The 115343-nt window shown below is 41.3% G+C and carries 96 protein-coding genes, 1 tRNA gene and 1 pseudogene (2 of these 98 cut by a window edge); 61 read left to right on the top strand and 37 right to left on the bottom strand.

Annotated elements, in window-relative coordinates; translation table 11 throughout:
• Positions 1–332 carry the end of an ATP-dependent 6-phosphofructokinase gene (locus K6V26_RS21585; RefSeq protein WP_224263818.1) on the top strand. 682 nt of this gene lie to the left of the window's left edge, so only the last 332 of its 1014 coding nucleotides appear in the window; its start codon lies beyond the left edge, outside the window; it ends in the stop codon at positions 330–332.
• Here the strand turns inward: K6V26_RS21585 and rnc are convergent, their stop codons facing one another.
• Genes rnc through K6V26_RS21570 form a run of 3 tightly spaced genes read right to left on the bottom strand, consistent with a single transcriptional unit; the run spans position 333 to position 2772 of the window.
• Positions 333–1247, bottom strand: a complete 915-nt coding sequence (gene rnc, locus K6V26_RS21580) for a ribonuclease III (protein ID WP_195585100.1) — start codon at positions 1245–1247, stop codon at positions 333–335.
• 1 nt (position 1248) lies between these two features.
• On the bottom strand, positions 1249–2514 hold the full coding sequence (fabF, locus tag K6V26_RS21575; protein WP_009860667.1) for a beta-ketoacyl-ACP synthase II: 1266 nt from the start codon (positions 2512–2514) through the stop codon (positions 1249–1251).
• Between the two features lie 21 nt (positions 2515–2535).
• The gene (locus tag K6V26_RS21570; protein WP_009860668.1) at positions 2536–2772 is read right to left on the bottom strand and encodes an acyl carrier protein; all 237 of its coding nucleotides are present in this window, start codon (positions 2770–2772) and stop codon (positions 2536–2538) included.
• 154 nt (positions 2773–2926) lie between these two features.
• On the opposite strand from K6V26_RS21570, the gene purN reads away from it, so the two are divergent.
• Positions 2927–3490, top strand: a complete 564-nt coding sequence (gene purN / locus K6V26_RS21565; protein WP_009860669.1) for a phosphoribosylglycinamide formyltransferase — start codon at positions 2927–2929, stop codon at positions 3488–3490.
• A 78-nt stretch (positions 3491–3568) separates the two neighbouring features.
• On the opposite strand, the gene K6V26_RS21560 is transcribed toward purN, so the two are convergent.
• Positions 3569–6382 (bottom strand): TonB-dependent receptor, encoded by a 2814-nt coding sequence (locus K6V26_RS21560; RefSeq protein WP_224263817.1) that lies wholly within the window; start codon positions 6380–6382, stop codon positions 3569–3571.
• A gap of 18 nt (positions 6383–6400) precedes the next feature.
• Positions 6401–7579: a DUF4925 domain-containing protein gene (locus tag K6V26_RS21555; RefSeq protein ID WP_224263816.1), complete on the bottom strand. Its 1179-nt coding sequence runs from the start codon at positions 7577–7579 to the stop codon at positions 6401–6403.
• Between the two features lie 413 nt (positions 7580–7992).
• Between K6V26_RS21555 and K6V26_RS21550 the strand changes: the two genes are divergently transcribed.
• Positions 7993–9234 carry a glycosyltransferase gene (locus tag K6V26_RS21550; protein ID WP_009860673.1) on the top strand — a complete coding sequence of 414 codons (1242 nt, stop codon included), beginning with the start codon at positions 7993–7995 and terminating at the stop codon, positions 9232–9234.
• A gap of 8 nt (positions 9235–9242) precedes the next feature.
• Here K6V26_RS21550 and K6V26_RS21545 read toward each other — a convergent pair whose 3' ends face one another.
• On the bottom strand, positions 9243–10442 hold the full coding sequence (locus tag K6V26_RS21545) for an MFS transporter (protein WP_224263815.1): 1200 nt from the start codon (positions 10440–10442) through the stop codon (positions 9243–9245).
• A 22-nt stretch (positions 10443–10464) separates the two neighbouring features.
• Entirely contained in the window at positions 10465–11568 is a 1104-nt protein-coding gene (pdxB, locus tag K6V26_RS21540) for a 4-phosphoerythronate dehydrogenase PdxB (protein WP_224263814.1), read from the bottom strand.
• 227 nt (positions 11569–11795) lie between these two features.
• On the opposite strand from pdxB, the gene K6V26_RS21535 reads away from it, so the two are divergent.
• A complete protein-coding gene (locus K6V26_RS21535; RefSeq protein WP_224263813.1) occupies positions 11796–12941 on the top strand; it encodes a 6-bladed beta-propeller in 1146 nt (381 codons plus the stop codon).
• A 162-nt stretch (positions 12942–13103) separates the two neighbouring features.
• Here K6V26_RS21535 and K6V26_RS21530 read toward each other — a convergent pair whose 3' ends face one another.
• Positions 13104–13256 carry a hypothetical protein gene (locus K6V26_RS21530; RefSeq protein ID WP_224263812.1) on the bottom strand — a complete coding sequence of 51 codons (153 nt, stop codon included), beginning with the start codon at positions 13254–13256 and terminating at the stop codon, positions 13104–13106.
• 172 nt (positions 13257–13428) lie between these two features.
• Here K6V26_RS21530 and K6V26_RS21525 point away from each other — a divergent pair, with 172 nt between their 5' ends.
• Both K6V26_RS21525 and K6V26_RS21520 read left to right on the top strand, forming a co-directional pair.
• A complete protein-coding gene (locus tag K6V26_RS21525; RefSeq protein WP_224263811.1) occupies positions 13429–14346 on the top strand; it encodes an IS1595 family transposase in 918 nt (305 codons plus the stop codon).
• Complete coding sequence (locus K6V26_RS21520; RefSeq protein ID WP_224263810.1) at positions 14343–14681, top strand: hypothetical protein; 339 nt, start codon at positions 14343–14345, stop codon at positions 14679–14681. Before K6V26_RS21525 ends, K6V26_RS21520 begins: the two co-directional genes overlap by 4 nt.
• Here the strand turns inward: K6V26_RS21520 and K6V26_RS21515 are convergent.
• Positions 14669–14887, bottom strand: coding sequence for a hypothetical protein (locus tag K6V26_RS21515; protein WP_224263809.1), 219 nt, complete (start codon positions 14885–14887; stop codon positions 14669–14671). The two genes, K6V26_RS21520 and K6V26_RS21515, sit on opposite strands and share 13 nt — an antisense overlap.
• A gap of 284 nt (positions 14888–15171) precedes the next feature.
• Here K6V26_RS21515 and K6V26_RS21510 point away from each other — a divergent pair, with 284 nt between their 5' ends.
• The 5 genes from K6V26_RS21510 to K6V26_RS21490 all read left to right on the top strand — a co-directional run bounded on the left by K6V26_RS21510 (position 15172) and on the right by K6V26_RS21490 (position 20150).
• On the top strand, positions 15172–15837 hold the full coding sequence (locus K6V26_RS21510; RefSeq protein WP_122333451.1) for a hypothetical protein: 666 nt from the start codon (positions 15172–15174) through the stop codon (positions 15835–15837).
• Positions 15838–16215: 378 nt separating this feature from the next.
• Positions 16216–16686: an energy transducer TonB gene (locus K6V26_RS21505; RefSeq protein WP_224263808.1), complete on the top strand. Its 471-nt coding sequence runs from the start codon at positions 16216–16218 to the stop codon at positions 16684–16686.
• A gap of 106 nt (positions 16687–16792) precedes the next feature.
• Positions 16793–17398, top strand: coding sequence for a DUF4254 domain-containing protein (locus K6V26_RS21500; RefSeq protein WP_046145740.1), 606 nt, complete (start codon positions 16793–16795; stop codon positions 17396–17398).
• 806 nt (positions 17399–18204) lie between these two features.
• Positions 18205–19236, top strand: coding sequence for a glycosyltransferase family 9 protein (locus tag K6V26_RS21495; RefSeq protein ID WP_224263807.1), 1032 nt, complete (start codon positions 18205–18207; stop codon positions 19234–19236).
• Positions 19233–20150: a lipopolysaccharide kinase InaA family protein gene (locus K6V26_RS21490; protein WP_224263806.1), complete on the top strand. Its 918-nt coding sequence runs from the start codon at positions 19233–19235 to the stop codon at positions 20148–20150. The genes K6V26_RS21495 and K6V26_RS21490 overlap by 4 nt, the downstream gene beginning before the upstream one ends.
• Here the strand turns inward: K6V26_RS21490 and K6V26_RS21485 are convergent.
• Together K6V26_RS21485 and K6V26_RS21480 are read right to left on the bottom strand one after the other, a co-directional pair.
• Entirely contained in the window at positions 20138–20899 is a 762-nt protein-coding gene (locus K6V26_RS21485) for a glycosyltransferase (protein WP_224263805.1), read from the bottom strand. The genes K6V26_RS21490 and K6V26_RS21485 overlap by 13 nt on opposite strands.
• Positions 20900–20912: 13 nt before the next feature.
• Positions 20913–21785, bottom strand: a complete 873-nt coding sequence (locus K6V26_RS21480) for an FkbM family methyltransferase (RefSeq protein WP_009860681.1) — start codon at positions 21783–21785, stop codon at positions 20913–20915.
• A 222-nt stretch (positions 21786–22007) separates the two neighbouring features.
• Between K6V26_RS21480 and K6V26_RS21475 the strand changes: the two genes are divergently transcribed.
• Entirely contained in the window at positions 22008–22706 is a 699-nt protein-coding gene (locus K6V26_RS21475) for a glycosyltransferase family 32 protein (RefSeq protein WP_122326751.1), read from the top strand.
• 51 nt (positions 22707–22757) lie between these two features.
• Here the strand turns inward: K6V26_RS21475 and K6V26_RS21470 are convergent, their stop codons facing one another.
• Genes K6V26_RS21470 through K6V26_RS21455 form a run of 4 tightly spaced genes read right to left on the bottom strand, consistent with a single transcriptional unit; the run spans position 22758 to position 26276 of the window.
• Positions 22758–23525 (bottom strand): DUF5672 family protein, encoded by a 768-nt coding sequence (locus K6V26_RS21470; protein ID WP_224263804.1) that lies wholly within the window; start codon positions 23523–23525, stop codon positions 22758–22760.
• Positions 23526–23583: 58 nt separating this feature from the next.
• The gene (locus K6V26_RS21465) at positions 23584–24801 is read right to left on the bottom strand and encodes a glycosyltransferase family 87 protein (RefSeq protein ID WP_224263803.1); all 1218 of its coding nucleotides are present in this window, start codon (positions 24799–24801) and stop codon (positions 23584–23586) included.
• Entirely contained in the window at positions 24785–25570 is a 786-nt protein-coding gene (locus K6V26_RS21460; RefSeq protein ID WP_046145734.1) for a polysaccharide deacetylase family protein, read from the bottom strand. The genes K6V26_RS21465 and K6V26_RS21460 overlap by 17 nt, the downstream gene beginning before the upstream one ends.
• A complete protein-coding gene (locus K6V26_RS21455) occupies positions 25551–26276 on the bottom strand; it encodes a glycosyltransferase (protein WP_224263802.1) in 726 nt (241 codons plus the stop codon). The genes K6V26_RS21460 and K6V26_RS21455 overlap by 20 nt, the downstream gene beginning before the upstream one ends.
• 209 nt (positions 26277–26485) lie before the next feature.
• Between K6V26_RS21455 and K6V26_RS21450 the strand changes: the two genes are divergently transcribed.
• Both K6V26_RS21450 and K6V26_RS21445 read left to right on the top strand, forming a co-directional pair.
• Positions 26486–27778, top strand: coding sequence for a nucleotide sugar dehydrogenase (locus K6V26_RS21450; RefSeq protein WP_046145732.1), 1293 nt, complete (start codon positions 26486–26488; stop codon positions 27776–27778).
• A gap of 23 nt (positions 27779–27801) precedes the next feature.
• Positions 27802–28662 (top strand): hypothetical protein, encoded by an 861-nt coding sequence (locus K6V26_RS21445; protein WP_046145731.1) that lies wholly within the window; start codon positions 27802–27804, stop codon positions 28660–28662.
• A 27-nt stretch (positions 28663–28689) separates the two neighbouring features.
• Here K6V26_RS21445 and K6V26_RS21440 read toward each other — a convergent pair whose 3' ends face one another.
• On the bottom strand, positions 28690–29325 hold the full coding sequence (locus tag K6V26_RS21440) for a ribonuclease H1 domain-containing protein (RefSeq protein WP_009860689.1): 636 nt from the start codon (positions 29323–29325) through the stop codon (positions 28690–28692).
• A 113-nt stretch (positions 29326–29438) separates the two neighbouring features.
• Here K6V26_RS21440 and K6V26_RS21435 point away from each other — a divergent pair, with 113 nt between their 5' ends.
• The 10 genes from K6V26_RS21435 to K6V26_RS21390 all read left to right on the top strand — a co-directional run bounded on the left by K6V26_RS21435 (position 29439) and on the right by K6V26_RS21390 (position 44409).
• Positions 29439–29960 carry a shikimate kinase gene (locus K6V26_RS21435; RefSeq protein ID WP_009860690.1) on the top strand — a complete coding sequence of 174 codons (522 nt, stop codon included), beginning with the start codon at positions 29439–29441 and terminating at the stop codon, positions 29958–29960.
• 46 nt (positions 29961–30006) lie between these two features.
• Positions 30007–31218, top strand: coding sequence for an alanine dehydrogenase (locus K6V26_RS21430; RefSeq protein WP_010801357.1), 1212 nt, complete (start codon positions 30007–30009; stop codon positions 31216–31218).
• Between the two features lie 87 nt (positions 31219–31305).
• A complete protein-coding gene (locus tag K6V26_RS21425) occupies positions 31306–33159 on the top strand; it encodes a 2-oxoacid:acceptor oxidoreductase subunit alpha (RefSeq protein WP_195585081.1) in 1854 nt (617 codons plus the stop codon).
• Positions 33160–33162: 3 nt separating this feature from the next.
• Positions 33163–34173, top strand: coding sequence for a 2-oxoacid:ferredoxin oxidoreductase subunit beta (locus K6V26_RS21420; protein WP_009860693.1), 1011 nt, complete (start codon positions 33163–33165; stop codon positions 34171–34173).
• Between the two features lie 123 nt (positions 34174–34296).
• Complete coding sequence (locus K6V26_RS21415) at positions 34297–35499, top strand: FecR family protein (RefSeq protein WP_046145727.1); 1203 nt, start codon at positions 34297–34299, stop codon at positions 35497–35499.
• Positions 35500–35741: 242 nt separating this feature from the next.
• Entirely contained in the window at positions 35742–39050 is a 3309-nt protein-coding gene (locus tag K6V26_RS21410) for a TonB-dependent receptor (protein WP_224263800.1), read from the top strand.
• 11 nt (positions 39051–39061) lie between these two features.
• Entirely contained in the window at positions 39062–40918 is a 1857-nt protein-coding gene (locus K6V26_RS21405) for a RagB/SusD family nutrient uptake outer membrane protein (protein ID WP_009860701.1), read from the top strand.
• 15 nt (positions 40919–40933) lie between these two features.
• Positions 40934–42343 carry a BT_3987 domain-containing protein gene (locus tag K6V26_RS21400; protein ID WP_046145724.1) on the top strand — a complete coding sequence of 470 codons (1410 nt, stop codon included), beginning with the start codon at positions 40934–40936 and terminating at the stop codon, positions 42341–42343.
• Between the two features lie 11 nt (positions 42344–42354).
• A complete protein-coding gene (locus tag K6V26_RS21395; protein WP_009860703.1) occupies positions 42355–43695 on the top strand; it encodes a Gfo/Idh/MocA family protein in 1341 nt (446 codons plus the stop codon).
• A 21-nt stretch (positions 43696–43716) separates the two neighbouring features.
• Positions 43717–44409: a 3-keto-disaccharide hydrolase gene (locus tag K6V26_RS21390; protein WP_010801362.1), complete on the top strand. Its 693-nt coding sequence runs from the start codon at positions 43717–43719 to the stop codon at positions 44407–44409.
• A 67-nt stretch (positions 44410–44476) separates the two neighbouring features.
• On the opposite strand, the gene K6V26_RS21385 is transcribed toward K6V26_RS21390, so the two are convergent.
• A complete protein-coding gene (locus K6V26_RS21385) occupies positions 44477–45097 on the bottom strand; it encodes an RNA polymerase sigma factor (RefSeq protein ID WP_009860705.1) in 621 nt (206 codons plus the stop codon).
• 363 nt (positions 45098–45460) lie between these two features.
• Between K6V26_RS21385 and pckA the strand changes: the two genes are divergently transcribed.
• The 24 genes and pseudogenes from pckA to K6V26_RS21265 all read left to right on the top strand — a co-directional run bounded on the left by pckA (position 45461) and on the right by K6V26_RS21265 (position 73275).
• On the top strand, positions 45461–47068 hold the full coding sequence (gene pckA, locus K6V26_RS21380) for a phosphoenolpyruvate carboxykinase (ATP) (RefSeq protein ID WP_009860706.1): 1608 nt from the start codon (positions 45461–45463) through the stop codon (positions 47066–47068).
• A 182-nt stretch (positions 47069–47250) separates the two neighbouring features.
• On the top strand, positions 47251–48354 hold the full coding sequence (locus K6V26_RS21375) for a TlpA disulfide reductase family protein (protein WP_009860707.1): 1104 nt from the start codon (positions 47251–47253) through the stop codon (positions 48352–48354).
• A 38-nt stretch (positions 48355–48392) separates the two neighbouring features.
• Positions 48393–49931 carry a YifB family Mg chelatase-like AAA ATPase gene (locus K6V26_RS21370; RefSeq protein ID WP_224263799.1) on the top strand — a complete coding sequence of 513 codons (1539 nt, stop codon included), beginning with the start codon at positions 48393–48395 and terminating at the stop codon, positions 49929–49931.
• Positions 49932–49974: 43 nt separating this feature from the next.
• Positions 49975–52014: a methionine--tRNA ligase gene (gene metG / locus K6V26_RS21365; RefSeq protein ID WP_224263798.1), complete on the top strand. Its 2040-nt coding sequence runs from the start codon at positions 49975–49977 to the stop codon at positions 52012–52014.
• 217 nt (positions 52015–52231) lie between these two features.
• Positions 52232–53401, top strand: a complete 1170-nt coding sequence (locus K6V26_RS21360; protein ID WP_048313991.1) for a DegT/DnrJ/EryC1/StrS family aminotransferase — start codon at positions 52232–52234, stop codon at positions 53399–53401.
• A complete protein-coding gene (locus K6V26_RS21355) occupies positions 53398–54417 on the top strand; it encodes a Gfo/Idh/MocA family protein (protein ID WP_009860712.1) in 1020 nt (339 codons plus the stop codon). Before K6V26_RS21360 ends, K6V26_RS21355 begins: the two co-directional genes overlap by 4 nt.
• A 196-nt stretch (positions 54418–54613) precedes the next feature.
• Positions 54614–55543: a UDP-glucuronic acid decarboxylase family protein gene (locus K6V26_RS21350; protein WP_009860713.1), complete on the top strand. Its 930-nt coding sequence runs from the start codon at positions 54614–54616 to the stop codon at positions 55541–55543.
• 22 nt (positions 55544–55565) lie between these two features.
• A complete protein-coding gene (locus K6V26_RS21345) occupies positions 55566–56879 on the top strand; it encodes a UDP-glucose dehydrogenase family protein (RefSeq protein WP_009860714.1) in 1314 nt (437 codons plus the stop codon).
• Positions 56880–56910: 31 nt separating this feature from the next.
• Positions 56911–57455: pseudogene (locus K6V26_RS21340) on the top strand (ORF6N domain-containing protein).
• Between the two features lie 539 nt (positions 57456–57994).
• Complete coding sequence (locus K6V26_RS21335) at positions 57995–58837, top strand: BRO-N domain-containing protein (protein WP_224263797.1); 843 nt, start codon at positions 57995–57997, stop codon at positions 58835–58837.
• Positions 58838–60295 carry a lipopolysaccharide biosynthesis protein gene (locus K6V26_RS21330; RefSeq protein WP_224263796.1) on the top strand — a complete coding sequence of 486 codons (1458 nt, stop codon included), beginning with the start codon at positions 58838–58840 and terminating at the stop codon, positions 60293–60295.
• A 19-nt stretch (positions 60296–60314) separates the two neighbouring features.
• A complete protein-coding gene (locus K6V26_RS21325) occupies positions 60315–61259 on the top strand; it encodes an FkbM family methyltransferase (protein ID WP_224263795.1) in 945 nt (314 codons plus the stop codon).
• A 28-nt stretch (positions 61260–61287) separates the two neighbouring features.
• Positions 61288–62370: a glycosyltransferase family 4 protein gene (locus K6V26_RS21320; protein ID WP_224263794.1), complete on the top strand. Its 1083-nt coding sequence runs from the start codon at positions 61288–61290 to the stop codon at positions 62368–62370.
• 5 nt (positions 62371–62375) lie between these two features.
• Complete coding sequence (locus K6V26_RS21315) at positions 62376–63458, top strand: glycosyltransferase WbsX family protein (RefSeq protein ID WP_224263793.1); 1083 nt, start codon at positions 62376–62378, stop codon at positions 63456–63458.
• A 2-nt stretch (positions 63459–63460) separates the two neighbouring features.
• Positions 63461–64366 (top strand): hypothetical protein, encoded by a 906-nt coding sequence (locus K6V26_RS21310; RefSeq protein ID WP_224263792.1) that lies wholly within the window; start codon positions 63461–63463, stop codon positions 64364–64366.
• A gap of 155 nt (positions 64367–64521) precedes the next feature.
• A complete protein-coding gene (locus K6V26_RS21305; protein ID WP_224263791.1) occupies positions 64522–65277 on the top strand; it encodes a hypothetical protein in 756 nt (251 codons plus the stop codon).
• A 20-nt stretch (positions 65278–65297) separates the two neighbouring features.
• Positions 65298–66377, top strand: a complete 1080-nt coding sequence (locus K6V26_RS21300; protein WP_224263790.1) for a glycosyltransferase family 4 protein — start codon at positions 65298–65300, stop codon at positions 66375–66377.
• A gap of 26 nt (positions 66378–66403) precedes the next feature.
• Positions 66404–67342, top strand: a complete 939-nt coding sequence (locus K6V26_RS21295; protein WP_122326773.1) for a hypothetical protein — start codon at positions 66404–66406, stop codon at positions 67340–67342.
• 44 nt (positions 67343–67386) lie between these two features.
• Positions 67387–68145 carry a glycosyltransferase family 2 protein gene (locus K6V26_RS21290; RefSeq protein WP_224263789.1) on the top strand — a complete coding sequence of 253 codons (759 nt, stop codon included), beginning with the start codon at positions 67387–67389 and terminating at the stop codon, positions 68143–68145.
• A gap of 26 nt (positions 68146–68171) precedes the next feature.
• Positions 68172–70688, top strand: coding sequence for a YfhO family protein (locus K6V26_RS21285; protein WP_224263788.1), 2517 nt, complete (start codon positions 68172–68174; stop codon positions 70686–70688).
• Positions 70685–71533 (top strand): AlbA family DNA-binding domain-containing protein, encoded by an 849-nt coding sequence (locus tag K6V26_RS21280; protein WP_195436859.1) that lies wholly within the window; start codon positions 70685–70687, stop codon positions 71531–71533. Before K6V26_RS21285 ends, K6V26_RS21280 begins: the two co-directional genes overlap by 4 nt.
• A 117-nt stretch (positions 71534–71650) precedes the next feature.
• Positions 71651–72013, top strand: coding sequence for a hypothetical protein (locus K6V26_RS21275; RefSeq protein WP_224263787.1), 363 nt, complete (start codon positions 71651–71653; stop codon positions 72011–72013).
• A gap of 45 nt (positions 72014–72058) precedes the next feature.
• Entirely contained in the window at positions 72059–72268 is a 210-nt protein-coding gene (locus K6V26_RS21270) for a hypothetical protein (protein WP_148499102.1), read from the top strand.
• A gap of 5 nt (positions 72269–72273) precedes the next feature.
• Entirely contained in the window at positions 72274–73275 is a 1002-nt protein-coding gene (locus tag K6V26_RS21265) for a glycosyltransferase (RefSeq protein WP_046145705.1), read from the top strand.
• Here K6V26_RS21265 and K6V26_RS21260 read toward each other — a convergent pair.
• The 8 genes from K6V26_RS21260 to rpsO form a co-directional block, all read right to left on the bottom strand.
• A complete protein-coding gene (locus tag K6V26_RS21260; RefSeq protein ID WP_224263786.1) occupies positions 73257–73802 on the bottom strand; it encodes a D-glycero-alpha-D-manno-heptose-1,7-bisphosphate 7-phosphatase in 546 nt (181 codons plus the stop codon). The two genes, K6V26_RS21265 and K6V26_RS21260, sit on opposite strands and share 19 nt — an antisense overlap.
• A gap of 32 nt (positions 73803–73834) precedes the next feature.
• Positions 73835–74482, bottom strand: a complete 648-nt coding sequence (locus K6V26_RS21255) for a nucleotidyltransferase family protein (protein ID WP_224263785.1) — start codon at positions 74480–74482, stop codon at positions 73835–73837.
• A gap of 3 nt (positions 74483–74485) precedes the next feature.
• On the bottom strand, positions 74486–75073 hold the full coding sequence (locus tag K6V26_RS21250) for a D-sedoheptulose-7-phosphate isomerase (protein ID WP_009860734.1): 588 nt from the start codon (positions 75071–75073) through the stop codon (positions 74486–74488).
• Positions 75055–76089, bottom strand: a complete 1035-nt coding sequence (locus K6V26_RS21245; RefSeq protein ID WP_010801377.1) for a GHMP family kinase ATP-binding protein — start codon at positions 76087–76089, stop codon at positions 75055–75057. Before K6V26_RS21245 ends, K6V26_RS21250 begins: the two co-directional genes overlap by 19 nt.
• Before the next feature lie 147 nt (positions 76090–76236).
• Positions 76237–77655, bottom strand: a complete 1419-nt coding sequence (gene ahcY, locus K6V26_RS21240; RefSeq protein WP_010801378.1) for an adenosylhomocysteinase — start codon at positions 77653–77655, stop codon at positions 76237–76239.
• Between the two features lie 318 nt (positions 77656–77973).
• Complete coding sequence (locus tag K6V26_RS21235) at positions 77974–79629, bottom strand: AMP-binding protein (RefSeq protein ID WP_129697852.1); 1656 nt, start codon at positions 79627–79629, stop codon at positions 77974–77976.
• A gap of 15 nt (positions 79630–79644) precedes the next feature.
• Positions 79645–80229 carry a helix-turn-helix domain-containing protein gene (locus K6V26_RS21230; RefSeq protein WP_009860738.1) on the bottom strand — a complete coding sequence of 195 codons (585 nt, stop codon included), beginning with the start codon at positions 80227–80229 and terminating at the stop codon, positions 79645–79647.
• A gap of 150 nt (positions 80230–80379) precedes the next feature.
• The gene (rpsO, locus tag K6V26_RS21225) at positions 80380–80649 is read right to left on the bottom strand and encodes a 30S ribosomal protein S15 (protein ID WP_009860739.1); all 270 of its coding nucleotides are present in this window, start codon (positions 80647–80649) and stop codon (positions 80380–80382) included.
• 171 nt (positions 80650–80820) lie between these two features.
• Here rpsO and typA point away from each other — a divergent pair, with 171 nt between their 5' ends.
• On the top strand, positions 80821–82617 hold the full coding sequence (gene typA, locus K6V26_RS21220; protein WP_224263784.1) for a translational GTPase TypA: 1797 nt from the start codon (positions 80821–80823) through the stop codon (positions 82615–82617).
• A gap of 54 nt (positions 82618–82671) precedes the next feature.
• Here typA and K6V26_RS21215 read toward each other — a convergent pair whose 3' ends face one another.
• The 3 genes from K6V26_RS21215 to K6V26_RS21205 form a co-directional block, all read right to left on the bottom strand.
• Entirely contained in the window at positions 82672–83322 is a 651-nt protein-coding gene (locus K6V26_RS21215) for a hypothetical protein (RefSeq protein ID WP_009860741.1), read from the bottom strand.
• 171 nt (positions 83323–83493) lie between these two features.
• Positions 83494–85185 (bottom strand): tetratricopeptide repeat protein, encoded by a 1692-nt coding sequence (locus K6V26_RS21210; protein ID WP_009860742.1) that lies wholly within the window; start codon positions 85183–85185, stop codon positions 83494–83496.
• A gap of 304 nt (positions 85186–85489) precedes the next feature.
• Positions 85490–87730 (bottom strand): T9SS type A sorting domain-containing protein, encoded by a 2241-nt coding sequence (locus K6V26_RS21205; RefSeq protein ID WP_224263783.1) that lies wholly within the window; start codon positions 87728–87730, stop codon positions 85490–85492.
• Between the two features lie 156 nt (positions 87731–87886).
• Here K6V26_RS21205 and K6V26_RS21200 point away from each other — a divergent pair, with 156 nt between their 5' ends.
• The 4 genes from K6V26_RS21200 (at position 87887) to K6V26_RS21185 (ending at position 96146) form a co-directional block, all read left to right on the top strand.
• Complete coding sequence (locus tag K6V26_RS21200; protein WP_009860744.1) at positions 87887–89527, top strand: fumarate hydratase; 1641 nt, start codon at positions 87887–87889, stop codon at positions 89525–89527.
• A 1005-nt stretch (positions 89528–90532) separates the two neighbouring features.
• A complete protein-coding gene (locus K6V26_RS21195; RefSeq protein ID WP_009860745.1) occupies positions 90533–93718 on the top strand; it encodes a SusC/RagA family TonB-linked outer membrane protein in 3186 nt (1061 codons plus the stop codon).
• Positions 93719–93741: 23 nt separating this feature from the next.
• Positions 93742–95646 carry a RagB/SusD family nutrient uptake outer membrane protein gene (locus tag K6V26_RS21190; RefSeq protein WP_224263782.1) on the top strand — a complete coding sequence of 635 codons (1905 nt, stop codon included), beginning with the start codon at positions 93742–93744 and terminating at the stop codon, positions 95644–95646.
• Positions 95647–95666: 20 nt separating this feature from the next.
• Positions 95667–96146 (top strand): DUF5018-related domain-containing protein, encoded by a 480-nt coding sequence (locus tag K6V26_RS21185; protein WP_224263781.1) that lies wholly within the window; start codon positions 95667–95669, stop codon positions 96144–96146.
• Positions 96147–96338: 192 nt separating this feature from the next.
• Here the strand turns inward: K6V26_RS21185 and pnp are convergent, their stop codons facing one another.
• Entirely contained in the window at positions 96339–98561 is a 2223-nt protein-coding gene (gene pnp / locus K6V26_RS21180; protein ID WP_009860748.1) for a polyribonucleotide nucleotidyltransferase, read from the bottom strand.
• 203 nt (positions 98562–98764) lie between these two features.
• Between pnp and K6V26_RS21175 the strand changes: the two genes are divergently transcribed.
• The 3 genes from K6V26_RS21175 to K6V26_RS21165 all read left to right on the top strand — a co-directional run bounded on the left by K6V26_RS21175 (position 98765) and on the right by K6V26_RS21165 (position 100994).
• On the top strand, positions 98765–99922 hold the full coding sequence (locus tag K6V26_RS21175) for a TlpA disulfide reductase family protein (protein ID WP_044214987.1): 1158 nt from the start codon (positions 98765–98767) through the stop codon (positions 99920–99922).
• 194 nt (positions 99923–100116) lie between these two features.
• Complete coding sequence (gene greA, locus K6V26_RS21170; RefSeq protein WP_009860750.1) at positions 100117–100587, top strand: transcription elongation factor GreA; 471 nt, start codon at positions 100117–100119, stop codon at positions 100585–100587.
• 11 nt (positions 100588–100598) lie between these two features.
• Positions 100599–100994, top strand: a complete 396-nt coding sequence (locus K6V26_RS21165) for an HIT family protein (protein WP_009860751.1) — start codon at positions 100599–100601, stop codon at positions 100992–100994.
• A gap of 209 nt (positions 100995–101203) precedes the next feature.
• Here the strand turns inward: K6V26_RS21165 and K6V26_RS21160 are convergent, their stop codons facing one another.
• Entirely contained in the window at positions 101204–102301 is a 1098-nt protein-coding gene (locus K6V26_RS21160) for a PspC domain-containing protein (RefSeq protein ID WP_122326786.1), read from the bottom strand.
• A gap of 12 nt (positions 102302–102313) precedes the next feature.
• Positions 102314–102640 (bottom strand): PadR family transcriptional regulator, encoded by a 327-nt coding sequence (locus K6V26_RS21155; RefSeq protein WP_009860753.1) that lies wholly within the window; start codon positions 102638–102640, stop codon positions 102314–102316.
• Positions 102641–102860: 220 nt separating this feature from the next.
• Here K6V26_RS21155 and K6V26_RS21150 point away from each other — a divergent pair, with 220 nt between their 5' ends.
• From K6V26_RS21150 to K6V26_RS21135, 4 genes are all read left to right on the top strand, one after another.
• Entirely contained in the window at positions 102861–104669 is a 1809-nt protein-coding gene (locus K6V26_RS21150) for an AMP-dependent synthetase/ligase (RefSeq protein WP_224263780.1), read from the top strand.
• Between the two features lie 52 nt (positions 104670–104721).
• Positions 104722–105847, top strand: a protein-coding gene (gene prfB, locus K6V26_RS21145; RefSeq protein ID WP_224263779.1) for a peptide chain release factor 2 whose coding sequence is annotated in 2 segments (ribosomal slippage) — positions 104722–104784 and positions 104786–105847 — 1125 coding nt in all. Because the reading frame shifts where the segments join, the coding sequence is not laid out codon by codon here.
• A gap of 80 nt (positions 105848–105927) precedes the next feature.
• Positions 105928–106001: transfer RNA gene (locus K6V26_RS21140), tRNA-Ile, on the top strand.
• Between the two features lie 156 nt (positions 106002–106157).
• Entirely contained in the window at positions 106158–107324 is a 1167-nt protein-coding gene (locus K6V26_RS21135; protein WP_224263778.1) for a site-specific integrase, read from the top strand.
• Between the two features lie 193 nt (positions 107325–107517).
• On the opposite strand, the gene K6V26_RS21130 is transcribed toward K6V26_RS21135, so the two are convergent.
• Positions 107518–107769, bottom strand: coding sequence for a hypothetical protein (locus K6V26_RS21130; protein ID WP_224263777.1), 252 nt, complete (start codon positions 107767–107769; stop codon positions 107518–107520).
• Positions 107766–108167, bottom strand: a complete 402-nt coding sequence (locus tag K6V26_RS21125; RefSeq protein WP_224263776.1) for a hypothetical protein — start codon at positions 108165–108167, stop codon at positions 107766–107768. Before K6V26_RS21125 ends, K6V26_RS21130 begins: the two co-directional genes overlap by 4 nt.
• Before the next feature lie 269 nt (positions 108168–108436).
• On the opposite strand from K6V26_RS21125, the gene K6V26_RS21120 reads away from it, so the two are divergent.
• The gene (locus K6V26_RS21120; RefSeq protein ID WP_129697859.1) at positions 108437–109180 is read left to right on the top strand and encodes a hypothetical protein; all 744 of its coding nucleotides are present in this window, start codon (positions 108437–108439) and stop codon (positions 109178–109180) included.
• Positions 109181–109242: 62 nt separating this feature from the next.
• On the opposite strand, the gene K6V26_RS21115 is transcribed toward K6V26_RS21120, so the two are convergent.
• The 4 genes from K6V26_RS21115 to K6V26_RS21100 all read right to left on the bottom strand — a co-directional run.
• Positions 109243–109827, bottom strand: coding sequence for a hypothetical protein (locus K6V26_RS21115; RefSeq protein WP_129697860.1), 585 nt, complete (start codon positions 109825–109827; stop codon positions 109243–109245).
• Positions 109824–111155, bottom strand: coding sequence for an AAA family ATPase (locus K6V26_RS21110; RefSeq protein ID WP_129697861.1), 1332 nt, complete (start codon positions 111153–111155; stop codon positions 109824–109826). Before K6V26_RS21110 ends, K6V26_RS21115 begins: the two co-directional genes overlap by 4 nt.
• A 73-nt stretch (positions 111156–111228) precedes the next feature.
• Positions 111229–113028 carry a hypothetical protein gene (locus K6V26_RS21105; protein WP_224263775.1) on the bottom strand — a complete coding sequence of 600 codons (1800 nt, stop codon included), beginning with the start codon at positions 113026–113028 and terminating at the stop codon, positions 111229–111231.
• On the bottom strand, positions 113025–115343 hold the 3' portion of the coding sequence (locus K6V26_RS21100) for a phage tail tape measure protein (RefSeq protein WP_224263774.1). The gene runs 1428 nt beyond the window's last position; only the last 2319 of its 3747 coding nucleotides appear in the window; its start codon lies off the right edge, out of view; its stop codon occupies positions 113025–113027. Before K6V26_RS21100 ends, K6V26_RS21105 begins: the two co-directional genes overlap by 4 nt.

Here is a 115343-nt window from a genome sequence, read left to right as displayed (position 1 = left end):
AAGGAGTGGAAACGCCCGACAAAAAACGTCCTTCCGATTATATCACCCGTACGATTGAGGCGGCAACCGGCATAGAATCCCGTGATACGGTGTTGGGATATATCCAGCGTGGCGGTAATCCTTCCCCTTTCGATCGTAACCTGGCAACCCGTCTGGGAGGGCATGCGACGGAGTTGATAGCCAACCATCAGTTCGGGCGTATGGTCTGCATGAAAGGAAATAATGTGGAATCAATAGCCTTATCGGAGGTGGCAGGTAAATTGAAACTGGTCATTCCGGAACACGACCTGATCATTCAGGGAGAAAGAATGGGGATTTCGTTCGGTAAGTAATTACCGAACTTCTTCATTGATTGTGGCATCAATACACTGCGGACTGTTACTTGTCATTTGTTTGATCGGAGCCTGTTCCTGCTCCGTTGTCGTATCTTCCTCCGGGAGATCTTCAAACTCATGTTCGGCAGTTGTTTCGCCGGTCTGTTTCTTTTTCAGTTCGGAAATAAACTGCTGGAATACTTTATCCGTACGCAATTTTTTGATTGCCATCTTTGCCGCGTTCTGCTGTGATTCCTTCTTGGAATAACCGATACCGACGCCTATCTGCGTGTCGGCCAGTGTGACGCCCGTTTGGAAGACCGGATTTCCGTCATTGTCAGTAAACGATTCTATCAGCTCAAATGTAATTTCCAGTTTGTTCTTCTGGCTCCATTCGATCAGACTGGATTTGAAGTTTACTTCTTTACGGGCGATATTATCCAGGTCGATGTATTTATTGATGATTACATCTTCTACAAAATGATAACACATACGGTATCCCTGATCCAGATAGATTGCTCCGATCAGTGCTTCCAGTGCATTGCCATACATATGATTATTGTGAGAACTCAGTTTGGCTGAGTAGACAACCATCTTGTCGAGTCCCAATTCAACGGCTACGCGATTGAGTGTTTCGCGTTGAACGATTTTGGAACGGGTATTGGTCAGGAAACCTTCCCGTTTATTTTGAAAATGTTTGTATACAATGTCTGCCACGACGGCATCCAATACGGCATCACCCAAGAACTCCAGTCGTTCGTTGTTCAGCCATTTTCCATCGCTGGCTTCCACAGAGGAAGATTTGTGCAGGAAGGCCTGTTCGTAAACGTGGATGTTATCGGGGTAAAATCCCAGTATTTTATATAAAGAAGAATAAGGCTCCTTATTCTTATGTTTGAGGAGCCTTATCTTTTTGTATAATTGTGTAAACACTTTACTTCACAAATTTTTTTACAATCATGCTGGCATTGTGGCCACCGAACCCGAAGGTATTGGACAGTGCTGCGTTAACCGTTCTTTTTTGTGCTTTATTGAACGTGAAGTTCAGATTGTAATCGATTTCAGGATCATTGTCTCCTTCTTCATGATTGATAGTCGGAGGAACAATATCTTCATTAACAGCCATAATACAAGCAATTGCTTCCAATGCTCCGGCTGCACCCAGTAAGTGTCCAGTCATAGACTTCGTTGAACTGATGTTCAGCTTATAGGCATGTTCGCCGAATACATCCAGAATAGCTTTCGCTTCCGAGATGTCTCCTACCGGGGTAGAAGTGCCGTGAACATTGATATAGTCTATCTCTTCCGGTTTCATCTCTGCGTCTTCAAGAGCATTCTTCATCACCAGTTTTGCACCCAGACCTTCCGGATGAGAAGCTGTCAGGTGGTAAGCGTCTGCCGACATACCTGCACCAACAATTTCACCATAGATCTTAGCGCCTCTGGCCAATGCATGTTCCATCTCTTCAAGAATCAGACAGGCTGCACCTTCACCCATTACAAATCCGTCGCGACTTGCGCTGAATGGGCGCGAAGCTGTTTCCGGTGATTCGTTTCGGGTTGAAAGGGCGTTCATCGCATTAAAACCGCCAAGACCGGGAGCCGCAATAGCAGCTTCTGCACCACCTGTAACAATTGCATTTGCTTTTCCTAAACGAATGTAATTGAAAGCATCGGCAATAGCATTGGTTGAAGATGCACATGCTGAAACAGTCGCAAAGTTCGGACCACGGAAACCGTACATCATTGAAATATGTCCTGCTGCAATATCTGCAATCATTTTAGGAATGAAGAACGGGTTGAATTTCGGACCGATGGTGTCTTTTGTTTTTTCATAACCGGCAACTTCTTCTTCAAAAGTCCTGATACCACCGATTCCGGCAGCGAAAATAACACCGATACGATCTTTATTCTCATTCTCCAAGTCCATAGCTGCATCTGCAACAGCCTGTTTGGCTGCGCTGATAGCTAATAAACTATAGCGGTCGCATTTGCGAGCTTCCTTACGGTCCATCACCTCTAACGGATCAAAACCTTTAACTTCGCAGGCAAAGTGCGTTTTAAATTTTGATGCATCAAAATGAGTAATAGGTCCCGCTCCACTCTTCCCATTGATAAGGCCCTCCCAGGTTTCTGCGAGGGTATTACCAAGAGGAGTAATGGCTCCAAGACCTGTTACTACAACTCTTTTTAATTCCATACCTTTAATTAAAAGGATTGATTACTTCGCGTTAGCTTCGATATAAGCGACTGCATCGCCTACTGTTGTAATCTTTTCTGCCTGATCATCAGGAATTGAGATACCGAATTCTTTTTCGAATTCCATAATCAATTCTACAGTGTCAAGAGAGTCTGCTCCTAAATCATTAGTAAAGCTCGCTTCGTTTGTAACTTCTGTTTCTTCAACACTTAATTTGTCAACGATGATAGCCTTTACTCTAGATGCAACTTCAGACATAACTTTTTCAATTTAGATTAATAAATACGAATATACTTTTTAAATTTGCAGTGCAAAGAAAAGAATTTTTTATGTTACAAAACAAATTTAATGCACTAAAAATGCGGAAAACTGCACATTTTTTCTTTTCGTGTGCACTAAAACATAGGAAAATATGAAAAACGTAGCAATTTTTGCCTCCGGTTCGGGTACAAACGCGGAAAATATCGCCCGGTACTTCTCTAAAAGTGAAACCGTTAAAGTCGCGGTTGTTTTGTCCAATAATAAGAATGTGGGCGTTCATGCACGCGTCAATAATCTGGGAATTCCGTCTTTTGTGTTTTCCCGCGACGAATTTGTGGAAGGAACCCCCATTTTGGCGAAACTGGCGGAATATCAGATCGATTTGATTGTTCTGGCTGGTTTTATGAATAAGATTTCAGATGCGTTACTGACAGCTTATCCGGGTAAAATCATCAATATTCATCCGGCTCTGTTACCTAAACATGGCGGAAAGGGAATGTATGGGATGCATGTGCATGAGGCTGTCGTTGCTGCCGGCGAGAAAGAGTCAGGCATAACGATACATTATATAAATGAGAATTACGATGAAGGTGATATCATTTTCCAGGCTAAATGTGAGGTGTTGCCTGCCGATACCCCTGAAGAAGTGGCTACTAAAGTGCATGCATTGGAATATGCTCATTATCCGCATGTGATTGATGACTTATTGAAATAGTAAGAAAAAGGTATAAAAAATTAAGCCCTACCGGTAATTTCTTGATCCGGCAGGGCTTTTCATCTATTAGTGGTTTAATCAGAATGTCATGTTCAATTGCATCACATAAGTACGTGGTGCCGATACCAGCATCGGGCGTGTGCAATATTCTTTATTAAAGAGATTGTTGATCATAAACTGGAATGATACGTCTTTCGTTATCTTTACGCCGGCACGCAGGTCGACTACACAATAGTCCGTATTCTTTTCTTTCCAGTATGTATTAAGCGTTTCTCCGCCGATATTTCCATACAGCAGCTGACGGATATACTCCATGGCATCCGGCTGTTCTTTTTCGCGTTCGTCTACCATCAGATAATCGACTGCCAGCATCTTACTCTTCCAAGTCACATTCATACCCAGGTTCAGGCGTTTCCACTGGAGATCAAGCACACCTTTCACCGTGTGTTTCTGACGATATTTCAGATATTTGGAGTCGTTGGATTTTTCCTTGGCACGGAGAGGGTCGTTATATTGTGCTTCGATTTCATTCTTTTCCTTGTAATCGATATCCTCGGGTTCGATGAAAACATATCCCAGGTTATAAGATAACTTGGTGTCGGGATTGAAGTTGTAGAAACCGTTTGTACTTATCTCTGCCCCATAGATGCGTGCTTTGGAAACATTGTAGAATTGTGCACCGATACCCGGCATCTGACCTTTGGCGATGATACCCAGGATTTCCTGTGTACTGTTGGCATAGGCATAAGAGTTGGGGTCGAAGAAGCCGAAACGGAATTCGATCATGTCCGTATATTGCGTATAGAAACCGGCCACATCGAAGAATCCCATCAGATTACCGAATTTATATCCTTGTTTGAAACCCAGTTCTGCATTTACCCCTTTTTCTGCCTTTACTTCATTGTTCGGGAATACACCGACTCCACCGATATCCTTGCGGGCATATTTCTCGGTCAGAGAAGGATAACGATAGCCTTGTCCGAAACTGGCCCGGATAAAGCTGTAATCAGCCAGTTGGTAATTCAAACCTGCACGGAAGATAGGTTTGACAGGTACTTTAGCTCCGAATATCTTTGTGTCGGCTTCACGAAGGAAATCGTCCACACGATAATATTCGGCACGCATACCGGCAGACACGCTCAGGCGGTCGAAAAAGCGTTGGTCATACTGGAAGAACAGGGCTGCATTGTCGCTGTCGTGATTGCCTGTCGTTACAGAGGTGCTTCGCATATGTTCGTAAGTGGCTCCGGCTGTGATCTGTGTACCGTTGTCCCATTTTTTGTTGAACTGGTAATCCAGATAATACGTATAATTCTTGTCGATGGTTACCGGGGCAGCTTTCGGGTTGATCGCATTGGACAACCAAGGGATCAGGTCGGAGGTACTGCTAGGAATACCACGTTTCATCACCCATGAAAGCAGGTCACAGTAATCGGCTGTAGTCGCTGTCGGGAAAATACTTCCCAGCAGATTGGTTGTTCCGTTTACCAGTCCGTTAAGGTCGCCTTGCAAAGCCGGCTGGATGATTGGATAGAGCATGCTGTAATCGCCGTTTTGTACGTTTTGCACAATACCGGTAATGGCATTGACATCAGTACCCATATTTCCCAAAATGTCCGTGATCGACTTCCCGCTGTTCGAGCCGTCTGCAATATTGTCACCGCGGTAATAGAAGCGGGCCTTTACCTTGTGGGAGGTATTATTATTCGGGTTTGTAAAATTAAAGAACGGGTCGATGTAGAAAGTATTTGCTTCGCGTCCCATATTGGCAATGGGAGACGGTTCATAAACATCTTTCGGCGAACGCCAGAGGAAGAAATCGGCATATTTGTCACTCATGAAGTTTACGTTGAAACCATAGTTCAGCAAATTGCCGTCTTTCATCGGCTGATGGTAAGTCAGGTTACCGCCGGCACGAAACCGTTTGTTGTAACCTTGTTTTTTATATCCTTCGTCGGTAAACATATTCAGTCCGGCCGATACGTCGAAGTTTCCGATGCGGCGGGCATGTGAGAAGTCTATCCCTTCATAAATCGGGTTGCGGATACCGGAGAATACGTTTTTACGCAGGAATGGCTCTACCTCATATTTACCTTCTTTCCAAAAAGATTTGTCGCTCCACCGGTATTCCTCGTTGTCGGGATCGCCGTAAATACCTAAATAAGCACGCAAGGTCGTTACCGGTGTCAGGCTTGGCCGTTTGGTCCGGATGTTGATTACACCGTTCAGGGCAGACGAACCGTACAGTACGGAAGAGGCCCCTTTCATAACTTCTACCTGTTCGATATTTTCCAGCGGAACGATATTCCAGTTAATGATTCCTGTACCCGAAGTTAGCGCACTCATTCCGTCGATCAGCACAAGGCTTCGTGAACCGACGCCGTAGGTCCAGCCGTTACCACCACGGATAGAAGGCTGTTTGTCGTTGATATCGACTCCCGGCATTGTATTCAGTGTGGCACTCAGGTCGGTTGGCGCTTGCTTGGTAATATCTTCGGCCTTCAGTAAATCCATGGAGACGGTGACATTGCTTAGTTTTTGTTCAAAACGTCCGGCACTGACTACCACATCTCCCAACAGGTTGGCTTTTACCTGCATGAATATATTTCTTGTCTTCGTTTCATTCCGGTTGATTACTACCGGGACCTGTTCGTTCTCATAACCGATGTAACTGAACAGCAGGTCGACACCCCCTTCCGGAAGGTTGATCTGATAAGAACCGTCTGCTTCGGAAATTGTACCGTTTGTTTCTCCCGTGATCCTTTTATAGGTAATATTGACTCCCGCCAATGGCTCATTGGTCTCCTTGTCATATACGAATCCTTTCATGATCTGTCCGAAAGCAGGACCGGTCAGGAAGGCAAGTAAAAATAGTATTGTATATTTTTTCATGTCTGTACTCTTTATTTATTATTGTATCTCCTTTTGTTTGCTTAGCATCATGCCTAGTTCCAGTGTTTTTGTTTGTTGCAGGCTACTGGCAAGCATTTCAAGCAAAGATGTTATCATCGGTCCCATTGGTCCGCCAATTATTTCTTCCGGCAGAAGATCTTTTATTAAGGGTAACAGCGGAAGGAAAGCTGCAATTTCATCTTTATCCAGATATAGGAATATATCTCCCTTATAAGCGATTTGTCCGCCCATGCTGCTGTAAGGGGCTTCCGAATTTTTGCGGATATTCATCCGGATACCGGTAGTACTCCATTTATTAAGCTGCTGGTAAATGGCTGCGATAACGGAAGCGTCGAGGCCGCCGTCTGCCTTAGTCTTATTCTGTTGAATCTGGTAAAGAATCATATCGATGTTGGGGACTATATAAAGTTCCGAGTCGTCTTTTACATAATAAGAAGCCAGATTGATCGGCGAAGTGAGCCATTCGCTGTCTTTTCTGTCCGGGGGAATGCTTATCAAATCTCCAATAGCTTTGCCTTCCGGCATGGTGGCGTAGCGGGCTGTGATATTGCCATCCGGATTGAAAGAGACTTCATTGATAAACCAGCAGATCAGGTTTCCTGCAATAGGCTCCAGTATGGGAACTACCTGTCCCAGAAGAGCATTGTCAGTTACCATATGAAAGGCATGGCGCATCAAAGTATATTCTCCCAAAACAGGGTCTGTTTCAATAGATTCCCCACCTTGCACCGGATACCATGTCCCATTTGAAGTCAGTTGGTTCGATGCGATTTTTACATTGGTCAGATCGAATGTCATCTTGCCTTTTTCAACATTCCCTCTGTAAGCGAAAGTAGTGCCGTTGTTTCCGGTTCCGTTTCCTGAAAAAGAGTAACTGTTGCTTCCGGAAGTAACTGCTACGTTCTCCAGCAATGTTGCGGCTTCCCCGGGGAGGACGTAATGCAGTGTAATGGTTGCCGCATTGTTACCGGTTAGTTTGAAAGAGACGTCCTTACCGATGAACTCATGTCCACTGTAAGTCAGGTTCAGTGTATTGCCACCTTCCGGTGTACTCAACTTATTGGAATAGATTCCGTTTAATTCGGAACCGCCCTCATCATCATTGTCATCGCAGGCAAACAAGAAGGGGACCATGCAGATAACATAAAGAAAGTTGCGCAATAAATACTTGTTCATTTACTTTTCTTTTTATTGTTTAATTTTGATGATACAAAGTACTGATATAACTTTGTACCAAACAATAGCTATCTTTCAGAATCAATATTCCATTATTAAGAATCGACATTTCGGAGGTGTAATAACTATCTGTATATTAGTGTATGGTAAAATGACATTATTAATAATAGAATATCGAATGTGAAAAATAGACATTGACGGATATGTTTATATCTCCTTTCTTTGCTCTCATTATGTTAATGAGTATATTGTTAGGATTTTTAGCCTTTTTGGTCCGGATGCTTTTTAAAAGGAAGGTAGCAGGTAAAAAGGTAAGTGAGGCTTGTGAGGTAAAAGAACAATGTCTCCCGGATAGCAAAGAAGGCAAAGAAGTCTGATTTGTGATGAAAAAACTACGTGTAAAATATTGAAGAATGAAAATACTGCTTGTAACAAGAGGATCGCAAGGCGATGTACTGCCTTATCTGGCTGTAGCCCGCGAGTTGGTTAAACGGGGTCATGAGGTAACGGTAAATATTCCCCATGTTTTTGAGGAAATGGCAAAGAAATATCCTGTAAAAGTCGTTTTGCAGGATTTTGATAATATTGGCGGGATGATGGCCGACGCAGCCGAGAATAAACAGAGTTTTAAAAGGATTGTTGAGTGGACGCGCGAGGCGATAGACAAACAGTTTGTGCAGGTAATTCCGCTTTTGGAACAGAACGATGTTCTTGTAGCTGCTAATACTGAATTTGCCGCTACGGGGATTGCCGCGTATTGCAAGAAGCCGTTCGTCCGCACTTCTTTTGCACCTTTTCTTCCAGGCGAGAAAATGCCGCCTCCTGCTTTTCCTTATCCGAAACCCAATCCGATCATTACACCTAAATTGCTTTGGCTGATGATGAACCGGGTATCCAACTATATGGTGAAGGATACGATAAACAAGAACCGTCGGAAATACGGATTGGCTCCAATCAGTAACTTTGGGGAGGATGCCGCAAAGAATAGTGATAACTTCTTATTGTACAGTCGATATCTGGGACATACCGATCCCGTCTGGGACAAACGTTTTCGCTGGAATATAGGCGGGTATTGTTTCAATGATACCTTTGAATATGATGAAGAGGCTTATCAGGAATTGATGGCTTTTATCAAAAAGGAACAGACACCGGTTCTCTTTTTTACGTTAGGTAGCTGTACATCGAACGACCGGGAGCGCTTTTGCGGTATGCTGGCCCGTATCTGCAAACGGAAGCAATACCGGCTGGTGGTCGGTTCAGGTTGGGCAAAGACCGGAGAGACGTTGCAGGGGAATGAACAATTGTTCCTGATGCAAAAGCCGATTCCACATCATCTGATTTTCCCTCATTGCGACGCCGTGATTCATCATGGTGGAAGCGGAACGACGCATAGTGTGGCACGTGCCGGGAAACCTCAGCTGATCACTCCTTTACTTCTGGATCAGCCTTATTGGGGGTATCGGGTCCAGGTGCTCGGAGTCGGCCCGGAAAGAGTGAAGATCGCAAAGGTATCGGAAAGTGAACTGGAGCAAAAAATGGGTGACTTGATCAGCAATCCCGAATATAAAAAGAATGCGGCGATGCTCAGTGAGCAAATTGAAAGTGAAAAAGGAATCGAAAACATCTGTAATTATATAGAATCTTTGGCACGATAACCCGTTTTTTACCGGAGTTTGTTCCTGTTGAAATGTGGTCCAGCCTTGAAGATAAAAAAGAAAGTGGATAAAACTGTCAGGCAGGCTCCAAACAGATAAGCGTGGTTGAATCCACCGAATTCCTGTGCGATACTTCCGCCGATCATTAATCCGATTCCGATACCGACATCCCAGCTAGTGAGGTAGGTGGAAGTTGCCGTTCCGCGCTGGCTGTTGGGTGCCAGATTGACAAACAGGGTGTTGAATGCCGGGAACATGGTTCCGAAAGCAACACCTTGTGATAAAGCGATGGCTATATATAAATAGGAAGTGAACGTCGGATTCCATTTCATCAATGCATCGAGGGAAGCGAGCACAAAGAAACTGGCACATGCCAGATACATCCCCAATGTAATAACCAGTGTGATACGCCCTTTATCTACTTGCCGGCCGGAAAACAGCCTGGAAGTCGCGAGTCCGATCGCCATAAAGGTGAAATAAAGTCCTGAATTGACAGATATACCGATCTCGTCGGCATACATTGCCACATAGGTGGTTGTCATCCCGTAAGGAATGGAAAGCATTAGTAGTGATATTCCTGCCCAAAGGCCTTTTACCAGGAAGAAGCGGTCGAGCGAAATCGGTTCTTTCTTTACCGGTTGCTTGTAAGGCGTTTTAACCAGATAAGCCATGATAAATCCCAAGAAGCAGGAAACCAGCGAGCAACTGAAAATCACTTCATAACTGAAACTGTTATGCATGAACAATCCGATCATCGGACCGAAACTCATTGCCAGATTATTCGCCATCCCGTAATATCCAATTCCTTCGCCACGACGTGAAGAAGGAAGAATGTCGATCACGATCGTATTACCCGATACCGTGACCATCCCGAATGCGAATCCGTGAAGAATACGCAGCACAATGAAAATACTCAACACGCTGGCAATCATATATCCGGCAAAAATGACCATAAATATAGCATAAGCCAGTAGATATAACGGGCGACGGGCAAAGGTATCCAGCAGATATCCGGAAAACGGACGGATACAAAGACAGGCTATCGTATAACAGGACAGGATAAACCCGATCATCGACTTATCCGTCATAAACCGTTCCTGTAAATAGAAGGGCAGGATTGGCAGTATCAGGTAAAATGCAAAAAACAGCAGAAAATTAGCCGTTAATATGTAGCAAAAACCGGGTGATAATAACTTGTCTTTCGCCATAGCAGTGAATAGTAGAATGGTATTATTTGAAACCTAACTTATCAAAAAGTTCCCGCTCTTCTGTTGTCGCGTTCTTTACCGTATAAGCGGCAAACTCCCGGGGATGATGATAATTTGCCCGGAACCATTCGAACTTTTCCGGCGTTTCCCTCAGTGCTCTGTCTACACCAAGCGGACTAAAACTTTTAAGTATTGCGTGTTCGATACGATGTTCCGTCACTCCGGCGAGATCGATAACAGGATCGGCAGGCTCTGGCGGCATAACTTCTCTTAATTTCTCTATTTTCACACCGAAGAAACGTTCGATATTTTCCAGGCAGGTACGAGTCCCGTTGGCTTTGCCATCAGCGGAGAATCCGGCAATATGGGGGGTGGCAACGGCTGTAAGACTTAACAGTTCCCGGTCGATCGCCGGTTCGTTTTCCCAGCAATCTATCACTGCTTCGCTGATTTTTCCTGATTTCAGAGCTTTTATCAATGCCGTCGTATCGTGTACAGCTCCTCTTGAAGCATTTACAAACCAGGGCTTTTTATGTGTTTTGTTGAAAAAAACTTCGTTGGCAAGGTGACGGGTTGCAAAAGGTCCTTCTTTTGTCAACGGTGTATGGAAGGTGATGATATCAGCTTCTTCTGCGATCGTATCCAGCGAAACGAATCCTGCCGCTCCCTCTTCTTCAGCTCGTGGCGGGTCATTACGCAAGATATGTAAACCGTAAGCCGTACACAGTTTTTCCAGTTCTTTCCCGACATGCCCTACACCGACTATCCCGATCGTTTTCCCTTGAAGCGTTTCTCCTCTGCGAAGGGCTATCGTGATAAGTGAAGCCAATACGTATTGTGCAACCGAGACTGCATTGCAGCCAGGTGCATTTTTCCAGGTGATACCTGCTTCATCACAATATTTTATGTCGATATGATCGAAGCCGATAGTCGCTGTAGTAATCAGTTTGACACGGCTTTCGTCCAATAATTCGCGGGTGCATTTGTCGATGCTTCGTACAATGAGAGCATCTGCGTCGTGGATGGTTGAAGGAGTAAACTCGTTTGAGTTGAGGTATTTTATTTCTGCGATTGGTTCGGCTACGCCTTTTAGGTATGGGACCGTGTTGTCAGCTACTATTTTCATTTTGCTTGCCTTTTACTGGTGCAAAGATAGAGATTATTTGCGAAAAGTTTGAAGTTAGAAAAATGATTGATGATGCTATTCGATCATATCTTTTTATTTTCAACAGATGGGGCTGAAAATTAAGTCTTTTTAGTGATTGCTATTACGATTTGTTCGTAATGCTTTGTATCTTTGAAAAATAATCTTAGATGTAAATAATCTGTGTTATCGAATTAAAAAAATATGCCATGAAACATAATCTATTTTTATTGGTTACAGTTATTTTTGTGAGTGTTTCTTTTCTGCTATTCTCTTGTGGAAATAGAAAAGCGTCAGTGGAGGAGACTGCATGTGATAGTGTAGAGGTTCAAGCGGAAATCTCTTATCCTTTTTTAATCGATAAGTCGAATGAAGACGAACGTGATATTGAGATTAACGATATAGCCAAAGTCTCCTATTTGAAGTTAGGAACGAATACAAAGAGCCTTATCCCGCGTAAATGGAGTTTTTCCGGTATTTTCTTAACTGACAAAGATTTGTTTCTTTCTTTTGGAGAAAATATTTATAGATTTGGTTTGGACGGTACTTTCCTAAATAATATAGGAAAACGTGGAGCTGCTCCCTTTGAGTTTGTTGTAGGTGGTATTTTTTCCGTAAATGAAGAGACGCAAGAGTTGTTTTTGTTAGATGTGGCGCAGCAAAGAATCTCGGTCTATACTTATGGGGGGAAGTATCTGAGAAGTGTAAAGTGTGAAAAAGGATTTGATCGCTTTTATGTTTTGAATGATTCTCTGGCCATTTGTTCGACGAATGATATCACGAATGATATTCGAGCTTTTACGATTTCTTTGAGAGATGGAAAAGTTGATCATGTCTTGTTGGAAAAGAGAATGCTGACAGATACGCGAAATTTGATGACGAATATTGGAGCTTTTTCAAGGCTCAATAAGTTAGGAGACCGTATCTATTTATGTATCTCGTCGAGTGATACTATATATGTTTATGATACAAAGAGTCATATTCTCGACCCTGTTTATATCCAAAATCCTTTGAAGACAGATGCGGATAAGGTGAAAACAGTCCCGTATCTGCAATTTGAGTCTTCCCGGTTTGCCAGTATATTGATTAATGATATTCCAAGGTCAGACTTTACCTATTGGGTGGATAAAGAATCCGGAGAATGTTCAAGGGTAAAGATTCGTAATCGGGATCTGGATGATTATGTTCTGGCTTGGGGTACGAACCGGGATAATTTGGTCTTTGATATCTTGGAAATGCCTAGATTGAAGGAACGCTTGAAGCAAGGTAAATTATCAGGAGAACTGAAGTCTTTGGTTGAACAATCAGATGAAGAGGATAATCCAATAATAATGATTGCTGAAATTGAAAAATAATAGTATGAATTAGAGGATGTGAAGGAGGATGATAATCCGGTGTTGATGGTTATGAATTTAAAATAAGGTAACTATATATCACTTTACAGTGAAGAGATAAAAACAAAAAAGACACGAAAAATATTATAAATCTCGTGTCTTTCTGAGTTTTACTCCGTATCTTTAGCCTAGTAAGGAACGATATTTATTGATTTGATACATAACAGAATAAAGAATGGCTAATTCTTCCGCATTGAGTTCATTTTCAAAAAATTGAAAATTTGAAATTTCACTCTCAAGTTCTGTCATTTCATCAAATATTAGTTCTTTTTTCATTTTTAACACCTCCTTTCGGTTTTTAGAGGTACGAATTTCAAAAACAGAGCCCGAGCAGTTTATGGGTTCTGTTTTTATTTTGCAAATATAGTAAATTTTATCATATTGTGCCCCAAAAACGAGATTTTATAAAAATAATTCGTTAAATTTATCATAACAAATAAATACAGCTATGATAAATGTCAAAGAATTTAATTCATTGTTCGAGCTTCTAGAGGCATTCCCGACAGAAGAATCCTGTATAAGGTATCTCGAAGGCTTACGATGGAAAGAAGGAGTAACATCTCCTTTTGATCCTGACTCTAAAGTCTATATTTGTAGCAAGGGAAGGTATATGTGTAAGAACTCTGGTAGACTGTTTAATGTCAAAACAGGAACTATCTTTGAAAACACTAAACTTTCATTGAGAAAGTGGTTCATGGCAATTTGGCTAATTCTTTCTCATAAGAAAGGTATATCTTCTTTGCAACTTGCTCGTGACATTAAAGTCACTCAAAAGACAGCTTGGTTCATTCTCCAACGCGTTCGTATTTGTCTAATTTGCAAAAATGAAGGTAAATTGAATAATGAAGTGGAAGCTGACGAAACTTTTGTCGGTGGAAAGAACAAAAATCGTCATCGTGATAAAAAAGTCAAAAGATGCCAGGGACGTTCTTTTAAAGACAAGACACCAGTTTTAGGAATGTTGGAAAGGAAAGGGAACGTGATTGCAAGAGTAATTAAAAATACCTCTAAGAGTGAGTTAACTCCTAAGATTATAGAATTTGTAGATAGAAATGCAGTTCTGTACACAGATGAGTGGCATGGCTACAATGAAGTGGATAAGCTATTCTATCATTATTCAATAGATCATAGTAGAGGGCAATATGGTATGGGACGTATTCATACCAATACTATTGAAGGTTTTTGGACTTTACTCAAGAGAGGCTATATGGGAATCTACCATTATATGAGCCCGAAGCATCTTCAGAGATACGTCAATGAGTTTGTATTTAGATACAACACTCGCAAAATTAGCGAACATAACAGATTTAATTTGTTACTTTGCAATACAGAATACCGTACAACTTATAAAGAACTGATCGCATGAGCAAGAAAGAAACAACAACCGGAGAAGAATTTGAGAACTTTTTGAATTTTGCTATTAAGTACAAGGTAACTAAGAAGCCAAGAAAGATGAAAGAGATAAAGAAGACAGCAGAACAATGTAGATTGGAGCTGGAAGAGATAGCCAAAGAGATGAACCTTCCTATTGAGGACAATAAAGTTGTTCTTGAATGGGGGAAAAGAGGTGGGAAATTTGATGATGATGTATTTGTAAAATTAATAGCACCATTGTATTTTCCCAGTCCAAAGTTTAAAGTTGAATGGAATGAGGAAATGCAATGGCATACAGCACGTAAAGATGAAAATTATAAGGAATGAAGTGATATATCTCCTTCAAATTCAATCATATCTTCATCTCCACCAATTATTATTTCTGATGGCTTAAAAGTGGTGGCAGGTTCGTTTTTCTTGTGCGCAACAACAGTTTCGTCATTAACAGCTGTGATTCTGTAAACTTGAGTCAGATCATCAATCGGTCTCATATAAGAGTTTACTTCTATTCCTTTGCCTTCTTTGTCTTTCATGATCAATATTGGTTTTTATATAATGCAAATATAACAAAAAATTGTATATTTGCGCTGTTCTATAGGACAAAAACATTTTAGAAAATTCGGAAGTGCCTTACTTCGTTAAAATCGCCAGTTTTGACAAATAAGTATACAAGGTGCAAGCCCCTGCTATATCTAGCGGGTTGCTTGTCTGCGTATACTTTGGGTTTCTGGCGATACCTTACGAAGTGTGGACAGTGACCCGCTTCTTTTTGTATTCCACCTCTATTGGTCATGCGGAGGTAAAAATACTTTTTAGTATGAAAACTAAAGTCATATTGATTGTACTTTTAGCAACTTTGTCTATTAATATTTTTGGACAAAAGTATACAGCTATAGATTTTTTTGTTCCAGACACATTTGCATTTGGTATAGAATATCAGTTTATTAATAATAAAACTGGTGCACCAAGCAAAAGTATGAATAAAAGGACTATTTATCATAAACCAACATGGAGCAAGAATTATCAAATTCAAGAATCTACTTTTATGGATGGACAAGAAATAAGTAGTATTTTAAGTGTTGTTTTAATTGATAACGATAAGGTTGTGTTGAAAGAAAAAGAAAGCGCTAGTATTTTAGGTAAAGATAAGCGTAATGTTTATTCTGAACCTATAGTGATATTTAAACTACCTGAAGAAGGTAAAACTGCAACATGGATTATTCCAGGAGAAAAAAGTGCTTTAAGTGGAAAAATAGATCCTCCTACTAAATGCACTGCAACATGGACTACTCTGAACTTTGAAGGGAAAAATCAAAAAGCAATCAAAGTAACTTCCATAACACAAGGAGAAAATTGGAAAGTGGAAGGTATACAATATTATGTCTATAAAACCGGTCTAGTTAAAGAAGATAGTATTAGTAAAGGCAAAACTAGTACCTTGTACAAATTTTATCGTTTTATAACTGACATTAGACAATTGTAAATTTGAAAAAGATACAGATACCAGATCGTTTGATTTTGATAAAAGTATCTGTATCTTTACTGTGTAGTAAGATTAATAGTCATTTTCAAAAATTTGACAGGAACAGAATAATTCATCTAGTTGTTCAAAAAGTTGATATAGACTATGTTCGTCTTGTTCTTGTTCTAATAAAGAAAGTAGTTGGCTTTCTTTCTCTTGTCGAGTTAAAAATTTATTGTTCATATAAAATATTATTGTTTTACTACGAAATTTCAGGAGGGGTAGTTGCGGTACCCCTCCTTTTTGAATACAAATTTAAGTATTTTAATTTTAGTTTGCAAATAAATAGACTGGAACTTCACTGTAAAGTGATATATAGTTACCTAAAATAAAGTAGTTATGAAGGTATTTGAATCTATTTTGTTGCTGTTGTGGGGTGTCCTAATGGCTTGTTCGCAGAATAAAGTGAATCTCAATGAGAAAGAACTTAAAAGTGAACTTCAGAGTTTAAAAGTTACTCCGGTTAAAGGGGGTATAGAAAAAGATGTAGAGGCTTCGGAAGTTGATTCGGTTTGGAGTATACCTTATTATACAGCCTCTTTGACGGATTGGGAAAGTTATTTCCGTACCAATAATAAGTATAAGAATTGGGACTCGAAAGATGAGAAGATGGTTTTGATAAATGCGATCATCGAGAAAGACAGCACTGCTACACAAGTTAAAGTTGTCGGCAAAGGGTGTGGAGTTAAAGAGTTGGAAGAGGAAGCCGTGCGTTTGATAAAAGCGGCAAAAGTAAGTCCGGCGAGTGATGAACATGGGAATCTGTTAAGAAGTAACTGGTTCATTCCGGTTTATTTTCCCCCCAGATAAATTTTCGGCTTCTATAGTTTATAGCGGTTGGGGGATTACTACTTGCTCTTCTGAAAAGATTTTCTACCTTTGTCAACAGTATTTACAGAAAGCAAAACGATTATTTATGAATTTCAGCGAACAGTGTTACCGGATATTTGAACAGGCTACGAAAGCGTATCATGTTTCTGATGATGTGGATGCAACCATGCATAATCCGTATGAGGTAAAAAGTATAGAGTTCTATCTTTATTTGAAAAACTGGATTGATGCGGTACAGTGGCATCTGGAAGATATCATCCGTAATCCGGCAATCGATCCGGTGGAGGCAGTGGCTATCAAACGCCGTATAGACAAGTCTAATCAGGATCGTACCGACTTGGTGGAATTGATCGACAGTTTCTTTCTGGATAAATACAAAGAAGTGAAAGTATTGCCGGATGCGACGATCAATACGGAAAGTCCGGCATGGGCGGTCGACCGGTTGTCTATCCTGACATTGAAGATTTATCATATGGCCGAAGAGGCTAACCGTCCCGATGCAACTCCCGAGCATAAAGCGAAATGCGAAGAAAAGCTGAACGTGTTGCTGGAACAGAAGGTTGACCTGTCAACGGCTTTGGACCAGCTACTGGCTGATATTAAAGCCGGACGTAAGTACATGAAAGTGTATAAACAAATGAAAATGTACAATGACCCGGCATTAAACCCTGTGTTGTACGGGAAAAAATAAAACGGAATGAAATGGCAAAATACTTATTATGCGACTCTCTGCATGGGGTGTTTTACCTGGTTTCGATGATTTTCTCTGTCGCTAAAGCGAATTATACTGAATGGTCTTGATGGCAAATTGATGTTGTTTTTAGGAATAACATATCTTATTGTCTTGTTTTAAGCGGTTGCTGTGACTGTAATGTCTGTCAGAATAATGGAAATAGAATAGCTAAATATACAATATTTAACACTATGCCTATTTATATGAATTTCCAATCACCGTTTTAAATAAATTGTCATCTCGTTTAAAACGAATTTTTTTTCATTTTAAATGAGATGAGGGTTTATTTAAGACGAAATATTTGTTAAATTCAGTCGGTGAAACTTTTTTGATGAGCCTTTTTCCCTTTAAAAACTATGCTGTAAAGCAGATTTAGATTCCAGATGAAGCGAAAAGTTGTATTGGGTTTAAATATCTAATTCATATATTTATTTAATCTTTTATATCGTCATTTATGGGTATAGACTATTGATGGATCAAAAAGCTGTATTTGTATAGTGAAAGTTTGAATAAGGATATTTTCTATCTTCTCCTGGGTGAGATAAAAAGTGCTGTGTCTGGTCAGGACTACATACAGCTTATTGGTGATAGGGATAATTTGACATTTTGATAAATACGATAATATCCTGTCGTAACAATGATTGCCGTGACAATATGACAACGGCATGTAATGAATTCAGATAACTTATTCCGGAAATAATTTATATCTTTGTGAACCGTATTGATAGAAGTTACGAATCATGAAAATGTATTAAATTCATTACATGGCAAAAATACTTGTTATAAGACTTTCTGCTATTGGCGATGTTGCTATGACGGTTCCAGTGATCTACTCTGCCGCCAAAGCAAACCCCCAACATACGTTTACTGTACTTACGCAGGCTTTCCTAATACCTGTTTTTATGAACCGTCCGGCAAATGTGGACGTGATCGGTATCAATACGAAGGCGGCAGAAAAGACATTGGGCGGATTACTCCGGTTTGCCTCTGCGTTGGTCAAGTATGAGTATGATGTCGTATTGGATTTGCATAATGTGATCCGTACCATGATTATCCGAGGTATGTTCCGGATAAAAGGGAAAAAGGTTTATGTTGTTGATAAAGCAAGGAAGGAACGGAAACGGCTGACCGAGCGTACTCATAAGGAACTGAAACCCTTGCGTCCGGTGATAGAACGCTATGCCGATGTATTCCGTGCTGCCGGTCTGAACTATACGGAAACTTTCACATCCCTTTATGAATCGAAGCCGGCCGATCTGTCGGCTATGGAAGCCGTGGCCGGAACAAAAACCGGTAAATGGATCGGAATTGCCCCGTTTGCCAAGCATCGCGGAAAAATCTATCCGGTGGACGATATGGAACAGGTTGTCGCCCGCTTGTCGGAAAATGAAGATTATACGATCTTTCTGTTGGGAGGTCGTGGTTATGAAGAAGCTGTTTTGGAGCAATGGGCATTCCAGTATCCTCGTGTAAAAAGTGTCGTCGGTCGTTATTCGCTGGATAATGAACTTGCCTTGATCAGTCGGTTGGACGTATTGCTTTGTATGGACTCTGCCAATATGCATTTCGCTTCTCTGGTCGATACAAAAGTGATTTCGGTTTGGGGAGCAACGCATCCCTATGCCGGATTTTACGGTTATCATCAGGACCCGAAAAATGCCGTTCAACTCGATCTTCCTTGTCGTCCCTGTTCTGTCTTCGGCCAGAAGCCTTGTTTCCGGGGGGATTGGGCGTGCATGACACAGATTACGCCGGAGATGATTGTGGATAAGATAAATTCCACCTTGCAGAAATGAAAGTAGTAACGAATCCGGCATATCCTTTCCTGGCAGATTTTTTTTGTCATTTATCCGACCGTTTTGAGACGGAAGGAACCACGATATATGAGGGACGAAACGTGTTGAAGCGGTTTAATATCGAAGGATGTGAACTGGTGGTGAAGAGTTTCAAGGTCCCGTTCTTTGTCAATCGGGTTGTTTATACATTATTCCGAAAATCAAAGGCCAGGCGTTCGTATGAATATGCTTTCGAGATATTGAAGCGGGGGAGCAACACGCCGGAACCTCTTGGATACATAGAAGAATATAAACATGGCCTGTTGAGCCATAGCTATAGTGTTTCTGCGTATAGCGGAGCTTCCGATATCCGGGAATACATGAACGGACAGCTGAAGGATAAAACCTTGTTGACTGCATTAGGTGTTTTTATAGCCAGTCTGCATCAGGCTGGAATTTTTCATATAGATTTATCACCGGGAAATATCCTGTATTATAAGGAACAGGAAACTTTTCGTTTCACTCTGGTAGATATCAACCGGATGCAATTTAAGAAAATAACAGTACGGGATGCGATCAGGAACTTTTCACGGTTGGCCATTTCCCGTGAAGCATTGTCATGCGTCACCCGTGAATATGCACGGATTCGCGGGTTGGATGAGGACTCTTTTGTACGGCAGACTAATCAATACAGTGATCGTGTTTATAAAAAGTACGCTTCCCATCTGGCATGTAAAGCCTGGAGGAAAGAGGGTGGAAATTGGTTTACCCAACCTTATTTCCAATACGTCATGGCGAATCTGTTCAGCCATTGTCCTCTTTTCACGAAGGCTGTGCGAGATCGTTTCCATAAAAAACGTATCCGGATTTATACCTCTTGCATATTGCCGTTTGATTTCCGTAAAGTCTTTCCTGAAAGTTCTCAGGAGGATTGATCCTCTTTTTTTTGTGATTGGGAGGTCCAGCCTGTTATCTGTGAGCAGTGGCTGATATAATATGATTCTTCTTCCGACAGATTTTTAGAATCGTTATACCATGGCTTATGTTCAGCCTGATAAGGGTATGCCGTGCGGTATGCCTCAACCGACCGGCTTCTGCTCAGTCCGACATGTGGTCGGTAAAGGGCGAAAGTCGTATCGATGGGAGCCCGGAATAAACCGTTTTGGGCCGGACGGGCATAGTATTGTTTTTCCCAGTCAATTACTTTTTGCTTATGCTCGTACTGATCCGGCAGATTATCGATCCGTAATGAAAAACCGATTTTGCGGGCAAACGGATGCGCTTTCAGCTCTTTCAGGAAATAATCGATGAAATCGTCCGGGCAATCAGCTATGGGGATGACATCCGAATCCGTATAGATATAATAATCATTACAAAATTTCTTCTTCAACTCTGATTTCCACAAAGCCTTGAATCCGAGGTTCTCTTTAAGCCGGAATACGGTAAAGGGGCATGTCTGGTAATATTCCAGCAGAGGCGGGTAGGTTGAAGCGTTATCCAATATATAAATACGCGTATATCCTCTTGAAGTCAGACTGTCCGTCAATTGGATGAGTGTTGTCAACCGGTTGAAGTTATTGATGATAATAGGGATGTCCTTCCCGTTTGATATGTGGGATGGCATTATCTTTCCTTTGAGGAAATAATAATAATTCGCGATGGCTGTAGTCAGTTTCTTTAGCATATAGAGTAATAATTTATTTAGATGCTCTGATTAATCCTCTGCGTAAATAAGGGGGCTGCATGTCATGATTGTGTGTGTAGATCATGTAGCCTTTTGAAAAACTTGTTTTGAATCCGTTACCCTGCAATATGTCCGTTAATACAACTTCATCATCATGCCGGTGATAAGTACATAACGCAATTTGCATGGATTTATTTTCATTTATCAGACGTTTTGCCCCGTACAATAGATCTCGTTCTGCTCCTTCAACATCGGCTTTTATAAAATTCACAGAGGAGTCGTCAGAGAAAAACGAATCGAGAGTTATGCAGGTATCGGTATCTTTATTTCCGACAAATTTGTGAATAATGGATACTTTCTCTTTCCAGGGTTCAAATGTTTTTTCCAGAGCCTCTATCCAGTCGTTATCTGTTTCAAAAAGATAAACATGTTGTACTTTATCTATTACACTGAGCGAAAAATTCCCTTCCGCAGCTCCGATATCTGATAGAATATCATTGTCTTTAACATTGAAATTTCCATCGGTATAACGGTGAGGAGAAGCTATGTCTTGTTCCGCTTGCAGGGCGTTGTAGGCACGCTGTATCCGCTTTACGGACCATTTACGTTTGAAATAAAGTCTTTTCTCTTCGTGCAGGACGTATTTTAGCTGAGAGTCGTCATCCGTGAAAACCTGAATGTCTTTCGCTTTGTACTGTTCCGTAAATGATGAAAGAAATGTTGTTATAGGATGTGATCTTAAGTATCCGATTGCTTCTTTCTGCTCATTGGATAATGAATTTTGCGGAAGAGAATCGAAATAAGACAGGATGACTTTTCTGAATAATTTTCTGCGGAGGCCGTGGGGTAAAATCCGACATTTGTAAAAAGAAGATAAAGCGAACATGATTGATCTGTTTTGATAGGTTTATTATATTTATTCTTGGAATGAGATGAATTCTGTCTGCACATAATATCCGGACAAAGATAATGATTTTCTTTTGTATGGTAGGTTGGAAGACATGCATATTCTTACTGAATATTTTGCAACTAAGAATCCATTCTCTACCTTTGTGGGGTAAAAGAGAGAAGAGATAGGCATTCTTTTCATATTATAAACTATATATGTATGATTCCGAAAGTAATTCATTTGTGCTGGTTTAGTGATGATCCTTTTCCTGTTGAAATAAAAATCTGTTTGGCAAGTTGGAAACGAATATTGCCGGATTATACGGTAAGGCGCTGGACCTATGCTGATGCGATGGCTATTGGCTGTGATTTTATAGCGGAGGCATTGCGTGCTAAGAAATGGGCTTTTGCGGCAGATGCTGTACGTTTTTATGCGATTTATAAAGAGGGAGGAATATACATGGATAGCGATATGCTTGTAGAGAAACGCTTCGACTCTTTTATACCTCAGCATGGTTTTGCAACGTTTAATGAGTTGTGGGGTACGCTTTTTTTACAGGCTGCTTTCCTGATTGGAGAACAGGGAAATGCTTATTGTAAGGAGGTTTTTGAATATTACAACCAACGTCATTTTCTATTGCCTGACGGATCTTTCGATATGTTGATCTCACCCAAGATTATGACGATGATTGCTGAGAAAAAAGGATATAAGCGGGAAGATGTCGAGCAGCGTTTGGGAGATGATATAATTATCTATCCAAGTTGCTACGTTTCTCCGTGTAAAACAATCAGATATCCTGAGGCTTTTGCCTGCCATCAGGTGTATGGCAGTTGGCGAAAACGTCGCTTCGGTAGAAAAATTGAGCGATTTTTAAAGCATATATGCCTTGTGGTTCGTTTTGCATTATTCAAACGGTAGAAAAAAATTGGATACGGAGAGTCTGAAAAGACTCTTATCGGCTTGGGATATCTAAAAATGGATAATCGGTTGCCAGAACTTTTTCATTTTCCGTTTATACCATGAATGGCATCCGAAAGGTAACTGCCCGCCGGTCAGCTTATAACAGTAAGCCGGATATTTATCGAAGGCGAATCGGATTGCTTCCATAGCTTCCGGATAAATGAACCCTGTTGCTTCTGTTGCCCAGAACACGTCTTCATTATAGAGGTGATGCCGGTCTTGCGCCAGGTAGAAATTGATACGGTCTGCCTGTTCGCGGGTTACCCGGTAGTGGCTGTCGGTTTTGCGTAATGATAATCCTCCGTTCCCGATTTTGTTGTAGAGGTCTTGTTTGGATGGCTCTCCTTTTTGCCGGTGGTACATATGTGCCAGATGCATAATGGCGGAGATAATGGGAAAGCGATATACCGGTTTTTGCAGCCAGGGAGCACCGATGTAATCATAGCCTTTGCAGCACCATTCCTTTAATTCATCCCGGAAAACAAAGGCATCCAGTTGGTAGATCAGTATATAAGTGCTGTCAAGGAACCGTTCGTAAAAACCGGAAGCAAGCATTAACCGGTTGTAACCACTGATCCCTTTAAAATAAGCATCATCGAATGACGTAAATGTCAATCTGGGAAATTCAGCCTGTAGTTCTGAAAGGTCCAAAGACTCGGGCTTTATTACAACCAGCGGATAAGCCTTTAAAATATCGTATGCCTGCATCAACGAACGTTTTTCCGTCGCAGTGAACGTATTTTTATAGATGGGTATGATTACTTTTACTAACTCCACAATTTACTACTATAACTTGTTATTGCGTCCAAAGATAACTAAAACTAAATAATTTGATCTAATCATGGTTGAGTGATTTCTGATCGAATGTAAGAAAAATCATTTCATAACAAATCTTTAGCCAGACCAGAATACAGAACCATGACTTTACTACATATGGATGAACTATAGCCCTTCGGAAAAAGGGGGGTGTTAATTCCGTTGTAGAAATAGCGACGACGATAATGGTAAGTATAAGCAACCAATAGTTCAGTTTTTTATTTGAAGCAGGTGAGTTGACATACCAGATACCTACTCCGAGCATGGCCGTTACATAAGAACTAGCCTCGCTTCCGGAACTGAACAAAACTGTGAAAAGCAGTACATTGGCTAGTAGCAGGAAACGGAAAGAGAGACTTTTGTATTGCCTGATACGCAGATATGGAATAAAAAATAAAATGAGTCCGGGAACTATCAGCCATAAGTCGCTGTAATCGGGATTTCCGGATACCCTCCTGACTAATCCCAGTAAAGATACATTCTGTGAAATGGCGAACATATTATGTGAGTTTTTCTCAGTGATGGCTATAAACCAATCCTGATACTGGCTCATCGTATATTCCAATCCAAAGAAAGGAATCGGGAATATGAATAAAAGGATCGTCCAAAATAAACAAGATAGTAAGAATTTTATCTTGTGTTTTGAGAAAAAGAAGAAAGCCAGTCCGACAATTGAATATATTTTTACAAATGTACCGAGCAATATGACAAATGCTGCCCAAAAATCTTTTTTCTTTTCGATAAAAGCAAAGGCCAACAGGATAAAGGCAGCGACAGATATATTGAATTGCTGGACTAACTGGGCTGTTATCAATTCGATATAAGCAGTCCAGCATATTATCGCTTTTTGATTTTTTGACAGGGGCAGTTGCTGTATGGCGTAAAATAGCAGGGCTGTATTGGCCATTACCCATAATACCATTCCCAACCACTGGGGGAGAATGGCAAAAGGTGAAATGATAAAACTGAATATGATTCCGTAAAGATTGACGTCGCCATATTCTTCAGGATAAGGACCGTATAATGTGAGTCCGTGTATCGCGTGATTGTAAACACCTTCAAATATCTTGTAATTGTTGAACTTTCCGATAATCAACTTGGCTATAACTGTAATTGCTGCTGTAACCAGCCATATCGCAAGAATAGTTTTGTTTTCTTTCAGTTTAGGATTATGTAGAAAGGAGGTTACAAATTTGAGTTTACTGTTTATTTGAGGTCTGCTACTTACTATTCCCATTTTGTATTATGTTTTGTTGAAATGAAGAAAAGGTCATAAAAGTATAGTCCTTTTTTATAGAGAAGGATATCAAATCGTCCAATCGTTTTATCATACCTTCTCCCGAATGATTGGTTATGATAAATGGTAAATTCCATTTTTTCAGATTGGTAAATTCCCAGGGGTGAAAATAAGTAACAATGTAGCCATCGTGTTTCAACGTTCTCTGAAATAACCACCGATAGACTTTAGCCGGGAGGTTATGGTAGGCCAGCCAGAATAGAGGAAAACGGAAAACAGGAGAAACAGATGCAGGAAGTTGCAGGACGTCATCTTTGTAAAACCACGTGCGGGGTTTATCCAGGTGGTTGTATCTTCCTGGAATACATGTCGGGTTTAATGAAGAATTATATGTATATCCTGCTTTTTTTATTTCTTTTTCATCGATCGGCATCATACGTGCCATACGGAATCCTTTTACAGGCTGCCCGGTTTGTTGCTCAAGAAATTCGCGGGAGCGTTTCAAATCTTCCATTTCAAATGAAGAATGATAGTATCCGTGTGAGGCGATCTCATGACCGTCCTGTAGGATGTTCTCGATGATTTCGGGAGCGTGAGCAGCGAAATTGGCCGTGCAGAAGAAAGTGGCATGTATCTGGTGTCTTTTAAGGCAAGCCAATATCTTTCTGGTCCCTTCGATAGACACAGCCATTTGTTGTTCAAATGGCACTTCTATCCCATGTTCCAGGGGAACATCGAATTCTTCAATATCAAAACTGAGTAAGATCATTGCTGAGTAAAATTGAAAAAAAGTTTACTATTTCACGTTTTAGCACTTTGAATCCCATGTCGGATACTGTTAAGCCATCCCTGATACGTGACTGTACGGCCTGTATGTTCATTTTTTTCCGTTGAGCCTTGTATATGAACTCAGTATCAAACAAGAAGCTATTAACTTTTGTTGATAAAAAAATCCTTTTGCCTGAGCGGTTGAATCCTTTGAGTCCGCCTTGAGTATCATGTATTTTTAAACGAAGGAAAACAGCGTTGCATATATGGGACGATTCGGAAAGAAACCTCCGGAAAGGCGGTAAATTTTTTTGGTAATTCCTGTCCCTTATGGCAACAACGATATCTGCTCCGTTGAGTAATGTGTTGATTACCTGTCTGAAAGAACTATCTGTGTAGGGGAAGTCATAGTCGGTATATATGATATATTCCGATTGACAATGCCGCACGGCTTCACGCAGAGCGTATCCTTTCCCTCTGTTGGGACGATAGTCAATTACTTGGACTCCGGGGATTCCGTTTTTTAATGCGGCAACTACTTCCGGTTCGTATCCGCGTTTAGAACCGTCACTGACAATAAGCAAGTGAAAATTTACAGGATTAAACAAGGATTGTATCTCTTTGAATTTCCTGATAACCTTTTGCTCCCAGCCGGAAGGTGGGTTATAGCAAGGTAAAATAAGATCAATATCAGCTCTGCAATTCATCTTCTATTTCTTTAATCAACTCTATAGGTAAACAGATGCTCTACGTAAATATCTGATACAAAGATATGATATTAAATTACTTGTATTGAGGTTTAAACTAATTTGTACGGATATTGACAGACGTTTACAGTGTTGGCGTATAAATAAATATACAGAAATAAGTTGTATCTTTGCCTATCATTTCAGAACGGAAAAGAAGAATAAAATAAATGGAAAATATAAAGGTTGCAATTATTGGCCTGGGATATGTCGGGTTACCGTTAGCGCATTTGTTCGCAACCAGATATCCGGTTGTTGGTTTCGACATTAAGCAGGATCGGGTTGAGGCCTTAAAGAAAGGGCAGGATATAACGATGGAAGTCTCTGACGGAAAACTGAAATCTGTTTTATTGTCTCACTTACCGGAATTTGATGAAACAGGGCTCTATTTTACATCTGCTCCTTCTGATCTTCAGTCATGTAATTATTTTATAGTAGCTGTGCCTACTCCTGTAGATAGTCATCATAGTCCGGATTTGACTCCTTTATATAAGGCCAGTGAAACAGTTGGGCGTGCATTATCAAAAGGGGATATTGTTATCTATGAATCAACTGTTTGTCCGGGCATTACAGAAGAGGAATGCGTTCCGATTCTTGCAAAGACTTCAGGATTGGTATATAATGAAGACTTTTTTGCCGGTTATTCTCCTGAGCGTATCAATCCGGGGGATAAGGAACATACGGTAGAGAAAATTATGAAAGTAACCTCCGGCTCCACACCGGATGCGGCGGAGAAGGTAGATGCGCTATACCGTTCTGTAATTACTGCCGGAACATTTCCGGTATCCAGTATCCGTGTGGCAGAAGCATCTAAAGTGATTGAAAATACGCAGAGGGATATTAATATTGCTTTTGTAAACGAGTTGTCTAAAATTTTCCATCTGTTGGATATAGATACAAACGAAGTGTTGGCTGCTGCTGGAACGAAATGGAACTTTCTGCCGTTCAGACCGGGGTTGGTTGGAGGTCACTGCATTGGTGTCGACCCTTATTACCTGATCCGGAAAGCGCAGGATTACGGATATCATCCCGGCCTGATCCTGTATGGGCGTCGTATCAATGATACGATGGGCGAATACATAGCCAACCGTGTGGTGAAATGTATGATTAAAAAGGATGTACCGGTTAAGAATGCGGAAGTGCTGGTGTTGGGTTTTACCTTCAAGGAAAATTGTCCGGATGTGAGGAATACAAAAGTAGGGGATGTTGTCCGTGTATTGAAAGATTACGGCATCAATGTCTCTGTGTATGATCCTTGGGCTCGTGCGGAAGAAGTCCGGGATGAATACGGAATAGAGTTGACCGGGTCTTTATCCGAAGGCAGGAAGTATGATGTGATTGTACTGGCTGTGGCTCATAAAGAATTTCTGGAACTTGACATCCCGTCGCTTGTTAGTGAAAATCACGTAGTATATGATGTAAAAGGTTGTCTGAATCCGGAATGGGTGGACGATCGGTTGTAAATATAAATCCACAACATTATAGAATGAAAACAAACATACTTTTTTCCCTCCTTATTTTTTGCTGTAGCTTTTTTACAATCTTTCCTGCCAATGCAGATTGGAGGGATAAAATACCCTTGTTAAAGTATTCTCCCCGTTATTTTGGTGCGAATGCCTTCCCTTTTCCGGAATTGATGGGCGGGAAGTTATCTCCGCGCTGGGAGGTCGAATTAAGAGGTGAATATCATAAAATGACCGGGGATAAGACGAAAGACGTTTTTGCCCGTTTGTATATCCCTATAGCCAAAGGACGTGCCGGTGTATCGCTTTACGGGGTGATTCAGGAATGGTACGAAACATCACCGGAAGTGCGTGACGAGCGTAATGCTGTCGATGTGAAATCTCCGATCCCTTGTCATGGGGATTTTATATTGAGTTGCCATTATCAGGTGCTGAAAAGTGAGAAATGGGTGGATATCGTGGTAAATGCAACTCTGAGAACAGCCAGTGGGGGACGTTTGTGTGATGCCCGTTATACAGATGCGGCTACTTATTGGTTCGATTGTAATATCGGACGGACGTTGTGGCAGAATCCGGAAAAAAATGCCTCTGTCCGTTTACAGGGAATGGCCGGTTTTTACTGCTGGATGACGAACGATCTGATACATCGGCAGAATGATGCTTTGACATATGCGATAGGGGCACAGGCTACTTATCGTGGTTTTACATTGAATTGTGACTATACAGGCATAAGGGGGTACAGAGGAGACGGGGACAAACCGATGATTGTCCGCTCAAAACTCAATTATGAGATAAAAAAGAACATTATCTCTTTCGGTTATAAACACGGTATACAAGATTATCTTTACGATAGTTTTTCGTTGGCCTATATCCGCTGTTTCTGAAAACCATCTTGAAGGAGGATTTTTCTGTTATTTCCGTCCGAAATCAGCCGGAATTTCCCCCCACACCGAAGTCTCCCATTTCAGGATCGTTGTAGTATAGGTGTTTGTATTCAGCCATTTCTCGGCACGTTCGATCAGATCGAAGATTTGCTCGTTGACAGGTTCACGTTCCAGCAGAGTCTTGCATTTCTTCTTTTTGACCCAACTGATCGCATTACGGCTATCCGAATAAATAGGCAGGTTGCTTCCTTTCTGCTTTAACAGTGCCAGACCATGAACGAGTGCCAGAAACTCGCCGACGTTGTTTGTCCCTTTTTTCAAAGGTCCGATATGGAAAATCTCTTGTCCGGTGGCTGTGTAAACACCCCGGTATTCCATATCCCCCGGATTTCCGCTACAGGCGGCATCTACCGCCAGGCTTTCGTTGATCGGTTTTCCGACAGGTGCTTTCGGTGCCAGATTGGCGGCAGCTTTGGCTGACGAAGCAGTTTTCAGGTAATGCGTATATCCTTTCTCAAAGGCTTCAACGGCCTCTTCGCGGGTTTCGAACGATTTGTATTTCGCTCCTTCTTGTCCTTCCACCTGCATTTTACACTCTGCCCAGTTGTCGTAAACACCTGGGTTAAGTCCTTTCCACACGACATAATATTTGTTCTTCGCCATCTTCTATATTCTTCGGATATGATTTGCAAAGGTAATATTTTGTTACTTTTCTATTGAAAGAAAAGTAATGAAGAAAAAAAACTTTACATTTGCGGTAAACAATCATATACGAGATGAAGCGTATTTTTTTGATAGGTTATATGGGAGCCGGAAAGACGACGGTCGGCAAAGACCTGGCCAAACGAATGGGGCTTTCTTTTATTGACCTGGACTGTTACATAGAAGCCCGCTACCATAAAACGGTCGGGCAGATATTTGCTGAAAAAGGGGAGGAGGCTTTCCGTGATATTGAACGGCGGATGCTCCACGAAGTGGCCATGTTTGAAGATGTACTGATCTCCACTGGCGGTGGTGCTCCCTGCTTTTTTGACAATATGGAGTTTATGAACGAAACAGGCTCAACCGTTTATCTGAAGGTGTCGGTGGAAGAGTTGGCTAAACGTCTTGAAATCTGTAAATCGACTCGCCCCGTACTGAAAGGACGTTCCGGTGATGAGTTGGTTGCATTTATTGCCGAAAGCCTGGAGAAAAGAACTCCCCATTATATGAAAGCTTCAATCGTGTTTGATGCCGAAGTGATGTTGACGGAAACGGATGTGCATGAGATTTCGGAAGCATTGGAAAAAATAGTATAATATATAATGTAAGGCAGTTAGGAATTGCCGGCCGTGGAATCGTATTATGGAAGCAACAGGAGACAAACAGCTTCAGGGTTCATATATTACCCAGGAACTGTTGAAGGAATTGAATAAGGTAGGTAATCGTTTACTGATTGGTATCCCTTGTGAACGGAAAGAGGGGGAAAAGCGGCTTGCGCTTACTCCTGAGGCTGTTGACATGTTGACCGATCGCGGACATCGTGTATTGGTAGAGTCGGGTGCCGGGTTGGGGATCAATTACTCCGATAATCACTATTCCGAGGCTGGTGCCGAGATTGTCGCTACTCCGGCCGAAGTTTTCCAGGCTGATATCATTCTGAAGATACTTCCTCCTTTACCTCAGGAAATCCTGTTGATGAAACCTCGTTCTACTGTCTTCTCCATGGTGCAACTCAATCTGTTTGCTCAGGAAGCTTTTGAACTGATGATGGCCAAACGCATTACGGCAATCGCTTATGAACTGATGTCGGACGATCAGAAAAGATGTCCTATCCTGAATGTTATTTCAGAGATAGAAGGGACAGCTTCTATTACCATTGCTTCCGAATTGTTGAGTAATACCCAGGGAGGAAAAGGTATTTTGCTGGGAGGAATCCCTGGAGTGTCACCGACTGAGATTGTGATCGTCGGTGCAGGAAATGCAGGAACCGTGGCTGCCCGTGCTGCTTTGGCGCTAGGTGCATCTGTTAAGGTTTTCGATGATGATATCAACAAGCTGCGCACGATTCAGCAAGTATTGGGGCAAGGTTTGTTTACTTCGACTTTTCATCCGAATGTATTACATAATGCTTTCCGTACGGCGGATGTAGTGATCGGAGCTATGCGGTATATCAATACACGTTACCGTTATGTGATTGCGGAAGAATTGGTCAGGACTATGAAACGGGGTTCTCTGGTGATTGATCTGCGTATCAGTCAGGGTGGTTGTTTCGAGACAACCTGCTGTCTGGCTAAATCCGATCCGACCGTTTTTGAGCAATACGGTGTATTACATTATTGTATACCTAATATAAGTAATCGGGTGGCACGTACCACCTCGATGGCTTTCAGTAATATATTTGTACCCATCTTTCTTGCTTTGGGAGATGCCGGGACAGTCCAGAATATGATAAAGTCGGATGATGGCTTTCGTTCAGGTGTTTACATGTATTGTGGGAAACCTGTAAACAATTACGTGTCTAATCATTTTAATTTATCATCAAATAACCTGGATCTATATCTTTCTGCTTTTTAAGCCTCAAAAGTTTTGAACAAGCCAAGTTTATTCTTTACTTTGCGGAAATCTAACTACAAACAAGCGATTAAGCTAATATAAATAATTATGGCAGAACAAACAAAAGTAACAACGTTGGAGAAGGTTGTGATCCGTTTTTCGGGTGACTCCGGAGACGGTATGCAGTTAACCGGAACGATCTTTTCTAATCTGTCGGCTATTTTTGGAAATGAGATTTCTACATTTCCCGACTATCCGGCGGAAGTACGTGCTCCTCAGGGAACACTGAGTGGTGTATCAGGATTCCAGGTGCATCTGGGATCACGTAAAATTTTTACTCCTGGTGATAAGGCGGACGTTTTAGTCGCTATGAATCCCGCCGCTCTGAAAGTGAATGTGAAGCATATCAAACCAAATGCAATTGTTATTATCGATACCGATTCATTCAAGAAGAGTGATCTGGATAAGGCTTTGTACACAACGGACGATCCGTTCAAAGAACTGGGTCTGAACAGTGTGCAGGTTGTCGCTGCCCCGATCTCTACGATGGTGAAAGACGGTTTGGCAGAGTTTGGTTTGGATAACAAGTCTGCGCTCCGTTCAAAGAATATGTTTGCCCTGGGCCTTGTTTGCTGGTTGTTTGACCGTCCTCTGGAAGAAGCCATGAACATGCTTCAGAATAAATTCGCCAAGAAGCCGGTGATCGCACAGGCTAATATCAAGGCGTTGACAGACGGTTATAACTATGGTCACAATATCCATGCGTCAGTTTCTACTTATCGTATTGAAAGTAAGAAAGCTGAACCGGGATTCTATACGGATGTAAATGGAAATAAGGCTACTTCCTACGGTCTGATTGCTGCTGCCGAAAAAGCCGGCCTGCAACTTTTCCTGGGTAGTTATCCTATTACTCCGGCGACTGATATTTTGCATGAATTATCTAAACGGAAAGATTTGGGCGTAATTACCGTTCAGGCTGAAGATGAAATTGCCGGTATTTGTACGGCTATCGGTGGTAGTTTTGCCGGTTGTCTGGCTGCTACATCGACTTCCGGTCCGGGTTTGGCGTTGAAGAGTGAAGCGATCGGTCTGGCTGTAATAGCTGAATTGCCGCTGGTTATCATCGACGTACAGCGTGGAGGTCCATCAACAGGTATGCCGACAAAGAGTGAGCAGACCGACCTGATGCAGGCGCTTTACGGACGTAACGGTGAAAGTCCGCTGGTAGTGATTGCCGCTTCTACTCCGACAGACTGTTTCGATGCAGCTTACTGGGCTGGTAAGCTGGCTGTAGAACATATGACTCCGGTTATCCTGATGACGGATGCTTTCATTGCAAACGGTTCGTCTGCCTGGAGATTACCTGACCTGGACAACTATCCGGAAATCAAACCGAACTACGTGTCCAACTATCAGGGAGAAAAGCCCTGGAAGGCATATCGTCGTGATAAAGATACACAGGTTCGTTACTGGGCTATCCCGGGTATGGAAGGATTTGCACACCGTTTGGGAGGTCTGGAGAAAGATTACGATACAAGTGCTATCTCGACCGATCCTATCAACCATCAGAAGATGGTTACCACCCGCCAGGCAAAGATCGACAAAATTGCTGATTTTATCCCGGAACTGGAAGTGCTCGGAGATCCCGATGCCGACCTGTTGCTGGTAGGCTGGGGCGGTACATACGGTCATCTGTATGAAGCAATGGAAACAATGCATGAACAAGGCAAGAAAGTAGCTTTGGCCCACTTCAAATTTATCAGTCCGCTTCCGAAGAATACGGCAGAGGTACTTTCCAAATATAAGAAAGTGGTTGTTGCTGAACAGAATAACGGACAGTTTGCCAACTACCTGCGTGGTAAAGTTCCCGGATTCAATCCGTACAGATTCAACCGCGTGAAAGGACAGCCTTTCGTTGTTGCGAGATTAGTTGAGGAATTCACTAAAATATTGGAGGCTTAAAAAATGACAGATATAAAATTCGAACCGAAAGATTATAAAAGCGACCAGTATGTACGTTGGTGTCCGGGTTGTGGAGACCATGCCGTATTGAACTGCTTACACAAAGCGATGGCGGAAGTAGGAGTGGCTCCTCATAATATGGCCGTTATCTCGGGTATCGGGTGTTCTTCCCGCTTACCTTATTATATGAATACATACGGTTTCCATACCATCCACGGACGTGGTGCTGCAATAGCAACAGGTGTGAAGACTGCCCGTCCCGACCTGAGTGTCTGGCTGATCACCGGCGACGGCGACTGTCTGGCTATCGGTGGTAACCATTTTATCCATGCCGTACGTCGTAATGTCGACCTGAACATAGTTCTTTTCAACAATAAAATTTATGGTCTGACCAAAGGACAATACTCCCCGACTTCCGAACGTGGCTTCGTTTCTAAAAGTTCTCCTTACGGAACAGTGGAAGACCCGTTTATCCCGGCTGAACTGGCTTTGGGAGCACGCGGAAACTTCTTTGCCCGGGTGATCGATGTGGATTTGAAGAATACAACTGAAGTATTGGCTGCTTCTGCACGCCATAAAGGTGCTTCTGTCACGGAAGTGCTGGTAAACTGTGTAATTTTCAATGACGGCATTCATAAGAGTATCGTTGATAAGGAATATCGTGCAGACCGTACCATCTTCCTTCGCCACGGCGAAAAGATGATTTTCGGAAAAGAAGGTAACAAAGGTCTTGTGTTGGATGGTCTTAAACTGAAAGCCGTTACGATCGGTGAAGGTGGCTACACAATGGATGATGTGCTGGTTCATGATGCCCATGAAAAAGATACGACACTTCATATGATGCTGGCTATGATGAAAGATGATATGCCTATTGCCCTGGGTGTTATCCGCGATGTGGATGCTCCGGTATACGATGAAGCCGTTCATCAACAGATTGAAGAGGTACAGGCAAAGAATCCTACCCGTAAACTGAAAGACTTCTTAATGAAGGGTGAAGTTTGGGAAGTGAAATAAGATTTTATTATAATAACTGGAATAGGAGGGGTGATCATATGGTCATCCCTTTTTATTTTTATAAGAAAAAGTGAGTATAAATGATCGAAACCTGTGTTTTGAAAGAAAAACGTTATTGGAACAATGAATAAAGATTATACAAAATATACTGCGGAAAAATTGTTGGAAGATGATTTTTTTATCGAGTCCAATACTTCTCCGACGTTGGATACGATCAATTTCTGGAAAAGACAGGTTGTAGACGGACTGGATGAACAGGAATATCAGTTAGCTATATTCTTTTTGCGTTCCATAAAGGTAAAAAAAGAACAAATGACTAATGAACGGCAGGATTTATTATGGACAAAGATCAAGGATTCGAATAAGATTCTGCAACTGCAACGTAGCCGTCGCTTTCGTTCTTTTATGTGGATGGCTGCCGCTAGTGTCGCTGTTTTGATTATATTCTCTATTTCATATATATATACCAATGTAAATGAGACTCCGGATGTAGAAGCTGTTGCCCGGGAAATGGCTGTCACTCCGGATGAGGGAGAGATACAATTGGTTTTATCCGACAAGCTGATTCCGATTAGCGGACAGGAATCTCAAATCGAATATGATGCGAAAGGGACAGTGGCCGTTAATTCGGAAAAGATTGCTGATGTATCTTTGAATTCTGCCAATACCTCTAAACGGTTGTCAGAGTTTAATCAGTTGATTGTCCCGAATGGAAAACGTTCCACCCTGATTTTAGAAGATGGGACTAAACTCTGGGTGAATGCCGGCAGCCGGATTGTGTACCCGGTTACATTCGCTGATAAAAAAAGGGAGATCTATGTAAATGGCGAAGTTTTTCTGGAAGTGACACCGGATAAAAAAAGGCCTTTTATCGTAAAAACGAAAGAGATAGATGTACAGGTTTTGGGTACTTCTTTTAATGTAATGGCATACGAAACGGACGAATCTTCTTCAGTTGTCCTGGTTACAGGGGCTGTACAGGTGGATACTAAGGATGACGAAGATTTCCGTTTGGAACCTAACAGAATGTTCTCTTATAACCAGGGAGAATGTGACATAAAGGAGGTTAATGTGAATGATTATATTTTATGGAAAGATGGGTTATATACATACAGAAGTGAACATTTGTCAGTAATCCTGGATCGTTTATCCCGTTACTATGGAAAAAAGATCAGCTATAAATCTGATGTGGCAGATTTAAAATGCTCGGGAAAACTTGATATGCAGGAGGATCTGGAGGTTGTCCTGGATGGGCTGAGCCAAACAGCCCCGATTCTCTATAAGAAAATAGATGAAGAGTATATAGTAGTCAAAGAAGGCAGATAAAAGATTGTATATTAGGTTATTATTTTTTTAACATATATGTTAACAACTTAAATTGGAAAGCCTATGGAAAAAGCTCGGATGGAAAAATGACAGATCTGTAAATACTAACAAAACCGGATAACACTGCCATGTTATCCGGTTGGATCTCTAAATTAACTAGTTGAAAATAACCATTTAAAAATCAATACAAAGATATGGTAAATAAACGATTCTCCAATTCCTGGAGTATTAAATATCGAATTATGAAAATCGCTGCCCTATTCCTGATCTTAGGAATAAATGCAAGTTTGGCCAGCAGTACTTATTCGCAATCGGCGACATTGTCTTTGAAAGCGAATAATAAGACAGTGCAGGAGATCTTCTCTGAAATAGAAAAGCAAAGTGAATATGTTTTTTTCTATTATGACGGTATATTGGATGTAAACCGGAAAGTGAAATTAGATATCACTGATCAGACTGTGGATATTATATTAAATCAGTTGTTTACAGGAACAGATAATACCTATGTAATTAAAGACCGCCAGATATTTATATCAAAGAAAAAGAATACCGGTTTGATCGGCCCATTGCCATTGAAAGCCCAGGACAGAAGTTCTTTTCGGGGAAAGGTACTGGATGATTTGGGCGAACCTTTGCCGGGAGCGGCTATCCTGGTTGCAGGAAGTACCCGCGGGGTGACGACTGACCTGGACGGTTCTTTTGAACTGGAAGTAAATAAATCGGATAAACTGGTCATTTCTTATTTGGGGATGGAAGATCAGGAAATCGTTATCGGTAATCAAAACGATGTTGTGATCAGAATGAAGCCAAAGGCCGATGAACTGGAAGAAGTGACCGTTGTAGCTTATGGTAAGCAAAAGAAAGCCAGTGTGATAGGTGCTATATCAACTATCACCTCCGAACAACTTCAGGTACCGGTTGCGAAACTGAGTACAAGCCTGGCCGGACAGATGGCCGGTATCGTTGCCATACAACGTACCGGTGAGCCTGGTGCCGGAGCAGATTTCTGGATACGGGGTATTAGTTCTTTCGGGGCAAACAATACACCGCTTATACTGGTGGATGGAATAGAACGTTCGATGGATTTGGTTGATCCGGAAGATATTGCTACTTTTTCAATATTGAAGGATGCGACAGCTACGGCTTTGTATGGAGTTCGTGGTGCAAACGGGATTGTTCTGATTACGACAAAGCGAGGAAGGGAAGCCAAGCCTGCTATCAATGCCCGGGTGGAATATGGGATTTCTAATCCGACCGTAACACCTAAAATGGCGAATGCCTCCCAATGGATGGACTATTATAATGATATCACATTGCAGGGGAACGGACAACTGGCTTATCAGCCGGTAGAATATGATAAACACGTCAATCATACGGATCCTGATTTATATCCGAATGTGGACTGGTGGGATACAACTTTCCGCAATATATCCAACAATATCCGTGCGAATGTAAATGTTTCGGGAGGTGGAAAAAGTGTCCGCTATTATGTTGCCGGTTCGTTTTATAGTGAGAATGGCATTTTTAAACCGGTAAAGAATCCTCAGTATGATCCTCAGGTCGGATATAAGAAAATCAATTTTCGGGCCAATGTTGATATCAATGTGACACGGCTGACTGAACTGAGCCTTTCGTTGTCGAACCAATATGAGGTAAAGAACCGTTTGGGAGTTGCAATGGAAAGTGTCTATAATAACACGCTGGCTGTCCCTTCTGTTGCTGTTGTGCCTGTATTTTCAGATGGTAGTTTATCCCGTCCTATTGTAGGTACTAATCCTTATCTGGACTTGAACTATACGGGTTATTCCGCTGACTTCTGGAACAATGCTCAATCTTTGATCAGCTTGACACAGGATTTTTCATTCATTACTCCCGGCTTGAAAGGAAATGCAAAATTCTCGTGGGATGCCCGTAATGAATCGACGCTGGATAAACGTAAGTCGCCGGTTACGTACGATGCCCTGGGAAGGGATAAGGAAGGAAATCTGATTTTACATCAGAACCGCGACGGTAATGATTTTCTTTCTCTGGCTCGTTCTAACAGAGGGGCACAAACCTGGAATTTTGAAACATCGCTTACTTATGATCAGGTATTCAACGATGATCATCGGGTGAACGGCCTGTTTTTATTCAATATCCGGGAATATACCAACAATTTCCCGACTGATTATATTGCAGCTTTTGCCAATAGAAATATCGGTATTGCAGGTCGTGCTGCCTATTCCTTCAGGGATAAGTATTTCGCTGAATTTAATTTTGGTTATAATGGTTCTGAAAACTTCGCTCCTGGAAAACGTTTCGGTTTTTTCCCTTCAGGTGCTTTGGGCTATATGATCAGCAATGAAGATTTCTGGAAACCCCTGTCATCTGTGATCTCTTTATTGAAGATTAAAGGTTCTTATGGAGAGATAGGAAATGATAAGATCGGCGGTGATCGTCGTTTTGCGTATAATACCGAGATGCAGTATACGGGAGGTTGGAATTTCGGACGTGATCAGGCAAAGTGGATCGGAGGTATCGCAACCGGACATCCCGGTAACCCGAATGTATCCTGGGAAACTGCCAAGAAGACGGATGTCGGTTTTGAATTGGGACTGTTCCATCGTATTAAACTGAGTGCCGATTATTTTAAAGAAAAACGCGAAGGTATTTATATTCAGCAACAAAGTATTCCTTCGGTAGTCGGTATTAACGTGACGCAGTATGTGAATTTAGGTAAGATGCAGAATCAGGGGATAGATATGACGCTGGAATATGAACAGCAGGTAAATGATGAGTTATATATATCCGGACGTGGAAACTTTACCTTTAACCGTAATAAAGTATTGTATGATGATAAACCGAGTCAGCAATGGCCTTATTTGAATGATGTAGGTTTTCCGATGGATCAACATAGGGGGCTGGTTGCTATTGGTTTGTTTGAGTCGGAGAAAGATATAGCGAACAGTCCGACACAAACCTTCGGTCCGGTACGTCCGGGAGATATCAAATACCGGGATATAGACGGGAACGGGATTATCGACTCAAACGACCGGGTTCCGATGGGATATACGACAATCCCTGAGATCAACTATGGTTTCGGTGTGAGCCTGCGATGGAGGCGTTTTGATTTATCCGTATTCTTTCAGGGAGCTACCCATGTAGGGCGTATGATCGGAGGAAGCCAGGTGTACGGTAGTGACGGCAGTATTCTGTCTCTTGGAAACTTCTATGAAGAGGTAGCAGAGAACCGTTGGACTGAATGGAATCCGGATCCGAATGCGAAATATCCCCGTATGTGGATGTCTGCTTTCGACAATAATAAGCAACAGTCCTCCTATTGGTGGCGTGATATGAGCTATATCCGTTTGAAAAATGCGGAGATAGGATATTCATTGCCTAAAGAACTGATACAAAAGATAGGTCTTTCGACAATACGTTTTTATATACAGGGTGTCAATCTTCTGACGTTTAGCGGCTTCAAATTATGGGATCCGGAACTGAATACCGGAACCGGAGGGTTATATCCTCAAATGCGTACGGCTGCTATAGGAATGAATGTTAACTTTTAATTATTAAGCATATGAAAAAATATAAGCATAAATATACAGTAATCAGTCTGTTATACATGATTGGTATGTTGTTTACCGGTTGTGACGGTTTTCTGGATGTAGAGTTGGATAATCAGATTAAACTGGAGGAAGTATTCAATAAACGTTCCACAACCGAACAATATCTGGCACAGGTGTATGGCTTTGTTCCACAGACATATAATTGGCACGAAAATGCAGTCGGAGCTAGTGTTCCCATGAGTGATGAAGCTTTGTTTTCCTGGATGTCCGGGTTGGGGTATCATAGTTTTTTGAATGGAACATGGAGTGTCACGACAACTTCCTATGCAATCTGGAAAAATATGTATCAGGCCATTAATCAGGCTACCGTATTTATGAACCACGTAGATGAGTGTGTGGAGTTGACCCAGAAAGAAAAAGATATAATGAAGGCGGAGGCTCGTTTTTTGAGAGCTTATTTCTATACGCTCTTAATAAATCAGTACGGACCTGTTTATGTTTGGGGAGATCAGGATTCTGATTCCAGCATTCATGCGGAAGATATTGATCGCCACCCGCTGGAAGCAAATGTACAGTTCGTGCTGGAAGAATATGATAAGGCTGCAGAGGTTTTACCTTTACAGATAACGGATCTCAGTTGGTACGGACGTGTAACGAAAGGAGTTGTGTTAGCTGCTAAGGCCCGTTTCTTGTTGTATATGGCGAGTCCGTTGTTTAATGGTTGCTCTTTATATCAAGGGATGCAGAATAAAGACGGAGAATTATTGTTCCCGCAGTCACCAGACCTTGAAAAGTGGCAAAAGGCGGCTGATGCAGCTAAAGCTGTCATCGATCTGGGAATTTATGATCTGGTACGGAATACGGCGGAGACTGATCCGTTCAAACGGGCAATCCGGTCATATATGGGGGTAACATTGGAAAAGTGGAATAAAGAGGTTATCTGGGGGCAATGGCAGACTGATGGAATGTTCATTGTGGTCCGCTGTAATCCTCCTAAGTTCTGTAAGACCGGCTACGGTGGATATTGTCCTTCTATCCGTTTGGTCGATACTTATCCTATGGCTGCTTCGGGGCGCTTCCCTGTCACGGGATATAATGCGGATGGTTCTCCGGTCATAGATCCGAAGTCCGGTTATGTGGAGGATGGTTTTAAGGATAGTTATAAACACCCGTTAGATACTTTCCTACTTGTAAAAGCACATAACAGCTGCGTCGGACGTGATGCCCGTTTTTATGCTTCTGTTTTGGCGAATGGATTTCCTTGGCTGAATCCGGCGATGAGAAAAGATGCTGTTACATTTTTTGATGGAGGTACTTCTTCCTATTCAGGTAGTGGCGATTGTGTAAAGGCCGGATATTCCTGGCGCAGAATGACCGACCCGACTTTGAATACGGACCAGGGTAACTGGGGGCAATTGGTCGCTCTGATCTTTCGTTTAGGTGAAATTTATCTGAACTATGCGGAAGCCTGTAACGAAAAACCGAACCGGGATGAGGCCGAAGCTTTGAAGTATATCAACCTGATCCGTGAACGTTCCGGTTTGAATAAATTGGAGGATGCTTATCCGGAAGTCAAAGGGAATAAAAACTTACTTCGTGAGCTGATCCAGAAAGAACGTATGGTCGAATTAGCTTTCGAGACACTCCGGCTATCGGATCTTCGTCGGTGGATGACCGCTAAAGATGTTCTGAACGGAAAAGTATGGACAAGGAATGTCGCTGCGAAAAATTATGAAGACTCATGGCACAGGACAACGTCTATCTGGGCTTCAGGAGACAGGGTATTCACAGACAAAAATTATCTGTTCCCTATTCCTCAGGAGCAATTGAATGAAATGCAGAATTTGACACAAAATTATGGTTGGTAATAAAAAATGAAGAATATGAAATTCAAATATAATATATTTCTGATGGCCTTATCGGTATTCTCGTTGTGGTTTGTTTCATGTGACGAATACAGGGATGCGGATGAATTGGATGATCAGCTTTATCTGCAAAAATCAGGGTTGCTGGAAGCTAAGGTCTTTAATTGGGGTACTTTTACCTATGAACTGCCTGTGATAAAGAGTGGTAAAGGAAATCATTCCGCAACCGTCCGCCTGTCGGTGGATGAATCCATTTTGGCTGCTTATAACGAAACGAACGGTACCGATTATAAACTGATGCCGGATAATTGTTATTCGCTGAAAGAGGGGAGTTTATCTTTTACGGAAGATGATTACAGAAAGTTCTTTCTGATTGATTTTGATCCCGCCTCCCTGACTGATCTGGGCAACGATGGTTTGCAATATGTACTGCCCTGTTTGTTGGTGACCGATAACGCGGATATTCGGATCGCAGAGGAGGATAAGGCGCAGATTCTGATCAAGCCTTCTGTCTATCAGCCTTATATTGGTTTCGAAACTCCGGGTATATACAGGACGGGATCTGAGTTCAGCATAAAAACGGATGACGATGATGTTCTGGTCATTTATCCTAAGGTACAGGTCAATTATTATAATGACTGGGATATTTCTTATGATGTCGAGGTCAATTCAGCTGCACTGGATGAATATAACGGTTCCCTGAGTGCAGGTGCCCGAAAATATAAATTACTGCCGGAAGGTGCGTATACGATAGATCGTTCGACTTGTATCCTGAATAAGAACCGGGATTATGAATATCTAAAGATCACATTGGAGGAGAAAGCATTTAAAGTGGATGAAAATAATTATGCTTTCGGGTACTATGCCCTTCCTCTCAAAATAGCTTCTGTCTCAAAGTATGGAATCGATCCGGAGGCGGATGTGACAATCTATCCGATTTCTATCCAACCCCCGGTTATGGAGAAAACCGGCTGGACGATAGAAGAGTGTAATTCTATTATTACAGATGAAGTCGAGAACGCTTCGTCGATGGATATACCGGATAATCTACTGGATAATAATAATAACACTTATTGGTGTACAAGAGCTATCAAGCCGATAGAATTTCCTTATTTTGTCACTATAAACTTGCAGGAGAATTGTAGTTTGTATCGTTTGGGATTCCAGTTGCCGGAAGATGAATCACTTGGAAATATCAAATCAGGTTATTTTGAAGTTAGCACAGATGGTGAGAATTGGACAAAAATTGTAGATTGGAGCCGCAAAAGCAATCTGGAGGATCGTTCGATGGAACTGGATTTCTCAATGCAACAAGCCAATTATATCCGTTTTGTTATTACGGATGCGTTTGAATATGCAGATCCTGCATTGGGCAAAGCAAGTGGTGCGGTTTGCCAGGTTGCAGAGATTAATGGTTGGGGTATTTAATAACAGATGTTATGTCAAATAGAAGAACTTTTATTAAACAAATGATGGCTGGAGGTATATTATTACCTTCAGCTCCCCAACTTCTGGCGGAGGGAAACTCTTCCGGAGTGGTTGGAAATGGGGAATCTGTCGGTTCCAGCGAGATACGCATTGCTTTAATCGGTAAAGGCGGAATGGGGACTGCTGATGCGAATTGTGCTTTACGGGTACCAGGGGTAAAGATCACGGCCGTATGTGATGTTTATGAAACGCGTTTGGAGGATGCTAAAAAACAGTGGGGAGATCATATTTTCATAACAAAAGATTATAATGATATTCTGAAACGTAGTGATGTCGATGCCGTACTGATCGGAACTCCCGACCATTGGCATCAACCCATTGCCATTGCAGCCATGAAAGCTGGTAAGCATGTATATTGTGAAAAACCGGTTATCCATAAAATAAGTGAGGCGGAAAAACTGATTGATGCGCAGCGGGTAAGTGGTATGTATTTTCAAGCCGGGAGTCAGGGTATGGCTTCTTTAGGGAATAGAAAAGCCCGGCAACTGTTGCGATCCGGGGCTATCGGCAAAGTCAATTTTATAGATGGGCAGTTTACAGGTGCTCCGGGAACATTGGGGTATTATCCGGTTGCTGATAATGCTTCTGAAAAAACAATCTGGTGGAAACGGTTCTTAGGAAATGCACCTAAGCATAAATTCGATCCCCAACGTTTCTTTTATTGGAGGAACTGGAAAGATTACGGAACCGGCATTGCCGGAGATCTGTTCGTGCATGTGCTGGCAAGCCTTCACTATATAACTGATGCTATTGGTCCGGAAAAAGTTTATACGACAGGTGGTATCCGGCATTATACAGACGGATACCGGGATACTCCTGATGTGATGCTTGCTTATCTGGATTATCCGGACAGGGAGGATCTGGGAGCGTTCACCGTACAGTTGGGTGCAAACTATGTCGACGGTGTTTCGCGTAAATGGGGAAGTATGGACTTTCGTATTGTCGGTTCGGAAGGAACTCTCGATGTGGCATGGGATAAGGTCACTTTGAAAACGTTGCATAAGGCTGATACAGCTTTCTTGCAGGCATTGGAACCGATTGGGCAGGGGATCGATACGCCGGTTGTCAAATCGGAAAAGGAGATAGAATTCATTGCTTCATCGGACTATAAGGGGGGGCATTATGATCATTTTGAAAACTTTTTTACGGGTATCCGTAATAAAACCCCGCTTGTTTGTGATGTCATGTTTTCTGTAAGATCTGCTGCTCCGGCCTTATTAAGTTATGAAAGTTATGAACGGGGAGAGGCTGTTTATTGGGATGCTGAGAATCTGAAAGAAAGAAAAAAATAAACTTAAAAAAGAGATTTGTCTATGAAAATTATAGGATATGCAGTCTTGTTGTTGCTAATAAGCTGTCCTTTGTTCGCATCGAATCCGGTTCTTTCGTCGACAGCGGAAACAGTTGTCCCATACCGGTTATCGGAGCAGGAGAAGAAAGATGGTTACCGGTTGTTGTTTGACGGAACTACTCTGGATGGATGGATTAACAACTCTGATGAGTATATATTGGAAAACGGTTGTATTGCTAAAAAAGCCTCGGGATTCGGAAATCTTTATTCGGAAGATAGTTTCTGTAACTTTGTATTGAAGTTTGAATTTCAACTGACACCCGGAGCAAATAACGGATTGGGGCTTCGGCACATCATAGTTCCGGAAGGTTATTTGGGAATGGAACTTCAGATACTGGATAATGACGATCCTCAATATAAGGATCTGAAGCCCTACCAGTATCACGGAGGTTTATATAATTATGCTCCGGCCAAACGCGGGTATTTAAAACCAGTGGGCGAATGGAATCAACAGGAAGTGATAGCTCGGGGAGCCAATATTAAGATCATTTTGAATGGGACGGTCATTCTCGATACGAATATCAAGAAAGTGATTAAGGATATTCCGTATGATAAGGTACAGTCCGGATTGCGGAACTCATGTGGTCACATCGCTTTCTTGGGGCATGACTCGGTAGTCAGGTTCAGATATATCCGTATAAAAGTTCTCGAGTGAGAACCACGCAATTGCTTATAAAACAACGACAGACTACTGATTGACTTGTTTTATAGGCAATTGTAAGTTACATGCTGATAAGAAGGAGCAGGACAAATTGCATTTCTGCCTGTGAGAAAGTGGTACGTAGCTTTTTTAAAGACCTTTGTATCAGATTCTGGGTAGATTGGTAATTCATATCCATGATCTGGCAAATCTCTTCATAAGATAATCCTTCTACAAAACGATAATAGATGATTTCTTTCTGGCGTGGCGATAAAACCTCGAGCATCCGGATCATTTTCTCATTCAGGAATTGTTCTCTTTCATTTTCGATAATCTCATCCTCAATCGTATATTCTGCCGCAAAAACAGGTTCCAGCGAATCGATCTGACTGTATTTTATGTCTTTTCTAAATATATTGAATAGCTTGTTTTTCAAGGCAATAAAAAGGTATAGTTTGATGTTGTCTGTAGACTGGAGGTGTCTGCGGTTCTGAAATATCTTTATAAACACATCCTGTATACAATCCTCTACCAGCCCTTTATCAGAGGTAAAATGCATGCCATAAGCATATAGCGCCTGCGAGTACTCTCTATAAATATATGTATAAGCTTCATCATCTCCACAAAGAAAATTCTCCCAGATTATCTGATCTGAGTTTCTCTTTTTTGTAGTCATGGGGGTTGACTCAGTGTTTTTTCTCATAAGAATGCTACGTGGTTAGACCTTGTTCAGAATCAGAACACAAAAATTGGGGAAAACTACTCAACTTTTTCTGTAAATATATTCACTTTTTTCTAAGTGACTACTTTAGTTGACACTTCTGTCGCAGATTGTAAAGTCTAGTTGACAAATAGACTGCCCGGATTGTTAATTGCATGGAAAAGAGCAATTATTACTGAAAAATTTCCTTAATAGAGTACCAGCTATAAAAAAATGTATTACTTTTGTACCGGTCTTAACAAGGCGCGATAATAGCAAGTTAGATGTAGGTATTGGAGCCCTGTTATTTTAATTTCGCGAGAGAGAAAAGTTATATAAAGTCAATCATTTAAATTATTATCAAGAATGGCTAATTTAGATTTAAGCAAGTACGGAATTACCGGTGTAACAGAAATTTTACACAATCCGTCTTATGATGTTCTGTTCGCAGAAGAAACAAAACCATCTTTGGAAGGTTTTGAAAAAGGTCAGGTAACAGAACTGGGTGCTGTAAACGTAATGACAGGTGTTTACACAGGTCGTTCACCTAAGGATAAATTCTTTGTAAAGAATGAAGCCAGCGAAGACTCAGTATGGTGGACTTCTGAAGAATATAAAAATGATAACAAGCCTTGTACTGAAGAAGCATGGGCTGATCTGAAAGCTAAAGCTGTAAAACAATTGTCAGGCAAACGTCTGTTCGTTGTCGATACATTCTGCGGTGCAAACGAAGCAACTCGTATGAAAGTTCGTTTCATCATGGAAGTAGCTTGGCAGGCACATTTCGTAACTAACATGTTTATCCGTCCGACAGCTGAAGAACTGGCTAACTACGGTGAACCTGATTTCGTTTGTTTCAACGCTTCTAAAGCAAAAGTTGACAACTTCAAAGAACTGGGTCTGAACTCTGAAACTGCTACAGTTTTCAACTTGAAGACTAAAGAACAGGTTATCCTGAACACTTGGTACGGTGGTGAAATGAAGAAAGGTATGTTCTCTATCATGAACTACATGAACCCGCTTCGTGGTATCGCTTCTATGCACTGCTCTGCTAACACGGATAAAGAAGGAACTAGTTCAGCTATCTTCTTCGGTCTGTCTGGTACAGGTAAGACTACTTTGTCAACTGACCCGAAACGTCTGTTGATCGGTGATGACGAACACGGATGGGATAACGAAGGTGTATTTAACTACGAAGGTGGTTGCTATGCTAAGGTTATCAACCTGGACAAAGAAAGCGAACCGGATATCTACAACGCTATCAAACGCGATGCTCTGTTGGAAAACGTAACAGTTGCTGCTGACGGTACTATTGACTTCGCAGATAAGAGCGTAACAGAAAATACTCGCGTTTCTTATCCTATCTATCACATTGAAAACATCGTTAAGCCGGTATCTAAAGGTCCGCACGCAAAACAGGTTATTTTCCTGTCTGCTGATGCATTCGGTGTATTGCCTCCGGTATCTATCCTGACTCCGGAACAAACTCAGTACTACTTCCTTTCTGGTTTCACAGCTAAATTGGCAGGTACAGAACGTGGTATCACTGAACCGACTCCTACATTCTCTGCTTGTTTCGGTGCTGCATTCTTGTCATTACACCCGACTAAATACGGTGAAGAACTGGTTAAGAAAATGGAAATGACTGGTGCTAAGGCTTATCTGGTTAACACTGGATGGAATGGTAGCGGTAAGCGTATCTCTATCAAAGATACAAGAGGTATCATCGATGCTATCCTGGATGGCTCTATCGACAAAGCTCCGACTAAGGTTATTCCTTACTTCGACTTCGTTGTTCCGACAGAACTTCCGGGTGTTGATCCGAAAATCCTTGATCCTCGTGACACTTACGCTGATGCTGCTCAGTGGGATGAAAAAGCTAAAGATTTGGCTGCTCGCTTCCAGAAGAACTTCGCTAAGTTCACAGGTAACGAAGCTGGTAAGGCTTTGGTTTCTGCCGGTCCGAAATTGTAATTCAAACGCCGGAGGTAAATCTTACCAAAGGTTAAGAATAATATCATCAAAAAGCGTGGAACATACCGTTCTGCGCTTTTTTTTGTATATCTACATTAATTTTATCATAAATGTTAGTTTGTTTTAAAATCTATTGTTATCTTTACCGCGTATTATCCGTTAATGTGTGGGTTTAAGGTATAATGATAAAACGTTTATTACTGATTTTAGGAGTCGCATTGTTTTTGTCGTCGTGCGGCAAGGACGTCTCTTACCGAATTGAAGGCAAGTTGTCTAATTTGGAAGATGAGACGCTATATGCTGTTTTTGAGAATGACAATTATAAAGTTGTTGATACCATCACTTGCGAGAAACCCGGACAATTCTCCCTGAAACGGAACGAAGGAGACTTCAATACCGTAACGATTTTCTTCGATAATAAAAAAAGCTGGACCACGGCTTACCTGATGAAAGGAGAGAAAGTCACCATAACCGGTGATGCTCTTTATCCGGCTTTGCTTCAGGTGAAAGGCGGACGTGTCAACGACCAGTTGAATTCTTTTCGTAAAAGTGTTACTCCCCTGCTGAAGGAGCAGGCAGACCTGATCAAGATATTAACGAGTAAAAGCAGTCAAACAAATACAACGGAAGATACTGATATTCCTTCTCGTCTGACGAATGTAAACCATACCCTGAGTGAACGGGCGATGGAATATATACAAGAACATCCGGATGAAGAAGCTTCGGCTGTTTTATTGCAATATTATTTTATGAATCCGGATGATACCCGCAAAATGGATGAATTGCTGGCTGTGTTAAGTCCGAAATTGAAAGATTTTTATCTGATTCGTAAAATGCAGGATTACAGTATGAAAGCACAGCGAACTTCTTTGGGTGCAGAAGCTCCGGGTTTTAATGTAAAGAATGTATATGGACATACTGTGAGTCTGGATTCGTTTCCGCAGCGATATTTGTTACTTGCTTTTACGGCTCCTTGGTGCGATATGTGCCAGACAGAAGATCTGTTTTTGGATAAGGTCGCGATGAAGTACCCGAAAGAGAAAGTCGATATGCTGTTGATCAGTCTCGATGACGACCCGCAGGAGGTACGCAAGTTGTTGGCAAAGGATAGCATCAACTGGAATTTGGTAACCGATTCTGCCGGACAAGCAACAATGCTGGTTGATCTGTATAATGTGAATGCACTTCCTCGCTGTTTTCTGATCGATGAGGAAGGAAAGATCATCATGAAAACGGATAACGGTGTAGAAATAGAACAAACACTTGAAAAACTGGTAGAAAAATGAGATAACGAATTATAAACTTCCAACCAAAATCATTAATTATGTTAGTAAAATCTTATGCCGCCGCGGTGCAGGGCATCTCTGCAACCATTGTCACCATTGAAGTAAATTGTACAAAGGGAATCCAATTCTTTCTGGTAGGTCTTCCCGATGTTGCTGTGCGTGAAAGCCACGAACGTATCATTTCTGCGCTTCAGGTGAGTGGATATAAATTCCCCCGTAATCGAATTGTGATTAATATGGCACCTGCCGATATTCGGAAGGAAGGTTCTGCTTATGATCTGCCACTGGCTGTCGGGATACTGGCAGCCGCCGAGGAATTGGATGCTTCGCGGCTGGATAAGTTTATCCTGATGGGCGAACTATCGTTGGACGGAAGCCTGCAACCGGTAAAAGGCGTGCTCCCTATTGCTATTAAAGCGAGGGAGGAAGGCTTTAAGGGTTTCATACTGCCCAGGCAGAATGCCCGTGAGGCCGCTGTTGTCAATAACCTGGAGGTCTATGGGGCCGATAACATCAAAGAGGTGATCGAATTTATGGGCGGAAAATGCGAACTGGAACAGACTGTTGTTGATACGAGGAAAGAGTTTTATGCCCGTCAGGAGCAATTCGAGTTTGATTTTTCAGATGTACGCGGCCAGGAAAATGTAAAACGAGCTTTGGAAGTCGCTGCGGCAGGAGGCCATAATCTGATTATGATCGGTCCGCCGGGAAGCGGAAAATCAATGTTGGCCAAACGACTGTCCACGATCCTTCCACCATTCACCTTACACGAATCGTTGGAGACGACTAAGATACATTCTGTAGCCGGAAAGATAGGGGTGGAGACTTCCCTGATGGTGCAACGCCCCTTCCGTTCGCCGCATCATACCATTTCAAATGTAGCAATGGTGGGAGGCGGTGCCTATCCTCAACCGGGTGAAGTGAGTCTGGCTCATAACGGCGTGCTGTTCCTCGATGAATTACCGGAATTCAACCGGAGTGTTTTGGAGGTGATGCGACAACCGTTGGAAGATCGAAAGATTACTGTTTCTCGTGCCCGTTTCTCAGTCGATTATCCGGCTAGTTTTATGCTGGTTGCCTCGATGAATCCTTGTCCCTGCGGTTATTATAACCATCCGGACAGGGCTTGCCTTTGCCCTCCGGGGGCAGTACAGAAATATATGAACCGTGTATCCGGCCCGTTGCTCGACCGTATCGACATACAGGTGGAGATTGTACCTGTTCCTTTTGAAAAGATATCCGAACAACGTCCGTCTGAACCCAGTGCTGCTGTTCGTGAACGGGTTGTTAATGCCCGTGCAATTCAGGAAAAACGTTTTGCCGACAACGAAGGTGTATATTGCAATGCACAGATGACCACGCAACTTCTGCATAAATATGCTGTACCCGACGCCGCTTGCCTGTCTCTTCTTAAAACGGCTATGCAACGTCTAAGCCTTTCCGCCCGTGCTTACGACCGTATCCTGAAAGTAGCCCGTACCATTGCCGACCTTGATGCCTCTGAAAAGATAGAAACACGCCATCTTGCCGAAGCCATTAATTACCGGAATCTGGACAGGGAGAGCTGGGGATTGTAAAAATTATTCCGTACCTTTGCCCCTCAAAAAGAGAACACAAGGTATGGAAAAACATTTTAAGAGAACGCTGATAACTACGGCGTTGCCGTATGCGAACGGACCGGTACATATCGGACATCTGGCCGGGGTGTATGTACCGGCCGATATTTATGCCCGCTACCTTCGTCTGAAGGGGGAAGAGGTATTGATGATCGGGGGATCGGACGAACATGGTGTACCTATTACCCTCCGTGCTAAGAAAGAAGGTGTTACACCGCAGGATGTGGTGGACCGTTTTCATGGCATTATCAAGAAGTCTTTCGAGGAGTTCGGCATCTCGTTCGATATCTATTCACGCACAACTTCGTCTACTCATCGTCAGGTAGCGTCGGACTTTTTCCGTACCCTGTATGAAAAAGGAGAGTTTATCGAGAAGACCAGCGAACAATATTACGACGAGGAAGCCAAACAATTCCTTGCCGACCGTTATATAACCGGTACATGTCCGCATTGCGGTAACGAAAAGGCTTATGGTGACCAGTGCGAAGCCTGCGGTACATCGTTGAATGCTACAGACCTGATCAACCCGAAGTCTGCCATTAGTGGTAGCGAACCGGTGATGAAGGAGACCAAACACTGGTATCTGCCCTTGGATAAGCATGAACCGTTCCTGCGCAAATGGATTCTGGAAGATCATAAAGAATGGAAACCGAATGTGTACGGACAGTGCAAGAGCTGGCTGGACATGGGATTGCAACCGCGTGCCGTAAGCCGCGACCTGGACTGGGGTATCCCTGTTCCGGTAGAAGGAGCGGAAGGCAAAGTGCTTTACGTATGGTTCGATGCCCCGATCGGTTATATCTCCAATACAAAAGAATTACTTCCCGACAGTTGGGAGACCTGGTGGAAAGATCCTGAAACCAAGATGGTACATTTCATCGGAAAGGATAATATCGTGTTCCATTGCATCGTATTCCCAGCCATGTTGAAGGCGGAAGGTACTTTCAATCTGCCGGAGAATGTGCCAGCCAATGAATTTCTGAACCTGGAAGGCGACAAGATCTCTACTTCCCGCAACTGGGCGGTATGGTTGAACGAATATCTGGTGGATATGCCGGGAAAACAGGACGTGTTACGTTATGTCCTGACCGCCAATGCTCCGGAAACAAAAGATAACGACTTTACCTGGAAAGACTTCCAGGCACGCAATAACAACGAGTTGGTTGCCATCCTGGGTAACTTCGTAAACCGTGCTCTGGTGCTGACTGAGAAATATTTCGAAGGAAAAGTGCCGGCAGTAAGCGAACTGACTGACTATGACCGTCAGACTTTGAAAGATTTCGAAGATGTAAAAGCAAATGTGGAACGTCTGCTCAACACCTATCATTTCCGTGATGCCCAGAAAGAAGCCATGAACCTGGCCCGTATCGGTAACAAATACCTGGCAGATACGGAACCCTGGAAGCTGGCAAAGTCAGATATGACTCGTGTGGCAACAATCATGAACATCGCTTTGCAGATCACAGCCAACCTGGCTATTGCTTTCGAACCCTTCTTGCCGTTCAGCATGGAGAAACTCAACAAGATGTTGAATGTAGAACCGTTAGGCTGGAGCCGTCTGGGCGCAACCGATTTGTTGGAAGCCGGACATCAGCTTGGCAAATCCGAACTGCTCTTTGAAAAGATCGAAGACAGTGTGATCGAAGCGCAGGTTCAGAAGTTGCTGGATACAAAGAAAGCGAACGAAGAAGCCAACTATAAAGCGAAACCGATACGCGAAAACATCGCGTTCGATGATTTCACAAAACTGGATATCCGTGTGGGAACGATCCTGGAATGTACAAAGGTGCCTAAGGCCGACAAGTTGTTGCAGTTCCGTATCGATGACGGTCTGGAGAAACGTACGATCGTTTCCGGTATCGCCCAGCATTATGCCCCCGAAGAGTTGGTCGGAAAACAGGTTTGTTTTATTGCCAACCTTGCTCCGCGTAAGTTGAAAGGCATCGTATCGGAAGGTATGATCCTCTCTGCTGAAAACTTCGACGGCAAGTTGTCTGTCATCACTCCGGAAAAAGAAGTGAAACCGGGTAGCGAAGTAAAATAATATAAGATCTCCGGTGCTATGGAACGTAAGAGTGCCGGGAGTATGAATGATAATAGAGCCGGTATTCTTATCTGTAAGAGTCCCGGCTCTCTCATAGGTAAGAGTCCCTAAGCTCTCACTTATCATAGAAAAGAATGTTAAAGGTCTTTTATGCAATAAAAGATTATTTGAAACGTTTTAATCTTCATAAGATAAACAGTGGTATACAATAGGAAAGATGCTTGAAAGACATATACAAATGGTTGACTTGCAAGGTCAGTATCATCGCCTGAAAGAGGAGATAGATGCAGCCATGCAAACTGTTATTGAAAGCAGTGCCTTTATCAACGGTCCTCAGGTGAAAGCTTTTGGTGATCATTTGGCTGATTATTTGGATATTCCCTATGTGGTTCCTTGCGGGAACGGTACGGATGCTCTTCAGATCGCTTTGATGGCGTTGCAGTTGCAGCCGGGGGATGAGGTGATTGTTCCGGCATTTACCTATGTGGCGGCTGCCGAAGTGATCGCTTTGCTGGGATTGACTCCTGTGCTGGTGGATGTAGATCCGCGAACCTATAATATCGATCCCCGTAAAATAGAAGAATCTATATCCCGTAATACCAAGGCAATTATTGTAGTTCACCTGTTCGGCCAGTCCTGCGATATGGCTCCGATCCTGAGAATAGCCGGCATGTATCATCTTCATGTGATAGAAGATAATGCGCAGTCCGTTGGTGCGGAATATACTTTCCCGGATGGACAGGTGAAGAAAACAGGGACAATGGGCGTTATCGGTACGACTTCGTTTTTCCCATCCAAGCCGCTGGCCTGTTTTGGTGACGGAGGCGCTTTAATGACTTCTGATGAGAGTCTGGCAAAGCGTATCCGTATGATCGCAAATCATGGTCAGGAAGTTAAATATCATCATAAGTTGATAGGATGTAACTCTCGTCTGGATACCCTGCATGCCGCTGTTTTGGATGTGAAGCTGAAGTATATCGACGAGTTTACGAAAGCCCGGCAGGTCGTTGCCCGAAGATATGACGAAGGTTTGGCTTCATGCGAGCAGTTGATTCTTCCGAAGAAGAGTGATTTCTCTACACATGTCTATCATCAATATACGGTTCAGTTGAAACCGGTTCCGGAATATTCGGATACGGCAAAGCATCGGGAGGCATTACAAGTGGCTCTTAAAGAGAAAGGTATTCCTTCCATGGTATACTACCCCGTTCCTTTACAAGCACAAGATGCTTATAAATGGATGGCACGTACCCCCGGAAGTATGGAAACAGCAGCCCGTTTAAGCAACTGTGTTCTATCTTTGCCGATCCATACGGAGATGACAGTGGAAGAACAGGAATATATAATAGATGTATTGGTAAAGGAGTTAGAGAATAGAAAAATATGAAAGAAAATAAGATAAAATTCGCCGTAGTCGGTTGTGGTCATATCGGAAAGCGCCATGCCGAGATGGTAACCCGTGATCAGGATGCCGAATTAGTCGCTTTATGCGATATCCGTCCTCGCGAAGAATTGGGAATAGAGGGGTATGAAGTCCCTTTTTTTGCCGGTTTGCAGGAATTATTGCAGAGTGGCATTCAGATAGATGTCATTAATATCTGTACTCCGAACGGTTTGCATGCGTCTATGGCGGTACAAGCTATCGAAGCCGGTTGTAATGTGGTGATAGAAAAACCGATGGCGTTGACACTGGCTGATGCGGAGAAGGTGGTATATGCTTCTTTGAAATACCGTAAACAGGTATTTTGCGTCATGCAGAACCGCTATTCCCCTCCTTCCGTGTGGATTAAGGATATGATCGACTCCGGCAAGTTGGGTAAAATATACATGGTTCAGTTGAACTGCTATTGGAACCGTGACGAACGCTATTATAAACCCGGTGGCTGGCACGGTGATGCTGCGCTGGACGGAGGAACGCTCTTCACCCAGTTCTCCCATTTTATCGATATTATGTATTGGTTGTTCGGGGATATCTGTAATATCCAGGCTCGTTTTGCCGATTTCAATCATGAGAAACTGACCTCTTTTGAAGATTCCGGCTTTGTGAATTTCAATTTCGTGAACGGAGGAATGGGAAGTCTGAGTTATTCGACTGCTGTCTGGGACAAAAATATGGAAAGCAGCATGCTGATCGTGGCAGAGAATGGCAGCGTAAAGATCGGTGGACAATATATGAATGAAGTGGAATATTGCCATGTGAAGGAGTATGAGATGCCCGAACTGGCTCCAACCAATCCGGGTAATGATTACGGCCCTTACAAGGGATCGGCTCAGAATCATAATTTCGTGATCCGCAATGTGGTCCGTGTCCTTTCCGGCTCCGGTTCGGAATGTATTACAACGAATGTATTAGAAGGTATGAAAGTCGTAGATATAATACAACGTATCTATGCTCAAAAGTAACGATTCTGAATAAGAAATAATGATCGGTAATTTCCCTTTTATATAAATAACGATTTTAGAAGGGAAAGAATCCCTTCAAATTCCTATCTTTGTGGAAGTTTTGTCATTTCCGGCATGGGACTGACCAACATTGTTGTGCTCTCATTCTTATGAAAAGGACTGAGATATATAGAGAAACTCAAATTGAACAGATAGCATGAAACAGATTTTAGTTACCGGAGGAGCCGGTTTTATCGGCTCTCATCTTTGCGAACGCCTGCTGAAAGACGGGAACAATGTGATTTGTATGGATAATTATTTTACAGGTCTGAAACAAAACATTGTTCATTTACTGGACAATCCCTATTTTGAGCTGGTTCGCCATGATGTGACATTCCCGTATTATGTGGAGGTCGATGAGATTTATAATCTGGCTTGTCCGGCATCTCCGATACATTACCAGTTCGATCCGGTGAGTACAACTAAAACATCTGTTATCGGTGCCATCAATATGCTTGGGTTGGCTAAACGTACCAAAGCACGTATTCTTCAGGCTTCTACCAGTGAAGTTTACGGTGATCCGATCGTTCATCCCCAGGAAGAAAGTTATTGGGGAAATGTGAATCCGATCGGTTTGCGCAGTTGTTATGATGAGGGCAAACGTTGTGCGGAAACTTTATTCATGGATTATCATCGTCAGAATAAGGTAGATGTCAAGATTATCCGTATTTTCAATACCTATGGTCCCCGTATGCGTCCGGATGACGGCCGGGTTGTTTCCAACTTTATCATGCAGGCGTTGAAAGGCGAAGATATTACTATTTACGGTGATGGAAAGCAAACCCGTAGCTTCCAGTATGTCGACGACCTGGTGGAAGGTATGATTCGTATGATGGCTTCCGAAAACTTTACCGGACCTGTCAATTTGGGAAATCCGAGAGAATTTACCATGCTGGAGTTGGCCGAGTTAGTATTGAAGATGACTAATTCGAAATCAAAAATAATATTTACCCCTCTTCCTTCTGATGATCCGAAACAGCGTAAACCGGATATTACTTTAGCAAAAGAAAAACTGAATGGCTGGGAACCTAAAATCCGTTTGGAAGAAGGTTTGATAGATACAATTAAATATTTCAAGAGCCTTTAATTTTGCATTTTGATTATAAATTATGAAAATAGCGATAGTAGGAACAGGCTATGTCGGCCTGGTTACCGGAACCTGTTTTGCAGAAATGGGGACCGAAGTTTTTTGTGTAGATGTTAACACCGAAAAAATTGAAAACCTTAAAAAGGGGATAATCCCTATCTATGAACCCGGTCTGGAAGATATGGTCCATCGTAACCAGCAGGCCGGAAGATTACACTTTACAACCGATCTTACTGAATGTCTGGACGAAGTGGAAGTTTTGTTCAGTGCCGTAGGTACGCCTCCCGATGAGGATGGTAGTGCAGATTTGAAGTATGTGCTTGAGGTAGCCCGTACTGTCGGTCGGAATATGAAGAAACATATTCTGGTCGTAACAAAGAGTACGGTTCCCGTCGGCACGGCAAAGAAAGTACGCCGGGCTATCCAGGAAGAACTGGATAAACGTGGAGTAGAGATCGAGTTCGATGTCGCTTCTAATCCTGAATTTCTGAAGGAAGGAGCAGCGATCAGCGACTTTATGAGTCCGGATCGTGTTGTTGTTGGTGTAGAATCTGAGCGTGCAGAAGAGCTGATGACTCGTCTGTACCGTCCTTTCCTTTTAAACAATTTCCGTGTAATTTTTATGGATGTGCCATCTGCCGAGATGACCAAATATGCTGCGAACGCCATGTTGGCTACCCGTATCAGTTTTATGAACGATATTGCCAACTTGTGTGAGATTATCGGTGCGGATGTAAATATGGTACGTAAAGGTATCGGTTCCGACAATCGTATCGGTAACCGTTTCCTGTATGCCGGCATCGGTTATGGCGGTTCATGTTTTCCTAAAGATGTGAAAGCTTTGATTAATACAGCCAAGCAAAATAATTACCCGATGCGTATCCTTCAGGCAGTCGAGGAAGTAAATGACGAACAGAAATCTCTTTTGTTCCATAAACTCGAAAAGCATTTTAATGGAGACCTGAAAGGTAAACGTATCGCTATCTGGGGACTGGCTTTTAAGCCTGAAACAGACGATATGCGCGAAGCTCCTTCTTTGGTTTTGATAGAAAAACTGTTGGCGGCAGGTTGTGAGGTATATGCTTACGATCCTGTAGCAGTAGAAGAATCAAAACGTCGTATCGGAGATGCGATTCATTATGCAAAAGATATTTATGATGCAGTAGTGGATGCCGATGCCCTGATGCTTGTAACGGAATGGAAAGAGTTCCGTATGCCTTCCTGGTCTGCCATAAAGAAACTGATGGCTACTCCGCTGGTTCTTGATGGCCGTAATATTTATGATATCAAGGAGATGGAGGAGAACGGGTTTGTCTATCATTGCATAGGGAGGTAGAATGCATATTGTAAACTAAAATTAATTAACTATGAAAGAAAATGTGATTAGATTCAGTGATGTAGAAAGTTGCATAATTGAATTACGGGATCAAAGAGTTCTGCTTGACAGGGATGTCGCTATGCTTTATGATGTAGAAACAAAAGAAATAAATCAGGCAGTCAAAAATAATCCGGATAAATTTCCTGCCGGATATTTAATCGAATGTAATAAAGTTGAGAAAGCCGAACTGGTCAAAAATTTTGACCGGTTCAATCCTTTAAAACATTCAACAGCTCTTCCGACAGCTTTTACTGAAAAAGGACTTTACATGTTGGCAACACAATCCTGAAAAGTAATAAGGCAACGCAGACAACAATCGCAATCGTTGAAGCTTTTGCAAGAATCAAGGAATTGTCCAGAACTGTTTTACAGTTACCTACCGCCGATGAAGCACAGCAGAAAACACTTATGCAGCGCACGAGTGAGTTAATGGCTGACTTATTAGATGATGAACCGAAAGTAACAGATTCGGAAACGACAATAGAATTGAATCTGGCTGTTTTAAAGTTTAAGCATACGGTGAAAAGAAGATAAGAGTGGTTGGTCATAAAGAAGTTTTTTGAAAAATAACTATCATACTATCATATTTTGTTTGTACTCTTTGATTTACGGGATGTATAACTATGATGGTTGATGAATTTATCTATCATAGAACTATCATAAACTGTCATTACCGTCCTACTCTTCGTTTGTTTTGTGTTAAGTATGGCATTTAATTTGTCAAAGTAGTTATCTTTTTTAGCTAAAACAGGGAGAAAATTTTCCCGGGACCCCTATTTCGACAGTTTTTATACCCCGGTCTGAGTGATGCTGACACCCGGGTGTGGAGATGGTTAAGACCCGGGTCTCAATGAGTTTATATAGTTATATCTTTGAAAATAAGCAATATACTGTTTGAAAAAAGATAGCTGTTTTTATGATAGTATGAGAGGGTAATTTGTATCTATCATGTATACTGCCATTTGTTGTAATGATTGATTTGCAATGGGCGCAAGGAAGTTTATGATAGTATGACAGTTGTTTTGCAAAGTGGATTGGAAATAAATGGAGAAAAATAAATAAAAACCAAGACAATGACGAAGAAAGAAGCTATTAAAATTTTCGAGGAGAAGAAAGTTCGTACTCTTTGGGACGACGAAACGGAAGAATGGTATTTTTCCATAGTAGATGTGGTGAGTGTATTGACAGAGAGTGTAGATGGTCGGAAGTACTGGAATAAGCTCAAACAGAGACTGAAAGCTGAAGGAAGTGAGTTGGTGACAAATTGTCACCAACTGAAATTACCGGCAGCAGACGGTAAATATTACAAAACTGATGTAGCCACCACCGAGCAACTATTTCGTTTGATTCAATCCATTCCATCCCCGAAAGCCGAACCATTCAAGCTTTGGATGGCTCAGGTAGCCAAAGAGCGATTAGACGAAATACAGGATCCGGAACGGACAATCGATCGGGCGATGATGGAGTATAAAAACTTGGGTTACTCGGATCATTGGATCAACCAACGGCTCAAAAGCATCGAGATCCGTAAAGATCTGACTGATGAGTGGAGAAATCGCGGATTACAGGAAGGGGTACAGTTTGCTACTCTTACGGATATTATTTATCAAACATGGTCTGGTAAAACATCGAAAGAGTACAGACGCTTTAAAGGGTTGAAAAAAGAGAGTCTCCGAGATAACATGACTAATACTGAACTAGCCCTTAACATGCTGGCAGAAGCAGCAACCACGGAATTGTCCAAAGAAAAGGATCCGCAACATTTTGATGAGCATATACAAGTCGCCCGACAAGGGGGAAAAGCAGCCGAAGCCGCCCGAAAGCAATTGGAAAGTGATTTGGGACATTCGGTCATTTCTCCGCTTAATGCAAAAACTGGGTTGAGATTGGATAAAGGTGATGATAGGAAAGAATAAATGGCTGAGGAAACTTTGAAAGATAAAACGGCTAAAGGCCTTTTTTGGGGAGGGATTAGTACATTCTTCCAACAAATAATAGGAATGGTATTTGGGATTGTGATAGCCCGTATACTTAGTCCGGATGACTATGGATTGGTGGCTATGCTTGCTATTTTTAGTGCTATTGCCAATACGATTATGGATAGCGGCTTTACTACGGCGTTGATAAATAAAAAGACTATTCGGCATGAGGACTATAATGCTGTCTTCTGGTTTAGTGCGTTTTGTGGAATCGTAATTTATATGATTTTATTTCTTGCTGCTCCTCTGATTGCCCAATTTTATAATAAACCGGTTCTTCTTAATCTTTCCCGTGTATTATTCTTAAGTTTCTTGATTTCAAGTTTTGGGATAGCACATAATGCGTTACTTTTTAAGATGATAAAGGTTAAGCAACGAGGTATTATTGATATAGTGGCGGTCTTGGTGTCTGGAGTTGCAGGACTTATCTTAGCTTTATTGGGTTTTGCTTATTGGGGATTAGCTTTGCAGTTAGTTACTCAATGTTTATCTGCTACTTTATTGCGTTGGTATTTTTCGGGATGGCGTCCTACTTTTACATTTGACTTTTCTCCTATTAAAGAAATGTTTAGCTTTAGCTCTAAAATACTGTTTAATAATATATTAGGGCAAGTGAATGCTAATTTTTTCTCTGTATTGCTTGGTAGATATTATACAAAGGCAGATACGGGATATTATTCTCAAGGAAGTAAATGGATGATAGTAGGAAGTATGACTGTTACTAGTATGATTCAAGGGGTAGCTCAACCTGTATTAGTTGAGGTTACAGATGATAAAATACGACAGAAGAATGTCTTTAGAAAGATGTTGAGATTTGGCGCTTTTGTTTCATTTCCTGCAATGTTAGGGATCGCTTTTATTGCGAAAGAGTTTATTTTAATTACGGTTGGAGAGAAATGGATTGATAGTGTTCCTTATCTTCAGATATTGAGTATAGCGGCCTCTTTTGTGTTTATAACCAATCTATATTGTAGTTTGTTATTGTCTCATGGAAAATCAAATATAATACTTTATGCTAGTTCTATCTTTTATGGTATTAATTTGTTATTGGCTTTCTGTCTAGTCTCTTATGGTATTTTTCCAATGGTAATAGGATGCTCATGTTTTAATGTATTATTAAATTTTTGTTGGCATTTCTGTGGTAAGAGTTTAATAGGTATTAGGACTATTGAACTTTTGAAGGATATTTCTCCCTATTTATTATTAACAATTTTCTGTTTTATGACTTCGTGGGGAATAACGATGTGGATATCTAATTTATATATATTGTTTTTATCTAAGATATTAATAGTAGCTTTACTTTATAGTTTTATTCTGTGGAAAATGAAATCTGTAATTTTTAATGAGGTTTTTTCTTTTTTGTTTAAAATGAAAAAGAAGATGATGAATACATGATACAAAAAGAAGTTTTCATATGAAATATATATTAGTCTTATATAGGAAATATTTGCCAGGAAATTTAAGGAGAATTATTTATGGATTAATAATCAAACCCTATTTGCTTTTTATTAATGATCCCAAGGTCTTTTTAGTCGATTGGAAATGGCGTTTTAAATTGCTTTTTGAGTTCTATTTCGGTAAAGGAAAACAATATCCTATTGAATATCGAGAGGCTGCTAAGTTTTCTTTTTTATATGGACCTTCTTTGGTGATTGGCAATTTTGTATTTCATTATTTGTCTTTAGATATTAAAGTGTTTTTATGTGAGAAGAGTAATTTGTATTATGTATTGTTTGATGGAAAAAAGTTGTATTTTAAAAGGGGATTGACAGAAAAGGAAGTACAGAGTTCTTATAAATCCTTATTATTGGAACAAGATTCTCGCTCTCCCCATTCCTATGTAGGAACTGATTTTAAAGTAGATGAAGGTGCAGTTTTATTTGATGTTGGTGCGGCAGAAGGTATTTTTACCCTTGCTAATATAGAAAAAATAAGGCATGCTTATTTATTTGAATGTGAAAATGAATGGATTGAAGCATTGAATATGACATTTTCTTTTTGGAAAGAAAAAATAACAATTGTACAAAAATATGTATCTAATGCGAATGATATATATAATATCTCATTAGATGATTTTGCTAATGAAAATCTTTTGCCTGATTATGTTAAGATGGATATTGAAGGGAGTGAGTATAATGCTTTATTAGGAGCGATTAATATTATTAGAAGTAAAACTACAAAATGGGCTGTTTGTGTTTATCATAAGCATGAAGATGAAAAAGAAATTTCTTCTTTATTTAGTGAATATAATTATAAGCAATCTTTCTCTACGGGTTTGATGTTCGTTCAATGGAACGATGATCGATATCCTATTTGCCCTCCTTATTTTCGAAAAGGAGTTTTGAGATTGCAAAAATAGAATGAGGTGTATAAAATATCTTTGATTTATGAAAGTTTTATTTGATGATCAAATATTTTCAATGATGACTCATGGTGGTGTTGCAAGATATCACTACGAACTAATAAAGGCATTGAATGAGATAAATGTAGAAACTGTATTACCATTGTTCTTTTCTAATAACTATTATATACAAAAGAGAGATGTTTCTTCTCATTTTAGTTCATTACCTTTTAATTTGAAAATATTCAATAGAACATTACCTCGTTTTAATCGTTATTATTCAGAAAAGGCTATTTCAAAACAAGATTATGATGTTTTTCATCCAACTAGTTATGCATTATATTTTTTAGAAAAATTGAAAAATAGACCATTTGTTATTACTGTACATGATATGATTACTGAAATTTATGATAAAGATAGCAATATCAATAAGGTTAAAAAGATGCTGATATCTAAGGCTGATAAAATTATAGCAGTTAGTGAAAATACCAAAAAAGATATATTAAATTTTGTTTCTGTTGATGAGAAGAAGATTGATGTGGTATATCATGGAAATACACTTTTGAATGACTTAGAATCTCTTCCTTGTAAGAAAAAAGATTTTATACCTTATTTCTTATATGTAGGTGGACGTTCTTCTTATAAGAATTTTAAATTTTTATTAAAAGCATTTTCTATTATTTCTCAAAAATATCGAGTGAATTTAATATGTACAGGTAGTAATTTTACTTCATATGAAAGGAAACTCTTAGCAGAATATAATATCAATGATTGGGTAAAGGCGAGCATTATTAGAAATGATGAGGAATTGTGTCTGTTATACAAAAATGCTATATCTATTGTTTATCCGTCTTTATATGAGGGATTTGGTATGCCTATATTGGAAGCTTTTGCATGTCACTGTCCTGTTTTATTGAGTAATACTAGTTGTTTTCCAGAAATAGCTCAAGATGCTGGGCTTTATTTTTCTCCGTATGAGTTGGAATCTTTAGTTCATTCAATGGAATTGATATTATTAGATGATTTGTTAAGAAATTCATTGATAAATAAGGGATTAGATAGAGAAAAAGAATTTTCTTGGAATAAAACTGCAAATCAAACGTTAGAAGTTTATAAATCTGTATTATAGAATTTATGTCGAAAAAGAATGTTAGAGTATTAGCTTTCTATCTACCTCAATATCATCCTATACCGGAAAATGACAAGTGGTATGGTAAAGGTTTTACGGAATGGACAAATGTAGGGAAAGCTAAACCATTATTTAGAGGGCATTATCAACCTCAGATTCCTGCAGATTTAGGTTATTATGATCTTAGAGTTCCTGAAACAAGAGAGGCTCAGGCAGAGATGGCTAGAGAATATGGTGTTGAAGGTTTTTGCTATTGGCATTATTGGTTTGGTAATGGACGCAGATTGTTAGAACGCCCATTTAATGAAGTATTATCTTTGGGAAAGCCTGATTTCCCTTTTTGCCTTGCTTGGGCTAATCATAGTTGGCATGGTATTTATTGTGGCTTGAAAACTAAAGAGCCAGTAATGAGACAAACTTATAATGGAATAGAAGATTACAAAAAACATTTTTATGATGTGTTGCCTGCTTTTAAGGATAAACGTTATGTGACGGTTGATGGTAAACCGTTCTTTTTAGTTTTTTCACCGCAGGAAATTCCTGATTCCAAAGAGTTTATAGATTGTTGGCAAGAACTTGCCAAACAAAATGGACTTCTTGGAATCCATTTTGTAGCTCATACTTACCGACCTGATTATATAGATACTTTGTTGGCAATAGGATATAATGCTGTTAATGTTGTCCGATTGTTTGAATATCAAAGAGTAGGGTTGTCTTTGTTAAGAATGGCAATTAATAAAATTAATAGAGAGATATTTAAACATGGATTTTGGTATGAATATAAAGATGCAATGAAATATTTCTCTGGTCTGGAAGATAAAAGAGAGAATGTGTATCCTACTTTAGTTCCTAATTGGGATCATTCTCCAAGAACTGGTAAATATGGTTCTATACTGAAAAATTCAACCCCAGCTTTGTTTCAGAAGCATGTGGAGACTGTGGTTAAGTCAATATCTGATAAATCGGATGAACACAAAATTGTCATATTGAAATCATGGAATGAATGGGCCGAAGGTAATTATATGGAACCAGATTTGAAGAATGGTAGAGGTTATTTAGAGGCTTTGGCTAACGGACTAAAAAAGTAAATATGTATCGGACCCCTATTTTATTTTTAATATTTGCACGTCCGGATACAACACGAAGAGTATTTGAACGCATTAAGCAAATTCAGCCAACAAAGTTGTATATAGCAGCAGATGCTCCACGTGAGAATCGCCCGGATGAAATCAAACGAAGTCAGGAAACCCGTCATATTATTGATTTAATTGATTGGCCTTGTGAAGTTCATACTCTATTTCGTGATACTAACTTAGGTTGTAAAATGGCTGTTTCGACTGCTATTTCATGGTTTTTTGAATGTGAAGAATATGGTGTAATCTTAGAAGATGATTGTTTACCGGATTTGTCATTTTTCCCTTTCTGCGAAGAATTATTGTTGAAATATAAGGATGATGAGCGTATTGGACACATTGGGGGAAATAACTTTTTGCGAAATGATGTAAAGAGTGAGTATAGTTATGATTTTTGCTCTGTATCCCATATTTGGGGATGGGCTTCCTGGCGGAGGGTCTGGAAGGATTATGATGTGAATTTTCCTTATTGGAATGAGATTCGAGATGACAAGTACAAGCGGAAAGGTTTATTCCGAAATTTGAAGGAAGAAATATATTTTTCAACTTTTCTTTCAGATGTGTTAGGAGGTAATAGGGGTATTAATACCTGGGATACTCAATATTTTTTTATGCATAGACTCCAGAATAGATTATCGATTTATCCTATGGTTAACTTAGTTACAAATATTGGTCTGCATTCAATTGAGGCTACACATACTACTGCCCGGAATGATGATTTATTCGTTCTTTCTGAGGAAATGAAATTCCCTTTAAAACATCCGGTTTATATAAAGGCAAATGTGGAAATTGATGATTTTACTGTTGCTCACCAATTTTTTTCTTATAAAAGGCTGGTGCGTTATTTTTTAGGTATGTATTAAATATCATGAGCTTTATGTACATCCGATTTTTACTGTTCTTCAAATATGTGATTGAATCTTTTCTCAACACCAAAAGGTATCGGTTAACTAGAAAAACTAAATTGTATTTGGAGTCGGCAAGTTGTAAATTGCCCTTACAAGATAAAAAAGAGATTATGGAATATTTAAGATATTCTTTGATTTCACAGATAAACTATTCTTTTAGAAATAAGTATTTGACACAAAAAATCAAATTGACAAAAGATAAAAGTAATGGACTCTTCTATGTAAATCATAAAGGGAAAAGGCTTTATTTTAAACGAGAATTATCAAAAAGAGCAATAAAGGATTTGTATCGGTGTTTATGTATAGAACAAGATAAAGATTCTCCTCATAGTTATTCATTTGGGGAGATGTCTTTTCAAAATGAAATTGTAGCGGATATAGGTACAGCTGAAGGTATATGGGGATTAAGTCTTATTGAAAGTGTAAAGACCCTATATTTGTTTGAATGCGATGAAGGGTGGATAGAAGCTCTTAATTTAACTTTTTCTCCTTGGAAAGAGAAGGTTCGTATTATAAATAAATATGTATCGGATAACTCGGAAGGGTGTATGATTCGGCTGGATGATTATTTTTATGAAAAGGGCATAAACCTTTCTACTATAAAAGCTGATATTGAGGGGGCAGAAGAAGTTATGTTAAAAGGAGCAGAGAAAATGATTCAAAATGGAGTACTGAAAAAAATAATAGTATGTTCCTACCATCGTCCAAATGATGAGAAAATGATTTCCGAAATGTTGGGAGATAATTACTTGTTATCTATTTCTAAAGGATATATGTTGGATGTTTATTCGGATGTAGATTATGATTCAATAGATATTTCCTCTATTTTTAGAAAAGGTGTAATATATGCGAAATATAAATATTAAGAATAAATAATAGGTACTCTATGAAGGTTTTGTATGACCATCAAATGTTTTCAATGCAAAAATATGGAGGAATTACCCGATATTTTTCTGACTTGATATTCGATTTACCTCTTGGATATGAGGGCGAATTACCTATCTTATACAGTGAAAACCATTATTTAAGAGAAAAAGAGGATGTCGTAATAAGGAAGTTTTCAGATATACTTCCTTTTAGATTAAAAAGATTATATTACTATCATAGAAATACAATATTGTCTAATCAGGCAATAAAGAAGAATGAATTTAATCTGTTTCATCCTACTTATTATGATCCATATTTTATAAAAAAAATCAAGAAGCCTTTTGTCATTACTGTCCATGATATGAATCATGAGAAGTTTCCTGATTTATTTTTGACGTATGATAATACATCTGAAAATAAACGTTTATTGGCAAAAGAAGCTGCACATATCATAGCTGTTAGCCAAAATACTAAAAAGGATTTGGTTGAACTGTTTGGCATTAGCCCTAATAAAATTACAGTCGTATATCATGGCTATAAGCAGCATTGTAAATCAGCGGAGGCTCTTTTTGAGAATTATCTTTTGTTTGTGGGAGAACGTAAAGGCTATAAAAATTTCTGGAACTTTATAAAGGCGATGGTTCCTCTCTTGAACAAATATAAGGATTTAAAAATCGTATGTACAGGGAATCCCTTTAGCCGAGAAGAATTGGAACAATTAAATCAAATCAAATTAATAGACCGGGTTATTCAAAAATCAGTTTCAGATAGTGAGCTGGCTTCTCTCTACAGATATGCGTTAGCTTTTGTTTACCCATCTATTTATGAGGGATTTGGCATTCCTATATTGGAAGCATTTCAAAATGATTGTCCGGTTTGTTTGAGCAAAGCAAGTTGTTTCCCTGAAATAGCCGAAAATGCGGCTGTTTATTTTGACCCATCTGATTTGGATTCAATAACAGAGGCTGTACGTAAAGTCCTTGAAAATAAGTCTCTTGCTGATGATTTAAGGGATGCAGGAAGGATAAGGCTGAAAGACTTTTCAATAGATTTGATGGTGAAAAATACTTGTGAAGTTTATAATAAATATGCATTTTGATATTATTGGGGGAGTTATAGTAGCTTATGAATATACCGATTTTAATAGTTCACAAGGGTAATACTTTCTATTTACCTATAGTACTGAGGCAGTTACGATTGTTTAATCCTAATAGCCGGATTTGTCTGATTAGTGATGAAAGTACAAAGTGCTATGATTTTGTAGAGCATTATGATATAAAGAACTATTCAGAGGGCCTTATACATTTTGGAGAAATTTATAAGCATAGATCATCTAATCCATATGATTATGAGCTCTTTTGTTTTCAAAGGTGGTTTGTCATTAACGACTTTGTTAAAGAAAATGGCTTGCAGGATTTTTTGTGTATGGATTCTGATGTGTTGTTCTATTGTAATGTTGATGATGTCTTTAATCAGTATTTAGGCTGTGATTTTACTATTTGCAATAAACTGGGGCCAGGCTGTTCTTTGTTTAATGCTCATTCAATTAAAAGTTTCTGCGATTATATGATGTTGATGTACACATCTCCTTCTTATATAAATAAAATGGATGGGATTTATGAAAACTTGAAGTCTGAAAAAAAATTAGGTGGGATTTGTGATATGACTGCATTTGTTTGGTACCAGGAGAATGTTAAATGTAATGTTATAGATATTGCAACTCCAATAGAAGGTTCTTGCTTTGATGGTTGTATTACATGGTCTGCTGGTTTTGAAATGAAAAATGGTAAAAAGAAAGTCTATTGGATAGACAATCTTCCATATGGAAGATTAACGAGTGATAACTCGTTAATCCGTTTTTACTGTCTTCATTTTCAAGGGCGTTCAAAATACTCTATCTTTAAATATATATTAGATAAGAATAAAGTTCACCATTCAGGTTTCTGGTATGATTTAAAATGGTTATTATCGAAGGATATTCTGAATGCCCGTTTAAAAGGTATAAAAAAGGCAATCAATAATCCGAAGATGGTGGTTAATTTTGTTAAGGCGAAACTAAAGTAAGCCGTAAATTTTTTAATGTAAATACAAATAGGAAAGTCTAATTAATGCAACAACCAGTTTTCTCAATCATAACAATCACCTATAATGCTTCCCGTTGGTTAGAGCAGACTATTCTTGGGGTGCTGAGCCAATCGTATCCGAATATTGAATATATCGTTATTGACGGAGGTTCGACGGATGGGACGGTGGATATTATAAAGCAATATGCTTCCGGAATTTCCTATTGGGTAAGTGAGCCGGATAAAGGTATTTATGATGCAATGAATAAAGGTCTTCAGAAGGCTACGGGCGACTATGTATGGTTTATTAATGCCGGGGATTCTTTATTTACCTCCGATATCGTACAACGAATTGCCTCTTTAGTTCAGAAGAAGAAAGTTCTGCCTGATATTATTTATGGAGAAACGGTTATTGTTGATGAAGAAGGTAAATCGTTAGGACAACGGAGATTGAAGGCACCAAACAAACTTACATGGAAAAGCTTCCGGATGGGCATGTTAGTTTGTCATCAGTCATTTATAACAAAACGTAGTATTGCTCCGTTATATGATTTAACATATCGCTATTCTGCTGATTTCGACTGGTGTATCAGATGTATGAAACAAGCAGGTAAAATATATAATACGCGAATGACATTATCTAACTTCCTGGATGGCGGGGTTAGCACGACTCAGCGCAAAGCCTCTTTGAAAGAAAGATATGATATTATGTGCCGGTATTATGGAGTAATATCAACATCTTTACTTCATGTCTGGTTTGCTATTCGCTTTTATTTTGCTAAGTGGTTCAAAGGTAGAGTGTAAACGAAAATATATAGAAGATACATATTATGCATAGTATGGTGAAAAATGTGGGTAAGCATGTGGCTGCCCTTGTCTTGTTTTTAGGGTTGGTGATGGCTTATTTCTCTCCCGCAGTGTTTGATGGAAAGGTTATCAGACAAGGTGATAATGTGAAAGCTGCCGGTATGGGAGGAAGTCAGGTCGATAAATATGCAAAGACTGCTGAACCGGGTGAGTTTAGTGTATGGTCGGATGCTATGTTTTCGGGGATGCCTTATGGACCGGGATATGGAAGTCCGGCTCCGGAATTGCCCTCTTATGGCATCGTTGACGGATGGTTGAAGACTCCGGGATATACTCATGCTGCCATGGTTTTTACCGGGTTAGTCTGTTTCTATCTGTTGATGTGCATCATGGGAGTGAACTGGTGGCTGGCGATAGCGGGAGCGATTGCTTTTGCTTTTGCTTCTTATAATATAATCATTATTGAAGCGGGACATATTGTAAAGGCTTATGTGATAGGGTATATGCCTGTAACGTTGGCGGGTATGTTCTTGCTGTTTAAACGAAAATGGCTTTGGGGAGCAGTCCTGTTCCTTTTAGGAGTGGCTTTCTCTTTGTTGAACGGACATGTTCAGATAACTTATTATCTGGTTTTGTTATGTTTCTTCATCTATTTGGGATATTCTATCAGGATGCTTAAGGAAAAGCAGACTGCCGACTGGCTTAAAACGTCTTTGATTATGCTGGCATGTGTAGTTTTAGCAGTCCTTCCCAATGCAAAACATATGTATTCCAACTGGGATTTGGGACAACATTCTATCCGTGGAGCCTCTGAACTGACGCCTAAACCAGACGAAACGGGAAAAGTGGAGAAAGCCTCTTCCGGTTTGGATAAAGATTATGCTTTCCAATGGAGTTATGGCTGGAAGGAGTTATTGACTGTCATGATTCCGGATGTATATGGAGGTAGTTCGGGAGGTACATTAGGCAGTTCTTCTGAGTTGTATAAAGAATTGAAGAAAAATGGTGCCCAGGTAGGAAAAGAGGTTCAGACTTATACTTATTGGGGGGATAAACCATTTACATCAGGACCTGTTTATTTTGGAGCATTGGTATGTTTCTTGTTTGTATTGGGGATGTTCGTGGTGCGTAACCCGATGAAATGGTGGTTGTTTGGCGGGGCTGTTTTCCTTACATTCCTGGCCTTGGGGCGTAATTTTGATGCATTCAATGATATAATGTTCCATTATCTGCCGTTGTATAATAAGTTCAGAACAGTAGAAATGGCTCTGGTGATTCCAGGATTGGTATTTCCTCTTGTTGCCATTTGGGGATTACGGGAAATATTCAGGGGAAATGTGGATGATAAAACGATGAAAAAAGGCTTTTTATGGTCTTTAGGCATAACTGGTGGTATTTGTCTGATTGTGTTCCTGATACCTTCATTATTGTTGAATTTCCATTCTGCTTATGATGCACAGTTCCAGAACCAGGTTCCGGAATGGTATTACACTGCTTTGTTGATGGACCGTGCTTCGCTGGCTTCGTCGGATGCATTGCGTTCTTTGATTTTTATTTTGTTGGGAGCCGGTTTATTGCTTTGGTACTGGAAGGCGAAAAATAAGACGACTGCCTCTATGATTGTGAGTGCAGGTATGGCCGTATTGATATTGGTTGATTTATGGTCGGTCGATCGTCGTTATCTGGACGATAGTAATTATGTAAAGGAAAAAGCGGAAGAATCCTATAAGGAAAGTGTTGCCGATAAAGAGATATTTAAGGATACGGATGAATCTTTCCGCGTGTTTGGACTGAATAATCCGTGGCAGGATACAAACGTTTCTTATTTCCATCATTCGATTGGAGGATATCATGCCGTTAAATTACGCCGTTATCAGGAATTGATTGATTATCGTCTGGATGGTGAATACCGTAATATTATCGGTGCTTTGCAAAAGGCACAGAGCATACAGGATATAATGCCTGTCCTGGCGGCCTCTCCTTCTTTGAACATGTTGAATACACGGTATATTATTTATAATCCGGACCAGGCGCCGATTCGAAATCCGTATGCTTACGGAAATGCATGGTTTGTAGATAAGGTGGATATTGTAGAAAATGCAGATGCAGAGATTGATGCCTTGAATACAATTGACCCGTTGAAGACAGCGGTGGTGGATAAGCGCTTTGCGAAAGACCTGGAAGGCTTTACTCCGCAGGTAGATTCCACGGCAACGATTGTGTTGGAAAAGTATCGCCCTAATCGGTTGACATATAAAACGAAAGCATCTTCGGAACAACTGGCAGTTTTCTCCGAAATCTATTATCCGGGCTGGAAAGTTACAATAGACGGAAAAGAAGCGACTCATTTCCGTGCCGACTGGATTTTACGTGGAATGCTGGTACCCGCGGGAGAACATACAATCGTTTTTGATTTCCATCCGGATACTTATGTGCTTGCCGCTAATGTGTCTGCTTATAGCTCTTTTCTAATCTTGTTATTGCTGATTGCTGCAGTTGGATGGTCCGGCTGGAAATATTGGCAGAAGAGTCGTGAATGAAAGACAATTATAGTTCCATAGTGGAATTTCTGGAGAATAAAGGATTGCTGACGGAATCTTTTGATCTGGAGTTTAAAAGTGCGAAAGGTGGATTCCCTAAGAGCTTTTGGGAAACTTATTCTTCTTTTGCAAATACCGAAGGCGGTATCATCATCCTAGGTATTTCAGAGAAGGATGAGCAATGTTTCTATGATGGTCTGCCACAGATGGTGATGCGTAAGTTTCAAGATGATTTTTGGAATCAGGTTAATAATAGGGAAAAGGTTAGCTTTAATCTATTGTTGGAAAATGATGTACAGATGCTTGAGATACAAGAAGGACAATTTATTTTAACCTTCCGTATTTCTTGTGCTGATTATAGGAATCGTCCTGTTTATATCGGCTCAGATCCGATGAAAGGTACTTATAAGCGTTGTCATACGGGAGATTATAAATGTACTCCGGACGAAGTAAAAAGAATGCTTGCCGATAGCTTGCCAGACAAACCGGACTCCAGAATTTTGGAGAACTATACATTGGAAGATCTTGATGAAGTATCTGTCGCTCAATATCGGCAGTTGCTAGGAAGTGTAAGACCGGGTCATCCTTTTTTAAAATGGGATGATAAAGGATTATTACTGAAATTAGGCGGTTGGAAAAAGGATAGGTATACAGGAAAAGAAGGCTTGACAGTTGCTGGTTTATTGATGTTTGGTAAAACAGAAAGTATAGTAGAGGCTTTTCCTGATTATCATGTAGATTATCAAGAGATACCGGAAAGCGGAGAACGTTGGATAGACAGAGTTTATCCGGATGGGACCTGGGAGGCTAATCTATTTCAATTCAAACAATGTTTCTGCTTTTAGGGTATGGAGAAAAGGCAGGTTCCGGAAGCACTCGGATTATGAATGCCTGGGAAGGAGCACATTGGAGAAAGCCTCTGATAAATGTGTTGCCCCGTCCGGATAGAGTTGTGCCTGAGTATGGAGCAGTTATTGCCTCAAAAAAGTATAAATAAACTTATCTCTGTTTTTGGGGAAGAAATTACCCATTTATATGGTGACGGATTAATTGCACTCACGACTGCCGAAATGGAAGGATGTGTGTCTAATGTCAGATTACAGCAACTGATAAATAAACATTCAACGGAAATATCTCAGTTATTGAAAGATTTATGCAATGAGGGATACTTGGTCGCAGAGAATAAAGGACGATGGACTGTCTACCATCTGAATTTACGCGAAGAGAAAAAAACTGTTCAAAAGAATCTTTTTGAAGAAACGATGATACCTCCGGGGAGAAATGATGACACCTCAGGAGAAATGATGACACCTCAGGAGAAATGATGACACCTCCGGTGAGAAATGATGACACCTCGGGGAAAGAAATGGATGAGGAATGAAGAACTAATGACGTTGGTTGTTGAGATTTGTTGCGATACATTTAAAAGCGTTGATGAGATTGCAGCAGTGATTCTTCGTACACCAACTTATTTGAAGAATAAGATATTGCCTCTCCTTTTGGCTCAGGAGCGTTTAGAGCGTCTTTATCCGACCATTCCAAATCATCCAAACCAAGCTTATAGAAAAAAACAAAAGTAAAATTTATGATATCTTACTCAATCATAATCCCCGTATATAACCGTCCGGTTGAAGTTCGGGAATTGCTTGAAAGTTTATTGCATCAGACTTGCAAGGATTTTGAAGTGCTGATTATTGAAGATGGTTCAGCGGTTCGTTGCGACGAGGTAGTCAAAGAATATGAAGACCAGCTGAATGTACGTTACTTTTTCAAACCGAATTCGGGCAGAAGCCTAACCCGTAATTATGGCATGGAACGTGCTGAAGGTAAATATCAGGTCTTTTTCGACTCGGATTGTATTATTCCGGAAGACTATTTCGAGAAGGTTACGAACTATCTGAAAGAGACGAATGCGGATTGCTTCGGCGGGCCGGACAGGGCACATGCCTCTTTTTCCCTGATGCAGAAAGCTATTAGCTATTCGATGACCTCTTTTCTGACAACTGGCGGTATCCGTGGAAGTAAGAAAGGGCTGGAGAAGTTCGTGCCCCGTACGTTCAATATGGGATTCTCGCGGGAAGTTTATCAGAAGGTAGGCGGCTTTAAGGATATGTTCGGAGAGGATATTGATTTAAGTACCCGTATCCGTAAAGCCGGTTTTACTGTAGAACTGTTTCCGGAAGCCTATGTGTATCATAAGCGCCGTGTGAGTCTGAAATCGTTCTACAGACAGGTGTATGTTTTTGGAATGGCGCGTGTGGATTTATATCAGATGCATCCGGATTCGTTGAAGCTGGTTCATCTGTTGCCTGCCTGTTTTGTACTGGGAGTGTTGTTTTTATTGTTATCGTCGTTAATCTGTCCCTGGGCTTTACTGCCGTTGGGTGTTTATATACTGGCGCTGTTCCTGGAATCTCTGTTTGTCAATAAAAGCCTGTCGATCGCTTTACTTTCCATCGTGACCAGCTTTATTCAATTAGGCGGTTATGGTATGGGATTTATCGGTGCATTTGTCCGCAAAGTGATTTTAAAGCAGAAAGTAGACGTTGAGGCAGAGCTGAAGAAGCATTATAAGAAGAAAGCCTGAGCAAAACTCAGCAAATCCGCATAATGGGCCTGGTAGAGTGTTTTTGATACTTCTCCCGGGCCATATTTGTTTCCTATAAATACTCCCCTTATCCCGGCATTTTGGGCAAACAGCATGTCACTGATGCTATCTCCTGCCATTATACTTTTCGTGAAATCAATGTCCGGAAAATCATCTTTGGCCTGAAGTGCCATGCCTGTGTTGGGTTTACGGTTCTTGCTGTAATCGCTGGTATCGGTACAAACATATATCTTATCTATCCTTCCTCCCTGTCCGGAGACTTCATTTATCATATAAGCATGTATCTCTTCCAGGTCTTTCCGGGTCATTATGCCTTTTCCGACTCCGCGCTGGTTAGTGACAATTATGATATGTTTGAACAGGGGGGAGAGTAGCCTCAGGGCTTCCAGTGCTCCGTCGATAAAGATAAATTCCCCGGTTGTTTTGACATAGTCGTGCGGACGTTGCTGGTTGATAACCCCGTCGCGGTCCAGGAATAATGTGTTATAAGGCTTTATATCTTCCATCTTTGAAGTCTGTTTGAGCTTGTGCGTAATCGTCAGGGATACCGATGTCTATGAAATATCCTTCCGATATATCCGGAAAGGATGGAGGAGGTGACTTTTGCCTCAAAGAAATCCTTTTCGAGTGAAAACTTTGCCGGATAGGCGTCCAGTTCGTTGCTGTTAATCAGATAGATGCCTCCGTTGATAAGGCCCGATTCGCAATATTGCTTTTCGTTGAAACGCAGGATACGGCGGGATTCTTGTTCGATGTCGACAACCCCGTATCTGCTGAACTTCTCCATTCTTCTCAATGCGAGGGTTGCTGATGCGCTGGTTTGCCTGTGGAGGTTTAATAACTCCGGATAATTCACTCCGAAGAATGTATCGCCGTTCAGGACGAACACATTTTCTGTGCGGGCTTTTGAAAGTGCCAGCTTTACTGCTCCTCCTGTTCCGAGCGGGACTTCTTCGACTACGGTCGATATGTCGGCGGAAAAGCGGTTTGCCCCGAGCCATTCCTCGATAATCTCATGTTTGTACCCTAAGGAAAGGATGATATGTTTGAAACCGGCTTCAATCAGCGTTGTAATCAGGTAATGCAGGAAAGGATGCCCGGCTACCGGAGCCATGCATTTGGGAACGTCAGACACTACACTTTGCAGCCGGGTACCCATTCCTCCCGCCAGTATGATACATTCCATTCCTTATTCCTTTCCGAATATTTCTTCTTCTACCAATTCACAGATGATATGCCCGATGGTGATGTGCGCCTCCTGGATACGTGGAGTATCGGTAGACGGCACATTGATGAGGAGCTTCGTCAGTTCACGCATGCGGCCACCGTCGGCACCAGTAAAAGCTACCGTTGTAATTGCTTTTTCATGGCATGTCTCGAACGCCTTTACGATGTTGGCGGAGTTGCCCGATGTGGATAAGCCGACCAGGACATCGCCTGCCTTTCCGATACCCGAAATCAGCCGGGAGTAGATGATCTCGAAACTCAGGTCATTGGATACGGCCGTGATGTAAGAAGAGTTACAGTGTAATGCTTCAGACGGCAGAATGTCACGTTCCAGATAAAACTTGCCGGAGAACTCGGCAGCCAGGTGCTGTGCATCGGCGGCACTTCCACCGTTTCCGCAGAAGTAAACCCTTCCACCGTATTTAAAACAGGTGACAATCGTGTCGGTAATCTGTGCAATTGTGTCCTGCAGCTTCTCGTCCGCCAGTATCTGTTCGATAATGTCGCGGTGTTGCGCTAGCCGTTTTCTGATTATTCCTTTACTGTCCATGTAATCAATCCTTTCTTACAAAATTCAAATTGTTGTATATGTCCGATATGCATCTTGTCCAATGCTTCGGACACTTTGTAGCAGCTATTGCCGGGACAGTAGAAGAACATGAATCCTCCTCCTCCGGCACCGGAGATTTTACCGCCCAGGGCACCGTTGGCCATGGCAGTTTCGTATATATGGTCGATAAATTCGTTGGAGATGTTGCGGGCCATTTTCTTCTTACTGGTCCAGCTTGTGTTGAGCGCTTTTCCCAGTTCCTGCAATTCTTCCCGCAGCAGGCAATTCTTCATGCGGAATGCTTCATGCTTGACATTGTGCATGGCTTCCAGCGAGTCGTTTTTATTGTTTTTGACGTTTTCGGCCTGTTCTTCGATAATCTTTCCGGAGCAACGCTGTTGTTCGGTGTAGAAGAGAACGGTGTTCATGGCCCATTCCTGCAAGATATCATCGCCGATGCGGAGAGGATTGACAATGACTTTGTCGTCTTCCAGAAACTCCATGAAGTTAACGCCTCCGAAGGTAGCGGCATATTGGTCCTGTTTGCCTCCTGCCATATTCAGGTCAATGCGTTCGATTTCGTAAGCGTAATGGGCAATATCATATTTCCCCAGTGGTAACCGCAACCATTCGGTGAAAGCTCCGAGGATGGCGACAACCAAGGTGGAAGAGGTGCCAAGGCCGGAACCGGATGGGACGTCCATCTGGGTGATCAGTTCAAAAGAAAGAGGTTCTCCGTTGTTATAACGCGAAACGATTGAATTGTATATGCCATGTTGCAGTACTAACGGGCCGTCGAGAGGCAGTTCACTTACAGCCTCAAATTCTTCTGTAATGTTTTCATTGATATGGACAAACCTGATTTTCCCGTTGTCGAGTGGGCGGATAGTGGCATGGGCATATAAATTGACGGTAACGTTGAGGATTGCACCGCCATAGAGGTTGGAGTAGGGGGAAACATCTGTTCCTCCTCCGGCAATTCCCAGTCTGAAAGGTGCTTTGCTTCGGTATAACATAATAATTTGCCAATTAGTTAATGTGCCAATATGCCAATTAATAATTAGCTAATGTGAGAATGTGCCAAAAAGCCAATGGAAATAGTAATTCATTCAATTATTTCCTAAATTGGCATATTGGCACATTCTTTTATTGGCTAATTATTTTTAATATCTGTAATGGTCAGCCTTATACGGACCTTCTACCGGAACTCCGATATAGTCGGCCTGTTTGGGGCTTAATGTAGACAGTTTCACACCGATACGTTCAAGGTGCAGGCGGGCAACTTCTTCGTCCAGACGTTTCGGAAGACGGTAAACACCCACTTCGTAAGCCATCTGCCACAAATCCATCTGTGCCAGTACCTGGTTTGTAAATGAGTTACTCATTACAAAGGAAGGGTGACCGGTTGCACAACCCAGATTCACCAGACGTCCTTCTGCCAGCAGGAAGATTGAGTTTCCTGTCGGGAACGTATATTTGTCAACCTGTGGTTTGATATTGGTATGCTTGATGTTCGGATAGTTCACCAGGTTGTCTACCTGTATTTCATTGTCGAAGTGACCGATGTTGCAAACGATTGCCTGGTCTTTCATCTGGCTCATGTGGCCGATGGTGATGATATCGCAGTTTCCGGTGGTAGTAACGAAGATATTACCTTCTTTGACCGCTTCTTCCATCGTTGTAACTTCGAATCCTTCCATAGCAGCCTGCAAAGCACAAATCGGGTCGATTTCAGTAACCAGCACACGTGCTCCGTAAGAACGCATGGAGTGTGCACAACCTTTACCCACGTCACCGTATCCGGCAACTACCACGACTTTACCTGCAATCATCACGTCGGTAGCACGTTTGATACCGTCGGCCAGCGATTCGCGGCAGCCATACAGGTTGTCGAATTTGGATTTCGTTACCGAATCGTTCACATTGATGGCCGGAACCAGCAGTTCGCCTTTTTCCATCATCTGGTACAGACGGTGTACGCCGGTCGTTGTCTCTTCGGAAACGCCTTTCATCTCTGCAATCGTACGATGCCAACGCTGGTTATCTTCTTTCAGGATGCTGTTTAATGTATCCAGAATAACCTGTTCTTCGTGGTTACTACCTTTACGATTGATGGTTTCTGCATCGTTTTCAGCACGATACCCCATGTGAACAAGAAGAGAAGCGTCACCTCCGTCGTCTACAATCATCTGCGGACCTTTTCCGTCAGGGAAGCGGAGTGCCATGTCGGTACACCACCAGTACTCTTCCAGAGTTTCACCTTTCCAGGCAAAAACGGGAACACCTGTTGCAGCAATAGCCGCAGCGGCATGGTCCTGGGTAGAGAAGATGTTACAGCTTGCCCAGCGTACATCTGCTCCCAACGCAACTAATGTTTCGATTAACACTGCTGTCTGAATTGTCATGTGCAGTGAGCCGGTGATACGGGCACCTTTCAGAGGTTTCTGAGCGGCATATTTCTGGCGAAGAGCCATCAGTCCCGGCATTTCGTGTTCAGCGATTTCGATCTCTTTGCGACCGAATTCAGCCAAACTCATATCTGCCACTTTATAAGGCAGATTAGTTGGAAATAATTGTGACATAAATAATAATTATTTTGAATGTGTGGCAAAGATAACAAATTATTGAGTTGTACGGATGATTTGCAAGGACAAACATATCCGTCTGCTTATCTCTTTATAATTTCCTGCTTAGGAAACCGTAGTTTCCCAGGCAGGAAACGCGCGTTCCCTTAGGAGGAAACTCCAGTTCCCTGCGCAGGAAATTACAGTTTCCTGAACGGAAAACTACGAGGAAACTGTAATCGATTGAGCCGTAGCATTATAATGAAAATAGCCGCTGATACTAATCAACGGCTATTTTGCCGGGCAAAAGCCCTGTGCTTTTAATATGTTTTCGTTTTATACCGGCGTAATCCCTTGTTCGGCCAGCAGCTTCAGGCTGAGGTCTTTCAGCTTGAACTTCTGAATCTTGCCGCTACCGGTCATCGGGAAGGTATCGACAAAGAAGATATATTTCGGAATCTTGTGGCGGGCTATCTTGCCACGGCAGAAGTCTTTCACTACGTCTTCCGTCATCGTAACACCTTCGTGCAGGATGATAAAAGCACCGACTTCTTCGCCGTATTTCTTGGACGGGACGGCTGCCACCTGAACGTCTTTCACTCCTTCCAGGTGATAAAGGTATTCTTCTATTTCACGCGGGTAAACATTTTCTCCGCCGCGGATAATCATATCCTTGATACGTCCGGTAATGCGGTAGAAGCCGTTTTCGTCTTTTACGCCGAGATCGCCGCTATGCAGGAAGCCGTCTTTGTCGATGACTTCGGCTGTGGCGGCAGGATTATTATAATAACCTTTCATGTTGTTGTAACCGCGGTTGCACATTTCTCCCTGTACGCCAACCGGACATTCTTCGCCGGTTTCGGGGTCGATAACACGCACCTCTGTAAATTCAAAGTCGCGTCCGACAGTATTATAACGTTCTTCTGCCGGGTCGTCGATACGTGAATGGGTCATACCGGGTGATGTTTCCGTCAGACCATAAACGCTGGTTACACGCATAAACATCTTCTCTTCCACCTGGCGCATCAGTTCCACCGGGCAGAGCGAACCTGCCATGATACCGGTACGGAGCGAAGTCAGGTCGAACATCGGGAACATCGGATGGTTCAGTTCGGCAATAAACATGGTCGGTACGCCGTAAAGTGCCGTACACCGTTCCTTATGGATAGAGGCCAGTACTACCAGCGGGTCGAACTTCTCGACCATAACCTGCGTACAACCGTGTGTCAGCACGTTCATGGAAGCCAGCACCACACCGAAGCAATGGAAGAGAGGAACGCAACAACAGAGCTTGTCGTCAGCGGTGAATTTCATATGCTCGCCGGTCAGCAAACCGTTGTTCGCAATATTATGGTGTGTCAACATAACCCCTTTCGGGAAGCCTGTCGTGCCGGAGGTATATTGCATATTGACAACATCGTGGCAGTCAACGAGCTTTTTAGCGGCTTCCAGTTTGTCGTCTTCTATATTTTCGCCCAGCAATAACAACTCCGGCGTGTTATACATACCGCGATATTTCTCCTGGCCGATATAAACGACATTTTTCAGTCTCGGGAAGCGTTTGCTTTTCAGATAGCCGCGTTGCGATTCCTTTAGTTCGGGAAGCATGGTGTACATCATATCGATGTAACTGCCGTCAAATACGCCTTCGGTGATACACATGGTGTGGATATCGGCATTCTCTACCAGAAACTCCAACTCGTTCTGTTTATAGTTCGTGTTGACGGTAACGGCTACGGCTCCGATTTTGGCGGCAGCATAAAGAAATGTCAGCCAGTCGGGTACATTCGTTGCCCAGATACCGACATGGGTGCCGTGTTCGATACCGATAGAGAGCATACCTTTTGCCATCCGGTCGACACGTTCGTTGAATTCTTTCCATGTAAAACGCAGGTCTCGGTCGGAATAAACCAGGTATTCCTTGTCCGGCGTCGTTTCGGCCCAATGTTCCAGCCATTGGCCTAATGTCTTATCTTGCAGTTGTAATTCCATATCTTTTCTTTAACATTAATAGGGGGTATAAACAACTCCAAGGATTTTAGCCGTGCTTTCGGCGGCTGCATGAACGTGGTGAGCAACAATCGAATCATAATAGATGCTGTCGCCTTCTTCCAATATATAGGTATTCTTTCCGTAGTTTATTTCAAGTACGCCTTCCAGCACATAAATGAATTCTTCACCTTCATGTGTGGAAAGAATAAAATCAACGCCATCTTCCGAAGGGGAAACATCGATCAGGAACGGTTCCATATGGCGGCCTGATTTATCCTGCGACAGTGAATGGTATTCCATATGTTTCCGGTTCTCCATCGAATTGTTGGTAAAACCGATGCTATTGGAGTCATTACTGTCTTTTTTGCGGCAGATAACCGGACCGAGTTCGGATTGGTCGTCAAGGAATGTACCCAGGCGGACACCGAGTACCCGTGCTATTTTGATAAGAGGTGCCAGTGAAGGAAAATCTACATTACCTTCTATACGTTCGATTTGTTCTGTGCTCAGGCCGGAACGTTCGGCAACTTCCTCAACAGTGAGTTGTTTTGATTCACGGATACTTTTAATTTTGGCTCCGATGATTTTGTTGTTTCCCATAAGTATGTTTATTTTTAGATTATCTTTTAATTTGTAACTGAACGCCGCAAATTTACATTAATATTTTATTTTACCATGTAATTTACTGAAAGAAAAAAAGGACAACCCTTGTGAGAGTTGCCCTTTTGTAACTTCCTGCGAAGTAGTTTCTTATTTTCTGATACCAAGTTCTTTGATGATAGCACGGTATCTTTCGATATCAACTTTAATCAGATAATCCAGTAAACGACGACGTTTACCAACCAACATTTTCAGAGCTCTTTCAGTGCTGTAATCTTTGTGATTAGCTTTCAAGTGTTCTGTTAAATGTGCAATACGAACTGTAAACAGTGCGATTTGGCTTTCTGCAGAACCTGTGTCGGCAGCTGATTTGCCATACTTTTCGAATAATTCTTTTTTCTTTGCTGAATCTAAATACATGATTCTTTTTACTTTAATAAATTGATACTATATTATCTAAGCGGCGACAAAGATATGCATAACTTTTTTGTCTGACAACTCTTTTCTGTATCTTTTTTATATTTTGCAACATGAATATCACATACATATCGTAAAAATGTCGTACTTTTGCAGCCAATAAATTAGTCTTCGATGCAAAAAATCAGAAACATCGCGATTATCGCGCACGTAGACCACGGCAAAACGACGCTCGTGGATAAGATGTTATTAGCCGGTAAGCTTTTCCGTGAAGGACAGGCAGAGCCGGACCAGTTCCTGGATAACAATGACCTGGAACGTGAACGAGGTATCACTATTCTAGCTAAGAATGTATCTATTAATTATAAGGATTGCAAAATCAATATTATTGATACCCCGGGTCACGCCGACTTCGGTGGTGAAGTAGAACGTGTATTGAACATGGCCGACGGTTGCCTGCTGTTGGTAGATGCTTTTGAAGGCCCGATGCCTCAGACACGTTTCGTGTTGCAAAAAGCAATTCAATTAGGATTAAAACCTATCGTAGTTATTAATAAGGTAGACAAGCCGAACTGCCGTCCGTCGGAAGTGCAGGAAATGGTGTTCGACCTGATGTTCAGCTTGGATGCAACCGAAGAACAGTTGGATTTCCCGACAATCTACGGTTCCGCTAAACAGGGGTGGATGTCTGAAGACTGGCAGAAGCCGGCCGAAGATATCTATGCATTGCTGGATGCTATCATCAAATATATTCCGGAACCGGAGGTATTGGAAGGAACTCCCCAGATGTTGATTACATCGCTGGACTTCTCCAAATATGTAGGCCGTATCGCTGTAGGCCGCGTTCATCGTGGTGAGTTGCGCGAAGGCCAGGATGTTATGTTGTGCAAACGTGATGGTTCGATGGTGAAATCGAAAATTAAGGAATTGGATATCTTTGAAGGTTTGGGCCGTACGAAAGTAGACTCAGTTAAGTCTGGCGATATCTGTGCCGTGATTGGTATCGATGGTTTCGAGATTGGCGAGACTATTGCCGACATCAATGAGCCGGAACCGCTGCCTACGATTGCAATCGATGAGCCGACGATGTCTATGCTCTTTACCATCAACAACTCTCCGTTCTTCGGAAAAGATGGTAAGTTCGTTACATCGCGCCATATCTTTGAACGTCTTCAGAAAGAGTTGGACAAGAACCTGGCTTTGCGTGTGGTTCCTACTGATTCAGCCGATTCATGGTTGGTATATGGCCGTGGCGTGCTCCACTTGTCTGTGTTGATTGAAACGATGCGTCGTGAAGGATACGAATTGCAGGTCGGTCAGCCGCAGGTAATCATTAAAGAAATTGACGGTGTAAAATGCGAACCGGTTGAACAGCTTACTATCAATCTCCCGGAAGAGTCTTCCAGTCGTATCATCGATATGGTGACAAAGCGCAAAGGTGAGATGACAATGATGGAAAGCAAGAACGACCGTATGCATCTTGAATTCAATATACCTTCACGTGGTATCATCGGTCTGAACAATGCCGTTCTGACAGCTTCTGCCGGTGAAGCGATTATGGCTCACCGCTTTCTGGAATATCAGCCGTGGAAGGGAGATATCGAACGCCGTAACAACGGTTCCATCATTGCAATGGAAACGGGAACAGCTTTCGCTTATGCCCTGAACAACTTGCAGTCACGCGGACGTTTCTTCATTGCTCCGCAGGAAGAAGTATATGCCGGACAGGTAGTTGGTGAACATACGAAAGAAGGCGACCTGGTTGTAAACGTAACGAAGTCGAAGAAATTGACGAACATGCGTGCTTCAGGTTCTGACGATAAAGTATCATTGGCTCCTCCTGTCGTATTCAGTCTGGAAGATGCTTTGGAATATATCAAGGCTGACGAATATGTGGAGATCACACCGAACTATATGCGTATGCGTAAAGTCATCCTGGATGAGACCGAACGCAAACGTCAGGGTAGATAAACCTGTTGAAATATATAATGGGAAACCGGATATGTATTTGTGTATCCGGTTTTTTTATAAAGTTACTGCATGATTGTAAATCTGCAGTACGTCTTCAATCTCGTTGAAATCCGTTTTATTGTCATCTGCATATTTCTTTAGTTCCTCTTTATGGTCGGGGAATGCTTTGAGGAATTGCTTTTCATTGAGGAAACGGAATTGTTTTCCGTTACGCTCTATCCGGAATATTTTGTCGATACGACTGAGAATCAGCTTTTCTGTTTCCAGCTTATGGGTAGTGTTTCCTGACTGGAAAGAGGAATAGGAGTCGACCGCCGATGTTTCCGAACGCCCTCCGTAACCGACCTGTTTGCCTTCCCATTTTAATGCACCTCTGTACTGGACGAAAATAGGAGGGTCTTTTTGCAGCACTTCAGTTGCCCCGTCTTTCGTTGGAAGAAAAATTCTTTCGCCTATCTTGATGGTTGCCACCATTTCCGGTTCAGAGAATTCTTTGATATTGTTATTGTCGTGCTGGTCCTGAAAAAGGAACTTTTTGATGAGCAGGCTATAGTTTAGCGGGACATTGAATGTCCGGCCATCCTTGTAATAAACATATCCGTTTTCAAAGTTACGCAATAAGAATTGTGCACTGTCGATTTGCGCAGCCAACTTATTACTTCCGGAGATAATAGCCAATAATAGTATAATAATGAATCTACTCATAATATTATGATTAAGCTTAGCATATGCAAGAATAGGAAAATAATACTGAAATTGCAATATTAAACGGCTAAAAATGAATAAATTGTTATCTCCTTATGATTTTGGTAGAAATAAAAAAGCCGCCTCTTTTTACGGAGGCAGCTTCTATTATAGGATTGTGTAATATACTAATTACTTAACCAAGCTAGCGAAATCGCTGTTAGTTGCATATTTTGCAAATTCCAGATCGATAGCAGCTTCTTTAGCCATAGCTTTGTCAGCAGCGATAGCAGCTTTCAGGTTGCTGATAACTGCGTTTACATCGTTTGTGCGTGCTGCAACAACAGCCTTCAGGTAAGAAGTAGTTGCATCAGGTTTAGCAACAGCGTTCAAAGTCTGAGAAGCTTTGCTGTAGTCTTTTACTAAAAGCTGAGCCAAAGCAGCGTTGTTAGTCTTAACAGAACCGAAAGAGTTAACAGCTTTAGCATATTCGCCTTGTTCCAGATAAAGAACACCCAGAGCTTCGCCTAATTCAGCAACACCTGCAGCATTACCGAACAATTGCTGAGCTTTTGCCTGGTCACCCTTAGTCAGAGCGATCAAACCTAAGTTCATGTTAGCTTCGTTGTTAGCCTTAACAGAGTTAGACTTGTTGAACATTTGTTCAGCCTTAGCCAGGTCACCAGCCTTGAATGCCATCATACCGATGTTGTTCCAAGTGCGGTAGCAGTTAGGATACAGTTCAGAAGCTTTTGTATAGATAGCCATCTTTTCGCTGTCGTTGTTAGTTAATGTGGCAGCGTAAAGAATTTCTTCGATATTCAGTTCAGAAGGATTGCTCTTAGCCAATGCGCTGATTTCGTCGTCAGACTTACCGATGATTTCGATGTTAGCAGTCAAACGAGAACGACGCAATTGCGGAAGGATAGTTTCAGCCAGATCAGAATAAACAGCAGAAATGTTTTTGATTTCTTTTTCTCTTGTTTCAGGATCCTGGTACATAGAGATAACTCTTAATACAAGGTCTTTATCCTGCAAGTTGGAAGCAGATACCAATTCTTTGAAGCCTTCCCAGTCCTGAGCAGTGTAACGAGCGTCAACCGGAGCATCAACTTTCATTTTCTTCAATTCTTTATTCAGATATTTAGAAGTATTGCCTTCACGTCTTTCAGCCAAGCCTGTGTTCAGTTTAACACCACCATCAGGAGAAGCGTAAGCAGAGATTTCGATTGCTACGTTCTGGTTAGGAGCTTCATCAGCATTTTTAACCAGGTCTTTCCATTCTTTGATAGCATCAGAGTTCAACTCTTTAGCACGAAGTTCAGCCTGCTGGATAAGGAACATGATGTTAGCATCGTGAGCTTCTTTGATGATGCGCTGGAATTTGTCAGCAGCGATAGCTGCAGTTGCAGTAGCAGCATCAGCCAATTCAGAAGTTGCGATTACGCCTTCACCGATTTTTACGTCCGGTAATTTAACTGTTTTGTTCTTGATCTTTGCGTCAAAAGTCAGGTACAGTTCAGATTTCTTCATTTCAGGTTTGTAAGTGAAAGAAGATTTCATTGTTACGTTACCACCTTCTTTTTGAGCGATAACCTGATTGTTACCTTTTACTTTTTCACCTTGATAAGTGTAAGATGTTCCCCATGCTTCACCACCGGCATAACGGAGAACCGGAGTTACAGTTACAACGGCTTTCTTGTTGAACCATTTTGCAGGGAAAGTCGCGTTGATAGTCACGGGTACTTTGCCTCCGATAGCCTCAAGCGGCTGCGGTTCAGCTTTGATGTACTCTTCAGCTAGCGGTTTCAACTTGTTTGAACAAGAAGAAAGGGTTAAGATTGCTGCCATTACAAAGAATGACAATAAAAACTTTTTGTTCATAATTTGATGTAAGTTTAAAATGTTACTATGTTTATATATTCACTTTCAATTGTCCCTTAGCCATCAAAGTGCAAAACTAAAGCATTTTTTTGTTATGAATAGCAAAGATACGATAAAATCTCTCTAATTAATACTTATTAATGAATCCGGTCTTCTTTTTTTGCTAAAAAGAGTATAAATGACAGGATTTATGGACGCTTTAATCATTTCCATCCAGTACTAATTTAGTTAATTTGTAATGTATTGTTTTCATCTCTTTATCTTATCGGGCTCTGCCAAGTGCTTTCTTATTGTGTATTTTTGATTAAAATAAAATCTTTTGAGTAAAACATTCGTTTCCGTAGCTGATCTGTACCAGATAGATACCTGACGTGGCTGTGGTGGCGGTGATGATGTTTTGTCCCGAATGAACAGTGCCGTTCTGTAAAGTTTTTCCCTCCATCGACAGCACTGAATACCGTGCCTGACGGATTGTTTCCGGTAGCAGGACATGAATTGCTTTGGAAGCTGTTTCCACAAATATGCGGATTGGATTACTTTCGTTAATGGAAGTGTTAGCCGATGCCGTATTGTACTGGATGACCGGGTCGATGAATAAGGAAGTACTCATCGGGGAAGCCGGATGGCTGGTAGCTTCTATCCATTGACCTTTATAATTGATCCATACGGTATTTTTACTTGTTTCTCCTTTCGGGAGATTGAATGCCGAAAAAAAGATATTGCCGGCAGCCGATTTGATCTTGTATCCGATGAAGAAATTGCCGGACACATCGATTGGCTCTTTGAAGGTTATAAATGATTCCTGGTCGCGGTTCATCGGCTTGGTAGAATCGATAAAAGCACTTTTGTCATTGAGCGTTACGAATGAGGGGCTGAATGACTCGCTGTATAACAGTGTTTCCGGTTTATCCGAGCCATTGTAGACGGTGATTTCTACTTCAAGGTCACTCATCTTGCTTATAGCCGGATTTACGATGTATGTGCCGTATATTTTAGCGTTGCCCGTTATTTTATAGGCTTCGGCAAATTCGTTCATTCCCAGTGAATTGTTGCCGAAAGCCGGGCCTGTACCGGGAGAGGGGAGAGGTGTTGATTCTATTGTGTTGGCTTTTCCGCTTTCCTTTATATTGCTCAGGCGCAGGCATGGGGTCGCACTGTAAGGATCAAGTCCCTTGCAGATCCGTTCGGAGTTTGTTCCTGCCGGGTCGAGCCATATTTTTAATTGTTTGTCGGCATCCGGAGATATTTCCCAGTTTTGGCTTAGGGCGAAATAGAAATCGTTATAAGGACGGGGACAGTCGGACTCTCCTCCGGACAGACCTCCGATAACTAAGCCGTTGCTGTCAAATAACCCGGAACCGGAAGAGCCTCCTGCCGTGCTTCCGTCCGACCATTCCTTTATGTGCCAGTGCCCGTTTTTTATAAAGTTTCCTACCAGAGAGTTGAATGTCGTTAATTCGACTTCTTCTGTCGTGTTAAGTCGCTTTACGGTGCCCTCCGGATGATGGATTCCCACGTATGGGGCAGTACCCTGGTCTTTGGCATTCCAACCGGCATAATATGGCTGATAGTAAGCCGGTGGTGTTTCCATCAGTTGCAGTAAGGCCATGTCGGTCTGTTCGTTGGTCGCTTTGAAGCGGGTGGAAGCCATCGACATTTCTTCGGTACCTCTCATAACTGGGTCGCATAGAGGACTTTCATAATTGAAATAGGTGACGATATTGCCTGCAATCATTTCATAGTCCGGATTCTCGATGCTGAACTGCTTGTTCAAACAATGGGATGCTGTTAACAGGTAAGGTGTACCGTCGTTTGATGTATTATTAATTAATGTACCGGTACAAAAATCAGTCCCATTGATAATGAGCAGGACGACACTTCGGCCTATCTCATTATATTTATCCGTACTTTCTTGCAGGCAGGCCAGGGTTTTTATGCATCCGAGATACGTCCTGCTATATTCTTGCGGTTCGTATCCTCTGATATTACGATAGTCATGGTTTACTTCACCCACTTTTAGCTTGCCATGAAACTGAACATTAGCCGGTTCCTGATATTCGATAACTAATTCATCACCTTGTACCGGAGAGACGGGAAGTATGCCCAGTTCGGAGTTGTTCAAATGGTTGAATGCTCCTAATATATGTGTCTGGTCCGGATTGTACAGGAAGAGCTGGGCTCCTTCCGGAATTTCGTATTCAGAAAACAATACATTGATCGAATAGGCACCGGCCGATCGAATGCCCAGTCGCCATACGCGGGTGCCGTCGGCTTGTGTAAACCAGCTGCCCGAGTTATCCGGAGTAAAATCGGTCATGAATTTGTAGGCAAAATGAAAACTGCTGCGCAAATCGCTTTCGTTGAGTGAGTCGATTCGTAATTGTTCAGCGATGTCAAAAGCAGGCATTTCTTGAAACAGGCTTCCTGAGCGGGTGCTGAGTATCGTCATCGGAAGTGGTCTGCCTCCGTGACTGATCTGTCCTGTTAAATGGGCGGATACCAACAGGCAGAGGAAAAAAAGAGTGACTAGCTTTTTCATATTCATGCAAATATATGTTTTTCTTTTAATTAATTCTTTCTGTACTGCGAACAAATTTGTGAAACCACTCCCGTATTTCGTGATTTTTGTCTAAGTTTGCCAAGCGAAAAAGAATGATTCTGAAATTGTAAAACCAATATTACATAATTAAATAATAAAGATATGGCAACACCTCCTTTCAAGTATCAGGAACCGTTTCCACTGGGACCGGATACAACAGAGTATTATCTGCTTACAAAAGATTATGTGTCGGTATCCGAGTTTGAAGGACAACCGATTCTGAAGATTGCAAAAGAAGGATTAACAGCGATGGCTAATGCTGCTTTCCGGGATGTGGCTTTTATGCTTCGTCCGGCCCACAACGAACAGGTTGCTAAAATCCTGAGCGATCCGGAAGCAAGCGACAATGACAAATTCGTTGCATTGACTTTCCTTCGTAACGCCGAAGTTTCAGCTAAAGGCCAGCTTCCTTTCTGCCAGGATACAGGTACGGCTATCATCCACGGTGAAAAAGGCCAGCATATATGGACCGGCTATTGTGATGAAGAAGCGCTTTCTCTGGGTGTTTACAAAACATATACGGAAGAAAACCTGCGTTATTCACAGAATGCACCGTTGAATATGTACGACGAGGTGAATACAAAATGTAACCTGCCTGCACAGATCGACATCGAAGCAACCGAAGGTATGGAATATAAATTCCTTTGTGTAGCGAAAGGTGGTGGTTCTGCCAACAAGACTTATCTGTTCCAGGAAACAAAAGCGATCCTGAATCCGGCAACATTGGTTCCGTTCCTGGTTGAAAAAATGAAAACATTAGGTACAGCTGCCTGTCCTCCTTACCATATTGCATTCGTTATCGGCGGTACTTCAGCAGAAAAGAACCTGCTGACCGTGAAGCTGGCTTCTACTCATTATTATGACAACCTGCCTACAAGCGGTAACGAGTATGGCCGTGCTTTCCGTGATGTCGAACTGGAAAAAGAAGTTTTGGAAGCGGCTCACAACATTGGTTTGGGTGCTCAGTTCGGTGGTAAATATTATGCACACGACGTACGTATCGTTCGTCTGCCGCGTCACGGTGCTTCCTGTCCGGTAGGTATGGGAGTTTCCTGCTCTGCTGACCGTAATATCAAATGTAAGATCAATAAGGAGGGTATCTGGATTGAAAAGATGGATTCTAATCCAGGTCGCCTGATTCCTGAAGAGTTGCGTAATGCCGGCGAAGGTGATGCTGTAAAGATCAACCTGAACCAGCCAATGGCCGATATTCTGAAAGAACTGACTAAATATCCGGTATCCACCCGTCTTTCTCTGAGCGGAACGATCGTAGTTGGTCGTGATATCGCCCATGCAAAACTGAAAGAACGTATCGATAAAGGCGAAGGTCTGCCTCAGTATATCAAGGATCATCCTATTTATTATGCAGGTCCTGCCAAGACTCCGGCCGGAATGGCTTCCGGTTCATTCGGTCCGACAACAGCCGGCCGTATGGATTCCTATGTCGATCTGTTCCAGGACAATGGCGGTAGCATGATTATGATTGCCAAAGGTAACCGTAGCCAGCAGGTAACAGATGCTTGTAAGAAGCATGGCGGTTTCTATCTGGGAAGTATCGGTGGTCCGGCTGCTATCCTGGCACAGGAAAGCATCAAGAAAGTAGAATGTCTGGAATATCCGGAACTGGGTATGGAAGCAATCTGGAAGATCGAAGTAGAAAATTTCCCTGCTTTCATTCTGGTGGACGATAAAGGCAACGATTTCTTCAAACAATTGAAGCCGCGTTGCTCCTGTAGCAAATAAGAACAACTTATTATAAGAGGTGAAAGGCCTGTTCCGTTTATTCGGGGCAGGCTTTTTCTTTCTGTTTTCTTCTTTTCCCTGCCTTGTTGTTGCCTGTTCATAGTGATCTTTTCCGATTGAGTTCCTTATGTATTTTGTTGCCGATAGCTATACGTAAGCTTATCGACAATTATAGGTAATCTTGTCGATATTTATCAGTAAGTCTACGCATAGCTATCGGCAATAAAATACATAAGGGAATTGAAACATTTTGTTCGGGATGTATTTTTTTACTAATAGGATACTAATGAGGATATAGAGTCAACGATTATTGTCTATTTGTTAACGAAAAGGTGGATTGGTAGGCTAATTGACAGATTGATGTCTGATAGTTGTTTGATAAATAGGATGTTTGTGTGTTGACTTAAAAGAGTATTCTTCTTTTATTGATTTTGAATTTTTGGAGGATATATTGATTTGTTTATGAAAGAACCGGATCGCTGTGTATTGGTTGGATAAACTTTTCATGGTAGCATAGTTCTCTCAGAACTAAGTTTAATACATGTGCAAAATTAGAATATATTTTAATATTATGCGTCTTTTTTTGAAAAAAGATTAACAAATATATTTTATAACATATTGTTGAGTTGTGTACGGTATGATTGCTTCTACATAGCCCCATTGTTTTATTGCATGAAGTCATTGTAAATTAAGTAATGATATTTTAATAGGATAAATGCGTTTTTTATATCTCACACAAATCCCTACATGTTATTATGATTGATATTATGCACGTAGGCTTTCAATTTGTTCTATTAAAGTTGGATGCGGAGTCAACATGTTTCCCCCTTTTTTCTGTGATATTTCCTGATCCTTTACAAAATAAGCGATTTGAAGAAAGTTTCTATCGACATAGTTCTGAGAGAACTATGGGATATTATGAAAATATTCTAAAAACAGGTTGCTGATTAAGTACTGTTTTGGATTAGATAGAAATATTATGTAAAACTCTAAATCAAAATGTAGATGGAAATTAAGCCAGTACAAATTCAATCGCTGTCATTTTCTATTCCGCAAAGAATTGTGAAAGGAGTACAGGTCGCTTGTTTGTTGTCATTTGTTTTGCCGGCTTTTGCTGCGGCTGATTCGAATGATTTGTTGACTGTACGGGAGTCCAAGTATGTGGAAATGCAGCAAACCCAGAAAGTTTCGGGTTCTGTTTCAGATGATTTTGGTCCATTGGTTGGTGTCAGTATTCATGTTAAAGGTACTACAAACGGAACTGTAACTGACATGGACGGGAATTTCTCTTTGGAGGCTAAGCCTGGAGATATTCTGGTAATATCTTATGTCGGGTATCTCACTATTGAGCACAAGGTGACTGCCGGTCCTGTCAATTTATCTATGAAGGAAGACACTCAGAAGCTGGACGAAGTAATAGTCCTGGGGTATGGTACGACAACAAAACGTTCGATGATTGCAGCCGTATCAACAGTAAATGCAGAAGAGATGGCTGCTCTTCCGGTAACAAATATCACGCAGGGGTTGGCTGGGCGTTCACCTGGTTTGATTGTACAAGGTAGCGGTGGTGGTATTAATAAGACGAGTACGGTGAGTATTCGCGGTGGTGGCACTCCGCTCGTTGTTATTGATGGCGTTATTCGGGACTATGGAGACTTTGTTGCTTTAGCTCCCGAAAATATTGCGAATTTATCTATTTTAAAGGATGCCTCGGCTACGGCTGTGTACGGTTCGCGTGCTTCTAATGGTATTTTGCAGGTAACGACCAAGCAGGGAAAAGAAGGAAAACCTCAGATTGATTATAACTTCAACCAAAGCTGGTCTCAACCGAATGTATGGCCTGATAAATTGAATTCGTATGAGCGTGCTATACATCGTAATGTGGCGGCAGCGAATGACGGAGTGACCATTCCTTACAATGACGACGATTTACGCATGTTTGCCGATGGTTCGGACCCGTACGGACACCCTAATACAGATTGGCAAAAAGAGGTAATGAAGAATTTTGCTCCGCAACAGAAACATAATATTACGATTAGTGGTGGTGGTGCGAGCAATACTTATTATGCTTCTATAGGTCATATTAACCAGCAATCGCTGTATAAGAGCGATTCGCATTATATGAAACGAACGAATTTTCAATTGACTCAAACTTCAACTTTTAAATCCATTGGCCTGAAAACAACGGCACAGTTGGATGGTTACATGCAGTTTAAAACACATCCGTATACTTCCACATCCAGCGGATACGGGAACGTATTCTCCCATGTCCAGAATAAATCACCGATGGAAATTGGTCGGAATAAATATGGATTGGTGTATAATAATACAGATAATCCGATCGCTGAAATTTCTGATGACGGTGGCTATATTGATGAAAAAGAGAATGTAGTCAACGGCTTGTTGGGGGTTGAATGGGATCTTCCCTGGGTAAAAGGCCTGAAACTACGGGCGAAGGGCAGTTATCGCTATTATATAAAGGATAATAAGTCCTGGAGAAAAGATGCAGCTCAGTATGCATGGGATTCTCAAGAGCCTACATATGCTTCAAAACCACAGTTGAGCCAGTATGGGGAATTGGGAAATTCCTGGACCTTACAGTATTTTGCCGAATATAACCGTACGTTTGGCAAGCATTCGGTAAGCGCCTTAGGAGGTTACGAATATACAAGCGGTTTTGGACATAGTATGGGCTTGGTCCGTAAGAATTATGATTTCCCGATTGATCAAATTAACCCGGGACCTTCTTCGACGATGGAAAACTCCGGCGGTGAATGGGAAAATGGCCGGGCCGGTTGGGTCGGACAGGTCAAGTATAATTATGATAACCGTTATTTTGTAGAAGCCAGTATGCGTTATGACGGGTCGGATAATTTTCCGAAAGATCATCGTTGGGGTACTTTTTACTCTGGTTCGATCGGTTGGTCGCTGGCAGATGAAGCTTTCATGGAAACCATACGCGAAAAACATATTTTCGATATGTTGAAAATACGTGCCTCTTACGGACAAGTGGGTTTGGATAACTGGGGAAATGACGGGGATACGTATCACATCGGACGTTTTGCCTATCTGACATCTTACGGATTAGGCGGCCAGGAGTATGTAATGAATGGTGAGTATGTACCCGGTTTTTGGGAAGGGAGCTTGCCTTCTCCTGATTTGACTTGGTTTACCACTGATCAGTTTGATGCCGGATTCGATTTTAGTTCGTTGAATAATAGATTGTACGGCTCTTTCGACTATTTCTATTATGCAACCAAAGGTTTCTTATATGCACCGGATGCATTGGATGTTGGTTATACCGATCCGTTGGGTGTATCGCTTCCTAAAATATCGACAGATGGGGAACATCGTCGTGCCGGTGTGGAGTTTCAATTGGGTTGGCGCGATGATATTGGTGATTTCCATTATGATGTAGCCTTTAATTTTACAAAATTTGATGAGTTATGGGCTAACAACCCGTCTGAGTCACTTGAAAATAAGAAAAATCCTTACAAGCGTACAACCCAGCAACGGGGATATGCCGGTGTCTATTATGAGAATATGGGCTTTTATAAGGATGCAAATGATGTATATAACAGTGTGCAACGTACAGGTTCCCACTCACTAACGGCAGGTGATCTTAAATATTATGACTTTAATGGGGATGGCGTTATTGATGGGGCCGACCAGCATCGTTTGGGTAAAAGTAGTTTCCCGCGTGCCAACTATGGATTGAACATCAATTTATCTTATAAAGGATTTTCTTTCAGTACCCTCTTTCAGGGGGCAACCCGTTTTGATATGTATTTAGGTAGTGTGCTGATGATGAGTGATGCCAATACCGGTTCAAGTCCTACCTATGAGTTTCAAACGGACTATTGGACACCGGAGAATACTGATGCCAAATTTCCGCGTTTGTTGTCTTCTACCGGAAATAATGGTTCTAATAATACAGTCGGAAGTGATTTCTGGTTGATTAACGGAGGATATTTGCGAATGAGGGACATTCAGGTCGGATACGATTTCAAGCGTATACTATTGAAGAAGACCCCGTGGATCACCCGGTTGAATGTGGCTTTGAGCGGACAAAATATTTTTACTATTTCGGAGGCAACAAAGTACGGAATTGACCCTGAAAACGGATCAGCCAACCGTTATGATTATCCAAATGAGCGCGTGTTCGCGATCAACTTTGGTATAGGATTTTAATTGAAAATAAAAACAGAACTGATATGAATAAATATTTAAAATATGGTTTGCTGTGTTTCACTGGTGGAGTTCTCGCTACTTCTTGTGATGTGATGGATACAAAACCGATGGAATCGTATGATGAGGATTTGGTGTGGTCTTCCAAAGAAACCGCCGATGCTTTTGTGACAGAGGTGTATAAATCCTCGGTAGCCCTATATGCCGGAGAGTATGCTTATCTGGAATCATATACACCGAATGGAATCCATAGCGATTTGACAAACCTGGATGCTTTTCCTACTGAAGTGGGGATGGACCGGACAACGAATATGGGATTCGGCTATTTCGCTAATTTAAGGAATTGTAATTTGATTATCGAAAAAGCTGCTGCTGCCACTGCACTTACAGAGGCACAAAAGTCGGAATTGATTGCCGAAGGTCATTTCCTCCGTTCGTTAGTGAATTTTTATCAGACGCTTTGGGAAGGTCGTTTTGTTCCAATCATGAAGGTGTTGACCCCCGAGTCTACAGAAGATTTTAAGACCCCGCTGACTGCTAATGTAGCAGAAAGTTATAAACTGGTAATTGACGATATGAATGCTGGTATTGAAGGACTTCCTGAAGAATCGGCTTCAGGACGCGTCAATAAGTATGTAGCTTATGCTTTTCGTTGTCGTGCAGCGCTCCAAGCTTATGCTTATACGAAAGATGCGTCTTATCTGGATATGTGCATTGAATCAGCGAATGCTGTTATTAATTCTGGTAAATATACATTGAGCAGTAATTATGGCGAGATGTTCCAAAAGGCAGGAGCTTATGATAATGAGATTATTTTGGGTTATTACCGTTTGGAGAAGAACACGAATTGCGGTTCATTCAGTGAAATGATTAGTTGTGTGCCGAATGTAAATAATGATGAAATAGCCAATTCAAATGCTTCTCCATTATTTAAAGATGCTGGTGGACGTTCGTTTGAAGGCTGGGCCAGTTATTTCCCGACACAGGATATGGTAGACCAATATCTTGTCATTGATGAAGTGGATGGAAAGGCAAAACCTTGGAATGAAACGGCACAGTACAAAAATAGTGTAAAGGAAGAAGACCCCTCGACGTTGCAGGTCGGTGATTTTGTCAAAGTTGAATTGACTGGGCGGGTAGTACCGGATGAAGATGATATGGGTTCTACCGAAAAGGGGAAAAAGATTGTACGTTACGGACGTGTAACGGATGATTCCCGTATCAATGAGATTATGTATAATAATCGTGACAAACGTTTTTACGGAACGATTGTGTATGATTCTTGTACTTGGTTAAGCGGCGAGCTAGTGACACTTTGTTGCCAGGGTAATTTGTGGGCCGGTGTACGTAAAGACCAAGCGGATTCCTGGTATACTACGGCATCTGGTTATTATTGGAGGAAGAATGTTTATGAAGTTTCTCCTCGTTTTTATGTCTCGAATAATACGGATTATCATTTTGTATTGGCTCGTTTAGGAGAGATGTATATGAACCGTGCTGAAGCTTACTTGCTGAAAGGCGAAATAGATAAAGCAGTAGCAGATTTGAATGTGACACGTACACAACATGGCGGATTACCTCCTTCTATGGCTGTAACGGAGGAAGAGGCATGGCGGGATTATATTCGCGAACGTCGTGTTGAAATGGCTTATGAAGGTAATTTATACTGGAGTTATTTGCGCTGGGGCAAATATGGCGGATATGCAAATGAAGGGGAAAAGGCTAATGGTGTTATTCAGGCGTTAAACCGTCCTGTCCATAAGATTCAGATAACAAAAGACCGTAAGCGTTATTTCATTGGACAGATCGTAAGAAACAGAGCCTGGAACAGAAATTTTACAACAAAACGTTATTTAATGCCTATTCCGCAATCTGCGATTGATAGACGCGCAGCGAGTGGAATTACTGATGAACAGAATCCGGGTTGGTAAATTTAAAAATGAATATGAGTATGAAAAAATATAGTTATTTGTTATTCTTGTCCATTCTTTTCACTCTATCTTCTTGCCTTACGGGAGGATTGGAAGATCTGCCTGAGTTTGAAGAGAATGAGATTAGCGGGGTACAACGTGTAGAGTATCGTTATATAAGCGATGAGGTTTCGAACGCAAGCGGACAGCAGATCGTGAAAAAAGTCGAACTTGGACGATCTAATATTGTTATTGATAAGGAGGCTAGTACAGTTAGTCTGGATGTATCAGTTCCTGCTGCCAATGAAGGATCTTTTCCGGCGTCAGAGTGGGAGAAATGTTCAGTAAATAATATAGGTGTGATGGTCACTTTGTCTACGGCTGCCAGAATTTCTCCTAAAGAAGGATCGCCTGCTTTAGGTGTTCCTGGTGATTGGTCTAAACCCAATAAATATCTTGTAACAGCAGCTAATGGAGAGCAACGGGAGTGGACGATTACAATTGTTAATTTTACGAAGTAAACAGTCCGTTTTTTCAATATAATTTTTAGGTGGGGGATTCTATAAAGAATCCCCTTTTTTTGTCAAATGGTTTCGATATCCGTAACAGTTTTCCACGAAGATATGTACCAATCAGCTTTCCGGATAGTACAAAAAAAGAGCTACCCTTCGCAGGATAGCTCTTTATATATAAATGTATAAGAAAGTTGTCTATTAACGATCGTTACGGTTGTTGCGGTCTCCGCGATCCTGGCGAGGGCCACGGTCCCCACGTTCCGGTCTCGGACCTCTTTCAGGTCTTGGCGGACGTTCTTCGTAACCTTCTGGTTTCGGAAGCAATACTTTGCGTGACAGTTTGAACTTGCCTGTTTTAGCGTCGATGTCTACCAGTTTAACCTGAATTGTATCACCTTCTTTCAAACCTGCCTGTTCTACTGTTTCCAGACGTTTCCAGTCGATTTCAGAGATGTGAAGCAGACCGTCTTTACCCGGCATGAATTCAACGAATGCACCGTAAGGCATGATAGAAGAAATCTTTCCTTCGTATACTTCACCGATTTCGGGAACGGCAACGATACCTTTGATCGCTCTGATAGCAGCATCGATCGTATCTTTGTTTGTTCCGGAGATTTCGATCTTACCTACACCGTCAACTTCTTCAATTGTGATAACAGCGCCGGTCTTTTCCTGGATACCCTGGATAATCTTTCCACCCGGGCCGATCACTGCGCCGATAAATTCTTTGCCGATGGTCATTGATTCGATGCGCGGAGCGTGCGGTTTCAGTTCGGCACGTGTTTCCGGCTGAGCTTCCATGATTTTACCCAGAATGTGCATACGGCCTTCTCTTGCCTGAGCCAATGCGTTTTCAAGGATTTCGTATGACAGACCGTCTACCTTGATATCCATCTGGGTAGCTGTGATACCGTCTGCTGTACCTGTTACCTTGAAGTCCATGTCTCCCAGGTGGTCTTCGTCACCTAAGATATCCGACAGGATGGCATAGTTCTGACCTTTGTTTTCAGAGATAAGACCCATTGCGATACCTGATACCGGTTTCTTCATCGGAACGCCGGCGTCTCTCAGAGCCAGTGTACCTGCACAAACAGTTGCCATAGAAGAAGAACCGTTTGATTCGAGGATATCGGAGATTACGCGTACAACATAAGGGTAGCCATCCGGAATCATGCGTTTTAAAGCGCGGTGAGCCAGATTTCCGTGGCCGACTTCACGACGTCCTACGCCACGTGATGCTTTTGCTTCACCGGTTGAGAACGGAGGGAAGTTATAATGTAATAAGAAACGTTCTTTGCTGTGGTTCAGTACGTCGTCAACCATCTTTTCGTCGGCTTTGGTACCGAGTGTAACAGTTGTCAGCGACTGAGTTTCGCCACGTGTGAAAACTGCTGATCCGTGAGGTCCCGGAAGATAATCCGTTTCGATCCAGATCGGACGGATTTCAGTTGTTTTACGGCCGTCCAGACGTTTTCCTTCGTCTAGGATAGCGCGGCGCATAGCTTCTTTCTCTACATCGTGGTAGTAACGGCCGATCATTTCGGCTTTAGCTTCCAGTTCTTCTTCAGAGAAATTAGCTTTATATTCTTCTATGATTGCCTGGAAAGCATCGAAACGCTGGTGTTTGTCCGTACCCGATGTTGCAACGGCATATGCTTTTGCGAAACATTTGTCATGTACGTCTTTGCGCAGTTCTTCGTCGTTTTCTTCGTGGCAGTATTCGCGTTTAACGAGCTTGCCGCAAGCTTCCGACAGTTCAAGCTGAGCCTGGCACTGTACTTTGATAGCTTCGTGTGCAACCTTGATTGCATCCAGCATGTCTGATTCCTGTACTTCAGACATTTCACCTTCAACCATCATGATGTTGTCGATTGTTGCAGCAACCATCATATCGATGTCTGCTTTATCCAATTCAGAGAATGTCGGGTTGATAATAAATTTACCATCGACACGGGCTACGCGAACTTCAGAGATCGGTCCGTTGAAAGGTATATCTGAAACAGCCAGGGCAGCAGAAGCTGCTAAACCAGCCAATGCATCCGGCATATCTTCGCCGTCAGCAGAGAACAATATAACGTTTACATATACTTCAGCGTGGTAATTGTCCGGGAATAACGGACGCAAAGCGCGGTCAACGAGGCGCGATGTCAGGATTTCATAATCGGAAGCCTTTCCTTCTCTTTTTGTGAAACCTCCGGGAAAACGGCCAAATGCGGAGTACTTTTCTTTGTATTCAACTTGCAGCGGCATAAAGTCAACACCGGGATTTGCATCTTTAGCGGCACAAACAGTAGCCAGCAACACAGTGTTGCCCATACGTACGGTAACCGCACCGTCCGCCTGTTTTGCCAATTTCCCGGTCTCGATGGTGATGGTTCTTCCATCAGCCAACTCGATCGTCTTGTTAATTGGATTAAGCATAATCTTCTTTCTTATTTTTCTATCTGTAAAAATTGGTGCAAATGTAATGAAAGTTTACCTGTAAACACATGAAAATGAAAATAAAAAACATCAGAAAAGCCCTTTTTTATAAAAATAAAAGGAAGATTTTGAGAATAATAGTGCCACAATTGTAAAATAATGTATATTTGCATCGGAATTACGAACATTGTAAAGAAAAAAGGATGAAACAAATATCTGCGCAATTACTGGTTATTTTCGGAATTTGTATGCTGTTGTTTACTGCATGTAACAAGGCATCGGATTTTACAGTGAAGGGAGTTGTATCCGGAGCCGACGGTCAGACAATGTATCTGGAGAATGTGGGCATATCAAATATCGAATTGTTGGATTCGGTGAAACTGACTGCTGCCGGTAAATTCAAGTTTACCCATAAACGTCCGGAATTTCCGGATTTTTATCGTTTGCGTCTGAATAATCAATTGATAAATTTTGCGATCGACTCGGTTGAGACAGTTACTTTTGCTGCTGATGCCGGAACGTTTGCCACTTCTTATTCCGTTGAAGGATCTGAAAACAGTAAAGCGATCAAAGCGATCACCCTGGCACAGTTGGATGCGAACCAGGCGATCGGTCGTTTACGTAAAGAATATGAGGATAAGCATATTGCAGATACGACATACCGTGCAAGAATCCTGGAAACAGCAGAGGCTTATAAGGATGTAGCCCGTAAATATATTTATGCAGCCCCGATGTCGACAGCAGCTTATTTTGCTTTGTTTCAGCAGATCGACGGACTATTGTTCTTTGACCTCTATGACAGAAATGATGTAAAGGCTTACGGAGCAGTGGCTACCAGTTACGATCATTTCTATCCGGGAAGTCCGCGTTCGAAACATCTTTACAACCTGACTTTGCAGTCTATGAAGGTGCTTCGTGCACAGCGTCCGGTAAATCTGGATGATGTGAAAACGACTGAAGTGAGTTTTCTGGATATTGAATTGCCGAACCTGAAAGGGGAGGTGGTTAAACTATCTTCTGTGGCAGAAGGAAAGCCGGTTATTATTAATTTTACAGCTTATCAGGCTGAATGGTCTCCGGCATTGAATATGGCTTTGGGCGAATTATATACGCAGTATCATAGTCAGGGTTTGGATATTTATCAGGTGTCTCTGGACTCTGATGCTCACTTCTGGAAGAATGCGGCTTCAAACCTGCCTTGGGTAGCTGTTCGTGATCCGCAGTCTGTCTACTCTCAGATAGCCGGATTGTATAATGTGAAACAACTCCCGGCGATCTTCATCCTTGACCGCAAAGGTAATCTGGTTAAACGGGTGGATGACGTGAAAAATCTGGCGGCAGATGTAAAAGCTGTACTTTAATATAGTAGCTAACAATCAGATTTATATGTTGTAAAGCACTTGTGAGGGTTTGTGCATTTTGAAAAGATGTCTTATCTTTGCAATGTCTAAAATAAAGAGAAAAAGGAGTTCCGGCCAGGTTGTTGGTCGGGATTCTTTTTTTATTATGCAGTAATAAATATTAATTTTTAAATCAATAATTAGGAGGATTTAGTATGGCTGTTAGTTATATGACAGAAGACGGCTACAATAAGATTTTAGCTGAAATCAACTATTTGGAAACCGTGAAGCGTCCTGAAATTTCTGCCCAGATTGCTGAAGCCAGGGATAAAGGTGACTTGTCTGAAAATGCAGAATATGACGCTGCAAAGGAGGCTCAAGGCATTATGGAAGCAAAACTGGCCCAGTTGAAGGGGTTGATATCTAATGCACGTCTGATAGATGAATCACGTGTTCAGACTGACGAAGTTCAGATTCTGAATAAGGTGAAGATCAAAAATACGAAGAATAATATGGTAATGACATATACATTGGTCTCCGATTCGGAAGCAAACCTGAAAGAAGGAAAGATTGCCGTGAGTACACCGATTGCAAAAGGACTGATGGGAAAGAAAGTTGGAGACGTGGTGGAAATCAAAGTTCCGTCCGGATTGATGACTTTTGAAATAATGGATATATCAATTTAATACAATAAGATATGGCAACAATATTCAGTAGAATAGTGGCTGGCGAGATACCCTGCCATAAGGTTGCGGAAGACGAAGAATTCTTCGCCTTCCTGGATATTAATCCGGTTGCAAAAGGGCATACTTTAGTGATTCCGAAGAAAGAAATTGACTATATTTTTGATCTGGAAGACGCATTGTTAGGGCGAATGATGGCTTTTGCCAAGCGTGTGGCCCGTGCTCAGGAAGCGGCTATTCCCTGCAAGCGTGTAGGGATAGCTGTAATGGGATTGGAAGTGCCTCATGCGCATATCCATTTAATCCCTATAACAAAGGAATCGGATATGTATTTTGGAGGTGAGAAAATGACAATAACTCAGGATGAGTTGGCAGCGGTAGCTGCCTTGATAAAAAAAGCGTACAAATAATTGGTCAAAGGCTTTTTTTATTGGAAATAATACGTATATTTGTAACCACTATTTCTGCATATTTTTAGAACGGCAGAAATAGTGGTTTTTTAAATGATTCATTAGTGGTTTTTACTCATAAATTTGTTAACCTTAGAAGAAAGGCCCCTCTGAGACAGAGCGGCCTTCTTTTTTAAACACACAAATTATAAACAAATCTTTTTATCTCCCTATATATGTATTGAAAAATTAGAGTTATGCCATAAGTACGGACTAAGTGCCGGTAATCCCAAGTTTACAAAGTAAATGATACTTCCAATAAGTGCTAGTATCCAAATGACCAGTAGTGTCCATTTTGCCGGATTAGGTAATGGTTTCAAATTGAATAATTGACCGAATATGGCAAAAAGTAATGCTATTGCAGGTATTCCGATCAGTAAGATGATACCGATACAGCCTATCACTGCCATATAAACGGGAATTCCGTTGTAAAGATCCATTCCGAAAGGAGAAAGCTGATATAATATGCCTGCACCTCCTCCAATCAGGGCGACTGTTATAACAAACAGTATAAATACGACCAGTAAGAGAGGAGGGAGCAAAATGATACCTACCAAGACTGCTCCGAATTTTAAGAGGAAGCCGAATACTGTGACAAATAGATCAGCTATTTTCTGAAAAAAACTTCTTGGTTTATCTGAACTTATATAATCGTTTACGTTATTGCTGACTTTTTCAAATCCATCAGTAACGGTTTGTCCGATGGTTTCGAGCGTTACGCTTTTACCTCTCATGATCAATCTGTCTGCGGCAGTCCTGGCCAACGGCATGACCATCCATAAAACAATATATAATATAGCCATCCAATGTACGACCGGAATGAATAACAGCAGAATCATTGCCAGTCTGACAGCGGTGGCGTCCCATCCCATATAGGCTGCAATACCGGCTGCTACACCACCGATTACCCGGTTGTCCGGGTCACGCATCAACTTTTTCTTGCCGGTAATGACCTGTTCCTGATAAGTCCGTTTCTTAGCATTCTCTTTTTCTTCTTCAGTCTCTTCCTCGAATATCTCTTCCGGTTTACCCATGCGGTTGATCACCTCTTCTACATGTTCGATCGTGATCACCTCATGTCCCAGGCGTACCCGTTCACCGAACAACTCCGAAATACGCATTTCGAAATCGTTCATGATCTCCTCGGAACCTTCTTCTTTACGGAAATGTATACGTAAATTAGAAAGATATTTATCCAGTAACTGGTATGCATCTTCGTCAATGTGGAAAACAGTTCCTCCCAAATTAACTGTAAGTGTCTTCTTCATTGTTTTCTAATTTTAATTGTTTCTGATGTGGTTTATTGTATCATTTAGTTCCTGCCAGGAGTTTTCCAGTTCACCGAGGAATTCTTCCCCTTTCGAAGTGAGCTGGTAATACTTACGGGGCGGTCCCTGCGTAGACTCTATCCACTGATAACTTAACAGTTCACTGTTCTTTAAACGGGTCAAGAGCGGATATAAAGTACCTTCTACTACAATCAATTTTGCTTCTTGTAACTTCTGAATAATGTCAGAGGTGTAAGCCGGCTCTTTTTTGAGAAGCAACAGGATACAATATTCCAGTGTCCCCTTTCTCATCTGTGATTTTACGTTCTCTGCATTCATCGCTTATAGTTTTATGCTGCAAATATATGTATTGCCTGTGTACTATGCAATACATGCTACTGTAATTATCCTATTTTAACATCTTTCGGGTGGCGGTCTGCCTGTATTTCTGAATCCATTTTTGCACAAAAAGTGCAATTGTGTGTAAAAAAAGGAGCGAAAGTGTTGCTATTCAGTAGGAAACCCGTACTTTTGTTGTATCAATTCAAAAAGAAGAATTATGGTTTATTACCACTATGCCGAGTTAATTCACAGACAGGCTGAAAAGTATGGTTCACGTACAGCTTTAAAATACCGTGATAATGAAAGCGGGAAATGGTTAAAGATCTCATGGAGAGAATTCTCAGAGAAAGTAATGCTTACAGCAAAGGCTATGGCTGAGTTTGGGATAGAAGTACAGGAAAAGATCGGTATCTATTCTCAAAATATGCCGCAATGTTTATTTACAGATTTCGGTGCATACGGAAACCGGGTGATTTCTATCCCGATGTATGCAACTAACTCTCCTGCTCAGATAGAATATATTATTAATGATGCGGAGATACATACGCTATTTGTGGGTGAACAGTTGCAATATAATAATGCCTTTAAGGTACAAAAAGAATCTGCCGTCTTAAAACGTCTGATTATTTTTGATCCGGCCGTTAAGTTGAATCCGGAAGATAAGACTTCTATTTATTTTGATGACTTTCTGCGTCTGGGCGACAATGCACATGCCGAGACTACTGTAAAGATCCGTATGAATGAGGCTAGTGCTGATGATGTGGCTACTATTATGTATACTTCGGGCACGACCGGTGAATCAAAGGGGGTCGTTCTTCATCATTTCAATTATCTGGAAGCGATGCGTATCCATGATATCCGCTTGCCGATGGTTAATGACAAGGATACATCTATGTGTTTCCTTCCGCTGACCCATATCTTTGAGAAGGCATGGACTTGCTATTGTCTGCATAAAGGGGTGAAGATTGCGATTAACCAGGATCCGAAGATGATCCAGAAAACATTGCCGGAAGTTCATCCGACGCTGATGTGTAATGTGCCGCGTTTCTGGGAAAAAGTATATGTGGGAGTACATGAGAAAATCAATTCCTCGGCACCTTTCATGAAGAAGATTTTTATGGATGCGATAGAGACTGGACGTCTGTATAATCTGGAATATAAGAATAAAGGTATCGAAGCTCCTTTCTGCCTGAAAACCAAATTTAAGTTTTATGATAAGACTGTCTTTACCCTACTGAAAAAGGTGCTGGGTATTGAAAGAGGACGTTTATTCCCGGTTGCAGGAGCTCCGCTATCCGATACGGTGAATGAATTCCTTCAGTCTGTTAATATCCCTATCGTCTATGGGTATGGATTGAGTGAAACGACGGCGACAGTTTGTTTCTATCCGGAAATAGGTTTTCAATTCGGTTCGATCGGTGAAATAATGCCAGGAGTAGAAGTTAAAATAGATGAGAGTAACGGAGAAATTCTTGTCAAAGGTAAAACAGTTACTACAGGTTATTATAATAAACCGGAAGAAAATGCGCGGTCATTTACTGAAGACGGCTTTTTCCGTACCGGGGATGCCGGACGTATGGAAGGAAATGTATTGTTCTTTACAGAACGTATCAAGGACCTCTACAAGACATCGAATGGAAAATATATAGCTCCGCAAGCGATTGAAATAGAGATGGGCAGCGATAAATATATCGAGCAGATTGCTGTTATCGGCGACCAACGTAAGTTTGTCAGTGCTTTGATTGTGCCGGCTTATGCTTTGCTGGAAGAATATGCGGAAAAGAAGGGTATCGCGTATAGTAGTCGTGAAGAGCTTTTGGCCAGTAATGAAATCATCCGCCTGATAGAGTCGCATATAGAGGAACATCAGAAAAATCTGGCTTCTTACGAGAAGATCAAGCGGTTCACCCTACTTCCCCAGCCTTTTACGATGGAGGGGCGTGAGTTGACGGATACATTAAAATTACGTCGTCCGGTTGTTTTGCAAAAATATGCGAATGAGATTGAAGCGATGTATGCAGAGTAAACTGACAATTAATTTCCTATCTTTGCACAAAATTTAAAATAAGAAGAAGATTATGATAACATCAGACCAACTACAGAATGTGTTGGAGCGCGAGAACGCGCTGAGGGGGTATCTTTGACATAGATGGTAAGACCATCCAGTTGGAAGAAGAAGAACTGCGTACACAGGACCCCGGCTTCTGGGAAGATGCCAAACGGGCAGAGGCTCAGATGAAAAAAGTAAGAGAACTGAAGAAGTGGATCGAACTTTACAACGAGGTAAATGCGGCAGCAGAGGAGTTGCAGTTGGCTTATGAATATGTAAAAGAAGAGATTATCACCGAAGATGAAGTCGATGCGGCTTATGCCAAGGCTTTGGAGTTGGTAGAGAATCTGGAGTTCCGGAATATGCTTCGTGACGAGGCAGACCAGATGAGTTGCGTACTCAAGATCAATTCCGGTGCCGGTGGTACGGAAAGTCAGGACTGGGCTTCCATGCTGATGCGTATGTATTTGCGTTATGCGGAATCCCATAATTATAAAGTATCCATTGCGAACTTGCAGGAAGGTGATGAGGCGGGTATCAAGACTGTCACGATCAATATTGAAGGCGATTATGCTTTCGGGTATCTGAAAAGTGAGAATGGCGTGCATCGCTTGGTTCGTGTTTCTCCCTACAATGCACAGGGAAAACGAATGACATCTTTTGCATCTGTATTCGTTACTCCGCTGGTTGATGATACGATCGAGGTAAAGATTGAAACAGCGGCTATTTCATGGGATACTTTCCGTTCAGGCGGTGCTGGTGGACAGAATGTGAACAAGGTGGAATCAGGGGTACGCTTGCGTTACCAATTCAAAGATCCTTACACAGGTGAGGAGGAAGAGATCCTGATTGAAAACACTGAAACGCGCGACCAGCCGAAGAACCGTGAAAATGCGATGCGCCAGTTGCGTTCTATCCTGTACGATAAGGAATTGAAACATCGTTTGGCAGAACAGGCAAAGATCGAAGCCGATAAGAAGAAAATTGAGTGGGGATCACAGATCCGCAGTTATGTTTTCGATGACCGTCGCGTCAAAGACCATCGTACAAACTACCAGACTTCCGACGTAAATGGTGTCATGGACGGTAAGATCGATGAATTTATCAAGGCTTACCTGATGGAATTTGGCGGTGAGGAAGCAGCTGAAAAGTAAAGTTTTTACAAGAATACTTGCAGAATCCGATTAAAAGTCGTAATATTGCACCCGATTTCAGAGCAAGCTTCTGAAACACCGGTCCTATAGCTCAGTTGGTTAGAGCACCTGACTCATAATCAGGGAGTCCTTGGTTCAAGCCCAAGTGGGACCACGATTTAACATAAGTTTACAAAAGGAGATCACCTATAACAGGTGGTCTCCTTTTGTATTTTACAGATACTCAGTCTGTTATGCTGCTCGGTTGAATAATAGTTTTAAGTTCGGTAAAGCCGAAATGTAGGTAATTAACGTAAATGTAGAGAAGAGAATGGCGACGTATCGAGTTTATCAGAAGAAAGAAAACGGTAAGGGGGATGCCCCTATTTACATCAGTTTTTATCTTAATCGGGAAAAAATTGAAGTAGGAACGAAAATTAGTGTTCCTCCAAAACAATTTGATCCGGTCAAGGGGATTGTAAAATCTACCTTTGAATATTCGAAAGATAAGAACCTGATTATATCGGATATCAAGGCGATGATCAATGATATCTTAGTGCGGTACCGGCTTGCAAAAAAAGAATTGACCCGCGACCTGTTTATAAAAGAATTTAGAAATCCTGAGCAAAGCCAGGATTTTTTTGCTTTTTGTAGGGAGTACCAAAAGGTGCGGTTTCAAGAGATAAAAGGATCTACTCAAGACAAGCATAATTCATGCCTGGAAAACCTGAGATCCTTTAAAGAAGAGATACCTTTTTCGGAATTAGATGAAATGTTCCTACGTAAATATATTCTGTATTTGCGGAAGCAGAGGGGGCAAAAGGAGATTACGATCAATAAAAATATATCAGTAATAAAGTCCTATCTGGCTGCTGCAAAAAAGAAAGGCCTTATAGATGTTAATCCGGCAAAAGGATTAAAGCTGTGCGAATGTGAAGACACAACAGCTCCTTGTATTACGGAAGCGGAGCTGGCTGTTCTTGTACAGCTTTATAAAAGTCATTTCTTTAAAAAGGATATAACGCACGATTCTCTTGAGTTTTTCCTATTTATGTGCTTCAGTAGCCTGCATATTGGAGACGCTCGCGCATTGAATATTGAACAGATTGGAGAGAATGACTTTTGGTATATCCGGATAAAGATGGAAGGCCGACGTCCTAGAGTGGTGAGAGTGCCTATTTCGGAACCGCTTCGAAAAATAATCAACCGGCATTTGAATGGACGGAAGGAAGGTCCTCTTTGGGAAGGACTGATTACCGATCAGGAAATAAACAAACAGCTGAAGTATATTGCAAGGGTTGCCGGCATAAAGAGTAAGTTGTCTGCCAAATTCGGCCGTCATACATTTGCGACAATTTTCCTTAGTAAATCGAAAGACCTGAATGCTCTGAAAGAAATAATGGGGCATAAAAATATCAAGCAAACTCTAGTGTATGCACATGTCCTGGATCAGGACAAACAGGACGGGGTTTCGGCATTCAATAATTTCCAACTTTGATGAAATAGTTTGAGGGGAGTTTGAAATACTCGAAAAAAGTGTAACCCTGTAACCTTTGTAACCATTGATTCATTATGCTGTTTTTTAGGTTATTACTGGTTACTGTTTTTTTCATGCAAAATGTATCTATCTTTGAAAATATTGTAACCGGGCACTAAAAAGCCCCATCCTGACGGGGGATGGGGCTTTCTTCTTATTCAGTGATGGCCTTACTTTCTGGTGATCTTTTCTTCATTAGCCAGACTGGTTTATCATCAATAAAGCCTAATCTATATTTGTTACTGATCATCATGGCTGATACATCATCAACATGTAAAGTGATAATGTCTTCAAGATCCTGAATGATCTCTGTACTACTTTTCCGGTATGTTGCATCCTGCTCAGTTGCAGGTTCAAATTCTCCCAGATATCTGCTGAGTATAATAGTTGTAAGTTCGTCGTTCATGCTACTCCTCCTTTCATAACAACCATTTTGCACGGTCGCTTTTTAATACTTTTAGCTAGCAGTTCGCAGTATTCAGCTTGTAATTTGACAAACTTCTCCATATCGACATAAGCTCTGCCATTGGCGAACAGAATATCGCTAGCCTGTTTTTCTTGTATGGCAAGTAAAACACTGATGCCGTCTGGCAAAAGAAAAGAGAACATTGCATTTTGATCATTTCGTTCCTGGGTACAGAGTACCTGATCATAATTGTTGAAAACTGCCTGTAATAAATTACTGACTGATGCCGGTATCTTGGATGTTGATACCATGCCCTGGCGGGCGAGATTGTTTGACTTCATAATGTTGTACAGTTTAGCATAATAGGCAGGTTTCTTAAAAGCAAGAGCGGCTGCCATCTCCCTAAGCTGCTAAACTGTACAACATCATCACCCGAAGATGAAAAAATTGCTGGGAAAGACAACCGCCTTTACTATATAAATGGGCATAAAAAAAGCCCAACTATGTCGTGAGCATTATCCGTTACTCTTCGGTGCGATGAGATCGCCGTACAGTTTAGCGATGCAAACATACGGAATGTTTTTGGATTGGCAAGTATCCTGCGTTGTTTTTATTATATTTGTGTTTTTCAAACAGAAAGAAGGTTAAACTTATAATTGTAGGTCTTATGGAAGAAGAGAAAGAAACATTTAGTGACCGCTTATGCTCGTCAAACTTTTCGCAAAATTTGCTTAAGGCATATCGTCCTGTATTGTTAAAGCGTCTAAAATTGGTTAAAGAGGGGCATAGAGACTATATTTCTTTATTGACTGAAAAAGAAAATAAAGTACGATTGATATCAGAACAATTTGCCAATTTGAGAACAGTGGTTGGAGATATAGAGAAAGTTTTTATATTTCTTCGTTATCAAGGTTCTTTGCCTTTAAAGGGGTTGTATCCATTGTTGGAAGAGGAGAAGATGTATTATGCATATCATCTTGAGAACTATTTGATTAGGGTTTGTATGCTTCCTGATGTATTAGTAGCAATTGGTAATTGTGTGAATTCTTGGGGACTGCCACTCCTCTCTTATGGAACAACTCTACTTGATCCGAAAAAAAATAAAAAAGTTGAGCAGGGAGCAATTGACTTGATCAAAAAACTAATAGACAGAATCAAAGATGTGAAAGACTTGAGGAATCAAAAGCTTCATATCGGAAAAGTCGATGTTTCGTGCTTGATTGATATTGTATGGTGGGGTGATATTAATATACCAGGGCTGGAAAGAAATGAACTATTGGAAGAGTTTGCTGAAGATGAAAAAAATAGGCAACTTGAAGATTTGGAGCAAGAAGTGTTTGAGGTAATTGATATTGTGAATGACTTTTTAGACCTCATGGCTGAAAAAGTGAATGATTTAGTAGAACAGTAATGTTTAGTAAACATATAAGAATGATAGAAAGAGTGTGCTTGATGTCCGACGCACACTCTTTGTTAAAATTCTTTTATACCATCAAAATATAGACCAAATCCATTTTCTTTAGCAAATAAAGCTTGCATATTCATTTCTTCAGAGGATTTACGCGGATAACGTTTTGATAGGCAAATGTGTCCTTCTACAGTTACTTTTTCTGCAAAATCAATACCTTTTATTTTAATTTTGTTTTCAATAAGTTTGTAGGTGCTAATTATTTGATTTTGTGCGTGATTTATAATTGCCTCTTTTGATTCCTCTGATTTTCCTTCAGAATCGGTTTTAAATTCAACTAAACAGAAAACATTCTCATCAAATATAGCACAATCACATTTTTGCATTTGGCTTTTTGTGATAAATTTTCCATCAATGCTCCAAAATACAATTTCTTTTTTAGTGTTGTTCTTAATAGTAAAATATTCTTGATTAGGTAGTAACTCAGTAGGAATCTCTATTGAACATATAGAACACTTAAGAGATTTATCGTCAAATGCATAAAACTCTTCATCAGAAAGAATGGTTAAGCAATCTTCAACTTTAACAGCATATCCTTCAAAAGACGATAGGAGTCGCAATTGTGTGATAGATGTGGGATATGTACTCATTTTTTTTCTCTAAGTTTAGATAAATATAGTTGATATATTTGATTAAACTCTTTAGAAATTTCATCAGAGACAGAGTCAAGATAATTTTGAGCTATCATACCTGTTTTTTTCTCAAGTATAGAACGGCAATAAATTGTATTACTTTTGGATAAAGCATATGCTCTAAAGTCTTTGGAATCAATCCAAGAGTATTGGTTAATTTCCTTTTGAACAGCTTCTTGTAATTCAGGGAAATTATTAACTACTTGTTGTGCGAATAATAAATTGTTAATTGAAGATAGAATGTAAGGACTATGGGTAGTTATCACTAATGAATTATTTATTTTATTTTTGACCATTGCAGATAATAGTTCCACTAATTTTTTTTGTGCAAGTGGAAAAAGATGGGATTCAGGTTCTTCTACTATCCTAAAAGCATTTACATTATGTCGAACAACCCAAACAATATCTTGTAATACTCGAATAACTTCTTGTTGACCAGAAGAGGCGTTTCTTAAGTATACGTAGTTGTTTCCTCTTTGTCCCCAGCTGATTCGCTCTTGATTGTATTGAAGGGAATAATTACCTTTTAAAATATCAGACATACCTCGTATAATCCATTTTGTAAATGATGTATCGTGCTTTAGAGTATGCTCGTTTGAGAAACAATCTTTTAGTAGGGCAATACGGTCAAGGAACTTTCTTAATAGAAGTTCTTCAATAGATTGATTTCTTATTTTAGAATTGTGTAATAAGCTATTATCTAATTCACGAGAAAATACGCGTTCAAACAAGTGTCCAAAGCTAACAGTTGAACTCCGGTCTGCAACAACATAAAAAAGGTCTTCTTCTAATACATTAAAACAGTCATTAGATAATTCAGATATTTCTGCTGTAAATTCAGCAGAAGTAAATAGATTCATAGATTTGTCTAATATGTCATAATGTTTTTTTCTTATATTTCTTAATCGTCTTTTAAATGCTTGATTAAAAAAATCAGGACTTAATGAAATCGTTATATGAGGTCTTTCCCATTTAATAGAAACATATTGACTTTCTGTATAATAGAAAGTTATATTGTAATTTTCTGAAAATGTAGGTATTCCAAAATAATTTATAAATTTTGCCCGTGTTGGAATTAAAAAATTGTTCTTTGAAGAAAACGCTTTTTTTTGAGGCATTAATATTATGTTTTGTATAAAATCTTCTCTTAATGACTTGAAAAAATAAATAAGCTTCGCAACAGTACTTTTGCCCGATGCTTGCTCTCCTATCAAAAGAAGATATTTCGGAATCTCAATAGTCGCATCTTTGATAGGACCAAAATTGTGTATTTCAATGCGTTGCATATTTTATATGTGTTTGTTTTTTTACAAAAATAGGTAGAAGTATTGATTTACACAAGTGTAAACTGATTTGTATTTACTGCATGGCGTACAATGTTGCCTGATATTCCGGATCAAAGCCGTCAGGTGTAATTTTGAACTGCAAAGATTTACAAATAAACTTTTTACCGTTTACTATAAAAATATCCAATGGGGAAGGAATTGTGGTCGTCAATATGGCATGTACTGTATATTCTTGCTCCGGATCAAATATATCCTGTGCATATATCGTCGGGTAGAGCCCGTTCTTATCGTTAAATGCCAGTGTAGCCTTCGTTTCATCAATCAGGAAATACTTCTTTGTCACCCAGGGTGCATAGTAATGAGTTGTAGAAAAAGGAAAATCTAAAAATTCCGGAAATCCGTCGGGATCACCTTCAAAGGTGTTGTTTTCAATTCTTCTTATGCCAGTCCAGAAAGCCACCTGGATTTTATCGACTTCTTTCTCTTCTCCTTTCTTCCCGTCGATACGTTCTGCAACAGTGATATTTTCTTCTTCACTTATATAGGTATCTGTCTCCGGAATGGTAATATAACCGTTATATGTCAATAGTTCCCCGAACGGGTAAACGCAGGCAATTACATATTGTGAACAGATGTTTGCCGGAATAATACCGATTTCAATATCTTTCTTTGCATCTTTTTTCTTCAACCGTTTGAATGTGTTGACGCGGCGTAAACGGGTTTTCAGTGTTTCCTCCGTTGTCTGATCTGTCTTTTCTACGATAAATTCGGCTCCAGTTTCTTTATCCCGGTATAGGTTTTGCAGGTGTTCCTCTTTGGCTGGTGTAGTGATGGCGTTGAGTTCAGCTATATTTTTGACTTCAACGACCGGTACAACTTCAAGGATCTCCGGATCGATATCCTCGTATTTATAATAATCGTCGTCCGGAAGATCGTAGCGTATATTTGAGTTTGTATGACTTTCCGGTTGTTCATCAGCTGTAAGGAATTTGCGTTCAAATTGCTCTTCCACTATATCCGGAGAAAATAAATTTGCTTGACTGGTATAGTACTGGTGCATAAAGAGGATATCGACCTGCTTATCTTCTTTTGAGATAACAAAAACGATGTTGAACAATTCTTCTACCTCTGTCAAAAATTCAGTTACTTTTTTATCACCGATCAATTCTTCCCATTTAGCCGGCTTCTTTCCATGTACGATGAAAAGCCTTTTATATTCAGTCTCCAGGAGTGCATTAGTCCCAATAGTATAACCGAGTGCCTTAACGATACTTTCTATGTAGAATAAGAGGTATGGCATAGGACGTATTTCTTTTGGGGCTAACATTGCCGGCAATCCAATCTCCGGGGCACCGTTTGGTAAGTCGTTATATTTTATTTTATAACCTTTTAGGCTGTTGAGAGCAACGGCATGATTGTCGGAAACAGCTTTCACCGGTGCACAAATATAATCAGATTCCGGATATCCTTTGCTGAAGGTTGCCAGGGCTTCATCTTCGCTCGGATACGGAACTGCTCCCAGGTCTAAGGTTGAGATTTTTTCGTCACTACCGATCAGGTAGTTTAATTCGCTGTTTCCAGACGCCAGCTGGATGGATGCGGATAGTTCGTTCACCTCCAGTACAATTTCAGTACCATTCAGAATTGTGCGGCCGTCAACGATAAGACGAGCAGATCTATTCTTAAATGATGAACTGGACGTGAACCTGTTTAGGTGCTTATACAGTCGTGCATTTACTGGTATATCCAAGTTTATTGATATATCCAGAGTAAAAGATCCTCCTTTAGTAAAAAAAGCGTTCTCTTTGATTAAATCGAATGTGAAATCTTCCGGGAGCGCGACTTCTTGATTTTCTATGTATAGCTGTGTCATGACTTTTTAGTATATCGAGTTACGTTTTTCAACAATTTGTCGAATTTATCACGAGCTGTTTTCGTACCACCATCACCGGTTACATAGGTACGGGCAAGGGTTCCTTCTTGCATTTGTTTCTTGAGATCTTTGATAGTGGAAGATAACAGGAATAAAGCCTCTGTGATGTATGGATCTGGTTCAGTTGGCGTATTCTGGTAAACAGGATTTGTGCCCGGATTCGTTACAGACAAGCCTCCGAGTGCCCGGATGATGTCTGTTTCATTGATTGTGGCGATTGTGTTGTTCTTTTGAGCAACATCAATCATTTTGAAAACTTTGTTTACTGCTTTATTCCGGACGGCGAAACGATTGCCGACGAACTCTTCAGAATGCACAATACCTTTCGGTTCGTCCCAGGGGCCCTGATCAGTGTAACCTCCAGTCCAGAGATTTTTTATTTGTTGGCGTTGTTTGTTGGCCAATGCCAGCTGGGCGACACCGGTAGCACCAACCAAAACGGACAGGGGAATAGCTGCAGGAAATCCCGGCTTTACCCAAAGTTGCATAATTGCCGCGGACGTGGTCGCAATGATCTGAGCGGCTGTGATGGCGAAGTCGATATCTGCATATTTCTTTTTGACTGCTTTCTTTTCTTCTTCCATCTGTTCCTCCAGGGCGGCAGTCTTTTTCGCATTTCCTTTGGCCGCTTTCAGTTGAGCGGCATATTTGTTTTCGATGGCCAGTTCTTCACTTTGGCTTAGTTTACTAACTAGCTGACTTGCCTGACTTGCGATCTGGGCAACCTGATTGGCATAATTTATTTGTTTAGAAAGCATTGTTTCAAGATGTTCTTCTTGTAATTCGCGTTCTTGCTCCTGATACTCTTTTTGAGTGATTAGTCCTTTCTCGTATTGATCCAACAATGCCGCTTGCTTATATTCATAGGACTTCTTGGTACGCTCGATCAGGCGTTCGACTTCCGGGTCTTCCTTTTCTTCTTCAACTTTAATGTCACCTATGTAATCGGTAAAATTAAGTTTCTTACCGTACTTTTTGAGGAAGGCAATACGTTTGTTCATGAGCTTTTCTTCTTCTGCATCCGACTTCTGGCCGTGCTCCTTCATGAGACGGATCCGGTTATCCAGGGAAGCCATTTCAATCATTTCGATGTGCTTGTTATATAGGGCTTCGTTCTTGATCTCCTGATTGTAATATTTGGCCTTTTCCGCATTTTTGACCACGGCAAAAGTTTGATCACTATCCTTTAAGGCTTTCTCCAGGGCCTTCTTTTGTTTGGCTTCCTCTTTATCTTGTTTTGCTTGGGTTCCTTTTAAATTACCAAGAGATTTCAGACGGGCTATTTCTGCGTCGATCACTTCTATTTTACGGTTTTTGGCTGCAATTTCAGCTTCAGTGGTTTCAGGCATTTTCTCTGCTTCTTCGCGGAGATCCTTCTGTATCTGAAGCAGGGATTTTTTCTTTTCCTCTTCACCACTTCCGCCACCGGATCCACCGGTACCGGAACTTTCAGAATGGGCAGGGGGTGTCATGAAGGTGAACTTCTGATCAAGTTCTACCATATCCTGTTTATAATCATCGGAAAGCCGTTTGATGCGCATGAGATCCCGGTATGCAGAAGATGTCAAAACATTTCCGTATCTACCCTTTAATTCATCAAACATTTCATAGGCAGTTTTCCCTCCTGCCTGCATCATGGCTTTTAGATCGGATACATAGATATTTGCAATATCTTCGGACGATTGTCCGGCTACCTGTTTCCGAATATAGTCGTATTTATCAGCTACATTGTCAATATAGTTTTCGGTGATAGAGGATCCTGCATTTGTTTTCATCTTCATTGCAATTTGCGTTTCCAGGGAAGAATTGACCTGCTTTAAAGCGGTATCGATATCCTCCCAGTTACTTTTCTCTGTAAGCTGATTGGTCAGGTATTGGCCGTACTTTTCGTTAATGGTTTGGATCAGCTTCCGGCGAGTGTCGGTACCTTCGTTGGCTTTCTTCAGTGCGTCGAATAGGAAACCGGCTTCAAGTTGTTCCTGAGCAAGTTCTTTTCTAAATTCCCGGCTTGCTTTTTCTGCTTCTGATGTTTGTGTTACATACTTGTAAAGATATATGGTGGCAGCTGCAATGGCAGTACCAACAGCTACCCAGGGGTTTGAAGCAAGCAATAAGTATAGCTTTCTTACGGAAGTGATCACTTTGCCTGTCCATAGAGCTTTTGCTTTGTCTGCAATGACGGAAGAATTGACAGCAATGGTATATACAGCGATGGCACCGGCACACAAACCTATTTCTGAACTGTTCTTGCTGAT

This window comes from Parabacteroides goldsteinii (genome assembly GCF_020091425.1).
GTDB lineage: Bacteria > Bacteroidota > Bacteroidia > Bacteroidales > Tannerellaceae > Parabacteroides > Parabacteroides goldsteinii.
This window is presented reverse-complemented; position numbering and strand designations above follow the sequence as displayed.

Bases quoted from the DNA above. Each gene is read 5' to 3' on its own strand.
- fabF (WP_009860667.1), bottom strand. From the start codon at position 2,514: ATGGAATTAAAAAGAGTTGTAGTAACAGGTCTTGGAGCCATTACTCCT.
- K6V26_RS21570 (WP_009860668.1), bottom strand. From the start codon at position 2,772: ATGTCTGAAGTTGCATCTAGAGTAAAGGCTATCATCGTTGACAAATTA.
- purN (WP_009860669.1), top strand. From the start codon at position 2,927: ATGAAAAACGTAGCAATTTTTGCCTCCGGTTCGGGTACAAACGCGGAA.
- K6V26_RS21560 (WP_224263817.1), bottom strand. From the start codon at position 6,382: ATGAAAAAATATACAATACTATTTTTACTTGCCTTCCTGACCGGTCCT.
- K6V26_RS21555 (WP_224263816.1), bottom strand. From the start codon at position 7,579: ATGAACAAGTATTTATTGCGCAACTTTCTTTATGTTATCTGCATGGTC.
- K6V26_RS21550 (WP_009860673.1), top strand. From the start codon at position 7,993: ATGAAAATACTGCTTGTAACAAGAGGATCGCAAGGCGATGTACTGCCT.
- K6V26_RS21545 (WP_224263815.1), bottom strand. From the start codon at position 10,442: ATGGCGAAAGACAAGTTATTATCACCCGGTTTTTGCTACATATTAACG.
- pdxB (WP_224263814.1), bottom strand. From the start codon at position 11,568: ATGAAAATAGTAGCTGACAACACGGTCCCATACCTAAAAGGCGTAGCC.
- K6V26_RS21535 (WP_224263813.1), top strand. From the start codon at position 11,796: ATGAAACATAATCTATTTTTATTGGTTACAGTTATTTTTGTGAGTGTT.
- K6V26_RS21530 (WP_224263812.1), bottom strand. From the start codon at position 13,256: ATGAAAAAAGAACTAATATTTGATGAAATGACAGAACTTGAGAGTGAA.
- K6V26_RS21525 (WP_224263811.1), top strand. From the start codon at position 13,429: ATGATAAATGTCAAAGAATTTAATTCATTGTTCGAGCTTCTAGAGGCA.
- K6V26_RS21520 (WP_224263810.1), top strand. From the start codon at position 14,343: ATGAGCAAGAAAGAAACAACAACCGGAGAAGAATTTGAGAACTTTTTG.
- K6V26_RS21515 (WP_224263809.1), bottom strand. From the start codon at position 14,887: ATGAAAGACAAAGAAGGCAAAGGAATAGAAGTAAACTCTTATATGAGA.
- K6V26_RS21510 (WP_122333451.1), top strand. From the start codon at position 15,172: ATGAAAACTAAAGTCATATTGATTGTACTTTTAGCAACTTTGTCTATT.
- K6V26_RS21505 (WP_224263808.1), top strand. From the start codon at position 16,216: ATGAAGGTATTTGAATCTATTTTGTTGCTGTTGTGGGGTGTCCTAATG.
- K6V26_RS21500 (WP_046145740.1), top strand. From the start codon at position 16,793: ATGAATTTCAGCGAACAGTGTTACCGGATATTTGAACAGGCTACGAAA.
- K6V26_RS21495 (WP_224263807.1), top strand. From the start codon at position 18,205: ATGGCAAAAATACTTGTTATAAGACTTTCTGCTATTGGCGATGTTGCT.
- K6V26_RS21490 (WP_224263806.1), top strand. From the start codon at position 19,233: ATGAAAGTAGTAACGAATCCGGCATATCCTTTCCTGGCAGATTTTTTT.
- K6V26_RS21485 (WP_224263805.1), bottom strand. From the start codon at position 20,899: ATGCTAAAGAAACTGACTACAGCCATCGCGAATTATTATTATTTCCTC.
- K6V26_RS21480 (WP_009860681.1), bottom strand. From the start codon at position 21,785: ATGTTCGCTTTATCTTCTTTTTACAAATGTCGGATTTTACCCCACGGC.
- K6V26_RS21475 (WP_122326751.1), top strand. From the start codon at position 22,008: ATGATTCCGAAAGTAATTCATTTGTGCTGGTTTAGTGATGATCCTTTT.
- K6V26_RS21465 (WP_224263803.1), bottom strand. From the start codon at position 24,801: ATGGGAATAGTAAGTAGCAGACCTCAAATAAACAGTAAACTCAAATTT.
- K6V26_RS21460 (WP_046145734.1), bottom strand. From the start codon at position 25,570: ATGATCTTACTCAGTTTTGATATTGAAGAATTCGATGTTCCCCTGGAA.
- K6V26_RS21455 (WP_224263802.1), bottom strand. From the start codon at position 26,276: ATGAATTGCAGAGCTGATATTGATCTTATTTTACCTTGCTATAACCCA.
- K6V26_RS21450 (WP_046145732.1), top strand. From the start codon at position 26,486: ATGGAAAATATAAAGGTTGCAATTATTGGCCTGGGATATGTCGGGTTA.
- K6V26_RS21445 (WP_046145731.1), top strand. From the start codon at position 27,802: ATGAAAACAAACATACTTTTTTCCCTCCTTATTTTTTGCTGTAGCTTT.
- K6V26_RS21440 (WP_009860689.1), bottom strand. From the start codon at position 29,325: ATGGCGAAGAACAAATATTATGTCGTGTGGAAAGGACTTAACCCAGGT.
- K6V26_RS21435 (WP_009860690.1), top strand. From the start codon at position 29,439: ATGAAGCGTATTTTTTTGATAGGTTATATGGGAGCCGGAAAGACGACG.
- K6V26_RS21430 (WP_010801357.1), top strand. From the start codon at position 30,007: ATGGAAGCAACAGGAGACAAACAGCTTCAGGGTTCATATATTACCCAG.
- K6V26_RS21425 (WP_195585081.1), top strand. From the start codon at position 31,306: ATGGCAGAACAAACAAAAGTAACAACGTTGGAGAAGGTTGTGATCCGT.
- K6V26_RS21420 (WP_009860693.1), top strand. From the start codon at position 33,163: ATGACAGATATAAAATTCGAACCGAAAGATTATAAAAGCGACCAGTAT.
- K6V26_RS21415 (WP_046145727.1), top strand. From the start codon at position 34,297: ATGAATAAAGATTATACAAAATATACTGCGGAAAAATTGTTGGAAGAT.
- K6V26_RS21410 (WP_224263800.1), top strand. From the start codon at position 35,742: ATGAAAATCGCTGCCCTATTCCTGATCTTAGGAATAAATGCAAGTTTG.
- K6V26_RS21405 (WP_009860701.1), top strand. From the start codon at position 39,062: ATGAAAAAATATAAGCATAAATATACAGTAATCAGTCTGTTATACATG.
- K6V26_RS21400 (WP_046145724.1), top strand. From the start codon at position 40,934: ATGAAATTCAAATATAATATATTTCTGATGGCCTTATCGGTATTCTCG.
- K6V26_RS21395 (WP_009860703.1), top strand. From the start codon at position 42,355: ATGTCAAATAGAAGAACTTTTATTAAACAAATGATGGCTGGAGGTATA.
- K6V26_RS21390 (WP_010801362.1), top strand. From the start codon at position 43,717: ATGAAAATTATAGGATATGCAGTCTTGTTGTTGCTAATAAGCTGTCCT.
- K6V26_RS21385 (WP_009860705.1), bottom strand. From the start codon at position 45,097: ATGAGAAAAAACACTGAGTCAACCCCCATGACTACAAAAAAGAGAAAC.
- pckA (WP_009860706.1), top strand. From the start codon at position 45,461: ATGGCTAATTTAGATTTAAGCAAGTACGGAATTACCGGTGTAACAGAA.
- K6V26_RS21375 (WP_009860707.1), top strand. From the start codon at position 47,251: ATGATAAAACGTTTATTACTGATTTTAGGAGTCGCATTGTTTTTGTCG.
- K6V26_RS21370 (WP_224263799.1), top strand. From the start codon at position 48,393: ATGTTAGTAAAATCTTATGCCGCCGCGGTGCAGGGCATCTCTGCAACC.
- metG (WP_224263798.1), top strand. From the start codon at position 49,975: ATGGAAAAACATTTTAAGAGAACGCTGATAACTACGGCGTTGCCGTAT.
- K6V26_RS21360 (WP_048313991.1), top strand. From the start codon at position 52,232: ATGCTTGAAAGACATATACAAATGGTTGACTTGCAAGGTCAGTATCAT.
- K6V26_RS21355 (WP_009860712.1), top strand. From the start codon at position 53,398: ATGAAAGAAAATAAGATAAAATTCGCCGTAGTCGGTTGTGGTCATATC.
- K6V26_RS21350 (WP_009860713.1), top strand. From the start codon at position 54,614: ATGAAACAGATTTTAGTTACCGGAGGAGCCGGTTTTATCGGCTCTCAT.
- K6V26_RS21345 (WP_009860714.1), top strand. From the start codon at position 55,566: ATGAAAATAGCGATAGTAGGAACAGGCTATGTCGGCCTGGTTACCGGA.
- K6V26_RS21335 (WP_224263797.1), top strand. From the start codon at position 57,995: ATGACGAAGAAAGAAGCTATTAAAATTTTCGAGGAGAAGAAAGTTCGT.
- K6V26_RS21330 (WP_224263796.1), top strand. From the start codon at position 58,838: ATGGCTGAGGAAACTTTGAAAGATAAAACGGCTAAAGGCCTTTTTTGG.
- K6V26_RS21325 (WP_224263795.1), top strand. From the start codon at position 60,315: ATGAAATATATATTAGTCTTATATAGGAAATATTTGCCAGGAAATTTA.
- K6V26_RS21320 (WP_224263794.1), top strand. From the start codon at position 61,288: ATGAAAGTTTTATTTGATGATCAAATATTTTCAATGATGACTCATGGT.
- K6V26_RS21315 (WP_224263793.1), top strand. From the start codon at position 62,376: ATGTCGAAAAAGAATGTTAGAGTATTAGCTTTCTATCTACCTCAATAT.
- K6V26_RS21310 (WP_224263792.1), top strand. From the start codon at position 63,461: ATGTATCGGACCCCTATTTTATTTTTAATATTTGCACGTCCGGATACA.
- K6V26_RS21305 (WP_224263791.1), top strand. From the start codon at position 64,522: ATGGAATATTTAAGATATTCTTTGATTTCACAGATAAACTATTCTTTT.
- K6V26_RS21300 (WP_224263790.1), top strand. From the start codon at position 65,298: ATGAAGGTTTTGTATGACCATCAAATGTTTTCAATGCAAAAATATGGA.
- K6V26_RS21295 (WP_122326773.1), top strand. From the start codon at position 66,404: ATGAATATACCGATTTTAATAGTTCACAAGGGTAATACTTTCTATTTA.
- K6V26_RS21290 (WP_224263789.1), top strand. From the start codon at position 67,387: ATGCAACAACCAGTTTTCTCAATCATAACAATCACCTATAATGCTTCC.
- K6V26_RS21285 (WP_224263788.1), top strand. From the start codon at position 68,172: ATGCATAGTATGGTGAAAAATGTGGGTAAGCATGTGGCTGCCCTTGTC.
- K6V26_RS21280 (WP_195436859.1), top strand. From the start codon at position 70,685: ATGAAAGACAATTATAGTTCCATAGTGGAATTTCTGGAGAATAAAGGA.
- K6V26_RS21275 (WP_224263787.1), top strand. From the start codon at position 71,651: ATGGAGCAGTTATTGCCTCAAAAAAGTATAAATAAACTTATCTCTGTT.
- K6V26_RS21270 (WP_148499102.1), top strand. From the start codon at position 72,059: ATGAGGAATGAAGAACTAATGACGTTGGTTGTTGAGATTTGTTGCGAT.
- K6V26_RS21265 (WP_046145705.1), top strand. From the start codon at position 72,274: ATGATATCTTACTCAATCATAATCCCCGTATATAACCGTCCGGTTGAA.
- K6V26_RS21260 (WP_224263786.1), bottom strand. From the start codon at position 73,802: ATGGAAGATATAAAGCCTTATAACACATTATTCCTGGACCGCGACGGG.
- K6V26_RS21255 (WP_224263785.1), bottom strand. From the start codon at position 74,482: ATGGAATGTATCATACTGGCGGGAGGAATGGGTACCCGGCTGCAAAGT.
- K6V26_RS21250 (WP_009860734.1), bottom strand. From the start codon at position 75,073: ATGGACAGTAAAGGAATAATCAGAAAACGGCTAGCGCAACACCGCGAC.
- K6V26_RS21245 (WP_010801377.1), bottom strand. From the start codon at position 76,089: ATGTTATACCGAAGCAAAGCACCTTTCAGACTGGGAATTGCCGGAGGA.
- ahcY (WP_010801378.1), bottom strand. From the start codon at position 77,655: ATGTCACAATTATTTCCAACTAATCTGCCTTATAAAGTGGCAGATATG.
- K6V26_RS21235 (WP_129697852.1), bottom strand. From the start codon at position 79,629: ATGGAATTACAACTGCAAGATAAGACATTAGGCCAATGGCTGGAACAT.
- K6V26_RS21230 (WP_009860738.1), bottom strand. From the start codon at position 80,229: ATGGGAAACAACAAAATCATCGGAGCCAAAATTAAAAGTATCCGTGAA.
- rpsO (WP_009860739.1), bottom strand. From the start codon at position 80,649: ATGTATTTAGATTCAGCAAAGAAAAAAGAATTATTCGAAAAGTATGGC.
- typA (WP_224263784.1), top strand. From the start codon at position 80,821: ATGCAAAAAATCAGAAACATCGCGATTATCGCGCACGTAGACCACGGC.
- K6V26_RS21215 (WP_009860741.1), bottom strand. From the start codon at position 83,322: ATGAGTAGATTCATTATTATACTATTATTGGCTATTATCTCCGGAAGT.
- K6V26_RS21210 (WP_009860742.1), bottom strand. From the start codon at position 85,185: ATGAACAAAAAGTTTTTATTGTCATTCTTTGTAATGGCAGCAATCTTA.
- K6V26_RS21205 (WP_224263783.1), bottom strand. From the start codon at position 87,730: ATGAATATGAAAAAGCTAGTCACTCTTTTTTTCCTCTGCCTGTTGGTA.
- K6V26_RS21200 (WP_009860744.1), top strand. From the start codon at position 87,887: ATGGCAACACCTCCTTTCAAGTATCAGGAACCGTTTCCACTGGGACCG.
- K6V26_RS21195 (WP_009860745.1), top strand. From the start codon at position 90,533: ATGGAAATTAAGCCAGTACAAATTCAATCGCTGTCATTTTCTATTCCG.
- K6V26_RS21190 (WP_224263782.1), top strand. From the start codon at position 93,742: ATGAATAAATATTTAAAATATGGTTTGCTGTGTTTCACTGGTGGAGTT.
- K6V26_RS21185 (WP_224263781.1), top strand. From the start codon at position 95,667: ATGAAAAAATATAGTTATTTGTTATTCTTGTCCATTCTTTTCACTCTA.
- pnp (WP_009860748.1), bottom strand. From the start codon at position 98,561: ATGCTTAATCCAATTAACAAGACGATCGAGTTGGCTGATGGAAGAACC.
- K6V26_RS21175 (WP_044214987.1), top strand. From the start codon at position 98,765: ATGAAACAAATATCTGCGCAATTACTGGTTATTTTCGGAATTTGTATG.
- greA (WP_009860750.1), top strand. From the start codon at position 100,117: ATGGCTGTTAGTTATATGACAGAAGACGGCTACAATAAGATTTTAGCT.
- K6V26_RS21165 (WP_009860751.1), top strand. From the start codon at position 100,599: ATGGCAACAATATTCAGTAGAATAGTGGCTGGCGAGATACCCTGCCAT.
- K6V26_RS21160 (WP_122326786.1), bottom strand. From the start codon at position 102,301: ATGAAGAAGACACTTACAGTTAATTTGGGAGGAACTGTTTTCCACATT.
- K6V26_RS21155 (WP_009860753.1), bottom strand. From the start codon at position 102,640: ATGAATGCAGAGAACGTAAAATCACAGATGAGAAAGGGGACACTGGAA.
- K6V26_RS21150 (WP_224263780.1), top strand. From the start codon at position 102,861: ATGGTTTATTACCACTATGCCGAGTTAATTCACAGACAGGCTGAAAAG.
- K6V26_RS21135 (WP_224263778.1), top strand. From the start codon at position 106,158: ATGGCGACGTATCGAGTTTATCAGAAGAAAGAAAACGGTAAGGGGGAT.
- K6V26_RS21130 (WP_224263777.1), bottom strand. From the start codon at position 107,769: ATGAACGACGAACTTACAACTATTATACTCAGCAGATATCTGGGAGAA.
- K6V26_RS21125 (WP_224263776.1), bottom strand. From the start codon at position 108,167: ATGGCAGCCGCTCTTGCTTTTAAGAAACCTGCCTATTATGCTAAACTG.
- K6V26_RS21120 (WP_129697859.1), top strand. From the start codon at position 108,437: ATGGAAGAAGAGAAAGAAACATTTAGTGACCGCTTATGCTCGTCAAAC.
- K6V26_RS21115 (WP_129697860.1), bottom strand. From the start codon at position 109,827: ATGAGTACATATCCCACATCTATCACACAATTGCGACTCCTATCGTCT.
- K6V26_RS21110 (WP_129697861.1), bottom strand. From the start codon at position 111,155: ATGCAACGCATTGAAATACACAATTTTGGTCCTATCAAAGATGCGACT.
- K6V26_RS21105 (WP_224263775.1), bottom strand. From the start codon at position 113,028: ATGACACAGCTATACATAGAAAATCAAGAAGTCGCGCTCCCGGAAGAT.